The sequence below is a fragment of the Niveispirillum sp. CC-CTL257 genome, assembly GCF_059489915.1.
This window is the reverse complement of record NZ_JCAJXE010000001.1, coordinates 3213322-3326463: the sequence shown is the minus strand read 5'-3', so window position 1 is coordinate 3326463 and position 113142 is coordinate 3213322. Positions and strand designations below refer to the sequence as shown.

Below are 113142 nucleotides of genomic sequence, written 5' to 3'. Positions count from 1 at the left end.
CACGCGTCCACGCGGTGAAAGGTAGACGATCCGCCCTGGTTTCAGTCCGGCTGCCTCCTGCCTGGCCTTTGCTTCACGGATGGCTGCATCGAGCACATCCGGGCGCATGACCATGCCGGGGCCGCCGCCGAACGGGGTATCGTCCACGGAGCGGTGCTTATCGCGCGTGAACGAACGGATGTCCAGCTTTTCCAGCGTCCATGTGCCCTTTTCCAGCGCTTTTCCCGCGAGGCTGAGCCCCAGCGGTCCCGGAAACATCTCCGGGAACAGGGTCAGCACGGTCACATGCCAGAAAGGGACATTGGACTCGGGCATAAGGGTCAACGGCTTGTCGCCGTCTCCTCGCCCTCGGACGGTTCGTCCGCAGACGCCCCATCCGCTGGTTCATCATCATCCAGCGTCAGCTTACCGCCCATTTCCGCCAGCTCTTCCGGGTCCGGGCGGGCCGGGGTGAAGAGGTTGACGGGCGGATCGACGACGATACGTCCCGCCTTGACGTTCACAACGGGCACGACGGCGCGGGAAAACGGGATGAATACCGTCTTGCCCGACACATGCACCAGTTCCAGAACGTCGCCGGCGCCGAAATCATGGATGGCCTTGATGGTGCCAAAGGCGGCGTCGCCTTCAGGCCCTTCAGTGATGGTTTCCATGCCGATCAGATCGGCGTGGTAGAACTCATCCTCATCCTCCAGACCCGGCAGCCGGTCGCGCGGCACGAACAGCTTGACGCCCTTCAGTGCATCGGCGGCATCGCGGCCCTTCACGCCCACGGCCTCGACCAGGAAATGGTCCTTGCCCATCCCGGTCATGCGGAGCGTGAAGCTGCGGGCGCCGGCTTCATCGGTCAGCGGGTTGTAGTCGAACACGGCCTCGGGATCGGCGGTGAAGCTCTTCACCCGCAGGCGGCCGTGAACCCCGTGCGATCCGATGATCTGGGCCACGCAAATGCGGTCGGTCATCAAGCTGCTCTCTCAAATACAAACGCCCCTCTCCCCACAACGGGAGAGGGGCGGACAGTCACTTACTCCGCCGCAGCGGCCTTGGCGGCCAGCTTGGCGCGTTCCTGGGCCTTAGCCTTCGGAGCGGACTTCTTCGGGCTTTCGATGATGGCCGGGGCCTCGATCAGGTTGGCCTTGCCCAGGAACTTGGCGACGCGGTCGGTCGGCTGCGCGCCCTTGGACAGCCAGCCCTTGATGGCTTCTTCGTTCAGGGTGACGCGGGCCGGGTTATCGTTCGGCAGCATCGGGTTGTAGGTACCGACCTTCTGAATGAAGGCGCCATCGCGCGGGGCGCGGCTGTCGGCAACAACGATGGAATAGAACGGACGCTTCTTCGAGCCACCACGGGCCAGACGGATCTTAACGGACATGTTGATCTTCCTTGCTTACAAAAGGTGAAACGATCTGGGTTGAGAGATAATCGCCACGGGATCAGATCAGCCCCGGCGGCGATGTTCCTTATGGCGGGTCATGTTTCATCCCCGCCATTCGCTGCCGCCCATTCGGACGCCAGGATTCCGTAAAGACAATTATCGACCAGTTCACCGCTCAGGCGGACATAGCCCTGCCGGCGGATGCCTTCGCGCACGAAGCCGTTGGCTTCCAGCACGCGGGCCGAGGCGTGGTTGCGCGGGTCGATCTCCGCCTCCACCCGGTTCTTTCTCAGAACCGTGAAGGCGTAGCGCAGCATGGCGGCGGTCGCGGCCTTTGCCAGACCCTTGCCGCGCGCGGCGGGCGTCAGGATATAGCCCAGGTTCACCTGCGCCGGCGTTTCCTTCAGCAACAGGGCCCAACCCAGGCATTGCCCGCCATCGGTGGTGATGGCCCAATGCCAGCCGGCCCGCGCACCCGACGCCATGGACAGCATCTTGTCCCGCGTCTGTTCGATATCGTCATAGGCTGGATGCGGCATGTAACGCATGCTGTCAGCATCGCCATAGGCGGCATGCATGGCGTCGCCGTCGCTGGCCTTCAGCGGGCGCAACACAGCCGGACCATGACGCAGCGTGGGAAGCGGGGCGGGCGGGTTCTCCCGCCGTTTATGCCAGTCCGACGACAGAATGCCGAAGATGGCGGTATCCAGATAGGTGTCGGCATAAACGAAATCCTGACGCTGCGTGCCTTCCCATGTGAAACCCAAGCGCAGGAGCAACCCTGCGGAACGGTGGTTGCGCGGGTCGATATTGGCGGCGACACGGTGCAGACCCCAGGCGCCGAACGCATGGTTCAGGGCGCCGGCCACCGCTTCCTCGCCATAACCCTTGCCGCGCGCGACCGGCGACAGGATATAGCCGATCCAGCCAATGCCATCGCGCACGCCAAACAGCGTGACCCAGCCCAGGCAGTCGCGGCCATCGGTCGTGACCGCCCAGGTACGGACCGTATCATCCTCCACCAGCGCCTTTTCCATCGACGCCTTCGTCTCCTCGATGGAGGTGACAGGCGGATGCGACCAGTAGCGCATGGTCTCCGCATCGCTGAGGATCGCGTGCATGGCGTCGGTATCAGCCCAGGAAAGCGGGCGCAGCACCAGACGCGGCGTCAGCAGCGTGGCGTGTTCAGGGGCCGTGGGGTTGCATACCTTATTGGTCATGCCCGGTTCTTCCGTCGGGTCAGAGACAGGAACCGGTCGCGCGGCTCCCCGGTCCAGCCATTGACGCCGTGGTTAGGCAGCCAGACGGCATGGAAATAGAAGACGAAGGCGGTCGACGCCGCCAGAAAGCCCAACGCCCAGCCGCGCCCGGCCACGGCCGACAGCGCCACGGTCAGGGAGACAAAGCCGATCAGCCCGGCCAGACGGCGCATGGCCGGCCCGTCGCGGTGGACGCCTGCGAACAGCGTACTGTTCGCCCCATGCAGCAGGGCCGCCAGCGTGGCGTCGAACCACAGGCTGTCCAGCGAGAGGCGCTGCATCAGGGTTTCGGCGGTGACGGACATCAACGCATGCCCTTCGGCATCAGCGCGCCAAGACCCTGCCGCAGCAGGCCCTTCTGGCCCATTTTCTTCATCTTCTTCATCATTTCCGACATGTCCTGATACTGCTTGATCAGGCGGTTCACGTCGGCAACGGTCACACCCGCGCCCATGGCGATACGGCGGCGGCGCGATGCGTTCAGGATGTCGGGCTTCTTACGCTCTTTCTTGGTCATCGACAGGATGATGGCTTCCTGGCGGTCGAGGATCTTCTCGTCGATATTGGCGTTTTTCAGCTGTTCCTTGATCTTCCCCATGCCGGGAAGCAGGTTCATCATCCCGCCCATGCCACCCAGTTTGCGGATCTGCCGCATCTGGGACAGCATGTCTTCCAGGTCAAAGCCGCCCTTTTCCAGCTTTTTGGCCAGCTTCTCGGCTTCTTCCTTGTCGATGCTTTCGGCGGCCTTTTCCACCAGACTGACCACATCGCCCATGCCCAAGATGCGGCCGGCGATACGGTCGGGGTGGAACGGCTCCAGCGCGTCGGTCTTCTCCCCCATACCCATCAGCTTGATGGGCTTGCCCGTGACATGGCGCATGGACAGGGCGGCACCGCCGCGCGCATCGCCGTCGATACGGGTCATGACAATGCCGGTGATGCCGACGCGGTCATTGAAATTAGTGGCGACGGTGACGGCGTCCTGACCAGTCATCGCATCGACAACCAGCAGGCTTTCCGCGGGCTTGGCGACGTCACGGATCGCCACGACCTCCGCCATCAACTCCTCGTCGATGGCCAGACGGCCGGCGGTGTCCAGGATGACGACGTCGAAACCTTCCAGGCGGCCCACTTCCATGGCGCGCCGGGCGATCTCTACCGGCTGCTGGCCGGCGATGATGGGAAGGCTGGCCACACCCGTCTGTTCGCCCAGGATGCGCAACTGTTCTTGCGCGGCGGGGCGGCGGGTATCCAGGGATGCCAGCAGCACCTTCTTCTTGTCGCGGTTCTTCAGGCGGACGGCGATCTTGGCCGAGGTGGTGGTCTTGCCCGAGCCTTGCAGACCCAGCATCAGGATGGGAACCGGCGGCACTGCCTCCAGTTTCAGATCCTCCACCTGGGAGCCCAGCAGTTCCACCAGATGATCATGGACGATCTTGATGACCATCTGGCCGGGATTGATGCCGCGCAGCACTTCCGTGCCCACGGCCTTTTCCTTGACCCCGGTAACGAAGGCCTTCACGGCGGGCAGGGCGACGTCGGCTTCCAGCAGGGCGATGCGCACTTCACGCAGCGCCGCATTGACGTCATCCTCCGACAACGCCCCGCGCTTGCGCAGGCGGTCGAAAATATCGCCAAGCCGTCCCGTCAGTCCGTCGAACATCCGTTGCCTTCCATCCCGGCGCTTTGGAAATCCCCGTTTCTCACCTTCACGGATGGGAGATGCCCAAACGCAAAAGCGCCAGTGCGCGACACTCGCGGACCGGCGGGGCACCTCGGTGCCGAATTTCTACCCAATGCAGGGTGGGTGGTTGATACAGCCGCACGGCGTGGGAGTCAATGCGGCGGTCCGGGATAAAGGGTTCCGGCATCCGCATGCCACGCAAAGATGCGGCCATGATGGATCGATACCCACTTCCGTAACAGTCATCCTGTCCGACTATACGAAATCTTTCCTTTCCTCTTCTTAATGCTAGGGTGATCCTTGTGGATCGTCAGCTTGCTTTGAGTATCCCGTAATAATGGGGTGGGGACATGGGCGGCGAGATCGGGCGGGGCCCGGACCGGTCGCGGATCAGTGTTGCGGAATTGCAGGGCGTGATGGGCCGGCATCAGGCCTTTCTGCGCCGTCAGGCCGGCGGTGCTCGTGCCAATCTTAAGCTGCGCGACCTGTCGCACATGGATATGTCGGGTTTCGACCTGTCGGATGCCGACCTGTCGGGTGCCAAGCTGTTCGGCGCGCGGCTGGAAGGGGCCAACCTGTCGGGTGCCACGCTCTATGCCGCCGACCTGCGCCTGGCCAATATGGAAGGGGCGGATCTGCGTAAGGCCGACCTGCGTGGTGCCTGCCTGCGCGGCGCTGTTCTGACCGAGGCGATCCTGTCCGACAGCGACCTGCGCGACGGCACCATCATGCATGTGCGCAAGAATGGCGACATCGCTGCGCATGAGTTTGAGGCAGTGTCAGTGAACACCGAATTGTCAGTCGCCACCATCCGGGCGGCCGACCTGTCGCGGGCCAAAATCTCCAACGCGTTTGTCATGCAGACCGACCTGACGGACGCCATCCTGCGCGGGACCAAGTTCGTGCGCGCCAACCTGTCCAACTCCAACTTCACGGGCTGCGACCTGACGGGCGCCGACCTGCGGGAGGCGAACCTGTCCGGGGCCAGACTATCAGGCGCCAATCTAACGGGCGCAGAACTGAACGCGACCCGGTTCCTGGGTGCTGACCTGATCGGCGTCATCATGGATGAGGTGACGCGCCGGGCCGCCAATCTGGATGGGGCGATCCTGTCGCGCGAACTGTCCAGCGATGGGCGGTCGCTGGAGCAGATCCTGGCCGATCACCGTATCTGGGTGGACAGCCAGGGGCGCGAGGGCATCCGGGCTGACCTGTCGGGGGTGGACCTGTCGGGACGCGATCTGTCGGGACAGACCCTGTCGGCGGCCCTGCTGCACCGAACCATGCTGCGCGGGGCCGACCTGTCGGGTGCCACCCTGGCCATGGCCGACCTGTCGCTGGCTGACCTGCGCGATGCCGACCTGTCCGCCGCGGACATGCGCGGTGCCAGCCTGGAGCGCGCCACCTGTTCCGGGGCCGTCCTGGTGCGCGCCGATCTGGGGCCTGTGCAGATCCAAAGCAATGCTGCGCGTTTGTGGCCTACCAACCTGAACCGCGTGCGTTTCGACGGGGCCGACCTGGGGGGCGCCATCCTTCGCAGGGCAAAGGCGACGCAGGCAGTCTTTACCCGCGCCACTCTGATCCGTACCGACATGACAGGGGCGGAACTGATCAGCGCCGATCTGTCGGGTGCCATCTGCACCCAACTGGCGCTGGAAGGGGCCAACACGACCGATCTGCGCCACGCTGGGGCGAAGGACCTGATCCTGCCGGAACTGGACGATCTATAATATATAAGGTGCGATACGGCGTGACCGGCCGCCGCCTGTCCTGTTCCTGCCGCGCTGCCGCATATGGGCCTTGCGTCAGGCGCTGGCCTGCCACCCTGCACCCACGACCCTTGTCGGCTTGCCCGAACAGGCGTTTCACGCTAATCACGCCGCCCAGGGTCATCCCGCACTGCAGCTAAGGAAAGGTGCAGCCGGATGTTCCAAACGTAATCTTGTTTCCTGACCCGAACCAATCGAAGGGAAATTCCCATGGCACGCAAGAAGATCGCGCTGATCGGCGCCGGCCAGATCGGTGGCACGCTGGCCCTGCTGGCCGGCCAGAAGGAGCTGGGTGATATCATCCTGCTCGACATCCCCGATTTCGCGGGCGTTGCCAAGGGCAAGGCGCTGGACATCGCCGAACTGTCGCCGGTCGCCGGTTTCGATGCCGGTTACTCGGGCACCTCAGATTATGCCGACATTGCCGGTGCCGACGTGGTGATCATCACCGCCGGCGTGCCGCGCAAGCCGGGCATGAGCCGTGACGATCTGGTCGGCATCAACGCCAAGGTCATCAAGGCCGTGGCCGCCGGCGTTAAGGAACACGCCCCGAACGCCTTCGTCATCGTCATCACCAACCCGCTGGACGCCATGGTCGGCCTGTTCCAGGAAGTGTCGGGCCTGCCCGCCGAAAAGGTGGTTGGCATGGCCGGCGTTCTGGACAGCGCCCGCTTCCGCTGGTTCCTGGCCGAAGAGTTCGGCGTGTCGGTCGAAGACGTCACGGCCTTCGTGCTGGGCGGCCATGGCGACACGATGGTCCCGTCGGTCCGTTACTCCACCGTCGCCGGCATCCCGCTGCCCGATCTGGTGAAGATGGGCTGGACCACGCAGGAGAAGCTGGACAAGATCGTGCAGCGCACCCGCGATGGCGGCGCCGAAATCGTCGGCCTGCTGAAGACCGGTTCCGCCTTCTACGCCCCGGCCGCCTCCGCCATTGCCATGGCCGAAAGCTTCCTGCGCGACAAGAAGCGCGTGCTGCCGGTTGCCGCCAAGCTGACCGGTCAGTATGGCGTCGACGGTCTCTATATCGGCGTGCCGACCATCATCGGTTCCAAGGGCGTGGAAAAGATCATTGAGATCGATCTGTCCGCCGATGAGAAGGCCAATTTCGACAAGTCGGTTGATGCCGTTAAGGTTCTGGTCGAAGTGACCAAGAAGGTTTCGGCCGAAGGCTGATCCCTAGCTTCATCAGAAGATGCTGGTTTCCAGCTTCACTGGCAACAAACCCCGCCTGATCACCCAGGCGGGGTTTTTTGTGGCCGCCCGCAACAGGGAACCGGTCATTTCATGTCCGGTTCATAGAGCTCACGGGCAATTTCATAAAATACGATACAAATATCCATAAAGAAACTGCATGCCTAAACGGTCTATCTTTGCTTCCACTGCAAAACTGATCTGCATCAGGGCACAGCGAAAGTATAGGATTGGGTCGTTTTTTTAACCATTCGGTTACGGGTCATCCGTATAGTCCGCTCAATCGAACGGACGCCGCGAGTAAAAACACGCTGAACGCGCTGTGATCGTGGTGATCCCATGAAGTGTCTAGTTAATTGGGTGGCGTTGCCAAGTCATTGGGACAAGGTTACGTCACAAAATCAGCAAAGACATGCAGGCAACAGTGGAGCACTCCGTTACGGGTGCGATTTCTGTTGACCGCATGACGCCTTTGCTGGCAGGTCCCCGCCCTCTTTGCACCTATAAACACGCCATCGTAAGGAATTGGACACCCCATGAAGACCGCCCTGCTGTTCGCCTCTGCCCTGCTGTCCCTGACCGCTACCTCCGCCTTCGCCGCTGGTTGCGAACAGGGCACCCCCCCGGCCCTGGTTGATGGCGCGACCGCTTCCCAGGAGCAGATGGCCGACGCCATGAAGGCGGTTAAGGCTTATATCGTGTCGACCGAAGAATATCAGGCCTGCCTGGAAGCCGCCGGCAAGGGGGGCAAGATGGACATGGAAGCGTACAACAAGTCCGCCGCCCGCATGGAAGCGCTGGCCGCTGACTTTAACAAGCAGCTGAAGACCTTCAAGGCCCGCAACGGCTGATTTAGGTTCCTGCGGCCGCCCTTTCTCCGTGGGGCAGGCCTTTGTGAGAACCCGTGCCGGTTGATCCGGCACGGGTTTTCCATTTCAGGTGTCCCGGCATTGGTGCATGCATTTACCATCCTGTTCTGACGCAGCTGTAATTGACGGGCAGACGTGAAGATTTTATCCTTCACAACAAGTTTAGGGAGACAAGGGCGCAATTGCCCAATAATTAGTCAGTTGGGGATAACTTGGCACCCAATAGAACCTGGATAACGGGCCGCGGTTGGTGCGCGAGCGTCGACGGCGATTCCGATATCTAAAATTTTATTGTTCTTTGGGGTGTTCAACGATGAAAAAAGCAATCCTGTCTACCGCCCTCGCCATGATTCTGTTTACCGGTGCCGCCCAGGCTGCCTGCGAACAGGGCGATCCACCTACCCTGCCCGATGGTGCCACCGCAACAGAGGCGCAGATGGCCGACGCTGTGAAGTCGGTGAAGGCCTACATCGCCGCAACGGAAGAGTATCAGGCCTGCCTGACCGCCGAGGGCAAGCGCGGCAAGATGGATATCGAAAGCTACAACAAGTCGACCGAGCGCATGGAGAAACTGGCCGCCAACTTCAATAAGCAGTTGAAGGCCTTCAAGGGCCGGGGCGGCTGATCCACACAGTTGATTCACACATATGTGGCACCGGCTGGTCACAGACCGGCCGGTGATGCATTTTATCTGTCGATTGGCGACGTAGTGGTCCCGTGGCCGTTACATGGCACCCTTGCACCTGACGCTCGCTTATAACGCATCCGCAGCAGGCTCTTGTTGCGCTGCAAGGGTTTGCGCCATTTCCTGTTGTCTGCCCGTCTGCGGACCTGTGCAAAATTCCGCATATTAAGGGGCAGGGAGGGGGACCTTTGGATGGTTGATCCCGGTTCCCATAGTGCTAAAGTGCCGCCCGCGTGGGGACGACCCCCTGTGCGCGGCCGGGCGGATCCCCGCTCTGCCGGTCCGTCTCCCATCCAGAGCAAGACGGCTGACCGATGAATATCCATGAGTACCAGGCCAAGAGCCTGCTGAAGAAATACGGCGTCGCGGTGCCCCGCGGCGGTGTCGCCTACACGCCGGACGAAGCCGCCAAGGTCGCTGCCGAGCTGGGTGGCCCCGTCTGGGTGGTGAAGTCGCAGATCCATGCCGGTGGCCGTGGTGCCGGTCGTTTCAAGAACGACCCAAACGGCAAGGGCGGCGTCCGCGTCGTCAAGAGCGTGGATGATGTGAAGGCCAATGCCGCCGCCATGCTTAACCAGGTGCTGGTCACCAAGCAGACCGGCCCGGACGGCAAGGAAGTTGGCCGCCTCTATATCGAGGAAGGTGCCGACATCAAGCGCGAGCTGTATCTGTCGATGCTGCTGGACCGTGGCACCTCGCGTGTCACCATCGTCGCCTCGACCGAGGGCGGGATGGAGATTGAGGAAGTGGCCCACAGCCACCCGGAAAAGATCACCAAGGTCGCCATCGACCCGGTTGAAGGCCTGCAGGGCTATCACGCCCGCAAGGTCGCCTTCGCCCTGGGCCTGGAAGGCAAGCAGGTGGGTGCCGCCGCCAAGTTCATGACCGCCATGTACAAGGCGTTCATCGACCTGGATATGAGCATGGTTGAGATCAACCCGCTGGTTGTGACCGGTGCGGGTGATGTCATCGCTCTCGATGCCAAGGTGAATTTCGACGACAACGCGCTCTACCGTCATGCCGAGGTGGAAGAGCTGCGCGACCCGACCGAAGAAGAAGCGTCGGAGACGGAAGCCACCAAGCACGGCCTGAACTATGTGAAGCTGGATGGCAACATCGGCTGCATGGTCAACGGTGCCGGCCTGGCCATGGCCACCATGGACATCATCAAGCTGTATGGCGGCGAACCGGCCAACTTCCTGGACGTGGGCGGTGGTGCCACCAAGGAACGCGTGACGATCGCCTTTAAGCTGATCCTGTCCGACCCGAATGTCGAAGGCATCCTGGTCAACATTTTCGGCGGCATCATGCGCTGTGACGTCATCGCGGAGGGCGTTGTCGCCGCCGCGCGTGAAGTCTCGCTGCATGTTCCACTGGTTGTCCGTCTGGAAGGCACCAACGTCGACCTGGGCAAGAAGATCCTGGCCGAATCCGGCCTGCCGATCCTGTCCGCCGACAATCTGGCCGACGCTGCTGAAAAGATCGTCAAGGCCGTGAAGGAGGCCGCGTAACATGGCCGTTCTCGTCAATAAAGACACCAAGGTCATCTGCCAGGGCTTCACCGGCGCGCAGGGGACCTTCCATTCCGAACAGGCCATCGCCTATGGCACCAAGATGGTTGGCGGTGTGACCCCCGGTAAGGGCGGCTCCAAGCATCTCGACCTGCCGGTGTTCGACACCGTGTCGGACGCGGTGCTGAAGACCGGCGCCAATGCCTCGGTCATCTATGTGCCGCCGCCGTTCGCGGCCGACGCCATCCTGGAAGCCATCGATGCCGAACTGCCGCTGGTGGTCTGCATCACCGAAGGCATCCCGGTGCTGGACATGGTCCGCGTCAAGCGCGCGCTTGCCAACAGCAAGACCCGCCTGATCGGTCCGAACTGCCCCGGCGTCATCACCCCGGACGAGTGCAAGATCGGCATCATGCCGGGCCACATCCACAAGCGTGGCAAGATCGGCATCGTGTCCCGTTCCGGCACCCTGACCTATGAAGCGGTGGCGCAGACCACGGCCGCCGGCCTGGGTCAGACCACCTGCATCGGTATCGGCGGCGATCCGGTCAACGGCACGAACTTCGTGGACGCGCTGGAAATGTTCGCCCGCGATCCGGAAACCGAAGGCATCATCATGATCGGCGAGATCGGTGGTGACGCGGAGGTGAACGGTGCCGAGTATATCAAGGCTTCGGGCCTGAAGAAGCCGGTCGTCGGCTTCATCGCCGGCCGCACGGCTCCTCCGGGTCGCCGCATGGGCCACGCTGGTGCCGTGATCTCCGGCGGTAACGATACCGCCGAGTTCAAGGTGGAAGCGATGCGCGCCGCCGGTATCCATGTCTCCGAAAGCCCGGCTAGCCTGGGTTCGACCATGGTGAAGGCGCTGGGCTGATCTATCGGCCCTTTGTGCTAAGTAAAGAAAACCCCCGCTGGAGCGATCCGGCGGGGGTTTTTCTCTTGGTGGGGTTGTTATGCGAGCCAGGACGGTGCCTACTTTTCCGGCCCTTCTGCCGCGCGCGACAAGGGGTGTCCGGCCAGTTCGCTCTCGGTCAGGCGGGCCGAGGCAGCGTAAAGGCGGGCAATCATCTCCCCCTTTTCCAGGGCGGTCAGGGGGCGACCACGATCCCGCTCCTCCCGCTCTACGCGGCTGATCATCGCTGCCAGCAGATATGCATCCACCGTGGCCTCTGGTTCCGGCTTAGGATGGGGCGAAGGCGCGGCGGGACCGCCGGTAGTTGGCAGGGGGATCATGGCAGCGTTCGCCGTTACGGTGTCAGGGGAAACCAGCAGCATTTCCCCGTCACCAGTCAGCAGCCAGTTCAGATTTACGCCACGATGTGCCAGTTCCAGCAACCATTCCACCTTGGGCGGACCATTCTCGCCCTCATAGGCGCTGTAGGTAGAACTGGGCAGGCCAAGATGGGCCGCCATATCCGACCGGCGGGCAAAGCCAAGACGGTGGCGCAGCAGACGCAGCCGCGCGGCGATACTGTTGGTCATAACCGCTCCCCGGCCCTGCGCCTGACAAGGCGATCGTTGACAGATATTGGTTCAGCAACCGAAAGGTGCGCACGTGAAATTCCATGCTGATGGCCATGGGCTTCGCGCATGCTGGTATATGCATTCCGGATTTCCAACACTCCACTCATCAGCGCGGCGGGAAACACGCTTAAGAGCAACGGATTGTCGTTGAATTCCCGTTTTTCGATGCGTAAACTCGTTTTCAAGAGGCAAACCCTTTTCGGGACGAAAGAAAGCACCAGAAAACTAAGTAAGAAAACCGTATTTTCGCCAATTCAGTCATTGCCCATTGGTGATACGATACGTGAATGACAGAAGGGGCGGCAATACACTCCCGGTGCAGACGACCAGCGTTTTCCTGTTTTCTGTTGTGAAACTGCGAACTATGCGACGCGATTGCCGGGCAACGTCTCCATCACAGGAAAGCAGTTGATGGTGACTGACTTTGCACCCATTTGTCAAAGTCGGTTGTGCTTGCGCTTAACATTTCAAAGCCAGGCATATGACTAGAAGCGACAAGACACACTTAACTCTCTCGCTTTAATTGCAATGCCATAGGCAACCTTCCGTTATCTGTAAATGCGCCAAACCAGCCATGGGTGGGATAAACGGAGGAAGGCGACGTCTCTGCTGACAACATCGTCAGGCACAGTAGAGGTAGAGGAAAACTCTTATGTTTCCGTTACCAGGACGCGATTTCGCGGGTGCGCATACCTATTCTTTCACATAGGTACGTTCTACATGCGTGCAAGCGGCGAGATGCCGGATCATTTATTCGCACCCAACCCCAAGACACCCTTATCATCGGTAGGGGGCCTGATTGAGTGCCGCATGCGGTCGCTCTCAGAGAGCGGATGGCAGGCCGGTGGCGCCGTGAATGATGGGGCGGCACGGTCGTTTAGCGACCGACGCGCGCCACCACTGATTCGTCCAACGCGTCATTGGACGGGGACGGACGAGGGGCGGAACCGCGCGCCACATGGCTCCCCGGAAAGTGGAAACGGAAGACCGTGCCGTGGCCCAGCTTGCTGTCCACCGACACAACGGCACCGTGAAGTTCCGCCAGCGCCCGCGCGATGGACAGACCAAGGCCGGTGCCGTTCTGGTGATCCTGCACGCGTCCGACTTGTTCGAACGGTCGCCATATCCGTTCCAGATCGCCTTCGGGAATGCCCACGCCGGTATCAGCGACAGCCAGTACCAGCCGCCCGTCATGTCGATCCAACTCCGCGATAAGGCGGATATCGCCACCATGCGGGGTGAATTTCACGGCATTGCCGACAATGTTCAGCAGCAATTGCCGCAAGGCCCGTTCATCCGCCAGTAGCAACAGCGGCTCACCCGGCGGCAAATCCACCTCGATGGAGAGGTTCTTATCGCGCGACAGGCCGCGGGCAATACGCTGAATCTGCCGCAACTCACCTTCCAGCGGAATCCAGCAGGGCTCAAGGGTCAGGCGCCCCGCCTCAATCTTCGACAGATGCAGCATGTCGTTGATCACAGCCAGCAGGTGATTGGCCGCGACCATGATGTCACCGGCATATTCCGCATGACGCGGGTCAGGCGGCACACCGTCCCGGTCACCGCTGGCGATCATGCCGGCAAAGCCCAGGATGGCATTCAGGGGCGTGCGTAGTTCATGGCTCATGGTCGCGATAAAGGCGGACTTGGTCCGCGACGCTTCCTCCGCCGCCAGCCGCGCCGCCTCCGCCGCTGCTGCCTTGGCCTGGGCCGTCACATCCACGACCGTGGCCTGGATGGCATGCTGCCCATCCCAGACGATGCGTCGGGCCAGGACATCGACATGAATCAGGGAGCCATCGCGGCAGATATTGGGGGTGGAGCGGATGATCGGCAGCTTGCCGCCCGCCAGTAGGATGGACCAGGCTCGATTCGCCTGATCGCGGCCCGGTTCCGGGATGATGCGGTCCAACTCCATCGAAAGCACGTCCAGCACAGACGGGTAACCCAGCATCTGCGCATAGGCCGTGTTGCAGAACAGGATGCGCTTGCCCGAATGGACCACGATGCCCTGTACCGATCCTTCGACCATGTCGCGCAACCGCTGCTCATTGGCGCGCAAGGCCTGTTCAATATCCCGCGCTTCCGTCACGTCGCGGGCTTCCACCATCAGGCGGATGGCGCCATCGGCACCAGGATCAATGGGGGTGACGGACAGGTCGAAAACCAGGGGCGCTCCGGTCTCCGGCCCTGTGGCCGCGTCAAACCGGATAGTGGCCCCCCGGCCCGCCGCCTGCACTGCCGAAATCAGCCGCTCACGCACACCCGGGGAACCGCGCCACCAGGGTGTGTCCCACAGGGGCAGGCCCAGCACCTGTTCCGCCGGAAGATCGCCGACGCGCAGGGCCGCCCGGTTGGCCGCCCGCACGGTCCCGTCACCGTCCAGCAGCACCAGCACCTGCGAGGTGCTGGTGAAGTAAGAGAGGAACAGACGATCCGCCCCGGCCGCCCCCAGGGCGGGCAAATCAAGCGCGGTCGAATCCAACGCGACCATCAGGCAACCCCATACGATGCCTGATCGCGTCCCACCGACGCCGGGGCATCCGTTCTCGGAAAATGGGAAAAGGCTGGCGCTTTTCCATGCACCCCTTCCCGGTGCCCCTTTCTGAGGCAAAAACGAAGGCCCGGCAACAGATTGTTACCGGGCCTTGTCGAAAAAGATTACTTTTGATGAAGGGGCCAGATCATTCGGCCTGTGCATCACCATGGCCGTTAATGCGCTGGGCCAGGGCCGCCTGCAGGAACTTGTCGAGGTCGCCGTTCAGCACCCCTGCGCTGTCCGATGTTTCGACATTGGTCCGCAGGTCCTTCACCATCTGATAGGGCTGCAACACGTAAGAGCGGATCTGGTGGCCCCAGCCGATATCGGTCTTGGTGGCTTCCAGGGCGTTGGCCGCTTCCTCGCGCTTGCGCAGTTCCATCTCATAGATACGGGCGCGCAGCATGTCCCAGGCCTTGGCCCGGTTCTTGTGCTGGCTGCGTTCCTGCTGGCACGACACCACGATCCCGGTCGGGATATGGGTGAAGCGCACCGCCGAATCGGTCTTGTTAACGTGCTGCCCACCGGCACCCGATGCGCGGAACGTGTCGACCTTCACATCTTTCTCATTGATCTCGACATTGATCTTGTCGTCGATCACCGGCGTCACCGACACTGAGGAGAAGGAGGTATGGCGACGGGCCTGGCTGTCGAACGGGCTGATACGGACCAGGCGATGCACGCCGGTTTCCGACTTCAGCCAGCCATAGGCATTGTGGCCCTTGATCTGGATGGTGGCTGACTTGATCCCGGCCTCTTCGCCGTCGGTCTCATCCAGCAGCTCAACCTTGTAGCCATGCTGTTCGGCCCAGCGCGAATACATGCGGAACAGGATCAGCGCCCAATCCTGGGCCTCGGTCCCACCGGCACCGGCATTCACTTCCAGATAGGCGTCATTGGCGTCGGCCTCACCGGAAAGCAGGCTTTCCAGCTCCATGGTGGCGGCACGGTCCTTCAACGACAGGACGGCCGCTTCGGCCTCGGCGATCATATCCTGATCGCCTTCCATCTCCGCCATTTCAAGAAGTTCCAGATTGTCCTTCAGGTCGCGTTCCAACTGCCGCGTGCCGTTCAGCGACGCTTCCAGCTGGTTCTTCTCGCGCAGGAGTTTCTGGGCCCGGTCGCTGTCATTCCACAGGTTCGGGTCTTCGGTAAGGGCGGTTAGTTCGTCGAGGCGGAAAAGGGATTTCTCCCAGTCAAAGATGCCTCCTCAGCAGGACCAGAGACTGTTCAACAGCCTCCGTCACCGCCTGGATTTCGGCGCGCATGTGCGTGCTCCCGATCTCAAGGGCGGGCCGGCCCCGAATAGGTCCGGGGGCGGCCACGTTGGAAAGGGGCTTATGTACCCCCGGACGGTGCCCGAGGCCAAGTCCCTTCCCAACATGGCCGCCCCCGGTTTCAGGGACAGACGCAGCCCGACCCGATCAGAACCGGTAGCCGACGCCGACGCCGAAGATCCAGGGATCGATATCGACCTTGGCATTGACCGGGCTGGCCAAGCCGGCGTTGACCTTCACATCCGTATCCAGCCACACCTTCTTCACGTCGAAATTCAGCGACCATTTGTCGTTCAGTTCGACATCTACGCCGGCCTGGGCCGCCAGACCGAAGGCATTGTCGTAGGAGATGCCACGGGCAGCACCCGGATCATCGCCATAGAAAATCGTGTAGTTTACGCCAGCACCGACATAGGGGCTGATCTTGCCCTTCGGATTGAAATGATACTGCAAGGTCAGAGTCGGCGGCAGCAGCCAGACATCGCCCAGATCCACCGAAGCACCCAGCGGCGAACCCTTGGCCGCCACATTATGGTGCGTCGTGCCCAGGATCAGTTCAGCCGCGACATTGTCGGTGAAGAAGTAGCTGAAATCCAGTTCCGGCACGGTGGAGCTGTCAACGGCGGCCTTACCGGCGATGGCGGTGGTGCCCAGCTTCAGGCTGCTGCTTTCATCGGGCTGCACATAAATGGCACGGCCACGGACCAGCAGGTCACCAGCGGCCTTTTCGGCATGGGCCGGCATGGCAGCGGCGGCACCCATCGTCAACGCGGCGACCAGCGCCGGAACAGCGAATTTCTTCATGGATAAGGCTCCTGTATCGTGTGCCGGGCGAATATTTCCGCCGCCGGCTGGACGCTGTTATCAGTCGTCGCTTACAGGTTTGTCTTATAGAAGCAATGCACACTTGTTTCCCTGATTTGGATCAATTCAAATTGACCACCCGCATTCAATCAATGAATAGCTGGAATGCGGAAGAAGTTCATTCGGCGGCAGTGCGGATACGCGGCAGACGGGCCTGTGCATCGGCCAGGATCGCATCCATGGCGGCCAGCGCGGTATTGACCGGCAGGCCGGGGCGCAGCAGACCCAGACAGTCGCGCAACGCCTGGGCATCGGTGGGAAAACTGACAACGTCCAGACCGTCCGCCATGCGCAGGGCCAGACGCCGGACCTCGGCGATATCCACGTTGCTCGCCTCCTCTCCCAGGGGGCGCAGGCTGCGGCGGGCGTCGGCGACATTCTGGGCCGCCAGCAGCAGCAGCCCATCGACCGCCGGTCCACCCAATTGACCGCGCAACACGCCCAGCGGGCCGCTGTCTCTGACATGCACCGGTGCCGCTGGAGCCGGTTCCGCCGTCCCGGCCACCCCTGCGGCCCCGATACCATCGGGCGGGATGATCCGGGCCAGCGTGGATAGCAGCTCTTCCAGCTTGATGGGCTTGGCGATGAAGCCCTGCATGCCGACGGCCCGGCTGCGGGATATCGTCTCTGGCAGTACGTTGGCTGTCAGGGCGACGACAGGCACTGATGCCATGGGGCCGCCACCGTCCCGCAGCTTGGCCGTCGTCTCAAAGCCATCCATGCCCGGCATGCCGATATCCATCAGCACCAGCTTCACCCGCTGTGTCGCCAGGATGGCCAGCGCCGCCTCCCCATCCTCGGCGGTAATCACTGCCACACCCTGCCGGGTCAGCAGCTGTGTCGCCACGAACTGATTGACGGCGTCATCCTCCACCAGCAGCACCTGTGGCCTGCTGGTCCAATAGGGCAGCAAGCGGGCACCGGCGGCGGGGACCTGTGCCGGGGCGGCGGCCAGCGCCATAGGCAGGTCCAGCGTGAATACCGTGCCATGGCCCACGGCACTTTCCACCTGGATGGTGCCCCCCATCATGCCGACCAGCCGCTTGGAGATGGCCAGCCCCAGCCCGACCCCGCCGAACCGCCGGCTGTCGCCGCCATCGGCCTGATAGAAGGCGTCGAAGACATGAGGCAACTTGGCCGCCGGAATGCCGATGCCGGTATCGGCCACCGTGATGCGCACCAGCGCGGCACCCGGCGTGGCACTGGCCAACCCCACGGCGGGGGGCTGTCGCACGGCCACCACCTTGATGCCGCCGCGTTCGGTGAATTTGATGGCATTGCCGATCAGGTTCAGCAGGATCTGGCGCAGGCGGGCCGCATCCATACTGACATGACGGGGCACATCCGCGCCGATGGACAGCTCCAGCGACAGGCCGCCCGCCGCCGCGCGTGCCGCCATCAGATCGATGGCGTCATGCAGGCGTTGATGCAGATCCATGGGGGCCGGCAGCAGCGACAGATGCCCCGCCTCAATACGCGTGATGTCCAGAAGATCATCCAGCAGGGCCAGCATGGACTGCCCGGCCTTGTCCATCACCTCCAGCACCTTGCCCTGCGGGGAGGTCGGGTCGTGCTGGCTCTGGCCGTTCAGGATTTCCAGCCCGCCCATCACAGCATTGATGGGGGTACGGATTTCATGGCTGACAGCGGCCAGGAAGATAGATTTGGCCCGGTTTGCAGCGTCAGCCGTCTGCGCCGCCTGATCGCGCTCCCGCGCCACGCGGGCATTCTCCGCCGCCTCCGCCTCCAGTCGTCGTTGCAGGAAGTCATTGGTCAGGGCCATGACCGCCATGCAGCCGGTCACCAGACCGACAATGGCCATCAGGAAATTGAAGGCCGTGCCGGGATTGGGCGAGAAGAAACCATGTTCATCCTGCCGGACCACGATATCGATGATGCGCACCAGCATCACCAGGGCCATGAAGCCGAAAACGCTGGTGATCACCACCCAGAGGCGCGGGGCCACGACCCGCCCCTGGCGCCAGCTTTCAAAGGCCACGGCCAGCTTGATCGCGATCAGCCAGATGGCAATGGCAACGGAGCGCAGGATGATGTCGTCGCGGTGGAAGACATCATAAAGCAGCACGGCGGTCAGGATGGCGAGGGTTCCCACCGGCACGGTCCAGCGCAATGGCCGGCCCGCGAAACGCCGGATGCCCATCAGCAACAGGATATGGGCCATGCCGACGCTGACATTGCCCAGCAAAATGGACAGCCAGAGCGGGATATAATCACGCATGGCCAGCACAGACACGCCGGTGGCCCCCAGGATCACTCCGCCGGTCAGAAGACCCAGACCAGGAATGCTGCGCTGCCGCCACCAGTAGATACTGAGCGAACCACCAAGCGCCAAGGCAACGGCCGCGAAGGTGACCAGCAGGGTCACTTGGTCAAGCTGGCTCAGCACTTCCATCACGGATCATCCCCAGCCTGCTGGTTTCCTCTTTTCAACCATGGAAGCACGGGATTGTCACGTCGCGTCGTTAAGACCGGCCAGTACGTCGCATAGATTCACCAGCATGCCCGCCGTCGCCCCCCATATGTAGCGGTCGCCATAGGGGAAGGCCCAGAAATGCCTTTGCGTGCCCATGAACTCCCTGCTTTCCCGCACCCGGCTGGCCGGGTTCAGGATGAAGGTCAGCGGCACCTCGAACACCCCATCCACCTCGTTCGGATCGGGGGCCAGGGTGAAGGGCGGACGCACCCGGCCCACGATGGGCACCACACGGAACCCGGTCCGGGTGATGTAGGTGTCGAGCCGGCCCAGAACATGCACATGGGTCCGTGCCAGGCCGATCTCTTCCTCCGTTTCCCGCAGGGCGGTGGCGACGGGATCGGTGTCGGCGGGTTCCACCCCACCGCCCGGAAAGCTGATCTGCCCGGCATGGGCCGCCAGATGCGCGGTACGTTGGGTCAGAAGCAGTGTCGGCCCCTCCACCCGGTCGACCAGCGGCACCAGGACGGCGGCATCACGCAGGGTCGGAGCGGTCGGCAGTCCGGGATTGCCGTCCAGGTCCCCACGTCCCCCCGTCGGCGATTCCATCCGCGCGAACAAATCATGGATGCCCCGCATCAGGGGGCTGGCCGCCATCATTTCCGTTTCAAGCACCGCTTGCCCAACCCTCAATCCACCCGGCCCAGGGAGAAAAACATCCCCTGGCTCCAGACGCCGATATCACCAGCCTCACCGGGTTCCGCCCGTTCAACAAGATCATAGAAGATCGCACGGTTTATCCGCGCTTCCAACGGTGTCTCCGGTGGTCCGTTGACGCGGATATAGGGGCGCGGCTCCCCCGTGGTCGCATCTGTCATCACCCGGATCGGATGGTTGGGGCCGGCGGTGACACTGGTCTCCAGATTGGTGGTAAAGATCAGGGACTGGTCCCGTCCCTCTCCGTCCACGGTCAGGCCGACCGCCACGAAAGGCGCATCCTCGACACTGATCCGCCCGCGTTCCGCCGGCGTGATCAGCCAGTAATCGCCTGCCTCATCCCGGCGCAGCACCGTGGAAAACAGCTTCACCAGCGGCAGCCGACCGATGGGGCTCCCGTGATAAGTCCAGGTGCCATCGGCGCGGATGGTGATGGGATAGGCCTCATCCTCCGCGCTGGGCGCGCGGGGGCTGCTGCCGCCCAGCGCCTTCAATGCGGCATCGGCGGCGGTGGCCCCATCCTGGCGGGCGGCATTGGCATGCCCATTCTGCTTGCTTTCCGTCATGGTGGATTGGACCATCCAGCTCTGTCAGTCGCGGACTTCTCGCCGCATTGATAACATAGTCGTGATGCCAAGCTTCTGGTACCCAGGGTGTTATACCCATCGCACGGGTGCTGGTCGGGTTTGAAGGGAAGATGATGGTGCTGAATTCAACGGAGGCCGGGCGCAACAGCGACCCGCAGGCGCTGTTGCGGGATGTGGAGGCGCTGGGGGACAAGTTGGCCGCCGCGCGTCAGGCCATCGGTCGTGTCATCTTTGGCCAGCAGGAAGTGATCGACCTGTCGCTGGTCACCTTGCTGGCCGGCGGGCATCTGCTGCTGATCGGTGTGCCGGGTCTGGCCAAGACGCGGCTGGTCGAAACGCTGGGCACCGTCATGGGCCTGGATGACCGGCGCGTGCAATGTACGCCCGACCTGATGCCCGCCGATATCCTGGGTTCCGAGGTGCTGGAGGAACGCGACGATGGACGGCGCGCCTTCCGCTTCATCCCCGGCCCGGTCTTCGCGCAGTTGCTGATGGCGGACGAGATCAACCGCGCCAGCCCGCGCACGCAGTCGGCCCTGCTTCAGGCCATGCAGGAAGGCCGCGTGTCGGTAGCCGGCCATTACCACCCCCTGCCCCGGCCCTTCCATGTGCTGGCAACGCAGAACCCGCTGGAACAGGAAGGCACCTATCCGCTGCCCGAGGCGCAGCTGGACCGGTTCCTGTTGCAGGTGGATGTGGATTATCCCGACCGCGACAGCGAACGCCGCATGATGATCGCCACGACCGGTGCCGATGCCGGCACGGTCACCGCAGTGCTGACGCCGCAGGATCTGATCGCGGCCCAGGCCCTGGTGCGCCGCGTGCCGGTGGGCGACAGTGTCGTGGATGGCATCCTGGATCTGGTGCGCAATGCCCGGCCAGACAGCAGCCCGCTGGACATTGTCCGCCGCCATGTTGCCTGGGGCCCCGGTCCCCGCGCATCCCAGGCCCTGATGCTGGCGGCGCGCGCCCGGGCATTGCTGGACGGGCGGCTGACGCCGTCGCTGGATGATGTCATAGCACTCGCCAAACCTGTGTTGCGCCACCGCATGGCGCTGAATTTCGCGGCGAGGGCCGATGGCATCACGCTGGACGCCATCATCGATCAGCTTTGCGCGCCGATGGCGTAACCGCCATGGATACGCGTCACCCGCCCGCCTCCATCCGCGCCCAGCACCGGGCGGAGGATCTGGCCCGCAATCTGCCGGCCCTGCTGGTGGCTGCGGAGCGGATCGCGGCGACCGTGGCGCAGGGTGCCCATGGCCGCCGCCGGGTGGGGACGGGGGAGACCTTCTGGCAGTTCCGCCGGTATCAGCCGGGTGACGCCCATAACCGCATCGACTGGCGCCAGACCGGCAAATCGGCCCATGTCTTCGTGCGTGAGAATGAGTGGGAGGCCGCCCAGACCGTCTGGATCTGGCGCGATGACAGCCCGTCGATGAACTGGCGGTCAGGGCGCGACCTGTCCACCAAGCGCGACCGCGCCGACCTGCTGGCACTGGCCCTGTCCGCCCTGCTGCTGCGCGGGGGCGAACGGGTGCAGTTGGCCGGCAGTGACGTGCCGCCATCGACCGCCCGCTCCATCCTGCCGCGCTTGGCCGACTGGTTGACGGGGCATATCTATTTCCATGAAGGTGCCGGCCTGCCGCCAATCGCCGTCCAGCTTCCTCGCCATGCCCAGGCCGTGCTGATCGGTGATCTTCTGTCCCCGCTGGAGGAGATTGAGGCCGCCGTGGCCGCGTTCTCTGCGCGCGGTGTGCGCGGGCATCTGGTGCAGGTGCTGGACCCCGGTGAGGAGACCTTGCCCTATGCGGGTCGGGTACGCTTCAAGGGTCTGGAGGGGGAAGGATCCCTGCTAGTGCCGCGTGTCGATGGCGTTCGCGAGGCCTATCTGGACCGGCTGGCCGCCCAGCGTGACGGGCTGGCCGCCATCGCGCGCACCGCCGGCTGGACTCTGACCCTGCACCGCACCGACAAACCGCCGCAGACGGCCCTGCTGTCCCTGTGGGCAGCCCTGTCTGGGGAAGGGTAAACGATGCTGAACCTGGGCCCCCTCGCCTTTGCCGCCCCCTGGCTGCTGCTGGGACTGTTGGCCTTGCCGCTGCTCTATTGGCTGCTGAAGGTCACGCCGCCAAACCCGCGCACCATCAGCTTCCCCGCCATCCGCCTTCTGGCCGATCTGGTGCATCGGGAGGAGACGCCGAATCGCACGCCGCTCTGGATTCTCATTCTGCGCATCGTGCTGGCGGCCCTGGTGATCCTGGCCTTGTCGCGTCCGCTGCTGAACCCGGCGGCCACCCTGCCGGGTGGCGGGCCGCTATTGCTTGTGGTGGACAATGGCTGGGCGGCAGCACGGGACTGGCCGGCGCGGCTGTCTGCCATGGACAATCTCATCGATCAGGCCGACCGCCAGGGGCGCAGCGTCACCCTGCTGCCCACCGCCCCCTCGCCCAATGGCGACGCGCCCGGCCTTGCCGGTCCCATGCCGGCCAGCGCCGCCAAGCGAGTGGCGCAGACATTGGCACCGCACCCCTGGCCCGTGGACCGGGCCGGGGCCTTGCAGACGCTGCGGACCGAATTCAAGCCCGACGGCTCCCCCTATATCGTGTGGCTGAGCGACGGGGTGGTCACGGCCAGCCCCACCGGCATCGCCGATCCCGCCGCCACCGATCTGGTCACCCATCTGCGCCGCCTGGGCGCGCTGGAAGTGCGCGGCGACGGACAGGAACGACCGGCCCTGTTGATCCGCCAGCCCGTGCTGGAGGGGACAAACCTGCGCGTGCCGGTCGAACGGTCGGAGACCAGCCTGCCTCTGCCCATCACGCTGCGGGCACAGGGGGCTGATGGCCGGCTGCTGGGGGCCGCCACTGCCATCCTGCCAGCGGGCGAGGGACGGGTGGAGGTGCCGCTGGACCTGCCCACCGAACTGCGTAACGAGTTGGCCAGCCTGCGCCTTGAAGGGCAGGACACAGCCGGTGCCGTGCTGCTGACTGATGAGCGCTGGCGCCGCCGCCCGGTGGGGTTGGTCTCTGGCCGTGCCGCCGGCGAACAGCCGCTTCTATCCGATCTCTATTATCTTGAACGCGCCCTGTCCCCCTATGCTGAGTTGCGCAAGGGCGAGATCGGGGAGTTGCTGGACCGTACCCTGTCGGTCCTGATCCTGGCCGATGTCGGATCGCTGACCGACGCGGAGATGGCGCGGCTGCAAAGCTGGATCGAGGGCGGGGGCGTCCTGTTGCGCTTTGCCGGCCCGCGTCTGGCGCAGAATGCCGACGCTTTGATCCCGGTGCCGCTGCGTGCCGGGGGCCGGGCGCTGGGCGGTGCCCTGTCCTGGGACAATCCCGCCGGCCTCTCGCCCTTTGCCGAGGACAGTCCCTTCCACGGCCTGACCGTGCCCGCCGATGTGACGGTGAAGCGACAGGTCCTGGCCGAGCCGGGCATCGATCTGGCCCCCCGCACCTGGGCCCGGCTGGCCGATGGTACGCCGCTGGTCACCGCCGAGCGGCGGGGACGCGGTGCCCTGGTCCTGGTCCATACCAGTGCCGGGCCGGACTGGTCCAACTTGGCCCTGTCGGGCCTTTATGTCGACATGCTGCGCCGGGTTGTGGCGCTTTCCGCCGGGGTTGAAGGCGGGGAGGCGACAGGCATGCTGGCCCCGCGCGCCATTCTGGACGGGTTCGGGCGGCTGGCCGATCCGGCGGGAACCACCTTCCCGCTGGCCGCCAGCGACCTGGGTGGGCCGGTCGGCCCGCGCCATCCGCCGGGCTATTACGGTCCCGCCGAATCGCCGCGCGCGCTGAACCTGTCCCCCGCGATCCCGGCCATGACCACGCCCGATGCACTGCTGGCGGGTGTGCCCAAGGGGTTGTACGCTGCTGGCGGTGAAACCGAATTGAAGCCGACCTTGCTGACCATGGCACTGATCCTGGGCCTGATCGATCTGCTGATCGCGCTGTCGCTGCGCGGGCTGCTGCCGCGCCTGCCGGGCCTGGGCCGGGGTGCCGCCGCTGGTCTGGCCCTGTTGCTGGCCGGCAGCTTGGTCCTGGGTGAGGCACGGGCCGACGATGCCCGCGCCATCGAGGCGACGGCCCAGAACTGGCTGGCCTATGTCCGCACCGGCGACGGGGCCGTGGATGGCGTCAGCAGGGCCGGACTGGAAGGACTAGGCCGTGTCCTGGCCGACCGCACGGCGGTGGAGGTGGCGGGTGCCATGCCCGTCGATCTGGACAATGACGAACTATCCTTTTTCCCCCTGATCTACTGGCCCGTTACCGAGGGGCAGACCAGCCTGTCGGAGGCGGCGCGCAACCGCTTGAACGCCTATATGCGCCAGGGCGGCATGGTCCTGATCGATACCCGCACGCAAAGCGCCGCCGGCGACGGGCCGGGCGGGGCGGGGCTGGAGGCCCTACTGCGGGGCCTGGACATCCCGCCGCTGGCCCCGGTCGGGCCTGAACATGTCTTGACCAAGGCCTTCTACCTGCTGGGCGACTTCCCCGGTCGTTATGCTGGCGGGGAACTTTGGGCCGAGGCGCGGGAAGACAATGCCAGCAATGACGGCGTGTCGTCGGTCCTGATCGGGTCGAACGACTGGGCCGCTGCTTGGGCCATGGATGAACGCGGGCGTCCCCTTTACCCTGTTATTCCGGGTCCGGAACGGCAGAGGGAAGTGGCGTATCGTGTCGGTATCAATATGGTTATGTATGCCCTGACTGGTAATTATAAGGCTGATCAGGTGCATGTGCCGGCCATCCTTGAAAGGCTGGGCCAATGATCGGGCAGGACATCGCCTTTGCCCCGATGATCCCATGGGTCGCGTTGATTCCGCTGGCCCTGCTGGCGGCGCTGATCGCCGGTTACGGCCTGTACCGGAGGGCGCGCGGCGGCTGGTGGCGGTTGAGCGGGCTGCTGGTCCTGATCCTGGCCCTGTCCAATCCATCGCTGGTGACGGAGAAGCGGGAGCCGATCAAGGATGTGGCGGTTGTCGTCATCGACCAGTCACCCAGCCAGAAGGTCGGCGACCGCACGGCCCGCACTGAAAAGGCCGCCGCCGCGATCCAGGAGAAACTGTCCCGCTTCGCCGATCTGGAGGTACGGGTGGTGCGCGCCGGCGGTGGAACCAGCGGCGATGCGGAGGTGGAGGAAACCCGCCTGATGGAGGCCATGACGCGCGCCGTGTCGGACGTGCCGCGCGGACGGCTGGCGGGTGCCATCCTGATCACCGACGGGCAGGTGCATGATGTGGCTGCCACCCTGCCGTCGCTGGCCGATTTCGGGCCTGTCCATGCCCTGCTGACAGGCGACAGGGACGAGGGCGACCGCCGCCTGACCATTGTGCAGGCCCCCAGTTTCGGCATTGTCGGCAAGGACATCACCTTCACCATCCGCATTGATGACCTGCCCGCCGCCGCTGCCGGGGAGGTGGCCTCGGTCACCCTGCGCCAGGACGGACAGGACCCAATGGGCATGGCCGTGCCCGTGGGTCAGGAAGTGCCGATCACCCTGCCGCTGAGCCATGGCGGCCTGAACATCGTGGAACTGACGGCCGAGGCCGGGCGACGCGAGCTGACCCTGGCCAATAACCGCGCCGCGATTGTGGTCAATGGTGTGCGCGACCGGCTGCGTGTGCTGCTGGTGTCGGGTGAGCCGCATGCGGGGGAGCGCACCTGGCGCAACCTTCTGAAGGCTGATCCCGCCGTCGATCTGGTGCATTTCACCATTCTGCGGCCACCGGAAAAGAATGATGGCACGCCCATCCGCGAATTGTCGCTGATCGCCTTCCCGATCCGCGAGTTGTTTGAGATGAAACTGTCGGAATTCGATCTGATCATCTTCGACCGCTATAAAAAACGCGGTGTCATCAACAACATGTATCTGGCCAATATCGCTGAATATGTGGAAAAGGGTGGCGCGTTTCTGGAGGCCAGTGGCCCGACCTTTGCCACGCCCATGTCGCTCTACCGTTCCCCCATCGGTACCATCCTGCCCGCCGAACCCACCGGCCGCGTGCTGGAGGAACCGTTCAAGCCGACCGTGACGGAGATGGGCAAGCGCCATCCCGTGACGGCGGGCCTGACCGATGCCGCCGATGGCGTGGGCCCCTGGGGCCGCTGGATGCGGCAGATCGACGTGACCGCCGACAAGGGGGCGACCGTCATGTCGGGGGCCGAGGGGCGGCCACTGCTGATCCTGGACCGGGTGGGCCAGGGGCGGGTGGCGCAGCTGTCGTCCGATCATTTCTGGCTCTGGTCACGCGGCTATGAAGGCGGGGGACCGCAGGCCGAACTGCTGCGTCGTCTGGCCCACTGGCTGATGAAGGAGCCAGAGCTGGAGGAAAACGACCTGCGCACCGCCGTCGATGGCAGCCGCATCACCATCACCCGCCGATCACTGGAGCCCGACACACGCCCCGTCACCGTTACCTCCCCCGCCGATACCGCCACACAGGTGGAGATGCGGGACAGTGGCACCGGACAGGCCGTGGGCACCCTGATCGCGTCTGAACCGGGCATCTGGCGCGTGACGGATGGGGAAAAGTCGGCGGTGGCGGTGGTTGGGGCGGTCAACCCGCCGGAACTGACCGATGTTCGCTCCAGCCCCGACCACTTGCAACCGGCGCTGAAGGCCACGGGCGGCGGGTCCTATTGGCTGGAGGGGGATGGGTCGTCGGTGCCCATCATCCGCCGCGTCAGCCCCGGCCGCGACGCCACCGGTTCCGGCTGGCTGGGTCTGCGCGGCAATGGCGACCATGTCGTGACGGGCGTCACCCAGACGCCGCTGCTGCCAGCCCTACCCGTGCTGCTGCTGGCGCTTGGCATGCTGGTGCTGGCCTGGCGGCGGGAGGGCCGGGGGTAGCGTCAGGGCCGAACCACCGGCTCTGATATCGCGCTCCGTGCAACCATGTGAAACAGTTTTTCAATGGGTGTTTCATTTGCCCTGATCAAGGCGGTCAGAGGATGTCAGACGCCCGCCCACGCAACCAAGTGAAACATCAATTCGATGATTGTTTCTTGGCCAGCCTTGGTTCGCCGAACAGGTAGCCCTGGCCGAAATCGATATAGAGGTCGAGCAGTTCCAGGAGCTGGGCCTCCGTCTCTACCTTTTCCACGATCAGGTCGATATTGTTGCGGTCCAGCTGCTGACGCAGTTCGCGCACGGCGCGCGGATCGGCGAAGCGGCTGTCAGGGTCGAGCAGGCGGGCGGCATCCAGCTTTACGAAGCGGATTTCGTGGCGCGCCAGCTCGTTCCAATCCAGATCCAGGCTGACCACCTGATCCATCGAAAAGTGAAAGCCCAGCCGCCGCAACCCATCCAGGAAGCCGGTGGCGAACAGCCCGCCCTGCATCAAATCATCCTGCGACAGTTCGAAGACCAGCTTGGTCGCCAGATTGGGGCTTTGCCCCATATAGGTGACGAATTCCCGCATGAAGGCGGCGTCGTTCAGGGTGGCGGCGGAGATGTTGCAGAAGAAGCCGACATTCTGATGCCGCTTCTCCGTCTCGCGCAGCAGCTGGATACAGCGGAACAGCAGCAGATTATCGATGGTGGCGATCAAGCCCGCCTCTGCCGCCACGCCCAGATATTGTTCGGGCAGCATGTAGCGCGGCTTGCCATCCCCATCCATGCCGGCCCGGATGCGGGAAAACAGCTCATAATAGCGGTGCTTGCGCTGCGGCAGGCTGACCACGGGCTGCAGGAAGATATCGACCTGATCGGTGCGCAGCGCGGCGCGGACATGGTCCAGGATGGCACCGGGATCGGCGGGGATCGGCTGTGGCGCGAACAGGGGGCCGGCATCAGGGCCAGCGGGCGGGCGCGGGCCGGTTGCCGGCAGACGGTCGGCCAGCCGTTCCAGAACCCGCGCCTCCGACAGGACGGCCGCCACCTCCGGCGGGTCCGCAGGCAGGGCACCGGAATGGCCGCGCTGTGCGTCCAGTTCCAGACGCATTTCCTCCATCTCCGCCTCCAGCTGCCAGAGGCGGGTTTCCAGGCGGCCGCGTTCCTCCTGGCGCGCCCAGAATTCATGCAGCAGGCCGCCAAAGATCAGGATGGCAATGCCGAACAGCAGGGCCGTATGCCCATCCATCCCCCCGACCGACAAGGGCAGGGTCAGCGCCACGACCAGGGCCAGGGCGATATAGACGGCGGCAAACACCAGATGGCGGAACCAGTTCATGGGTGATCCTCTCCCCCGGGTTTATCCCTTGCGATGCGCCGCCCCAACCGCGTCGGCAACGTGGGCATAGCCGTCGTCGGCCAGCCGTTGCGCCAGTTCCGCTTTGATCCGGCCCACCAGACCCGGCCCCTGATAGGCCATGGCGGAATAAAGCTGCACCAGGCTGGCGCCCGCCCTGATCTTGGCATAGGCATCGGTCCCCGACGAGACGCCGCCCACTCCGACCAGGGGCAGTTTACCGCCCAGCAGCTGATAAAACTCACCCAGCACCTTGGTGGACGGTTCCAGCAGCGGCCGGCCCGACAGGCCCCCCGCCTCCGCGGCCAACGCCGGCGGAATGGCGGCGGGGCGGGCCAGGGTGGTGTTGGAGACGATCAGGCCGTCGATACCGCTGTCCAAGACGACGGCGGCGATGTCGGCCTTATCCTCATCCGTCAGGTCGGGCGCAACCTTCAGCAACAGGGGCGGTTTCACCCCCGTCTCGGCGCGGGCCGCCAGACACTGCCCCAGAAGGTCGGCCAGCGCGTCACGCGATTGCAGGGTGCGCAGGCCCGGCGTGTTGGGGGAGGAGACGTTGACGACCAGATATTTGGCCAGATGCGCCACACGGCGGATGCAGGTGGTATAGTCGCTGGCCGCGTCCACCGTATCCTTGTTCTTGCCGACATTGGCGCCCACGATACCGGGCCGTCCGGCACGGGCCTGCAAGCGCGCGGCATAGGCGTCAAGGCCCTGATTGTTGAAGCCGAAGCGGTTGATCACCGCCTGAGCGGTCGGCACGCGGAACAGGCGCGGCTTGGGATTGCCATCCTGCGGGCGTGGGGTGACGGTGCCACATTCGACAAAGCCGAAGCCCAGCTTCAGCATGGCGTCCGGCACCTCGGCATTCTTGTCGAAGCCGGCGGCAAGACCAATGGGGTTGGAAAAATCCAGGCCGAAGACGCGGGTGGCAAGGCTGTCCGGGTCGCGCCGCGAACCACCGGGCACCAGCCCCGTTTTCAGGGCCGCGATGGTCAGATTGTGGGCCTGTTCGGCATCCATGGCCATCAGGAAGGGGCGGGCCAGGGGATAGAGATCGACCATCATACCCCCCCGGCCACATGCGCCGGCATGACATGCAGACCATCATCACCCAGCGGCAACGGATCAACGCGGATGACGGCCCCTGGCAGCAGCGGGCCATAGAGATGGGGGAACAACTGTCCTCCGCGCGACGCCTCCCACTTCAACGCCTCACCACAGGCATCGGGATCGACGGTCAGCAGCAGCAGGCCCGTCTGGCCGGTCCGGTGCTTCGCGGCACTTTCCGGCAATTGCGCGCCCGTGGAGAAATGGATGAAGCCATCGGCCTTGTCCTGGGACGATCCGTCATAACGGCCAAGGGCCTGGGCCGTCTGCCATTCATCGGCGCGGCACATATGGAAGATGGGGGATGCCATGGTTTTCGTTCAAAAGACAAAAGGATGGACGCCACCCTAATCCGAAAGCAGAGCAACTGCCAGCACGGCCATGGCCCGTGTCAGGATTGCCATCGGCGCGAGAGATCGCGCGAAAGGTTATGTATTGGATGAATGCCCGAAACTATACGTCTGAACAGTGGTACAGGCCCGGAAGCTGCGCCAATATTTGAACATCCACAGGGCGAACCGGTGTTGCGACCAACGGTTCACCCCATCAGGGTCAGGAGTAACCGCCATGAAGGACGCGGCCCGTATGTTTCAGGACGTCAATGAAAGCTTGCTCAGCGAGCGGATGCGTTTTGCTTTGAATGAAGTGGAACAGATGGGAATTCGCGGCCTGACCGCTGTACCCGTCAAGCCGACGCAGGAGATGCTGACCGCTGGCGCCCGTGCCGGGCATATCAGTATCGAAACGGTGATGGCTGTCTATACGGCCATGCTGCGCGCCGCCGACTGATTGTACGGTCTTCCTGTTCTTGTCTTTTGCATCGCTTCATCTCTTTTTGTTCCCAGAGGAAAACTGATGCCGTCCCTTCTTCTCCGTGAAGGGACGGCATTTCTTTTTCCATCGTAGGTCAGGTCGGGGCGGTATGCCCCGCCCTGACGGGAAAGGCCGTCGATCCGTATCTGTCAGGGCGAACCTCTGGTTCGACCTGACCTACGGCTTGAACAGACGGTACTTCCCCTTCAGGCCCGGTAGAAGCTGAACCCGGCCAGGGTAACGGTAGGTGTCAATGTGGATGCCCAATCGGGCAGCGGGCTTGCATCATCCACGAAATGATCAGCCCCACCGACAATACCATCGGCCCCGGCCATCGCCCGTCGGGCCACACGCAGGGCAGCGGCGAAGGACGGGTCCCGGCTGTCCACGGCCAGCATCGCCGCATGGCGCGGATCATCCCTGTCCCAGGCGGCAAACAGGGCCGGATCGCGCACGATATCAGCTAGGGTTCGGCCCGGCGTGCGGTAGCGGCGATTGAGCGCGGTGGCGGCCAGCGCCTCCATGGCCCGAACACCCCGGTCGCGGCCATGGGCCCAGATGGCGCGGGCCAGAGCGTCAAGGGCTGCATCGGGGCCAGTCTGCGCCCGGTCAGGGACCGGGACCAGCAAGGGTCGTGTCATCATCCTCTCCTGCTTTGGTGGTTAAAGATCGAAATCCGTCTGGGCCTGGATCGGGCCTGCCCGGCGGGTGTGATCGGGCCGTTGGCGCGCACAGGCGGCGATGGCCCCGGCCAGGGCGTCCAGGCCATCATCGTGGGATCGACCGCGCGGTCGCCATTCCCGCATCTCCCGGCCCAGGGGGCCGGCAATGACGCTGTCATGGGCGTAGAGCAGGTTGGCATGCAGCGGCCCGTCAATGCTGCCCAGGATGCGGTCAAGCTTGGCCCGCACGGACCGTTCCTCCCGCACCACCACCTTGCCCAGTCCCTGTTCCGACAGGCTGCGGCGCAGGGTTTCGGGCAGAAAGGCACCGACGCCGTTCACTTCCAGATGGATCAGACCTACGCCGGTTTCCGCCACCATGGCCACCAGTTCCCGGCACTGCGCGGCCCCCGCCGCTTCCTCCGACCCGGAGGGGACGGTCAGGTAAAGGGCGCGATGGATAAAGAACCGCCCGTCCCCGTCTTCGCCCAGCAGGACCGCGACGGAGCCATCGCCCGCCTTGCGCCGCTTCTTGTCGCGCAGGCCCAGGGCCGGGTCCCACCAGACGCGCAGGGATCGCAGGCGGTGGGGACCCAGAAGAAAGCTGGGCCGCGCCGTCTGTGGCGGTTTCAGTTCCCAGTCATAGGGGATCAGTTTGTCCGCATCCAACCGCCCATCCTCCAGCGAGACCGGCTTCAGCAGCATCTGGCTGGCAAATTTATTGACGCTGCTGCGCCGGCGGATGCGCTCAATGGCCTCCGCGGGGAAGCGTTCGGGCCAGGCGCTTTCGCCCGCATCTGTGAAGATCGGCCGTTCCAGCCGTTCATAGCCATCCAGGAAAGGGGGCTCCTCCCCCTCCTCCACGCCGGGCTTGCGGCTATAGATCGACTGAAAGGAATGCGGCGTGCCGATATAGAGCTGGGTGCCGCCCGGCGACAGGACATAGGCGATCTCCCCCAGCCTTTGGCGCAGATCCAGGCGCTTTTCCGCCGTATCGCAGGTGTTGGGTACCTCCACATCATCACAGACCACGATGTCGGCATGGCTGCCGGTGACATTGGCGGTGATGCCCTTGGCCACCATGGACGGGTCGCGCCCCACCCGGTCGCGGGAGATCGCGAATTCCTCCGCCCCCCACAGTTCGGGCTTGGCGGGTTTCATGCCCTGGCACAGCGGGTGGCGTTCCACGATGCGCTTGACCGTGCGCACCATCTTCTTGGCCAGATGCGTATCGGCGGCCAGCACCATGACGCGGCGGTTGGCATCCAGATACAGAAGCCAGGCACAGAACAGGCCGATCAGGGTGGATTTGCCGCTGTCGCGGAAGGCCAGCAACAGCAATTCCTTCGACCCCGCCCGCCAGCGGCTTTCCAGCCAACCGGCCATATCGGCATGCAGGGCAGGGGTGGTCATGCCCTGTTCGCTGTTCCAGCGGTCCAGGAAGGCGATGAAGCCCTCCCTCTCCTCCTCGGCGGTCCCCATCACGTTCGCCCGAGAATGTGCCAGGCCGCCCCGTTGGACAGCAGGGTCATGCCGTCGAACTGCGCCGCCAGGGTCTTCGGCCCGCCATCGGGGCCGCCGCTGCCATCGCCGCTGGTGATATTGACGATGTTGGCCGAGGGGTCGGTCTTCTTCACCGTCAGGCGCGTGCCGCTGTTGGAAGCCGCCGGGGCCGGCAACCGCACCTCCACCACACCGGCATAGGCGGAGACGAGGTAATGTTCGGCCCCCAGGTCGGGCTGGAACAGGCCGGCGGCCTCATGGAAATGCACCGTCGCCGGCATGCGGCTGGCCGATGTCACCCACCAGGCGGCACCGTTGGAAAACACCGTCACCTGTTCAAACTGTTTGGACAGTTTCCACACCCGTCCATCGGGGCCAGTGCCGGTGGCCGCCGTGACGCTGACCATGCCGTCCGAGGTGTCGGATTTCTTGATGGTGATGCGGCGGCCCACTGCCTGCGTCGCCGACGGGCTGGGCAGGCGCACCTCCACCGCACCGGCCCCACCGCTGACCAGATAGAGATCCTTCATCAGATCGGGTTCGAACAGGCCGGCGCTGTCGCGGAATTCGGCATTCCCCGGCTGTCCGGTGCGCGCCGTCACCCACCATCCCGCCCCGTTGGACACGACACTGAGATGGTCATACCGGCTGGACAGGATCACCGGGCGACCATCCGGTCCCGCCCCACCCAGTTCGGTGACGGTAACCGGGTTGGCGGAACTGTCGGTCTTCTTGATGGTCAGGATGCGGCCATTGGCGGTATCCGCCTTGGGCAGGCGGAATTCCACGGCCCCACCAAAGGCCGAGACCAGATGCGTGGTGGAGGAAAGGTCGGCATCGACCAGCCCGCCGCTGGCCGGCTCCACATAGTTGGTATCGACGCTGAAACCTTCGACCCGCAGGTCGGTGACATGGGTTTCCTTCAACAGGTTGCGCAGCGGGTAGCCGGCATTCACGGCGGTATAGGCGCGGTTGGAGGAGGTGTCCCAGATCGGCTGCCCGCCCGTGGCGCTGAACAGGTTAACGATGCTGGTATTCTGCGACCCGTTATCGATGCGGATGCCGGGCAGGGCGCCCAGGCTTTCGGCATAGAAATTCACGATCAGGTTCTGGTCGGTGGCAGCACCCAGCCGCAGACAGGCCTGACCGCCCGGATGCAGGTTGGCCTCGCAATCGCTGAAACTGTTGTTGAAGCGCCCGGCAGAGATGAAGAAGCCGCAGCCGCTGATGGGGGCGGACAGGGAATAGACGCGCACATCCTGAAACTTGTTGGCGTTGGGTGTGTCGCCATCGCCTTCGACGGCCAACAGCACCCCATGCGCCTGGGGCCGCGCCACGAGGACGCGGGCCACATGGTTCCAGTAACAGGGCCGGTTGGTATCATGATAGCCGTCCAGGACGATGCCGTTGATACTGTCCCAGATGGACAGATTCTCCACGATATTCTTCACACACGGCCCATCGCGGCCATAAAGCTTCACGCCCGTGGCCCCACCCACGATGCGCAGGTCGCGCAGGGTGGCGTAGCCGTCCACCATCTCCACGGCGTTGAAACCGCTGGGATATGTCGGCAGATTGACGGGATCATAGGCGGCGGCGCGGGCCTGGATGACACTCCCCTCCCCCTCCCCATACAGCGTGTGTCCATAGCCCAACACGATGGGCGCGCTGGTGCGGTAGGTGCCGGCGGGCAGGAAGACGGAGCGATGGGCCGCCAGTGCTGCCAGGATGGCGGCGGTATCATCCGTTACCCCGTCGCCGATGGCGCCGAAATCCCTGGCCGTCACGACATCGCGCAGCTTGTCCGCCACGGCTCGGGTGATGGCCCCGGCCCCGTGCGCCGCCACCGTGCCGGCGGTCGGCAGGCTTTCCAGCGGCAGCGCCATGGGATTGCCCGAAGCGTCAAAGCCCAGCGCCGCCCCGGCCCGCACGGAACGGTCGGGCAGCAGCGATGCCGCCGGCAGATCGGTGGGGGCCGCGCGCAGCATCCTTGCCTGATCGGCGGCCAGTTGCTGCACCATGGATGTGAGGCGGTTCAGCTGCTCATTCAGGCTTCTGGCGGCCAGCGGCCCGCTTTCCAGGAAATCCGCCTGCCGGTCCAGCGCCACGCGGCGTTCGATGGTGACAATGGTGCCGGTGGTCGGGGGTGCATCCATCTGCACCGCCCCGCCCGCCGGGTCCCCCAGCCCTTCCAGCGTGTATCCGCTGGTCCAGGGGGCGGCATCCAGATGCAGCGACAGGTCGGAAGGGGCGTAAATCGGGAAGGTGAAGGCAAAACGGCTGACCACCCCGTCGGCGACAAATTGCGCGACAGGGCTGGCCGCCGGGATCGGGGCGGTAGGCATGGGGACCTCATGATATGAAAGGGGGAAAGGCCGTCAGAGGCCCCGCGCCATGCGCTCCAGGCGTTGGCGTTCCTGCTGGCGCGTCAGGTCCAGGAGGTTGCGGCGTTTCAGCACCATCTCCTCCTCCGCCAGATCGGCCAGTTTCAGGGCGTCCAGGCGGGCGGCATCATCGCGGGCCTCTGCCGCCCGGCGTTCGCGGCCCAGGATCACGGCCTCGCCCGATCCGTCGGCGCTGTTGATGCCCTGCGCGCCCAGGGCGGCCCGCAGGCTGCCGGTTTCCTGACGCAGGTCCTGACGGCGACGGCGGTCGGTAATGTCGCTTTCGGCCTGGATACGTTCGGCGCTGCGGGCGTTGCGCTGTTGCAGCTCCTCCAGGTCAGCCGCCTGCCGGGCCGAAAGATCGGCGCTGTCGGCGGCCTGTTCAGCCTCCAGCAGGCGGCGTTCCTGCTTCTTGCGCTTGGATTTGGTGATGCCCAGCAGGTCCTTGGCCCGCTTCGTGTTGCCGATATAGGTGCTGGCCGCGTCCATGACGTCGCCGGCGACGCCGGTATTGCTCAACACCATCAGGGCCGGGGTGGTGATGCCGCCCATTATTCATTCACCTTCAGCTCGTGGGTTACGGACAGGAGGGTGAAGGGCAGCGGCCTTTCCTCCACAATGCGCCAGGGGGGCGCGGCGCGGCTGGTTTGCCAGCCCGTGGCCGTCAGACGGCGGTCGCCGGTGAAGGCCGGGGCGGGTTCCATGGCCAGCGCGGGGCCGGCGGCGCGCCGTAATGGCACCTCCACCGGCCCCCGCCCCAGGTCGGCGCGCAGCGCGGGCGTATCCTTCAACCGGAAGGTCACCGCCAGCAGACGCGCACGCCGTCCCTGTCCTTCTGCCGCCAACAGGTTGGGCGGCATGGGTTCAATCTCATGGGTAAAGGCCAGACCCGCCTGGACCTGCGCCGCCGGGCCGGGCAGGCGGATGCGCCCCGCCGCGACGGCGGCCACCGACACGACCGCGCCATCCGCCAGCACAGCCACATCCCGCCCGTTCAGATGGTCCAGCCCGGCCCAGCGGGCCGTGGGGCTGTCCACCGAACCGGAAAGCCCGGCATCGACATGCAGCGCGTCGTCCCAGACCTCCACCGAAACGGCCCCATCCCGGTCCACCAGCCAATAGAGATGTCGGCCCACAAGGGCCGTGGACAGGATGCGGCCCGCCGTGACCAGCCGCACCCAGGCGCGGATCTGTTCATTGCGGTATAGGGTCAGCACGGCCAGGGTCCCGTCCGACTGCACCGCCAGCAGCAGCCGGCGGCGACGGTCATATTCCATATCCACCGTGCCGGGCAGGATGGGTCGCGTGGTCAGGGTCAGGTCGGCGGCGGAATAGGATTGTTCCAGATCGGTCCACAGGAAATCGCGGATGGACCCGTCGCTGGCCGCGAACAGGGTGCCGCCGTCAATTTCCTGCGGCGGGATGCTGCGATCCGCCACGCTGCCGACACGGGTCTGCCGGTCCAGACGGATGGCGGTGGGTGTCAGGGGGACGCCCGTCACGGCCCATTCCCCGCCCGTGGTGAAGACCTGCAGATGCCGCCCGGAATAAACGGCGCGGATGGGGTTCACCTCATCCGACAGGATGGCGAATTCGATGGCGCTGTCATCCTCCCCCTCACCCAGGTCGAAATTGAACAGGTCGCCCGATTTCGACAGCCAGAGCCGATTGGGCAGGTCGCGCGACCCGCCAATGACCAACCGGTCCTGATGGAACGCCACCGACAGCGGCCAGCCGCGCTGCGGGCTGAACGCCGCCTCGTCCCAATCCGCCGTGGGATTGGTGTGGGGCAGGGTATCGGTCAGGTCGATCTCCGCCTCCGTCACCGACCGCACCGCCGCGATGCGCCCCGGCTTGCGGTGGATGCGCCAGGGTGCCCCCTCATGTTCCGGCCTGAAGACCGGGGCGGATGCGCGCAGACGGACCCGGCCTGTCAGACCCGACGGGGTCAGGGTGATGGCGGCATCGGCAAAGCGGAAGAAGGGGATGCGGGGTCGCCCCTGCTCCTGCACGAAGGCCCAGGGCTCGACCGTCCAGTGTCCGGGGCCGCGCCGGCTGATGCGCCGTGGTTCCACATCGGGATGGCAGACCAGCAGCACATCACCACTTTGTGCCCAGGTCAGATTGGCAAGCTGTTCCAGGGTCCAGGGCGTAGGAAGCGTGGCCTGCAGCGCATCATCACCGAACACGGACAGCAACCGGTCAGTCAGAACCAGCAGATGGGTCTGCTCACTGCTGAAGGTGAAGGGGATCAGGCGGCCCGGCCCCGGCACGGTGGCGATGAAACCCGTGCCGGGCCGGCGGGTGATACCGCCTGTGGGTTCGATCAGGACGTTGGTCAGGGTCAACGCCCCGTTTTCAAAGGCGGCAAGGTCACCCCGGCCCAGCAGGTCGGGACTGACGCAGCCACCGGTGAAGCTGGTCTTCACAGCTTTCAGGCGGGTCATGACAGGCGGGCCTCAATCAGGGTGAAATCCTCAAAACCTTCCTGGCTGTCCTGCGACACATCCGTCAGGCGGGCGCGGCGGAACTCGGCCTCTGCCAGTTTCTGCAAGACCTCGGCGCGCGTGGTATTCTCCGTCAGCGGCACACAGTATTCCGCCGCCAGTCGGGCGATCAGGGCCGCATCGAAGAAGGCAGGAAACCCGCCCTCCGCGACGCGGGCCACATAGGTCAGGGTGACGCTGTCGGCATCGGCCAGCAGATCCTTGCCCTGGATACGGTAGGACAGGCCCCGCCCCCGCCCGCCGCTTCCCAAGGACAAGGCCCGCAGAAAATCATCCGGCAAGGCGAAGCCATGGGCGAAATCGGCGGGCGGCGGGTCGGCCCGGCGGACCAGCAGGGCCTGTTTTGTGGCAAAGCTCCAGCCATGAGCGACCAGCAGGGCATCACGGGTAGGGGCATACAGGGCGGCGGCCAGTTCCGCTTCGGCGGTGCCATCCTGAAACGACGTGATCGGGTTCGCCCCGATCTTCAACAAGGCACGGGCGCACAGCCCGACAGCGGAATAGGCCATGGGGGTCTCCATTGTACTGACCGCTTTCCGCCTCTTTCCCGTCATCCCGGCGTAAGCCGGGACCCAGGGGCCACAGGAATAACGGTCCACGCAGCGTAGCTGTACGCCGCCGAAAGGTCGGGCTCTTGGCCCCTGGGTCCCGGCTTACGCCGGGATGACGAAGAAGGAAGCGGGCCGACGGATCAATCCGTATCCGTGGCCCCCACCTGGGTCAGGTCAGCGGTATCGACCACGCCGCCGCTGTTGGCATTGACCAGCAGGATGCCGGCTACCGGGGTGGTACCGACGCCGGTATTGGCCAGGACCATATCGCCCAGGCGCAGCATGTGGCTGGCCGGATTGAAATAGCCGGCGACGCGCACAGCGGTATGGGCGTCGGGCGTGGTGTAATGCCAGAGCGTGAAGCCATTGGCATAGGCAAGGACCGAGAGGTCGCGGGGCTGAAAAGCCATGGCGCTTACTCCTTGCAGCGCAGGGTGACGACGCCGGTGGCGTCGATCAGAGCGGCCCCCTGCGACATCATGTTGTTGACGAAATGCGCGGCGCGGTCACCGTGCCAGGTGATGTCGCTGGTCACATCGGCCCCGCTGGCATGGCCCACGGCGGTCTTGTGGTACCAGTGGCAGAGGCGGACATTGCCGGCCCCCAGCGTCAGGCCCGAATGCGGCATCCACAGCGTGCCCAGCCAGCGCTTGGCCTGGGTGCCCCGCCAGGGCAGCTCGCCATCGCCGACATAGTCGGAATTGGCGAACTCATCGATGCCCAGCAGCTGGCTCCACTGTTTCCAGCCGACCACGGCATAACGCTGGCCATCATCGGGCACATCGGCACCGCCCAGCATTTCGAACGCCGCCAGGACCTTGTCCTTGGTCAGGCCGTCCGTGTCGGCACCGGCATAATGGGTGCCCGCATCCAGACGGGCGATGATCAGCTCATCCGTCTTGCGGCCCAGCGCATAGGCGCCGGCATTGGCGATGACGCTGCGTTCATCGATATTGGTCTTCAGCTCATCCAGCTTGTCGACCCAGTCGCCGGCATAGTAATCTGCCAGGGTGCATTCCACGGTGCCATGGTCCAGGTTCATCACCGGGACATTGCCATGGCGCGACTTGGTGCTGGCCACACCCTTGCCGACCTTCTGAAAGACGGTGCTGGCGCCCTTCACATTGTTCTTGGAGCGCACGGTGGCACGCAGCTTGGAACCCAGGCGCTGATAAGCCTCATGCACCTCGCGTTCATACTGCTTCACGAACGATTTCTCGATGTCGGTGGACATCCTGGGACCTCATTCCTGTCATGATGGCAGCCGTCGCGGTTGCCGGAACGAAGGTCCGGCCGCATGTCGGGCAGCGATGGGGGGGGTGACCTGAAGAAGACACGGACCCCGCGCCGACCCTTGCAGAACAGGGGTTACCGACAGCGGGGCCCGTGGTCAGGCCATGGGAGGGGGACGATGCGCCATGCCCGCCATCCGACGGATCGGTCAGGACAGAATTCGGGCATTGGCAAGAACAGATATAGGATATAAATCCTGTACATGTCAATATAAATTCAGCGCCGAAGCGAGTACTGTAATTTCATATAATAGTATTCACGACGCACGGCAGTTCTTGAAGCTGCTCGTCAACGTCTGACCAGATGGCATTGTGACCGTTCGCGGAAGCCGCCTTGGCATCCAATCTGGCTATGCAGTCAATCATCCGTCAAGACAGCCAAATAGACTGATTGATGCAAAAAATGAAAACCAGAAGATGGGTAAATTATTTGTCTGTTATTTTTATTTCAAATATTTCTATTGTTTCGCGTAATTACGATTTGATTTTCTTATGCTACTTAGAACCAAGGATCCGCCCCACGATATTTCCGACTGCTATGGATGATATCGCGTCGAGTTTCCAACAGATTTCGCAGATCGAGATTTCGTCAGCCGGAGAATGATTTTGATCCCGACCACGGCCCCCACGCCTGACCGTATCCTGCAAATCGGTACCGGATTCCTGGCATCCAAACTGGTGCTGAGCGCGGTGGAGCTGGGATTATTCACGCTTTTGGCGAAGGGACCGGCCACCGGCCAGACGGTGGAGCAGGCGTTGAGCCTGCATCCACGGGCCACTTTTGATTTCCTGGATGCGCTGCTGGCGCTTGGACTGTTGGACCGCGATGGCGACGGCCCCCAGGCGCTCTATCGCAATACGGCGGAGACGGCAATTTTCCTGGACCGGGAGAAGCCATCCTATATCGGTGGCATTCTGGAGATGGCTAATGCCCGCCTCTATCGTTTCTGGGGAGATTTGACGCCCGCCCTGCGGACCGGGCAGCCGCAGAATGAGATCAAGCATAATGGCCGTCCCCTGTTCGAAGAGCTTTACGCCGACCCTACGCGTCTTGAACAGTTCATGGATGCGATGTCTGGAATCTCGCTTGGCAATTTCGTGGCCTTTGCCGACAGTTTCGACTTTTCCCGGTATAGCAGCCTGACGGATATCGGCGGAGCCACCGGACAACTTGCCAGTCTGGTGGCCGCACGGCACCCGCATATGGTCTGCGCCAGCTATGACCTGCCGGTCGTGCGCCCCATCGCCGCCCAGCGTGTGGCGCAGCGTGGCCTCACAGAGCGCGTGACGCTGGGGGATATCGACTTCTTTACGGATGAATTCCCCAAGGCCGACATCATCACCATGGGCATGATTCTCCATGACTGGAACCTGGCCAATAAGAAGATGTTGATCGCCAAGGCTTTTCGGGCATTGCCGCCCGGCGGTGCGCTGGTCGCGATCGAGAACATCATCGACGACGCCCGCCGCCAAAATGCGTTCGGCCTGCTGATGTCGCTCAACATGCTGATCGAATTCGGCGATGCGTTTGACTTTACCGGTGCCGATTATCGCGGCTGGTGCCTGGAGGCTGGGTTCAGCCGGGTGGAGATACTGCCTCTGGGTGGGCCGGCCAGCGCCGCAATCGCCTATAAGTAACCTTTGCGCAGACCTGGGGATCAGGCCATACCGGCCAGACGCCCCGGAGCCGGGTGCAGGCGGATCAACCGTTCCGGTTCCGACGCGAACCAGACATGACTGCCCCAGGCCAGGGACGGCAGGGCCTTTTTCACCTCTGCCTTGTCGCGGTCCAGAAAGGCCGTGACGCAGGCTACGCGAGAGGGATCGAACCCGCCCTCGGCGGCGATTTCCAGAAAGGCCCTGGCCCGCTGTTCGGTGACGGGGCCGTCGGTTGCCACCACCTCCACAAAGACCAGCATCAGGTCGGACCCGTCGCTTTGCCGTCCCCGGTCCAGCAGGATGAGGTCGGGCAGGGTGCGGTCCGGCGTGATGCGCAGGCGCAGCCGCTTGATCCAGCCCTCATCCCGCGCCGCCACCTTGGCCGCACTTTCCGACAGCCACAGCACCACGGGATCGGTCAGGAAGCGGGGGGCAAACTGTTCCACAACGGCCTGGGCGATACGGCTGCTGGGACCCGGCGCCAGCAGCCGCGTCTCCCCATTAGGAAAGCGGACCAGGATGTCGGCCCCGTCACGGTCTGTCGACCCGCGCAAACTGACGATGCGGGCCAGGGCCATCGGGTTCAGGGTCGCATCGGCCCAGACCTTGGCCGCCGCCACCAGCGCCTCCCCCTGCAAACCGGGATCGAACAGAGCGGCGAACGCGGCGGCCAGGGCATAGCGCGGCTTGGATGATGTCGTGGGCACGCCCGGTCGTTCGATGACGGCACCATTGGGGATCAAGCCCTGACGAATCACCTCATCCCGCACCTGTTCGCGGCTGTTATCCTGATACCAGCGTTCGCCCGTGGCGCGGGGGGCCTTGGCATAATCGGCGCGGGACAGGGCATCGGCATTGAACAGCATGCGCGTATCGCCCAAGCGGACCACATGCACCGGGTTCAGCCAGATATCCGCCCCCTCCACCGCACCGATATACAGAAAGGCGGCGACGGTGGCCGCCGCCGCGTCGCGCACGCATTTATCCCGCTCCGGCGTACCTTCCGGGAAAATCAGGCGCAGGCGGCGGGCCACCTCCGCCCGCTCCAGCAACGGCGGCAGGGGATGCATCAGGAAATCCCGTAGAGACGGTCGGCGGCCTGATCCAGCCGGTCACGCGACGCCCCGGCAGCCACCAACGCTGTCAGTTCTTTCAGTGCCGCCGGATGCGGCAGGGGCATGGCCTCCAGCTCGTAGGCGGAAACAGCGACAGAGCCGGAGATGCAGCGGAAGGCGCGGTCGGCGGCGCGGCTGTTCAGGAAGGCGGCCAGGACGGCGGGCGGCACGATGGGCGGGGTGTCATCCACGGGCAGCAGCATGTTCAGATGGTTTTCCACCGTCACGCCGCGCGGATGTCGGGCCAGGAAGGCCAGGGGCATTTCGGCGGCGATCAGGCGGCGGGCCTGTTCCTTGGCTGTTGTCCGCTGCAACAACACGCAGGGCCGGCGGGTCAGCAGCCAGTCATCGCCCTTCAGGGCCGGGTGGAACCAGGGCTTGTGATTGGCCTTCTCACAGCGATAGGTGAAACGGCCATCGGGCGTCACCGATTCGGCCCAGACAAGGGGCACCGCCCCCTTGCCCGGCTTGTCGGCGATCTGCGGCTTGTACCGGTTCCAGACCAGAGGGCCGGTGGCGACACGGTAGCCCCAGTCGCGCAGCCGGCTATCCAGGCTGCGCAGCCGTGTCGCCAATCCCGTCTCGCTGGCGTGCCGGGGCAGTATCCAGGGGGCGGTCGGTTCATCGGGCAGGGTGAAGGAACCCGACGGCAGGATGGTCAGGCCATCGCCCCCGTTGGCAGCCCGGATCATATTGACCAGGGCGCGGTCGGGCCGCTTTTTCCTCGGCCCCATCCGGCGGTATGTCGCCAGCACCGTCTCCTGCAACACATTGTCGAACACGCCCTTGCGTTCATCGACAAAATCCAGCGACAGGGGCGGGGCCAGATCGGACAGGGTGCGGCGCAGATGCTTGAAATAATCCCCGGCCAGGAAGGAGGACGGGGTGAGGAAGGCGATGAGCCCGCCCGGCACGGTCCAACGTACCGCCTGATCCATGAACAGGGCATAGAGATTGGCATGGCCATAAAGGCTGCGCGCGAACCGCGCCCGCATATCGGGGGCCAGGGTCAGCCGGCCATAGGGTGGGTTGCCGATCACCAGATCAAACTCTGCCGCCGCCGAGATGGACAGGGCATCGGCATGCCGGCAGGGGGACAGGCGCTTGCCCCCGGCCCGGATCAGGGGGGCCAAGGCCGCCTCCACCATCACACCCGATATCCAGGCGGCAACAGGGTCCAGTTCCAGCCCGCGCAGGCGGTTGGCAATGGAACGCAGGGCCAGTGCCGGCTCCACGCCCTTCATTGCCTTGGCCATGCGCAGGGCGGCGGGCACCAGAAAGGCACCGCAGCCGGCGGCGGGGTCCAGGACGCGGGCGTCGGCCCAATCAACCTTGCCGCCATCGGCCAGATCAACAAGGCGGGCGGCCAGGGCGGGTGGCGTGTAATAGACGCCATGGCGGGCCCGTTCATCGGACGGCATCAAGCCGGCATGCAGGGCACCGATCCGGTCCGCCACCGCGGCCACGGGCAAGGGTGCCAAGCTTTCGCCATAGGCACGGGCAGCCGCGGCAACCTCCGTCCCCAGGCTGGGCTGGGTCTTGGTGATGGGTGGCGGGGCAAGGTCCAACCCTGTCTCCAACGCCTGCCACCAGCCGCGCACCACCAGTTGCACCAGCGCCGCCTCCTGCCGCCGCTGCTGCGCCGACAGCGACGCCAGGGCAGCCAACAGCAACGCCCCCGGTTCGGGGGCGTCGGTGGGGGCCGGCTTCATCGCGGCGGGCGGGTTCGGGCGGTGGGACAAAGGGGTGACAGGCGCTGGCTTGGTTCTTGATGTTCCATGATCGTTCAGGGTCCGGACGGACGCAAGCGCGATCCCGTCAGGACGGCCCGTTCGCCGGCCTGCCCACGGTCAGCCACAGGGATGAATCCGAGAGCGGCGTGGCCAGCGGCAGGTTGGGGTTGCGCAGGCGGATGATGGTGGCCTCATTGAACCGTTCCAGCGGGAAGGCCCCGCGCGTGGAAGGATGGGTGGACAGCATGCGCTTCAGCTCGCCATTGGCCAGCATTATGCGCAACCCTTCCTCCAGCCGGCGGGCCAGATTGTCCATGCCCGGCGCCACATAGAAATAGACCGGCATAGGATAGGCGATGATCAGCCTGTCAAAGACCATCAGGTCCGACCCGCCATAGGTCTCGTACTCCTCCGCCACCTCAGCCAGACCGCGTGCGAAATAGTCACAGCGACCGGCCCGCAGCATGGAATAAAGCTGATCGAAATGGACATTGGTGATCTGGGGTAGGCCACTGGCCGCCAGCACATCAAAATCAGGCCATTGCGCGCCCTGGCAGGCCGTGAAGCGCTTCAGGTCTTCCACCCCGCGCACGGCGGCAAAGGCGGCAGCGTCACTGGCCCGGATAACGGGCACGCGCTGCCCGATCAGGCCCATATCGATGGGGATGCGGATGGGGTAGCCCTGCTTTTCCCGCTCGATATTGGTGCCGGTCCAAGTGACGTCGATGCGCCCGGCCTTCAGTTCGGCCAGAAGCCGGCCCTGGCTGAACTTCTCCCGCACCCGCTCAATCTGGACGGGGCCGTATCGCGGTGTCGTCTCCTCGATCAGGCGGCGGAACAGGTCATGGAAATAATCAACCCGCGTCTCCTCCCCCTGCGACTGCCAGTCGGAAACGCGGACGATGGTGGGTTCGGCACAGAGGGCGGGCGCGGCCATGAAAAAGGCCGCCAGCAGCACTGCCACCCAACGGCCCCTGCGTCCCCCCATCATGCGCTCTCCCGGCATCCGCCCCCGTCGCGATTCCTTCAGGGAAACATCCGGGGATGGGGATGGCAAGGGGGCATGCTAGAGGGATTACGCTTGTCACCCCTCCAGCATGCGGCGCAGCAGCTCGACATCTTCGGCGAAAGCCGGGTCGGTGCCGCACAGTTCGTCCACCTTGCGGACGGCATGCATGACGGTGGTGTGGTCACGGTCACCGAATTTGCGGCCGATTTCCGGCAGGGACCGCTGGGTCAGTTGCTTGGCCAGATACATGGCCACCTGACGCGGGCGGGCGACAGCGCGGGCGCGGCGTGCGCTGCTCATGTCGGCCAGACGGATGTTGAAATGCTCCGCGACCTTCTTCTGGATCTCTTCGATGGTCACGCGGCGGTTGCTGGCCCGCAGCAGGTCGTGCAGCACGTCCTGCGCCGATTCGAGCGTGATGGCCCGGCCCACCAGTTCAGCATGGGCGACGATGCGGTTCAGCGCCCCTTCCAGCTCACGCACATTGCTGGTGATCTTGTGGGCCAGGAATTCCAGGACCTTGGGCGGCACCTTGGCGCCGATACGGTCGGCCTTCTGGCCCAGGATGCCCAGACGCAGCTCATAGGTCGTTGGGTGGATATCGGCCACGAGACCCCAGCCCAGACGCGAGCGCAGCCGTTCCTCCATGCCTTCCAGGTCCGACGGGCTTTTATCGGCACTGATGATGACCTGACGGTTCTGGTCCACCAGGGCATTGAAGGTGTGGAAGAATTCTTCCTGGGTGCTGTCCTTGCCGCTGATGAACTGCACATCATCAATCATCAGGACGTCAACCGACCGGAACTGCTCCTTGAAGGCCATCGTGTCCTTGAAGCGCAGCGCCCGGATGAACTGGTACATAAACTTTTCGGCCGACAGATAGATGACGCGGCGCGAGGGGTCCTTCTTGCGGATGGCCCAGGCGATGGCATGCATCAGATGCGTTTTACCCAGACCCACGCCACCATAAAGGAACAGCGGGTTGAAGGGCACGGCCTGCGCATCGGCCACGCGGCGGGCGGCGGCAAAGGCCAGCTCGTTCGGCTTGCCCACCACAAAATTCTCAAACGTGAAGCGCGGGTCCAGCGGGGCCGACATCTCGTCGGTGCGGTCCTCGACCACCACCAGCGCCGGGCTGGGCTCAATCACCAGTTCAGTGACCGGTTCCGGCTTGGCGGCGGCGGGAATGGCGGACGGCGCGTCATTGGCGGGAGTAGCCGTCATCTCCGGCTTGGCAGCGCTGGCCACCACGATCTCCACCGACTGAACGCCCGGATTCTCACCGGAGAACAGGGCGCGGATACGGTCGGCATAATGGGTGCGAATCCAGTCGCGCATGAAGCGGGTCGGCACCAGGATGCGCAGTTGCCCACCATCCAGCGAGCCGACGGTCAGCGGCTTCAGCCACGAACGATAGGCGGTCTCCCCCACCTCGTCCTTCAAGCGGCCCCGCACCCGCGCCCACTGTTGATCCAGCGAACCCTGCACTGACATTCGACCGTTGCTCCCCGCCCCAAGGCTCAACTTCACAGCAGCGCGCCCGCCATCGCAGCGCGCGTCATCCGCAACCAGGATTGAAACGTCCAGGGTGGCAAAAGCAACCCCTGCGCAGACACCATGTCCTGCGATCACCCGGCCCATCATCAACGCCCCGGCGCTATGATCAGCCTCACCTTTGTCATCAGAGCCAATGTCGCCATTGGCACCGCCCCACCCGGTACCCGCCCCGCCCCACCCTTCTTCGGTTCACCCTTATTGTGGGTAATGAAGATGGTTGCGGAAACACAAAACCGTAACAACGGGCGTTCCCTTGCGGAATACCCCCTTCGTACAGGTCTTGTTTTTCAAGAAATGGCAGGCGATCGTCGGGGTCGGGACTTGGGATGTAATGCACATCCATTATCCGCACGCCACTTTGGATTACAATCCAAAGACGTCATACACCCGTCTACATCGCTTCCATTGCACCGCCGATTGGCGGCTGAAGGATGCTAGAGGGGCGGCGGAAGAGTCGCAACGGGACCGAAAAGGGAACGCCAAAAAAAGCAAAAATCGTTCGCCACGGATTCAACAATCCCAAGCCGCAACCCTTTGAAAAGGATGTGGGGTGAGAAATGAACCCGGTTCTATGCCGACAAAGAAAACCGCGCGGGCGTTGGGCACCGCGCGGGTTTTCCTTACGGCAAGCCAGAGATCAGGCCAGAGCCTTGATACGGCTGGACAGGCGCGACAGCTTGCGCGAGACGGTGTTGGCGTGCAGAACGCCCTTGCTCACACCGCGCATCAGCTCGGGCTGGGCTTCCTTGAAAGCCTCGCCAGCGGCGGCCTTGTTACCGGAAGAAATAGCGGTCTCGACCTTCTTCAGGAAGGTGCGGATGCGGCTGACGCGGGCGCGGTTGACCTCAGTCCGGGTGGCGGTCTGACGGATGCGCTTCTCAGCGGACTTATGATTGGCCATAGGAAACCTTTACGCGGGACATGGATGTGCCGTAGGAAGCGGCGCTTATACAAGGGGTCCGACGCCCCGTCAAGCGGGTGCGGGCAGGGTCCCCATACGAAACTTGCTGGTCTGACAATCGCCTTTTGGGCCGCGCCAGAGTCGAGCCCCGAGTCGAGACACGCCCGTCACAAGACAGTCAGCAGTAATGCGATGTATATAGGGGGCGGCTTCATTTGAACACCCCATAGGTTGTTCAGGCAGGTTTGCACGCCGGGAACGCCCCCTGTGTTGCGTCAATTCCCAGCCGGCGACAGCTGAAACCGTACCGACAGGCGACGGCTGGCCGCGTCCATGGCGATGGCAATGTCCAGCACCTCATCCCCGCGCGCCCAGCGCCCATCCTTGCCCCGGCTCCACCCCAGCTGCGGCAGGGTCTCGGCGTAGAAGCGGGTGATGGCATCGGCATCGCTGGTGCCTGAGGCCGTGGCCTGCACGATACGACCGGCGGGATTGTCGAAGACAAGGACATCATCAGCACTGGCCGTCAGGCCGGGTGCCAGTGGCACATCTTCCGTCCCCGGCACGAAGGCGGCCAGGGCCGCCCCCGGTAGAAGTGCCGTGGCAAGCAGGATCAACGCGGCGGCGGCACGGGCGCGAAGGCCCCGGATCAGGTGCGGCATGATCTCTCCTCGATACCTCAACGCTGATGACGCGCACAGAAGAAAGTGGAGCGGCCGGCCTGGGTGATGCGCGCCACCCCGCCCGTCTTCGCGACATCGCAATCGCAATGCCCACACGCCTCCCCCTCGCGGCCATAGACCTTGAAGCTGTGCTGGAAATAGCCCAGCTCCCCATCCGACTGCACGAAGTCGCGCAGGGTGGAGCCGCCAGCGGCAATGGCCTCGCCCAGCACATCGCGGATGATGGGGACCAGCCGTTCGGCATCGGCCCCAGCGACACTGTCACCGCTGCGCGTCGGGTCGATGCCGGCGCGGAACAGGGCCTCGCAGACATAGATATTGCCCAGGCCCGACACGACCTTCTGGTCCAGCAGCATGGATTTGATGGGGGCGGCCCGCCCGCGCAGCTTCGCCGACAATCCTTCGGCATGAAAGCCATTGCCCAACGGCTCGGGGCCCAGCGCCGCCAGCATGGGATGGCCCTCCATACCGACCTCATCGAACAAATCCATGAAACCGAAGCGGCGGACATCATTATAGGTGACGACCCAGCCATCATCGGTATGGAAGACCAGATGGTCATGGGTGGCGGGGGGGGGTGCCGGGCCGGGTTTCACCACCATGCTGCCCGACATGCCCAGATGGATCATCCAGACCAGCCCGCCTTCAACCCGGATCAGGATGTACTTGGCCCGCCGGTCCAGCGAGAGGACCTGCCGCCCCGTCAGGCGTTTGGCGAAATCGACCGGCAAGGGAAAGCGCAGGTCGGGCCGGTGCTGATCCACCCTTATCAGCCGCCGCCCCTCCAGCTTCAGGGCCAGACCGCGTCGGACGGTTTCAACCTCGGGCAATTCGGGCATGGGCGGGGGCTCTGATCGCACAGAAAGGACCCGGTCGTGATAGCACGGCCGGGTCCCCATCGCGAAGTCCGGGGTTCAGGCGCGGGCCGCCGACAGGCCGCCATCGACCAGGCTGGCCGTACCGGTGACGAAGCTGCTGTCATCAGACGCCAGGAACAGCACCGCCTTGGCCAGTTCGTCGGGCTGACCCGCACGCTTCAGCGCATGCAGATTATTGATGAAGCCCTGCTTGTCGGCAGTGTCATTGGCGGCGTGATACATCTCCGTCTCCACCGCACCCGGCAGGACGGCATTCACCCGCACGCCCTTCGGCCCATATTCGGTGGCCAGCGCCTGGGTCAGGCCGATCAGGCCGGCCTTGCTGGCGGCATAGGCGGCCATGCCCGGGAAGGCACCGGTATAGCCGACGAAGGTGGAGGTGAAAATCACCGAGCCGCCATTGCCCATGGCCGGGATCTGATATTTCGCACCCAGGAAGGCGCTGGTCAGGTTCACGGCCAGCGTCTGGTTCCAGGCGTCGGCGTCGATGCCATCGGTCGGGCCCATGGCGCCCAGCGTGCCGGCATTGTTGAAGGCGATATCCAGCTTGCCGAAGCGGCTGATGGCCAAATCGACCAGGGCCTTCGCAAAGCTTTCGGACTGTACGTCGCCGGCCAGCGCCACGGCCTGCCCACCGGCGGCTTCGATTTCAGCGACCAGACTGTCCAGTTCGGCCTGACGGCGGGCGGCGACAACCAGTTTGGCACCTTCGGCGGCGAACAGGCGGGCGGTGGCGCGGCCGATACCGGCGCTGGCACCGGTGATGATGGCGACCTTGTTCTGCAAGCGGTTCATGATCGGGGTCCTTTCGGTTTGGGTCGGCACCGTCATCGGCGCCGTTGATGATTGGACCCTACGCCCCATAATTACTTTCATCGATGGGATGAAAATGGTTGGATCATTCAGTTTTACTGAATGATTGGGGATCACCATGGACCGGCTGCGCGCGTTTGAGGTTTTTGTGGCGGTCGTGGGCAAGGACGGGTTTGCGAAGGCGGCGGAGGCGCTGAACACCTCACCGGCCAATGTCACCCGTTATGTCGCGGAACTGGAGGCGTATCTGGGCACGCGGTTGCTGAACCGCACGTCGCGCCGCCTGTCGCTGACCGAGGCCGGCCAGACCCTGTTCGACCGGGGTCGCCTGATCCTGGACGAGGTGGCGGAGCTGGAGGCGCTGGCCGGAGCCGCGGCGGTAAGGCCGCGTGGGCGGTTGCGCATCAACGCCCCGGTCAGCTTCGGCATCCGGCATCTGGCCCCGCTCTGGCCGCGTTTCATGGCGCTCTATCCCGACGTCTCGCTGGATATCGCGCTGATCGACCGGGTCGTGGATATTGTGGAGGAAGGCTATGACCTGGCCATCCGCATTTCCCGCGCCGGATCACAAAGCCATGTGGCGCGGCGGCTGGCCGTTTCGCGCAACCTTATCTGCGCGTCGCCCGCCTATATCGCCCGGCACGGGCATCCGAAAAGCCCGCAGGATCTGGCCGCCAACCATCGCTGCATTCTTTATACCCACGCCACCACGCCCGACGAATGGTCGCTGGCCGACGAAGGGGGCCGGGAACAGCTGGTGCGGTTGCAGGAGGCGATGTCCTGCAACAATGGCGACACGGCCCGCATGGCGGCCCTGGACGGGATCGGCATCATCCGGCAGCCCACCTTTCTGATCAGTGATGATCTGCGGGCCGGGCGGCTGGTGCCGCTGCTGCCGGGATACCGGTCGCCCGATATCGACATCGTGGCGCTGTATCCGTCCCGCCGGCACCTGTCGGCCAAGGTGCGGGTGATGGTGGATTTCTTGGGCGAGGCCTTTCATGGCATCCCGCCCTGGGATCGCGACCTGACCCTGAACTGACCCGCGCTGTCAGCACGCCACGAATCCGCTATGATCCCTTCCCCCTCGTTATCCGGACCTGATTGCCATGTCTTTGTCCATTCCCCGCCTGATCGGCCATCGCGGTGCCGCCCGCCATGCACCGGAAAACACCCTGTCCGGCATGCGGACCGGGGCCTTGCAGGGGGCGCTGTGGGTGGAGGTGGATGTCAAGATCACGCGCGATGGCGTGCCCATCCTGATGCATGATGATGATGTGGACCGGACCAGCGACGGTCACGGGCTGGTCGCCGACATGGATTTCGCCGATATCCGCCGCCTGGATGCCGGGTCCTGGTTCGGGCCGGAATTCAAGGGCGAGCCTGTGCCGACCTTGGCGGAGGCGATCCAGGCCGCCACCCTGCTGGACATCAATCTGAACCTTGAGATCAAGCCCTGTCCGGGCCGCGATGAGCAAACGGCGGGCATTGCGCTCTCCATGGCGCTCAACCTCTGGCCTGCCAACCGGCCGCCGCCCCTGATCTCCAGCTTCTCTATCGAGTCCCTGGAAATGGCGAAGGTGGTGGCCCCGCAATGGCCACGCGGATATCTGATGGATGAAGAGCCGGCGGATTGGGAGGCCATTGCTGACCGGCTGGGTGCCGCCACCATCAATATCGACGCAAAAAAACAGACTGCCGACAGCATCGCCGCCTTCCGCGCATCGGGCCGGCCCGTCCTGGCCTGGACCGTGAACGACGCCGATCAGGCGCGCCGCCTGTTCCAATGGGGCGTGGCGGGGGTCTTCACCGACACGCCCCAAGGGCTTTACCAAGGGCTGACCGGCAAGGGCGGCTGACCCGCTCTCCCGTGCCTGCCTGCCACGAGACATCACACCAACGGTCAAAATCTTTGACCGTTGGTACGGCGGCGACTGCCGCCGCGCGGCCCGTGCCGCGTTAGCCAAGCGGCCGGATGGCCGCGCCCGGCGCATGAGGGCATACACCATCAATCAAATGCGAAGGCATCCATGGCCAGGATGGCGCGGTCGGTACTGCTGTGCAGCAGCCGGGCCGGTGTGCCTGGCGTGCCCGCCCCCATGGCGCTGTAGAGCGGCCAGAGATGCTCTGGCGTGGGGTGGTTGCGCAGCGCCTCCGGGGCCAGCCGGTCCCAGGCCAGAAGATCGTCATAGCGGCCTTCCAGCAGGGCCCGCCGCATCCAGTCGGCGAAGAGTGTCACCCAGGCCGGGGACGGTGCGCCCGAATCCTGGCCCCGGAACTCCATCAGATTATGGCTGAAACTGCCCGACCCCAGGATCAGTACCCCTTCATCCCGCAAGGGCCGCAGGGTGGCACCCACGGCAGCATGGTGGGCGGCGGTCAGGTGCGGCTGCACCGACAGTTGCGTGATGGGGATATCCGCCTCGGGCCAGGCCAGCGTGAGCGGCGTCCAGGCGCCATGATCCAGACCCCGGTCAGCCACCAGCGCCGGGTCCAGCCCGCCCCCCGCCAGCAAGGCCGCCGCACGTTCCGCCAGGGCCGGCGCGCCGGGGGCGGGGTAGCGCATGGCATAGAGGGCGGGCGGGAAACCGCGGAAGTCATGGACGGTCGCCGGTCGGGGCGACAGGGACAGGACGGGCCGCGTCGTCTCCCAATGGGCCGACACGGCCAGGATGGCGCTTGGCCGTTCCACCAGCCCGCTCAACCCCTTCAGGAAGCGGTGGGCGGGCGCGTCAGGCTCCAGGGCCAGCATCGGCGAGCCATGGGATATAAAGAGGGAAGGCAAACGGGCCATCGGGCCACCTGTCTGTCGTGATCGCGGCATGGCCCCTCACATGGGCGTGGCAACGGCGACAGGGAAGCCCGACCTTGGATCGTAGCAATGGTGCCGATGCAGGCCAGAAATGCGAAAGGCCGGCTTTGCAGCCGGCCCTTGTCGCATTCACGCTGTCGCTTCGACGATTTCACATCCGGGAGGGGATGGTGGGCGCGGGTGGAATCGAACCACCGACCTCTCGCTTATCAGGCGAGTGCTCTAACCCCTGAGCTACGCGCCCCTCTCGTGGAGCGCGGTGATAGAGAGCTGCGGGCCGGGTGTCAAGCGCTTTCGTTTGAAAAAAGTCATCGCCGCGTCTGTGTGGCCTTTCAGGCGGCAGAGTGCCTGCGGAATTCCCGGCCTTTGCCAGGGAGCCGCGTTGCCCGTGCCCCGCACTTGGTGTTACCACTGTCGAGACAGTATGCCGGAAGCCGCAAATGCCTTTCCGGCCATGGGTTTCGGCCTGTGCAGGCGATAAGAGAACCGGGGGCGGGACAGGTGGCGGGGAAGGGTTGGCGAACGGCATTGTCGGGGGCGGCGCATGCGGACCGCATGCTGTTGCTTGCCCTGGTGGCCGGCGTCATCCTGGGGGCCGTCCTGTTATGGTCGCATGCCAGCGAACGTATCCGTGCGTTCGAGACGGCGTTGAATGGCCAGATCCGCACCCGCGCCGGATCCCTGGATATGCAGATGCGGGTGGCCGTCGGCCATTTGGAGGCGCTGCGCCAGCGGGCCGAATTCTTCTATGCCGAATATCCGGCCCCCGAAGATGTGCCCAACAGCAGCCTGCTGACGGCACTTCTGGCCAGCAATCCGCGTGGCGACGCCGGCCAGGGCTATTCGCTGGATCGGCTGCCGCCACCTTATCTGGTGGATCAGATCGGCAATATCGTCGCGCTTCCCGCCGCAGATGTCGCTGCCAACCCCGTTCTGTCGCGTCCGGACGAGGCCGGATGGCGGCAGGAGGCGGCGATGGCGGTGCAGCTTTTGCCCCTGATGGCCGTGACGCAGAAGGTGGTGCCGGAGGCGCGGCGGCTGGTCTATGCCTCCCTGTCGGGAATGCTGGCCATCCATCCCTGGGTGGAAGGCCGGCAGGCCGACCTTCTATCGCAGGTGGGCACCCTGCCTGCCTTCATCAATGCTGCCCCCGGGGCCAATCCATTGGGCGGACCCGTCTGGACCCTGTCAGGGCGCGAGGGCGACTTCCCCGACAGCGCCATGCTGGCCCTGCCCCTGACCTTGCAGGGACGCTATGCCGGGGCGCTGGGAATCGATATCCCCGTCGCGGGCCTGCGCGATGCGCTGGGTGCCGTACAGCGGGTGGATAGCATTCTGCTGCTGGTCGATCCGGCGGGCAATGTCATCACCGGTTCGGCCCGCAATCAGGAAAACCCCCTGCCCCGCACGATGGCGGAAATACTGCCGCCCGGTGCCAGCATGGAGGCCGGACCCGATGGCATGATCAGCCATGGCTTTTTCAACAGCCATATTGTGGCGATCCCGTTGAAGCAGGCACCCTGGCGCGTCGTCTATGTCGCCGCTCCCGGCGCATCGCTTCTGCCCATCCTGATGGATGTGCTGATTTCCGTGGCCGGCTTCATGGCGGCGGTGATGGTGGTGGTGTTCGTGGCACGGCGGCTGATGCTGCGCGCCCTGGCCGTGCGTGACAATGCGGCGGTGGCCGAACGCGAGGCGCGGGCGCAGGCGGAATGCGCCCTGGCCGACCTGCGCGCCGCCCATGATGAGCTGGATTTCCTGAACCGGGAGAAGACACGCTTCTTCTCCCTGATCTCCCATGATCTGCGTGGGCCGTTCAATTCCATGCTGGGCATGACCCAGGAACTGGCCGATCACGCGCCAAAGATGAAACCGGAGGAAGTGGCGGATTTCGCCCGCACGGTTCATGAGATGGCGCGCAAGGTTTTTGAACTGCTGGAAAACCTGCTGCAATGGTCGCGGGTGCAGATGTCGGGCACGCCGTTCGCCCCCACCATCTTCCCCATGCGCGAAGTGGTGGGCGACGCCATCCGCGACGTGGCGTCGGCCGCACAGGGCAAGGAGATCACGATCCTGGACGCCGTCGGCGACCGCTGGGTCCTGGCCGACCGCACCATGATCCTGGCCGTCCTGCGCAATCTGCTGATGAACGCCGTCAAGTTCAGCCATCAGGGCGGCGTGGTCCACGTCACCAGCCGCGCCCTGGGCGACCGGCTGGAGGTGGCGGTGACCGACAAAGGGGTGGGCATGGAGCCGGCACAGCTGGACCTAGCCCTGAAGGGCGGCCCCAAGGCCAGCCGTCCGGGAACGCAGGGGGAGACCGGCACGGGCCTGGGCCTGACACTGGTCCGCGATCTGGTGCTGCGCCATGGCGGGGAACTGAAGCTGGAAAGCATGCCGGGCCGGGGCACCATCGCCAGCTTCACGGTCCCGCTTTCCACCGATCCGGCAGAGACACGGCGCCTGATGCAGCGTGCGGCGGATTAATCACCACAAGCTAAACGCTTACATCCAGCTTGTCGCCGCGTCCGCGTGGGGGCTGCTGGTTGGTGCGTGACTCAACGGCGGCGGCTTCATTGTCGAAGGCGCGACCAACAAAGGTACTGCCCGTCCCCTCACGCGCCGCCTCCCCCCGTGCCACGGCGGTGGCAGCGCGGCGCGTCTGAGTCTCCGTCGGTTTGGCCACCTTCTGCGCCAACAGGCCAGCCGTCGCCAGCGCCGCATTGTTCTGCGGGTTGGTGGGAGCCGGCTGCGCAGCAGGCAATGGCGGCGGTGGCTGCGATGGAATAATCATGTTTTATCAAATCGCCGCTCCGCCGCCGGAGTCAAGAGGCAAGCGCAGATTTTTCCTTAACGGAAACGATCAGCATCGTATCCAGGGTGAAGCTGCCATCGGCCTGGATGGCGAAGTGCTGCTTCACTTCCGCCGCCGCACCCGCCTGCAACGACAGCAGGGCCGGCCGGTGGCTGGCCGGCGTATTGATCCGATCCACCCAGGCTTGGAAACCCAACGGCAGGCGGAATGTCTGCGGCACCTGGGGCGTCAGGCCGGCAACGGACAGCAGCGACCGCCATTCGGCCAGGCTGTAATTGCGCACATGGCTGGGGTCACGTACCATCTCGATGGTCTGGAGATAGCTATCCAGCAGCGGATCGGCGGGCGCATAGACATCCATCATCACACATGTCCCGCCGGGGCGCAGGACACGCGCCGCCTCCGCCATGGCGGGGGCGACATGGCGCCAGTGATGGGCGCTGTAACGGCTGACCACCATATCGAAACTGGCATCGGCAAAGGGCAGATGTTCCGCCCTTCCCTGATGCGTGGTGATGTTGGGCAATCCGCGCTGTGCCGCCCCCGCCGCCACCGCCGACAGCATGGCGTCGGACAGGTCATAGGCCGTGACCCGTTCGGCGAAGGGGGCCGCATGGAAACTGACATGCCCGCCACCACAGCCCAGATCCAGCAGATCCGCCACGGGGGCGGCCCGTAACAGCGATTGCAGCGCCGTCAGATCGGGACCGACGGCGTGGGTGGGGCTGTTGACATAGGCATCGGCGCGGGGGCCGAACTGCTGTGTCACAAGGGCGTGCTGGCTGTCGGGCTGGCTGGTCATGGCGGGGTTCCTATTGTCCGGTGGGGTTCCTCCTGATTACGCCCCACCAAAGGGGGGTACAAGATAAGCACTTATACTGGTATGAATACCCCTATGAAACTGCCCGTCCCGCCCTTTGAGGATCCCGCCGCTGACCAGCGCCACCTGCTGGGTGCCTTTCTACGTGACCGGCGCGGGCGGCTTGACCCGGCGGTGCTGGGGCTGGCCGTGACGGGACGCCGCCGCACCGCCGGCCTGCGCCGGGAAGAGGTGGCGACCGATGCCGGGATCAGCGCCACCTGGCTGACCTGGCTGGAACAGGGACGCGATATCCAGGCCTCTCCCCAGGCGTTGGACCGGCTGGCCCGTACCCTGCGCCTGACGGGGGCGGAACGCGCCTATCTGTTTCAACTGTCGGGTCGGCGCGATCCACGACAACCCGATCCGGTTGAGGATGATGGCGGGGCCTGTGCCCGCCTGTGCGATGCCGTGGCCTCCATTAATGTGCCGGCCTATGCGCTGGATCACCGTCTGGATCTTCTGGCCTGGAACGCGGCGGCAGCCGACCTGTTCGCGGGCTGGCTGGACGGGCCGGGACCGCACAATCTGCTGCGCTACCTGTTCATGGACCCGGCGGCGAAGAAACTGCTGGTGGATTGGCCGGGCCGGGCGGCGCGCGTTCTGGCCGAATTCCGGGTGGATCACGGGCGGCATCTGCAGGATGCGGGCCTGATCGCCCTGATCGCCGAACTGCGCGCCGGCAGCAAGGAATTCGCCACCCGCTGGGCCGGGGCCGATATCCGGGGGCGGGAGGGGGGCGAACGGCTGTTCCAGCACCCGGCCCACGGGCTTCTGCGCTATCGTCAGATGACCCTGTCGGTGGAAACCCGGCCCGACCTGCGTCTGGTCATGCTGCTGCCGGATGCATAGGCCGCGACAACCCACAAGACGGGCAGGCGTGCCTTGCGCCCCGCCATTCTGGACAGGGCTTTCCCGGATCGTTACATGAAAGGTTCCCACAGGCACGGACCCGTTCCGCGCCCGTTCGGGCATTGCCAACCAGATGGTGTCCCATGACCGCGTCCAATGAGACCTTCCAGCCCTATCCCGCCGCCGAACCCAACCCGGACTTTCCCCGGATTGAGGAAGAGGTGCAGCGGATTTGGAAGGAAAACGCGGTTTTCCAGCAATCGGTGGATTTCCGCCCGCTGGAAAAGGATGGCAAGCATAACGAATTCGTCTTCTATGACGGCCCGCCCTTCGCCAACGGCCTGCCGCATTATGGCCATCTGGTCACGGGCTTCGTAAAGGATCTGGTGCCGCGCTACCAGACCATGAAGGGCCGCAAGGTCGAACGCCGTTTCGGCTGGGACTGCCACGGCCTGCCCGCCGAGCTTCAGTCCGAAAAGGAACTGGGCGTGTCCGGGCGTCACGACATCCTGAAATTCGGCATCGACAAGTTCAATGCCCACTGCCAGGTCTCGGTGCTGCGCTTTACCCAGGAATGGGAATATTACGTCACGCGCCAGGGCCGCTGGGTCGATTTCCAGAATGATTACAAGACCATGGACATCACGTTCATGGAAAGCGTGATGTGGGCCTTCAAGCAGCTCTGGGACAAGGGGCTGGTCTATGAGGGCTATCGCGTCGTGCCCTATAGCTGGGCCGTGGAATCGCCGCTGTCGAACTTCGAGACCCGTCTGGATAACTCATATCGTGAACGCCAGGACCCGGCATTGACCGTGCGCTTCCGCCTGGACCCGCGTGACGGCGATGCCGGCCCGCTGGATATCCTGGCTTGGACGACCACGCCCTGGACCCTGCCGTCCAATCTGGCCTTGGCCGTGGGTCCGGAGATCGAATATGCCGTCATGCGCAAGGGCGATGACCGCCTGATCTTGGCCACCAGCGCCATCGGCAAATATGCCAAGGAACTGGAAGGCTACGAGCAGGAAAGCACGCTGTCCGCCGAGGACCTGCGTGGTCGTACCTACGAGCCGATCTTCCCCTATTTCAAGGGGCTGGAAAAAGCGCACCAGATCCTGGTGGCGGATTTCGTCACCACCGGCGATGGCGTGGGCATCGTGCATATGGCCCCCGGCTTCGGTGAGGATGACTTGGCCGTCTGCAAGGCCCATGGCCTGCCGGTCAAGGTGCCGGTGGACGTGGCCGGCAATTTCACGGCGGAAGTGTCCGACTATGTCGGCCTGAACGTGATTGAGGCCAACAAGCCCATTATCCAGGATTTGAAGGCGCGCGGCGTCGTGCTGCGGCACGAGACGTACCTGCACAACTACCCGCATTGCTGGCGCACCGATCAGCCGCTGATCTACAAGGCGGTCAACAGCTGGTACGTGGAAGTGTCCAAGTTCAAGGACCGGATGGTCGAGCTGAACCAGCAGCAGATCAACTGGGTTCCCGGCCATGTGAAGGATGGGTCCTTCGGAAACTGGCTGGCGAACGCGCGGGACTGGAACATCTCCCGCAACCGTTTCTGGGGTTCGCCCATCCCGGTCTGGCGCAGCGATGACCCGCGCTATCCGCGCATCGATGTGTACGGTTCCATCGCGGAACTGGAGCGGGATTTCGGGGTGAAGGTCACCGACCTGCACCGCCCCGCCATCGACCATCTGGTCCGCCCGAACCCGGACGATCCGACCGGCCAGTCGATGATGCGCCGCGTGGAAGACGTGTTGGATTGCTGGTTTGAAAGCGGCTCCATGCCGTTCGCGCAGCAGCATTACCCGTTCGAGAACAAGGAACGGTTCGAAGCCGCCTTCCCCGCCGATTTCATCGTCGAATATGTGGCCCAGACCCGTGGCTGGTTCTACACGCTGATGGTGCTGTCCACGGCCCTGTTCGACTGCGCGCCGTTCAAGAATGTCATCTGCCACGGCGTCGTCCTGGACGAGGATAAGCAGAAGCTGTCCAAGCGTCTGCGCAACTATCCCGATCCGGTGGAGGTGCTGAACAATCAGGGTGCCGACGCCCTGCGCTGGTATCTGGTGTCCAGCCCCCTGATGGTGGGCGGCGATCTCGCCATGCCAAAGGATGCGCGCGGTATCGCGCAGTCGCTGCGTCAGGGCGTGCTGCCGCTGTGGAACGCCTACAGCTTCTTCACACTCTATGCGAACATCGATCAGGTGAAGGGCGCGATCCGCGCCGACCAGAAGGGTCTGCTGGACCGCTATATCCTGGCCAAGACGCGGGAACTGGTGGAAGGCATCGAAGCCAAGCTGGACGGGTACGACCTGCCCGGCGCCTATGCCATCATCACCGGCTATTACGACGCGCTGAACAACTGGTTCATCCGCCGTTCCCGTTCGCGTTTCTGGCGTGAAGCCGGTGAGGGCGATGGCCAGGACAAGCGCGATGCCTATGACACGCTCTATACCTGTCTGGTGACAGCGACCAAGGCCCTGGCCCCGCTGCTGCCGCATGTGACGGAGCGGATTTATACAGCATTGACCGGTGAGGCATCGGTGCATCTGGCCGATTGGCCGGACGTCTCCTACCTGCCGTCCGACCATGAGCTGACCAGCCAGATCGACCTTGTCCGGGAAATCTGCGCATCCGCCATGTCGCTGCGCGAGGCCAAGAAGCTGCGCATCCGCCTGCCGCTGCGGACCCTGACCATCGTCCATCCCGATGCCGACCGGTTGAAGGATCAGTTCGATACGGTGCTGGGTGCCCTGGTCGCGGATGAGGTGAATGTGAAGCAGGTGGTGGTGTCGTCCGACATCGCCCTGGTCGGCACCCGTCAGCTGGCCGTGAACGCCGCCATCGTCGGTCCCAAGGTCGGGCCGAAGATGAAGGAAGTGATGGCCGCATCCAAGCAGGGTAACTGGACCGACAAGGGCGACGGCACCGTCGAGCTGGCCGGTGTCGTGCTGGAAGCCGGCGATTTCGACATCCGCATCCAGGCCAAGGAAGGCACGCATGCCGCGCGCTTTGCCGGCGGCAAGGGTGTGGTCATGCTGGACGTGACCGTGGACGCAGAGCTGGAGGCCGAAGGCTGGGCCCGCGATTTCGTGCGTGCGGTGCAGTCGACGCGCAAGGATTCGGGCTTCCAGGTCACCGACCGGATCACGATCACGGCCCAGGTGCCGGACACCATCGCTGGCGCCCTGACCACGCACGCCGAGACGATCAAGCGTGAGACGCTGGCCTTGTCGCTGACGGTGAACCCGGAGGCTCTGCCCGAGGGCGCGGTGTCGGTGGATCTGTCCGGCACGTCGGTGTCGCTGGTGCTGGCAAAAGCGTAGGTCAGGTCGAGCGTAGCGAGCCCTGACAGGCAAGGATTGAAAGCCTTTTCTGTCAGGGCTCGGCGTGCCGCCTCGACCTGACCTACGGCCGTTGCCATTTACCGCCCCGCCACATCCACGGGCAGGGTGATCAAAAACCGCGTGCCGTGCCCTGGCACCGACGCCAGATCGATGGCGCCCTGCAGCGGTCCCGTCACCAGATTATGCACAATGTGCAGGCCCAGGCCCGTGCCGCCACTGTCGCGCTTGGTGGTGAAGAACGGGTCGAAGGCCTTGGCCTGAACCTCTGGCGGCATGCCATTACCATTGTCGGTGATGGCGATAGCTACCCGGTCGCTGCCGGCCCGGCCGATGGCGATCAGGATTTCCGGCTTCTCCACGCCGGCAAAGCCATGGACGATGGCATTCTGCACCAGATTGGCCACCACCTGCGCCAACAGGCCCGGCAGGGTGGTGATGGCGAGGCCTTGCGGGCCATCAACACTCACCAAAACCCGCCGCTGCCGGATCATCGGGTCCAGGCTTTTCAGCACATCACCGACATAGGCACCCAGATCGACGGTGCGCAGCGCCTCGCTGCTGCGGTCGGCGGAGACCTGCTTGAAGCTGCGGATCAGATCGGCGGCGCGTTCCAGATTGCCGGTCAGGATACGCAGCCCCTCATCCAGCTTTTCCAGGAACTGTTCCATGGCCAGCCGTTTCAGCTGGTTTGCGCTGAAGGCCTGGGCGATCTCATCCCGTTCGCCCTGCAAATGCGTCGCCATCGTGAAGGCCACGCCCAGCGGCGTGTTGATCTCATGCGCCACACCGGCCACCAGCTGACCCAGGGAAGCGTGTTTTTCCTGCTGCACCAGACGGCCCTGCGTGGCGCGCAGTTCCGACAAGGTACTGTCCACTTTGGCATAGGCGGCGGCATTGGACAGCGCGATGGCGCCATAGGCGCACAACGTGCGGAAGACCAGTTTCTCCCGCTCCCCATAGGCATTTTCCGCCGCCGCCTGCGCCGTCATCACGCCCCACAGGCGCGTACCCACGATCAAGGGCGACAGCAGCAGGGTGCGCATGAAGCGCGTGCCGGGGATGTGGGAGGGGGAGGATTGTTCATGCTGCCCACGCAGGATCAGCATCTCCTGCCGCTCCCGCGCGCAGCGCGCCACCAGCGACACGGGATCGGAGACCTGCCGCCAGATCGTGGGCAGGGGCCGCCCCCCCTCCAACCCATAGCGCAGTTCCAGCTGCTCGCCGCTTTCATCCACGACATAGACGGAGAAGGCATCCAGCTCCATCATCGTGCCGACATGGCGGTGCAGGGCGTGGAACACCGCCTCGGCGTCCAGGGTGGCCGTGATCTGCTGCCCGACGCGGCCCAGCATCTCCAAGGTCTGCGTTGCCTCATGCAAGGCGGCGGCGCGCGATGCCTCGGCAGCGGCCAGTTGGCGGTGATACTCGCCCTCCGCCTTCAGACGTTCGGTCTCGAACCCTGCCTGCATGGCCAGCAGCCGGTCGCTGACCTCCCGGCTGTGGATGATGCCGCGCGCCTGCCCGGCCCGCCGTTCCCAGCGTAGAGCGGCCCCCATGTCGCCCGCCGCCTCATAGGCCGATGCCAGGGCCGACAGGAGATCGGCCGACGCGGTATAGCCTTGGATCGATTCGGCCAGGTCCAGCGCCCGGCGCAGATAATGGATGGCGGCCGTCTCATCCGGTGCCATGTCGGGCGGGGGCGGCAGATCGGGGAAGCGTTGATGGATGGCCGCCTTGGCGCGCAGGACATCGATCTCCCGCCAGCGGTCGGATCGGGCGCGGACCAGGGCCAGGGCCGCATCCACCGCCGTCACCGCCGCTTCGCACCGGTCCAACAGGGTCAGGGCACGGGCGCGGCCACACTGCGCCTCCGCCTGCAAATCCGTCTGTTCCAGGTCGATCCCGACCAGCAGCAGATCGTCAAACCAACGCAATGCCGCATTGGCGTCGCCGACATCCAGTTCCAGATCGCCCAGATACTGGCACGCGATGGCGTGGTTTCGCGACCGCCCGAACGGGGCCAGCCATTCCAGCGACTCCAGCAGCAGATGGCGGGCGCGTCCCGTCTGCTGCAACCGGCGCAAGGTGTCGCCCATGCCGCGCAGGCATTGGCCCACCGCCGCCGGCCAGCCCGTGGCGCGGGCCAGACCATGCGCCCGCTCCCGCCACAGAAACTCGCTGACATAGTCGTTCACATTGGCATGCGCCGCGCCGACATTGCCGGCCAGCAGCACCGCCAGCCGCATCTGCCCCGCCAGCACGGCCTGATCACAGCCGCGTTGATAATGGCGCAGCGCCTTCATGAAATCGCCATGGGCGAAGCAGACCCCGCCATGGAAATAGGCGGCCACCGCGTCCAGGCCGGGATGTTCCAGCAGGGGGCCTTCGGGCAGCACGGGTGCCCATTCCGCCTCCGCTGCGGCGGCATCCCCGAACAGGGCGTCGCGCGCCATCCAGGCCTGGGCGATCTGCTGGCGCATGGCGTCGCCGGCCCGCAGATACAGGCTGTGGGCGTTGCGGTGGGCCTGGATGCGGCGGCGCGTCTGCCCCCGGTCCAGCGCCAGCAGCGCCTCCGTCATGGCGGTGTCACCCTCGCCCAGCACATCACCGATCTGGCGGAAGGTGGCCCGCGCACTTTCCAGCAAGGCCTCAGCCTGATCCAGTTCAGCGAACAGGGCCTTGGCCTCCGCCTTGATCAGCAGCAGACGGGCCGTCAGGCGGCGCAGTTCGCGTTCATTGGCACCCGTGGCATAGGGCAGAAGCCCCATGGCGTCGGTCACCATATCCAGCGCGGCACGCGTATCGCGCTGCCGGTTGTACCAGGCCAGCGTGGTCAGCAGCAGCAACCGCTGTACCGGGTCCTGGGCATTGACCAGATGATGTTCGGCCGACAGTACCTGTTCGGCCAGACCATAAAGATCCAGCGGTCCGACCAGCGATGAACCGGGAAGCGTGGGACAGTCAGCCGGGATGGGGGCATCCGCAGGCGGGTCGAAATCCGTCAGGGCCGGCAAGCCGCCGACCAACGCCAGGTCATCACCCGTTTCCACCACACTGTCCGCCATGGACCGCCCAAGCCCGTCCGCCGGCCCACAGGCGTGCGGGCAGCATTTCCATCAAATGCTACGCAACTGCCGGGCAGGGGGCAATTGCGTTCCGGGGTGGAACCCGCGGATTCTGGGATTTTTCCCGCCACCTGTGGTCGAACAGCCATGCTCCACAGGTCCATGCGGCACATGAGAAACAGTTGAAACGCACCGGGGGTGCCGAAACACCCCCGGTGCCATTGATCAACCGATCAGGCTGTCCAGACCGCGCTTGAAATCGGCGATGATGTCGTCGGCATCCTCCAGACCCACCGACACGCGGATGGTGCCGGGACCGATGCCCAGGATCGCCTTCTCTTCCACCGACAGGCGCTGATGCGTGGTGGTGGCGGGATGGGTGGCCAGTGTCTTCGAGTCGCCCAGATTGTTGGAAATCTTGGCGATACGCAGATTGTTCAGCACCGCGAAGGCCGCCTGCTTGGCATCACCATTCACGGGCTTCAGATGCAGGCAGATCAGGTTGCTGCCGGCCTTCATTTGCCGCTTCAGCAGGGCATGCTGCGGATGGCTTTCCAGCCCGGCATAGAGCACACGCTCCACCGCAGGATGGCTTTCCAGGAAGGTCGCGACCTTCAAGGCCGATGCCGATTGCGCCTTCACGCGCAGTTCCAGCGTCTCCAGACCCTTCAGCAGGGTCCAGGCGTTGAACGGGCTGAGTGCGGGGCCTGTATGGCGCAGGAACGGGGCCAGCGTGGCCGCCACCTCGTCATCGCACAGAATGGCACCGCCCAGGCAGCGACCCTGACCATCGATATGCTTGGTCGCCGAATAGACGACGATGTCGGCCCCATATTGACGCGGCTTCTGCAGGACGGGCGTGGCGAAGACATTGTCCACCACCACCTTGGCTCCGGCCTTGTGCGCCAGCGGCACCACATGTTCCAGATCGACCACTTCCAGGCAGGGATTGCTGGGCGTTTCCAGGAAGACGAGATTGGTGGGCACCGACAGGGCCTTTTCCCACTCCTCATTCTTCGTGCCGTCGATGATCACGCTTTCGATGCCGAAACGCCGGGCCAGATCGCTGACGATATAAAGGCAGGAGCCGAACAGGGCACGGCTGGCCACCAGACGGTCGCCGGCCTTCAACAGGCCGAAGACGGCGGCATGGACGGCGGCCATACCCGAAGCCGTGGCAAAGCAGCGGGGGAACCCTTCATAGGTCGCCAGCCGATCCTCGAACATGGCGACGGTCGGGTTGCGGAACCGGGAATAGACGAAGCGCGAGCCATCATTGACGAAGGCGGCTTCCGCCGCTTCCGCACTGCCATAGACGAAGCCGGAGGTGAGGAAAATCGCTTCGCTCGTCTCTTCGAACTGGGAACGGCGGGTGCCGCCATGCACCAGCAGGGTGGCGGGGTTCAGATCATCGGGCAGGTCGCTCATCGCCATGGTCCTTCACAAGCCTCGACCGTTCGATCGAGGCCCGGTTCAGCGCCCTATGCGGCGTCCGATCCATGGCTTCGACCTTTTAGCAGCTTCTTTAGAACGTGGCCTGCAATCCGGTCACCAAATCACCACGCGGGGATTGTTAAATCCCGCCGCCACCGGCTTGTCAAGACACAGGCGGGCGATGGCGCCGTCGCTTGCCGCGCAGCCGGTTCGGGCATAGGCCTTGCCTGCCCACATTAACCATAAATCAGATCAGGGGGAAAAGATGGGTAAACGCCTGGGGCTGGCCGCACTGGCCGCCGCCTTCATCCTGTTTTTCTGGGGGTTCTTCTGGTTCGGCATCTCGCCGATGGCCAAGCAGGCCCTGCCATCCCTGCCCGACAGCGCGCAGCCTGGCATCGCCGCCATGGCAGCCAGCGGCCTGCCATCCGGCAGCTACATGTATCCCGCCTATGATGACAGCACGCCGGAGATCACGACCAAGACCATTGCCGATTATGCCGCCGGCCCGGTAGCCATGATCCATTACCGCAGCCAGGGCATCGGCGTCATGGACCCGATGGTCATGCTGACCGGGTTTGTGCATTTCTTCATCGCGGCCCTGATCGTGGGCTGGCTGTCGGTCATATCGGGCGCGCCCCTGCCGACCTTCCGCGCCCGCTGGCTGGTCGTCGCGGTCAGCGGCATCCTGATCGGCTTTGCCGGACGGTTCAGCGAGCCGATCTGGTACTCCATGCCCTGGGGCTTCTTCCTCTACTACGCAGCCTTCGACGCATCGGGCTGGTCGCTGGCGGGGCTGGCCATGGCCCGCATCCTGAAGCCGGCGAAATAAGGCAATGGGCGCGGGGCCGGTTGCCCGGCGGGCCGTTCCGTGCTAGGTCCCGCGCCAAACCCTTCATGCTTTTTTTAACCGGAGTTCCCGATGTCAGACGAGACGGTCAACCAGGGCGAAGACACCGCCGACGAAGCCCAGTCCGCCCGGCCCGTGCCGCCGCTGGTCGTCAATCTGCAATATGTGAAGGACCTGTCCTTCGAGAACCCGAACGCCCCGCGCATCCTGGCCAGCGCGTCCGAACAGCCGAAGATCGACCTGCAGGTTGATCTGCAGGCCCAGGGTCTGGCCGACAATGTCGCCGAGGTGCAGATCCGTCTGCGCGCCGAAGCGACCGTGGGCGAGGCGACGGCCTTCATCGCCGAACTGGTCTATGCCGGTGTCTTCACCCTGCCGCCCATGCCGGCGGAGACGCAGCGCGCCGTGCTGCTGATCGAAGGGCCGCGCCTGCTGTTCCCGTTCGCCCGCCAGATCATCGCCGATGTCACCTCGCAGGGCGGCTTCCCGCCGCTGCTGTTGCAGCCACTGGACTTCGTCGATCTGTACCGCCGTCAGGTCCTGGCCCAGCAGCAGGGCCAGATGGGCGACGCTCAGGGCAATGCCTGAACGGGCATGCGCCTGAAATGAAAGAAGGGCGGCCGATACAGGATCGGCCGCCCTTTTTATTTAGACTGAACGGGCGGTATCAATCCGCCGACAACACGCCGCGTTCCACCTGATCGCGCTCGATGCTTTCGAACAGGGCGCGGAAATTGCCCTCGCCGAAGCCGTCATCGCCCTTGCGCTGAATGATCTCAAAGAAGATCGGGCCGATGACCGTGCTGGTGAAGATCTGCAGCAGCAGGCCGCCGCCGGGCGCACCATCCAGCAGGATGCCACGGGCCCGCAGCTCTTCCGTCGGCTGACCATGGCCGGGCAGACGCTCTTCCAGCATGTCGTAATAGGTGCCGGGCGGCGGGGTCATGAAGGTGACGCCATTGGCCTTCAGCGCGTCGAAGGTCTTGATGATGTCGTTGGTCGACAGGGCGATGTGCTGGATGCCCTCGCCCTTGTATTCGCGCAGATATTCCTCAATCTGATCGACGCGGCCTTCGACGCCCGCACTTTCATTGATCGGGATACGGATCTTGCCGCAGGGTGCCGTCAGGGCCCGGCTCTTCAAACCGGTCAGCTTGCCTTCGATATCGAAGTAGCGGATCTGCCGGAAATTGAACAGCTTGGCGTAGAAATCATACCAATGGTCCATGCGCCCGCGATGGACATTGTGGGTCAGGTGATCGACCTCCACCAGACCGCAGCCGACGGGGTTCTGATCCACGCCTTCGACCGGTACGAAGTCGATGTCATAGATCGCCGTGGGGGCCTTGTAGCGATCCACCAGATAAATCAGGCTGCCGCCGATACCTTCGATGGCCGGGATGTTCAGTTCCATCGGACCGACAGAACCCTTCACATCCTTGGCCCCCAGTTCCAGGGCGCGGCGATGGGCAAACGCTGCATCCTTGACCCGGAAGGCCATGGCGCAGGCGCTGGGCCCATGGTCGCGCGCGAACTGTTGCGCCATGCTGTCCTTCTCGCCATTGACGATGAAGTTGATGCCGCCCTGACGGTACAGGGTTACATTCTTCGACCGGTGGCGGGCGACCTTGGTGAAGCCCAGGACGGTGAACAGGCTGTCCAGCGCCGCCGTATCCTCGGCCGTGTATTCCACGAATTCGAAGCCGTCGGTACCCATGGGATTGTCCCACAGGTTGCCCACGATCTGACCGTTCTCCACGCGCGCCGTGCCGCCGTCCGCCATCTTGATCTCCCTGATAATCTATCGGTTGGGGAATTGTTGGCATGATAGGGCCGAAGGCGGGGGCATGTCCTTGCGAACTGTCCTCGGATTCTGGCATTGTCGGGTGAGAAATTGCGCCAATCCAGCGATCAGAGGCAGAATATGGGCAGCAGCAGTTTGGACGCGGCAGATATCCGCATACTTGCTGCATTGCAGCGCAATGGCCGCCTATCCAATGTCGACCTGGCCGATCAGGTGGGGCTGTCGCCCAGCCCCTGTCTGCGGCGGGTGCGCGATCTGGAGGAACAGGGCTTCATCCAGGGCTATACCGCCATTCTGGACCGCAAGAAGCTGGGCATGGGTGTGGTCGCCTTTGTCGAGGTGAAGATCGACCAGAATGCGGAAGGCGACGCCGATTTCCGCCGCGGCATCCTGCTTCTGCCAGAGGTCATTTCCTGCTTCGTGATGACCGGCACCATGGATTACCTGTTGCAGGTGATCGTGGAGGATCTGGACAGTTTCGCCGACCTGTCGATGCGCAAGCTGCTGTCGATCAAGGGGGTGAAGGAGGTACGGTCCAGCTTCGTGCTGGATGTCGTCAAGCACTCCACCGCCGTGCCATTGCCGAAACCAACCTGATCGGAGCAGAATATAGCGCAACGCGGGCCTTGACTGCCGGAGGAATTGCGGAGAACCCCCACTACCCAAGCACATCCGCAAGGAAATGCCCCGGCCCTGGCGCTATCATGGTTTCCAACAATTCCCGCATGATTTGGGGAGGAAGCCATGAACCAGACCAACGCACCGGCCAGCGACTTTGCCACGCGCGTCACCGACAGCGGCATGACCGACACGGCGCTGCGCGGCGATTACAGCCATGTAAAGCCCGACTTCACTATCGACCAGGGCTGGGACGCCTATACCAGCGCCGATCACGCCATGTGGCGCACGCTCTATGACCGGCAATCGGCCCTGCTGCCGCGCTATGCCGCCCCTGAATTCCTGGAAGGCTTGACGCGCCTGGATGTGCGCGACGGTATCCCGGATTTCCGGCGGGCGTCAGAGGTGCTGGACAAGGCGACCGGCTGGACGCTCGTCGCCGTTCCGGGCCTGATTCCGGAGCGGGAATTCTTTGAACATCTGGCCGCCCGGCGCTTCCCCGTCACCAACTGGATCCGCAAGCCGGAAGAGATGGATTATCTCGTCGAACCCGACGTGTTCCATGATTTCTACGGCCATGTCCCGCTGCTGACCCATCCGGTGTTTGCGGACTATCTCCAGGCCTATGGCATCGGCGGGGCCAAGGCCATTGCGCTCAACGGGCAGGAACATCTGGCCCGGCTTTACTGGTACATGGTTGAATTCGGCCTGATCAACACACCGGACGGGCTGCGCGCCTATGGCGCCGGCATGCTGTCTTCGCGCGGGGAGACGCAGTTCTGCATCGAAAGCCCGTCGCCCAACCGGATCGGATTCGATCTGGAACGCGTGATGCGCACCCAGTACCGAATCGATGATTATCAGCAGACCTATTTCGTGCTGGACAGCTACGAACAGCTGATGAACGCCACAGCGGTGGATTTCACGCCGCTTTACGCCCGGCTGCGCACCCTGCCGCCCATCGGCCCGACAGAGGTTCTGCCCACTGACCGCGTCTTCACCCTGGGCACTCAAGGCGAAAGCCACAAGGCGGCGTAAGGGTCCCCCGACCGGACGCACCGCCTGTACCCACACCCCGGCCCTTCACAGGGACCGGGGTGTGGTTGTTTGGGGAACAGAGCAGTTTTCATCAGACTGAAAACGGCTCCGGCGGCGACTGCCGCCGCGCGGCCCGTGCCGCGTAAGCCAAGCTGCGGATGCAGCGCCGGCGATTGAGGCGAACACGCTCTACCGGCGGAACCAGCCCACCAGTTCCATATGCGCCGACCACAGGAACTGATCCACGGGCCAGATATCGGTCAGGCGGTATCCGCCCTGGATCAGCAGTTCGGCGTCGCGCGCGAAACTGACGGGGTTGCACGACACGCCCACCACGGCGGCGACGGTGGAGGCCGCAATCTCCGTCGCCTGCGCCTGGGCACCCGCACGCGGCGGATCGAACACCACCGCCTGGAATCGGTTCAGGTCATAGGGCGTAAGCGGATCGCGGAACAGGTCACGCTTTTCCGCCGTCACCTTGCCACCCAGCTGCCTCGCCCCACCCATCAGGCTGTTATAGGCGGTCGGATCACCTTCGACCGCATGCACCTTGGCCTTGGCGGCCAGGGGGAAGGTGAAGGTGCCGCTGCCCGCGAACAGGTCGGCGATGGAGTCGGCGTCGCCCACCCCAGCCAGGGTGGCCGCGACCAGGGCCTGTTCGCCCTGCTTGCTGGCCTGAAGAAACGCGCCCGGAGCGGGGGAGACGCTGACATTGCCAAAGCCCAGCAGGCCCGTGCGACGCATGGCGATGGGTTCGGCCGGCTGCCCTTCCCGCGCGCGCCAGGACAGGCGGGCCAGATCCTGCGCCGCTGCGAATTCGGCCAGATGTTCCAGGGTGCGCAGGTCGGGCCGCGACAACCCCTCCAGCACCAGATCAACCCCGTCATCCAGCAGGGTCAGCGCCACATCGATGGATTGACCATCGGCCAGAAGCGGTGCCAGCGCCACGCGCAACGGGGCGACCAGCGCCAGAAGCGGCGAGGCCAAGACGGTACAGTCCGTGAGATCGATCAGCCGGTGTGAATGCGCCTCGTTAAAGCCCAGCCACACCCGGTTGCCCCGGCGCACGGCGTTCATGACGGCGCGGCGACGGCTGGCGACTGGCGTGCGGGCCACCGGATGCAGGGTGACGCCATCGCCCAGCAGGCCGCTGCGCGACAGGACGGTGGTCAGCGCCTCCAGCTTCCATTTCTCATAGGTGGCATCATCCATATGCTGTGCGACACAGCCGCCGCAGCTGCCGAAATGGGTGCAGGGCGGCTCCACACGGCCCTTGCCTTCCTCCAGCAGGGAGACGGGCACCCCTTCCCAGCCATCGCCGCGATGCGCCCCGAACTTCACCATCAACCGGTCGCCGACCAAGGTTTGCGGCACGTAAAGCCGGTGACCCTGCCATTCGGCCAGACCGTCACCGCGTCCGCCGACACGGGTGATGGAGACCTCTACCGGTCCGCGCGTGGGCGGCTCGGGGGCGGGGCGCTGGGCGGGGCGGCGGGGGGCTTGTCTGCGGGGCGGCATTGGTACGGTTCCGAAATAATATAATCTGGCCGGTTTTATTTCGATTTCGAAATAAATGGCCGCCATTGGGCGTCCTTGGCCTGGATCAATCCTTATCAGGGCATAGGGGGGCCGTGCGGATTTGGCAAGAAGTGTACGCGAAAGAATGCTAGAAGGTGGGCATCATCTATTCTTGCCCGGAAGGGAGCCGAACCCATGTCCGAACCCAATACCAGCGCAGCCGAGCAGCTGTTCGAAAAGGCCCTCGACGTTGCCGAAAAGCACCTGGAAGCGGCCATGAAGGAGGGCGGTGCCCTTTCCGGTTATGTCGCCATCGCCATGATCGAAGCCGCCGTCAACCAGGCCGTGGAAGAGACCAGCCACACCGACGTTGCCGACATGCTGCGCGATCTGGCCGACCAGATCGAAGCCGATGCCGAGGAAGGCGACGACGAGTAATCGTCCCGCCGGCTTTCGGGCTTGTCAGAGAAAACCCCGCCGGACACCCGGCGGGGTTTTTCTTTTGGGCATCAAGGCTGCCTGGGCCGGATGCGCCCCATGGCCAGGGCATCGACATAGACGCCGTCGCGGAAGGCGTAGTCGCGCAGGCGCCCTTCTTCGGCAAAGCCGAAATGTCGGTACAGGCGGATGGCCCCGTCATTATCGGCAAACACCGTCAGTTCGACGCGATGCAGGTCCAGCCAGCGGTCGGCAGCATCGACCAGGGCATGCATCAACGACTTGCCCACGCCCATGCCCTGGGCATCATCATGCACACCGATGGCCAGATCGGCCACATGCCGACGGCGGCCACCCAGGCGGAACAGGCCCGCAGACCCAACCAGTTTGCCGTCCAGGATGGCGACCACCTGCAGATCGTCGGCCCCGCCCTTTTCCATCCAGGCGCGGGTTCCTTCCACACTGGGGAAAGGCGGGCGCAAGGTGCCATGGCGGAACTTGGGCATCGACGCCATGGCCGCCATCGCCGCCGCATCATCCAGCTGCCGTGCCCGCAGCCACAGGCCCGGCGGGCCATAGGCCGCAAGGGTGCCGCCGGGTGGTGGGGTGAAGGCGGATTGGCTCATGCTTTATGCTCCCGTTGAGGTCACCGCCGACAAGAAGGCCCGGATCAGGTCCGGGCTTTTCCGGCCTGGCGCATCCTCCACCCCCGATGAGACATCGACAGCTCTGGCACCCGTGGCCCGGATGGCGTCGGCAACATTGGCGGGGTCAAGCCCGCCCGACAACATCCAGGGTTTCTGCCATTGACGGCCCGACAGCAAGGACCAGTCGAAGGCAACCCCATTGCCACCGGGCAGAATGGCCCCCTTGGGCGGCTTGGCATCGAACAGCAGCATGTTGACCACCGGCTCATAGGCCACCGCCGCATCCAAGTCCGCCGCATCGCCGATCTTCAGCGCCTTCATGACGGGCAGGTTGAAACGGGCGCGGATGGCGGCCACCCGTTCCGGCGTCTCGACCCCGTGCAACTGGATCAGGTCCAGCGGCACCTGCCCTGTGACATCGTCCAGAAAATCATCGGTCGGGTCCACGAACAGGCCCACGACGCGGGTGCCCGTGCCCACCATGCGAGACAATTCGGCGGCGGTGGCGATGGAGACGTTGCGCGGCGATTTCGCGAAAAACACCAGCCCCACCCAGCGTGCCCCGGCATCAAGGGCCGCCTGCATCGTTTCCGGCGTGCTGATCCCGCAGATCTTGGCCTTGACCGCGCTCATGCGCCCAGCTCCTCCGCGATGCGCCGGGCGGCGGCGGCAGGGTCGGCATCCGCCGTGATGGGACGCCCGATGACCAGATGGTCGGCCCCGGCGGCCACGGCATCGCGCGGCCCCATCACCCGTTTCTGGTCATTGGCCGCCGCCCAGGTGGGGCGAATGCCGGGTACCATCAGCGTGAAATCCGCGGGCAGGTCACGGCGCAGCAACGCCACCTCGGCGGGCGAGCAGACGATGCCATCGGCGCCATTGGTATGGGCCACCTGGGCCAGACGCCGCACCTGATCAGCGGCGGGTACGGCCTGCCCCACGGCGGTCAGGTCTTCATCCGACAGGCTGGTCAGGACCGTCACGGCCAGGATACGCATACGGGCCACACCCAACCGTTCCGCCTCCTCCCGCGCCGCATCGGCCGCCGCGCGGATCATGGCGGGGCCGCCGCCGGCATGGATGGTCAGGAATTTCGGCGCCAGGGGTGCGACCGAACGCACGGCACCGGCCACAGTATTGGGGATGTCGTGCAGCTTCAGGTCCAGGAACAGCGGCAGATCACCCGCCGCGATGACATCGCGGATGCCGGCGGGTCCCTGCGCCATGAAGAATTCCAGGCCCAGCTTCACCCCACCAACCAGACCAGAGACCTGCGCCGCCATGGCCTTCGCGCCGTCAATTTCCGGCATGTCCAGGGCGACGAAAACGCGGTCGGTGGGGCGCATGGTTCAGGGCTCCAGATGGAAAGGGCTTTCGGCAGGTTTAACGCGGAACGGGGGCGGCGCGAAGGGACGATGCGGCAGCCCTTCCATGCCCGACGCGGCGCAGCTTCCCAAAACGTAAGCCGCACCCTTGACCCACGGGCATGGCCCGGCCCAAGATGCGGCCCCACCGCCCTGAACCCTGGAGCCTGCCATGCCCCTGCCACCCCCGGATGCCGCGCGGGAGCCGTTGCATACAAGACAGGTGACCTGCACAGGTTATCGCCGGGCCGACGGGCTGTGGGATATTGAGGGGCATATCACCGACCGTAAATCCTACGATTTTCAACGCGATGGCCGGACGGTGCCCAGCGGCGATCCCATACATGAGATGTGGATACGCCTGACGCTGGATAACCGGTTGACGGTGAAGGCGGTCGCCACCGTCACGGATGCCGCCCCCTACCGGATGTGTCCGTCAATCACGGAGAATTTTCAGCGGCTGGTGGGCCTGTCCATCGCCAGCGGCTGGACCGCCGCCGTCAAGGAACGGCTGGGCGGCGTGGAAGGCTGTACCCATCTGGTCGAACTGCTGGGCCCCGTGGCGACAACGGCGTTCCAGACCATCGCGCCTTATCTGGAAGACCTGGACAAGAAGGCCCGCGCCGCGATGGTCGCGCGCGGCGAAACCCCGCCGCCGCGCCGGCGTCCGCCCATGTTGGACACATGCCACATCTGGGCGACCGACGGTGAGGTCGTGGCGCGGGAATGGCCGGAATTCGCGGTAAAACGTAGCGCGGATTAGGCACCAGCCGTAATCCGCGGAAACCCGCCACCGTCGCTCCGCGGATTACGCTTCGCTAATCCGCGCTACACAAATGCCAATTAAGGCGCCTTGCCCGTCTGCAACGTACCGGTGACGCTGCCGCCATCGGCGATGTTGATGCGACCGTACCGGATGGTGCCGTCGATCTGCCCCGTCTCACCCACCGACAGGATACCCGTCACTTCGATGGTGCCCGTGGCGCGGCCATTGACGCGCATCTGTTCGACCTTGGCCACCCCTTCGAAATGCCCACCCTCGGCAATTTCCAGGATCTTGATCTCGTTCAGGGTGACATCGACCAGCCGGCCCGCCACATGCAGCGTGTGGCAGTGAGAGATTTTGGCGCCATCGATACGCGCCTCGGCGGAGATGGTGGTGATACCCCCGGTGACGGGCCCGCTTTCAACCGCCGCTTCGGCAATGCCATGCAGGCCGGGACGCTGGAAACTGCGCGGGTCCAGGATATCGTTGGGCATCGGTTGAACAACTCCGCCAGGGGACCGGGGAACGGTCGCAATCGTCGAACGGACCTCAAAGGAAACGGCCCGTCATTTCGGTTTCATTCATAAGCTGAAAGGGTTAAATCCGCAACGCTTCTTGCCCATGTCACGTGAGGGATGCATGGGGGTGCGTTGACAGGGGGAACCGTGGGCCCAATAGTCCCCGGTTCCGGCGTCCGGACATCGGGTTCGTGGCGCTTTGGACGATGGCTCCATGGAGTTGCAGCCGTGATCCCTGTTGTGATGCCCACCTATTCCCGCATCGACATCGTGTTCGAGCGGGGTGAAGGCGCCCAGATCTGGGACACAACAGGCCGACGATTCCTGGATTTCACCGCCGGCATCGCGGTGAACGCCCTAGGTCACGCGCACCCCTATCTGGTGGAAAAGCTGACCGAGCAGGCGGGCAAGCTCTGGCATACCTCCAACCTGTTTCGGGTTGCCGGGCAGGAGCAACTGGCCAAGCGGCTGTGCGACCTGACCTTTGCCGACACAATGTTCTTCACGAATTCGGGCGTGGAGGCGTTTGAATGTGCGGTCAAAACGGTGCGCAAGTATCAGCATGATACCGGTCACCCGGAAAAGACCCGCTTCATCGTGGTGGGTGGGGCCTTCCATGGCCGTTCCACGACCGCCATCGCGGCGGCGAAGTCGGAAAAGATGGTGGGCGGATTCGGCCCCCTGCTGGACGCGTTCGATCAGGTGCCGTTCGGCAATATGAACGAGCTGCGCAACGCCATCACGCCGGAAACCGCCGCCATCGTGGTCGAGCCGATTCTGGGTGAAGGCGGAATCGTGGTGGGCAGCAACGAATATCTGAAGGCGCTGCGCGACACGGCGGACGAGTTCGGCCTGCTGCTGGTGTTTGATGAAATCCAGACGGGCGTTGGCCGTACCGGCAAAATGTTTGCCCATGAATGGGCCGGCGTCACCCCGGACGTCATGCCCATCGCCAAGGGCATTGGCGGCGGCTTCCCCGTCGGTGCCTGCCTGGTCAGCGAGAAGGCGGCCAAGGGCATGGTGCCGGGCACGCACGGTTCCACCTTTGGCGGCAACCCGCTGGCCATGGCCGTCGCCAATGCCGTTCTGGATGTCGTCACGGCCCCCGGCTTCCTGGAACAGGTGACCGTGACGGGCGACAAGCTGAAGGCAGAGCTGGACGCGTTGGTCGCCAAATATCCGACCGTGCTGGCCGATGCGCGCGGCAAGGGCCTGATGCTGGGCCTGAAATGCGTGAAGCCGAATGGCGAGGTGGTGACCCGTCTGCGTGAGAACGGCCTGCTGACCGTTCCGGCGGCGGAAAATGTCATCCGCATCCTGCCGCCGCTGACCATTGGCGACGCGGAAATCGCCGAAGCCGTCGCCATTATCGACAAGACCTGCCAGGAGCTGGCGCAATGACCGATCATAAGTCCCCCCGCCACTTCCTGGATATCCATAACCATTCTTTGGATGAGCTGCGCGAGATGCTGTCGCGCGCCGCCTTCATGAAGCGTGGACAGGGGGCTGAACGCCCCCTGCTGGGCAAGACGCTGGCCCTGATTTTCGAAAAGCCCAGCACCCGTACCCGCGTCTCATTCGAAGTGGGCATGCGTCAGCTGGGCGGCGAGGTCATCTGCCTGACCGGTAAGGAAATCCAGCTGGGCCATGGTGAGACCATTGGCGACACGGCCCGCGTCCTGTCGCGCTATGTCGATATCATCATGCTGCGCACCGACCATGAGGCGAAGCTGCAAGAGATGGCGGAGGCAGCGACTGTCCCCGTCATCAATGGCCTGACCGACAGCTCGCACCCGGTCCAGATCATGGCCGACATCCTGACCTATGAGGAACGCAAGGGCCCGATCAAGGATGCGGTGTTCTGCTGGACCGGCGACGCCAACAATGTCTGTGAAAGCCTGATCCACGCTTCGGTGCTGTTCGATTTCGAGTTGCGAATCGCCTGCCCGCCGGAACTGTCGCCCTCGCACCAGACGCTGGAATGGATCAAGGCCAAAAAGGGCCGTGTCACCGTTCATCGGAACGTCGAAGAGGCCGCCGCCGGTGCCGACGCCCTGGTCACCGATACCTGGGTGTCGATGCACAATAAGGATGCCCATCGCCGGCACAATCTGCTGAAGCCATATCAGGTAAACGATCGCATCATGGGTCTGGCGAAAAAAGACGCCATATTCATGCATTGTCTGCCCGCACACCGCGAGGAAGAGGTGACGTCCAGCGTCATCGATGGTCCGCAGTCGGCCGTGTGGGACGAGGCAGAGAACCGTATGCACGCCCAGAAGGGCATTCTGACCTGGTGCCTGAACCGATGAATTCCGTTCCCCCCGTGGCGGGCCAACCCCGCCACGATACCGATGCCGTGACCGCCGAATTTGATATCTGCCAGCCGTTCCAGCTGGACAGCAGCTCCTTTCGTGGGCGGCTGATCCGGCTGGGCCCGGCCCTGGATGAGATCATCAAGCGGCATGATTACCCGGACGAGTTGGCACCCCTGCTGGCCGATACGATCCTGCTGGCCGCCACGCTGGCGTCCGGCCTGAAATATGACGGCATCTTCACGCTTCAGACCAAGGGTGACGGCCCTGTCGCCTATACGGTGTCGGACGTCACCTCGGTCGGCGATCTGCGCGGCTATGCCCGCTTTGATGCCGACCGTCTGTCCGAACAGCGCCGTCATAAGGGCTTCCAGCCCGATCTGGGCGCGATGCTGGGTGCCGGCTATGTGGCCTTCACGGTCGATCAGGGTGAGCATACCGAGCGTTATCAGGGCATCGTGGAACTGCGCGGGGCCACGCTGGCCGATGCCGTGCGCCATTATTTCCGGCAGTCCGAACAGCTGGCAGCCAGCATCAAGAGCTTCGTATCCAAGGATGCGGATGGCAAATGGGTCGGCGGCGCCATCATGCTGCAGGCCCTGCCGCCGGAAAATGCCGGTGTGTTCAGCGAGCATCAGGCCGGCGTGCGCGAAGAAGACTGGCACCGCGCCGGCGTGTTGCTGGAGACGGTGACGGCGCATGAGCTGCTGGACCCCGCCCTGACGGCGAACGAGCTGATCTTCCGCCTGTTCCACGAAGAAAGCCCGCGCATTTACGAACGCCGGGAACTGCGCCCCGGCTGCCGCTGCTCCCGCGAGCGGGTGACGGATGTGCTGCGCAGCCTGGACCGGGGCGACCTGGACGAGCTGCGCGTGGATGGGCTTGTCGCGGTGACGTGCGAGTTCTGCAACGCCACCTACAGCTTCAGTGACGCCGACCTGGACAAGGTCTACGCGGCGTTCTGAGGACGAATTACGGATGCGGGTTCAGGCCCGCATCCGGCCCCCATCACACCTTCACCGGCACCGACAGTTCCACGGCAGCATCACGCCCGTCGGTGATGTCGAGGGTGCGGAAGTCAAACTCCCGCTCCGGTCCCTTGAACACATCATATTCCAGGACCCGGTCCACGGAATTGTCGGGCTTGAAGGTCAGTACCTTGGGCTTGATCGAATAAAGCTGATCCGGCGTGATGCTGGCCGATGCGGCGATGATCACCTCGTCGCCTTTCTGGCAGGTGCGGGCGGCGGCACCGTTCAGGATGCAGGCCTTTGATCCCGGCTCCCCAAAGATCACATAGGTGGAAATCCGCGCCCCGCTGCTTTTGTTCCAGATTTCCACGAATTCCAGCGGGTAGATGCCGGCCAGCGCGCACTGTTCGGGGTCCAGCGTGATGGAGCCGTGATAGTCCAGATCGGCACCGGTGACGCGGATGCCGTGGAACTTGGCGCGGACAATCTTAATCATAAGGGGCTGCTCCGGTCGGTCTGGCACGATCCTCAGGACCCGCCGATCATTCCGGCCACCGGATCGGCAGCCGCGTCAGCGGTTTCGCCAATCACATAAGCGTTCCTGACGCTGCATACCACCGCATCCGCCGCAGCCCTGTCCGCCGCATGCACGAAGCAAAGCGGCTGTTCCGGCCCCACCGCCGCCCCGATGGGCGCCACCTGATCCAGCCCGACACGCGGATCAATCGCATCCTGGGGCCGGATGCGTCCACCGCCCAGCGCCACCACGGCCAGACCCAGGGCCCGCACATCCTGCCCCGTGACAATGCCGGGCCGATCGACGAAGACCGGCACCACGACAGGGGCCGACACCAGATGCCGGTCGGGCCGTTCAATCAGGTCGGGCGGCCCCCCCAGCACCGCCACCATGCGGGCAAACCGGTCCGCCGCAGCACCGGTGGCAATGGCCTGATCCACCAGCTTCCCGGCATTGGTGGCATCGGTGGCCAGTCCCGACAGAATCAGCAGTTCCACGCACAGGGCCCGCGTCACCCGCCGCAGCCGCGTTTCCGCCGCGCCACCCGCCAGGATCGACAGGCATTCGCGCAGTTCCAGGGCATTGCCGGCGCTGTGGCCCAGCACCTGTCCCATATCGGTCAGCAGGGCACGGGCCGGCAGCCCGGCATCGCCGGCGGTGCGGACCAGCATTTCCGCCAGTTCGGTGGCCGCCTTCCGGCTTTCCATGAAGGCACCCGATCCGAACTTCACATCCAGGACCAGGGCGTTCAGGCCGGCGGCCAGCTTCTTGGACAGGATGGAGGCGGTGATCAGATGGACGCTTTCCACGGTCGCGGTAACGTCGCGAATCGCATAAAGCTTGCGGTCAGCGGGGGCGATTTCATCCGTGGCCCCGACAATGGCGCACCCCACCCGCCGCACGATGGTTTTCAACCGATGCAGGTCCGGCTGTGCATCATAGCCTGGAATGGCCTGCATCTTGTCCAGGGTGCCGCCCGTATGGCCCAGCCCCCGGCCGGAGATCATGGGCACATAGCCGCCGCAGGCCGCGATGATGGGGGCCAGCAGCAGGCTGACCTTGTCCCCGACCCCGCCCGTGGAATGTTTATCCAGGACGGGGCCGCCCAGTCCTTCACGCGACCAATCCAGGATCGTACCAGACCCCGTCATGGCCCGCAGCAGGGCCACGCGTTCGCCGGCATCCATGCCCTGGAACCAGACGGCCATGGCAAACGCCGCTGCCTGCCCCTCCGACACCGATCCGTCGGTCAGACCCATGACAAAGGCGGCAATATCGTCCGCCGACAGGGCGTGCCCGTCACGTTTGCGGCGGATGATCTCCTGCGGCAGGAACATGGGCGTCGATACTCACCGGGGCTTTTGGCCGGGGCAGGCCATGGCAATGGGATCCACACCATAGCGTGTTCCCGCCGCCGGGTGCAGAGGGGCCGACATGCGAAATGCCGCAGGCCGCAGCAGCACCATGTCCGGGTCCTGCCGGTGCAGCGCCTCCCGATTCGCGCGGCTGGCCAGCGCCGCCGTCAGCTGTGCCGCCAGCTTCGGATCCAGGGAGGGGCCGGCGATCCAGGCCACGGGCTGCATCATGGTCGCCACCTCCCCCTGGTCAGGGCCATAGGTGTCAGCAGCAATGGTGCCGGGTGCGCCGAACGGGTGCAGGCCGGACAGGCGACCCGCCGGATCGCCCGTGACAGGCAGCAACCGGGCACCCGCCGTCACGGCCATGGCCACCACCGGGTCGGGTGCGGCGGCGATTCGGAACAGCGCGTCGATGCGCCCATCAGCCAGCGCGAGGGCCGCCTGTTCCCCGCCCATTTCGACCGCCCGCACCTGCTGGCGGCGCAGCCCATAGGCGGACAGGATACGTTCGGCTAGGCGGCGTTCATCGCTGCCCGCCAGACCGATGGCGACCCGCCGGCCCTTCAACTGCGCGATATCGGTCAGGTCGGTCTCGGCCCGGACCAGCACATGCAGCGATTCGTTATAGATCTCCCCCAGGATGGTCAGGTCCGCCGGCTTTGCACCGGGGGCGGGAAAGCAGCGGGCGGCGTAGATACGGTCGGCGGGGGCCAGCCCGGTTTCAACAGTACCAGAGGCCACCGCCTCCACAATGTCGCGGCGGTCGGGCAGGCTCTGCGCCAGGGCCACCAGCCCCTGAACGCCGCAGGCCCGGTCATCATCCTTGCAGGCGGGCATGCCGGGCGGGCGCGACAGGATGGAGGCCAGCGCAGTGCCCACATCGAACCCGCGTTCCCCCGACGGGTCCGCCGCAATACGCAGATAGCGCGCGGACGCATCCACACCCGCCGGTGCCCGGCCAAGGGCCATCAGTGCGGCCAACGGCACCGCCAACAGGGGAATTAACCAATATCTGGGGGGCATGGCACAGGCGCCCTACCAAGTTTGGGCTTATTCACGCCTATCCAGCCTGCCTGTCAAATGCGCCCTGGTGATGGCAGGCCGATAAGTTCCACCTGTTGCCGTCTGGATTCATTCCTTTTGGACAGGCGGGGCGGCCAGCGCATAGGCCACGATGGCATTGGCGTGACCGTGACCCATGCCATGGTCGGCCTTCAGCATGGCAACCAGTTCCATATGTCTGGCGGGCAGACGCTGTTTCACCAGATCCAGCCACTCCGCAACGGGGCGACCATATTTCTTTTCAATCGACGGAAAATAGGATGCAGGCCCCTTCACCGGTTCGTCAGCCATCGTCCACCCAACCCTCTGCGTTTCACGATGGATACAACCCATGCGCCGGGGCGTTGGTGCTGTAAACAGCCATGAAGGGTGTGGACGGGTCCGGCGTCACCGTTCCCAGGCTGAAACTAGCCTTTTGGGATACGCGCGGCCTTTACGCCCCCCCCTTGGCTGCGGCACTCTGTCCTTGAGGAAGCATCGCCATTGAGACGATGCCCGACGGGGGAAACGCGCATGGCATCACGGCTTGGCTCGATGCTGCTTGTCCTGGGTCTTCTGGGCGGTGCCGTCACCGCGCGGGCCGAACAGCAGATATTGCCCGCCGCCGCCAACCTGACCGCCGAGCAGCTTTTCGCTGTCGCCTTCCGCCCCATCATCGACAATGCCCTGAAACAGCCCAACATGCCGGGGCTGCTGGGCGATGGCTTGCGCCGCGTGGCGGCCTCTGACCGGACGCTGGGCATCGTATCGGTGCCGGGCCATCTGCTGCTGACCCGTGACGGGGTGGAACTGGCGCGCGTGGGGCTGCCGGGCGACATGATCCCCGAACGCTGGGCCAATACGACGGCGGAAATGCTGCGCGCCATCGCCGCCGCTTCCCCCGCCATCGCCGCCAAGGACCGGGAACAGGTCTGGCGCGACATGTTTGACGGGATGATGGCCGATCTTGACCCCTATTCCCGCTATGCCGAACCCAACCGGGCGCAGGGCGAACGCACCCAGCGCGAGGGGTATGACGGGATTGGCGTCGGCATCCGCAATGTCGACGGCTTTTACGAGATTTCCGACATGGTACCCGACGGTCCTGCCGCCGCCGCCGGGGTGAGGGTCGGGGACCGGATATTCGAGGTGGCGGGGACCCGTACCCTCGGCCTGCCCTATGACCGGCTGTCGGCCCTGATCCAGGGCCCGGAGGGCAGCTGGGTGGAAATGAAGCTAGGCCCCAGCGAGCAGCGCCCGCGCAGCATCACCATCCGGCGCCGTCATCTGGTGCCCAATACGGTTCAGGCTGCCTTTAATGACGGCATCGTTACGGTGCGCATCGAACGCTTCAACAACGCCACCCAGGATAATGTACGCCAGGCCATCCAGCGCTATCTGGACCGAGGTCCGGTGCGCGGCGTCGTCATGGATCTGCGCGGCAATCCTGGTGGGGTGATGGTGCAGGCGGTGGGCGTGGTGAACCTGTTCGTGCCGCAGGGCCGAATCATCACCACGCGCGGCCGCAACCCCAGCTCCATCCAATGGTTTGAGGCGCAGAAGCCGACCACCCTGTTCCCCGACTTGGCCCTGGTGGTGCTGATCGATGGGCAGACAGCCTCATCGGCGGAGATTGTGGCGGCAGCGTTGCAGGATGCGGGCCGCGCCCTGATCGTCGGCTCCTCCTCCTATGGCAAGGGCAGTGTGCAGCATGTGACGCAACTGCCCAATGGCGGCGAACTGTTCATCACCTGGAGCCGGATTTACGCGCCCAGCGGCTACAGCTTTGACGGCCAGGGCGTGCTGCCCAGCCTCTGCACCTCGCAGGCGGGCGTGAATGTGCAGTCACTGCTGGCCGCCGCCGCGCAGGGCGACAGGGGCGAACAGGCCAGCTTGAACCGTCAGCGTCTTGCCGCCCCCGATGATGCCGAGGCACTGGCCCAGTTGCGCGCCACCTGCCCGGCCAAGCCCGCCGACAGCGTGGCATCCGCCGCCGTGACGGTATCGCTGGCCCGCGCCCTGGTGGAAGATGTGGGTCTGTATCGGCAAGCCCTCGCATCCCGGCACATCAACGTTGCGGAGAGGTAGGGTCTTTGTCCTTGACAGACGAGGGCGGATGCGTAGATTCCGCCGCTGTGCCGCCGGGGTCTTCTTCCGGCGGAACTGGTTTATATGGATCGGCCGCGCGTCCTTGCGGTGGCCGCAAGTCAGACGCAGGTAGGGTATCATGGCTAAGCAGAACACCGTGCTGATCAAGCTGGTTAGCACCGCTGACACGGGTTACTTCTATGTGAAGAAGAAGAACCCCCGTAAGACGACTGAGAAGCTGGAATTCAACAAGTATGATCCGGTTGCTCGCAAGCACGTCGCCTTCAAGGAATCCAAGATGAAGTGATCTCCCGTTTGGGATGATCCTCTTTTGGATCGGGGTCACGGCCCTGACAAAGCAAAACCCCCGCCGGTCCGCCCGGCGGGGGTTTTGCTTTTGGGGCTTAGTTTGCGCTGTACGGCGAACGAGCGCAGAATTGTTGCTGGCACCCAGATGAGTAAGGTGATCGCTATGAAGGACTTGTCCCTGGAGTCAGAGGACCACGCCCAAGCGGTGCAAGAAGGGATTGAGCTTTCAAGTGCCGATTGGGCGGTGTTGGTTGCAGCGCTGGAAAATCCAGCGCCCGTCAATGATCGGCTGGCTCGGGCCTTCAGGGCCCACCGTCAAGCGGTGAAGAGTCAGGGTGCATTGAGATAATTGATAAAATCCGCCTCCCCGGCGAAGGCCGGGGCCCAGGGGCCAAGCGCCCGACGCCGGCAGCTGAAGGATTCCGGAAAATCGGCAGAGCCATTCAGGCAGCACAAGAGGGATAAACGCCAGATTCTGGTTCTGAGTCGCGAAAGCCGCGAACCGCACACTCAAATGCAAAAGGCCGCCTTGAGGGCGGCCTTTGATGCATTATGAAAGTCTTGTCTGGAGCGGGCGAAGGGATTCGAACCCTCGACCCCAACCTTGGCAAGGTTGTGCTCTACCCCTGAGCTACGCCCGCATTACCAGACAGGCCTGCCTTTCGGCAGTAGGTTATCGGAACTGGAGCGGGCGAAGGGATTCGAACCCTCGACCCCAACCTTGGCAAGGTTGTGCTCTACCCCTGAGCTACGCCCGCCCATTTCCGATGTCCGTCCGGGTCGTCCCCGGCGGTGAGCGCGGAATATAGCCATCAAACTTTGCCATGCAAGGACTTTTTTTCCAGGTCTGTACGGTTTTTGTCGAAAGCACCCTATCCTTGATGCATGGCACCCTATCGGGAGGTTTGCCGCGGGGCCATGGCCGCTCTATATAAGCCGGTGACGATCCCCGCATGACGGGGCCATGCATGATCACCCGATCCAGGAACAAGAACCCATGTTCTCGCCGACACCTTCGCCCCAGCCAAAGCCCGCCGCCAGCGACCTGATCAAGGATGGCAGCGACGCCGGTTTCATGGCCGATGTCATCGAGGCGTCACAGGAAGTGCCTGTCATCGTCGATTTCTGGGCCACCTGGTGCGGCCCCTGCAAGACGCTGGGGCCGATCCTGGAAAAGGCCGTCACCGCCGCCAAGGGTGCTGTGAAGCTGGTGAAGATCGACACTGACAAGCATCCGGCCGTGGCCGGGCAGCTGCGGGTGCAGTCGATCCCCACCGTCTATGCCTTTTTCCAGGGCCGTCCTGTGGACGGGTTCCAGGGCGCCCTGCCGGAAAGCCAGATCAAGGCCTTCATTGAGCGTCTGGTGAAGCTGTCGGGCGGCACAGGTGCCATCGACATCGCCGCCATCCTGGCGGAGGCCAAGGGCCTGCTGGATGCCGGTGATGCGCAGGGTGCTGCCGCTGTCTATCAGGAAGTGCTGGCAGAGGAGCCGGAGAATGCCGCCGCCTATGCCGGTGTCATCCGCTGCCTGCTGGCCGTGGGTGAGGCCGACGCCGCCAAGGGCATGATCGCCGACGCCCCGGCCGCTATCGCCAAGTCCGCCGAACTGGCCGCTGTGAAGTCGCAGATCGAACTGTCCGAACAGGCCGCCAAGGCAGGCCCCCTGGACGATCTGAAGGCCGCCGTCACCGCCGACCCGGCCAACCATCAGGCCCGTTACGATTACGCGGTGGCGCTCTTTGCCGCTGGCCGCAATGAGGAGGCGGTGGAAGCGCTGCTGGAGATCGTGAAGCGCGACCGGGAATGGAATGAAAAGGCCGCCCGCACTCAGCTGCTGAAGATGTTCGAGGCGCTGGGGCCCATGGACAAGCTGGTCATCCAGGCCCGCCGCAAACTGTCATCGCTGCTGTTCGCATGAGCCAGAACCCGTTCGACCTGCCTCATGATCAGTTGCCGGAGACCATCCCCGTCTTTCCGTTGACGGGGGTGCTTCTGCTGCCGCGTGGCAAGCTTCCGCTCAATATCTTTGAGCCGCGCTATCTGAACATGGTGCAGGACGCACTGGCATCGAACCGGCTGATCGGCATGATCCAGCCGCGTGATGGTGGGATGGGCAACCACCCGCCACTTTATGACACCGGCTGTGTCGGACGCATCACCAGCTTCAGCGAGACCGAGGATGGCCGCTTCCTGATCACCCTGACAGGGATCAGCCGGTTCCGAATTGCGGGCGAGGTGCCGACCACGCGCGGCTATCGCCGCATTATCGCCGACTGGTCGGCCTTCGCCGCTGACCTGGACGAGGATGAGGCCTGCGATCTGGACCGTGCCAGCTTGGACGGCACCCTGCGCGCCTATTTCAAGCAGCAGGGGATCAGCGCCAATTGGGACAGCATCGCCCAGGCACCGCTGGACCGGCTGATCACCTCGCTGGCCATGATCTGCCCCTTCGACGCGCCGGAAAAGCAGGCCCTGCTGGAAAGCCCCAACCTGAACAGCCGAGCCAAACTGTTGCTGGCGCTGGTGGAAATGGCCGTCCATCAGGGCGGCGACAATGAAGGTGGCGGCGCCCGCCACTAATCTTTTAGACCTTGAGGCTTGCCTCAAACTCGGAGTGCCCGCGATGACCGACGCCCCTAATCAGACCGACAGCGCCCGCGTCGATCCGCGCCTGCTGGAGATCCTGGTCTGCCCACTGACCAAGGCCCCGCTGCGCTATGATGCCGCCGCCCAGGAACTGATTTCCGATCAGGCGAAGCTGGCCTATCCCATCCGCGATGGCATTCCCATCATGCTGGTGGATGAGGCGCGCCGTCTGGACGATGCCGCCTGAATGAGCGAGGAGCGATTCGCCAGCGAGGCCGGCGGCAGTAGCCACTGGCCCATCGAACTGCGCCTGAACCGGGCCGAACGGCTGCTGTCCGTCAGTTTCGATGATGGCAGCAGCTTTGACCTTCCGGCGGAGTTCCTGCGCGTGGAAAGCCCGTCGGCAGAGGTGCAGGGCCACACCCCGGCACAGAAGAAGCTGGTGTCGGGCAAGCGTGATGTCGCCATCACCCGCGTCGATCCCGTGGGCAATTACGCTGTCCGCCTGAGCTTCGATGACGGGCATGACAGCGGCATCTACAGTTGGACCCTGCTGCACCGCCTGGGCCGCGAGCGGGAGACGCTGTGGCAGGCCTATCTGGACGCGCTGAGCGCCAAAGGCTTGTCGCGGTAAGCTATTTCAACACGCAATCATCCAGCCCGTCGCGGCGCACGATCTCCATTCGCTGCTGCAAGGTGCCCGCCCGGCCTGCGACATAGCGGCCCGGCGGGTTGGCCTTCCATTTCAGGGGGCTGGGCAGGATTGCAGCCAGCAGTGCCGCCTCTCGCGTGGTCAACGCCTCGGCCCCCTTGCCGAACCAGTGACGCGACGCCGCCTCCGCGCCATAGGCACCGGGAGCCCATTCGACAATGTTGAGATAGACCTCCAGGATGCGGCGCTTGGACCAGAAGGTCTCCACCAGCAGCGTGAACCAGAGCTCCACACCCTTGCGCAGCCAGGACCGGTCGGGCCAGAGGAAGGCATTCTTGGCCACCTGCTGGCTGATGGTGCTGCCGCCCCGTACCCGCTGATGCGTCTGGTTGCGCTCCAGCGCCTTTTCGACGGCCTCCATATCCACGCCCATATGGTCGCAGAAGCGGCTATCCTCCGCGCCGATGACGGCGCGGGCCAGATGCGGGCTGATGCGGTCGATGGGCCGCCAGGAATGGCTCCAGTCGGCCCCGCCCATGGCGCGGATCGCCATTAGCGGCGTGGCTGGCACCGGCAGGACGGCGTAGACCAGAACCCACAGGATGGAAAAGCCGAACAGCCCGGCGAAGCCCAAGGCCACGACCCGCGCGATGCGCCGCATGTTCCATCGCTTGTCCTGGGCCATCGGCCACAGACCTCCTTCGTCCTTTTCCGTCCACATCTTGGCGCAGACAGGGGGCGTAAAGCACCGTAAAAAGACGGGCCTTCCGACCCACGCCCAAGGATGATCCGCGATGTACAGGCTTTATGGCAATTCCGGCATGGCCAATCTGGCCCCGCACATGGCCCTGGAAACCATCGGCGCACCCTATGAAATGGTGCGGGTGGATACCGCGTCGAAGGAACATCATGGCGAGGCCTATCTGCGCCTGAACCCCACGGGCCGCGTGCCGGTGCTGGTGGATGGCGAGCAGCCGATCTTTGAGACAGCCGCCATCCTGCTGCATCTGGCCGACCGGCATCCCGACGCCGGCCTGATGCCGCCGCTGGGCAGCATGGAACGGGCGCTGGCCTATCAATGGCTGATCCACCTGACCAATTCGGTCCAGGTCGCCTATCTGGCCTACTATTACCCCGAACGTCAGGTGGCAGACCCGGCCCTTGCCGGCAGTGTGAAGCAGGCGGCAGAGGCGCGGGCGGGGGAACTGTTCGACCTGTTGGACAAGGCGCTGGAAGGGCGTGAGTGGCTGACGGGGGACGAGCCGGGGATCGTGGATTTCATGCTGCTGATGCTGACGCGCTGGGGCCGCAATTTCGTGGGGCGGCCGCCGCGCCTTCTGCCCAATATCGGCGCGCACGCGGCCCGCACGGCCGCCCTGCCCGCCGTCATCCGGGCCTTTGAACAGGAAGGGCTGGCCCAACCCTGGTATTGAAATCCAAGACGTCTCCTGCCCTTCGCGCTCCGGCTTTCCCCACCGATTCGCCCCCTCCACCACCCTTGGATGGCTGGATTGTCGGAAATGCGGATTGACGTCGCGGGCGCGAAGGGCCAATTAGCGCCCCATGCATGAAAAGACGTAACCCGCCCCCGGGTCCCGTGCGGGATGCCAGGGGGGCCAAAGCCCGACCGAACCCGCGATGACGGGTTGGCGCGGAAAGCTTGTGGCGTACCTGGACCCTGCGGCCATCGGTGCCTGATGCACCAAGGCTTATCGCGAGCATGGGGGATCACCGGGATCGAGCGCCGCTTTCGGCATGGAATTTCCGAACGTTCCGGCCCGGCCGGGGCGTTCACCGCCTATCGGATCGCATCGGCCCGGCCGGTGCCGGACGGGGCGGACCAACCAGAAGGAGACGAGACCTTGACCGAACAACTGCTTGCCGGAAAGAACATCGCCATTCTCGTGGCCAATGGCTTCGAAGAGCTGGAGATGACCGAGCCGCAGCGCGCCCTGCTGAAGGCCGGTGCCAAGCCGAAGGTGATTTCGCCCGAACAGGGCTTGGTGAATGGCTGGCACGGCGCTTCCTGGGGCCATTACTTCCCCACCGACCGTCATGTTGGTGAAGTCCTGGCTGCCGATTTCGACCTGCTGGTCCTGCCGGGCGGCGACCGTTCGGTGGCCAAGCTGGCGACCAACCCGCACACCCGCCGCATCATCGGCAGCTTCGTCGACAGCGGCAAGGGCATCGTGGCCTTTGGCAAGGGCGTGGAGCTGCTGGCCCTGGTGGAGCGTATCAAGGGCCGCACCGTGACCGGTGCCGACAGCGCCCGCGCCGCCCTGGAAGCCGCCGGCGCCAAGTGGTCGGATGACGAGATCGTCCAGGACCGCTTCCTGCTGACGGCCAAGAGCAACGAGGATATGTCGGGCCTGATCGACGCCATGCTGCGGAACTTCACCGCCGCCGTCGAACAGCGCAAGGCCGCCGCCTGATATTTCAGGCTGGTTTCGACCGCTGACGAAAAACCCCGCCATCCGATGGATGGCGGGGTTTTTGTTGGGTGCAGCGCACCGATTCTCAGTGGGCGTTGGCCTGCTGAAACGCGGCCTTCTGTTCGGCGGTCGCGTCGCGCTGGTATCTGGCCTTCCATTCGTCATAAGGCATGCCATAGACGAGTTCGCGCGCCTCGGCATCGCTGACCTGCACGCCCTTTTCTTCGGCGGCGGCGCGGTACCATTTCGACAGGCAGTTCCGGCAGAAACCCGCCAGATTCATCAGGTCGATATTCTGCACATCGGTGCGGGCCTGCAGATGCGCCAGCAAACGGCGGAAAGCCGCAGCTTCAAGTTCGATACGGGTCTGGTCGTCCATGGTCGGGCTTCCCTAGAATTGATCGGTCGGACATGCCAACCCAGCTGGTGTATCCCAGGCCGGTTTTAAAGGAAACCATCTAAAATTTTAACCTATTACTAGGTGTTATTTTTCTAGTTGCTGCAATCGTCAGGGCATGTATCAATAGCGTCAAGACAAGAACATATAACCAAAAGTATCCATATCAGCTGCTCAAACAGGGAACCCGAATGGTTATCGACATGCGCACCCGTTTGCCCCACGGGCATATCGCCACCCACGCCGCCAATATCAACTTTCATGCCCAACAGCTGCGCCGCTGCGCCGACGAGCTGAATGAGGCGCTGGCGGCCCTGCAGGCGCTGGATATGAATGCCCTGCTGACGGAGTTCGAAGCGGCGCGCTGAACGCCTGTTCGCTTTGACCGGGCGCGCCGGTCTTAGGTCAGGTCGAGCCGAAGGTGAGCCCTGACAGATAAGGCTTTCAATCCTTTGCTGTCAGGGCGGGGCGAACGCCCCGACCTGACCTACGGTGCTGAGCCGCGCCGTCATCCCATCCCGGCGGCGATGACGCCGGGCAGCAGGCGTGCCAGCCGGTCTGCCCAGGCATCGGCCCCGGCCTGATCGCCGATCAGGTCCTGACGGATTTCCAGCATCAGCACGGGCAGGTTCGCGGCCTCCCCATGATGGATGATGGTGAAATCGGTGCCGGTACGGGCGCTGTAGGGTTCATTGTCACCTACGGTCAGGTCGCCTTCAGCCCGCAACGCCGCCAGCATGGGCAGAGCCAGTCGCCCGTCGCGGTTCCACAACACACCCACCTGCCAGGGCCGCTGGAACCCGTTCATGTACGGTGTGAAACTGTGGATGGAAATCAGGACAGGCACCTGCCCCTGCGCCTGGATACGGGCACGCTGATCCGCGATGGCATCGTGATAGGGCTGATACAAGGCCTCCATGCGCAGGGCGCGGGCGGTCTCCGACAGGTCCTGGTTCGCCGGGATCGGCGTGCCGTCGCTGATGGCGGGCATCAGGGTCGGGCTGTCGGGCCAGCGGTTGCAATCCACGACCAGCCGGGAATAGACCGACAGAACCGCCCGCGCGTCCAGCCGCCGGACCAGGCCCTCCGTCACCGCCGCCGCCCCGATATCCCAGCCGATATGCCGGTCCAGTTCAACCGAAGGGACGCCCAGCCCGTGCAGGGCCGTGGGCACGGCCTTGCCGGCATGGTCGCAGACCAGCAGCAGGGGATTGGAAGCGTCCGGGTTCAGGATGCGGACGGGCGCCGGATCGGCGGCGGTCAGCAAGGCGGGAGCGGCGATATCCATGCCTTCCTGATTATCGCAATCTCCGGTTCTGTGAAAGCGCTCACCCAATCAGCCAGCGCAGTATCCGGTCGATCCGGTCGCCATAGGGCGGGCGGATCAGGCGCGCGGCGCTGAACCGGCTGGCCTGGAAGAGGGACCGTTCATGGCTGAAGGTGCGAAACCCCGCCTCGCCATGATAGGTACCCATGCCGCTTTCCCCGATGCCGCCAAAGGGCAGCGCATCCTGGGCAGCATGCAGCAGCGTATCGTTCAGGGTGACGCCTCCGGACCGCGTGCGGGACAGCACGAAATCCACATCCAGCCTGCGGTGGCTGAACAGATACAGCGCCAGGGGGCGCGGGCGGCTGTTCACGATGGCCACCGCTTCCTCCAGCGCGCGATAGGGCAGGATGGGCAGGATCGGCCCGAAAATCTCTTGCCGCAGGATGTCGGCCTCTTCGGGCACTTGCCATAGCAGGGTGGGCGCCAGCTTGCGCCGCGCCGGTTCCAGCGCCTCACCCGCCGGGTTGATGAAGCGTGCATGGGCGCCGCGCCGCCTGGCATCGTCGATCAGGGCCATCAGCCGCTCATACTGCGCCTCGCTGATGATGGCCGTATAGTCCGGGTTATCGCCCAGCCGGGGGTAAAGCCGGGTGGCCGCACGCTCAAAATGCTCCACAAAGGCCAGTTCCTGGCCGGCGGGAACCAGAACATAGTCGGGCGCGATACAGGTCTGGCCGGCATTCAGCAGCTTGCCCAGCGCGATCCGTTCCGCGGCCTGTCCCAGGTCATGACCGGGACCGATGATGACCGGCGATTTGCCGCCCAGTTCCAGGGTGACAGGCATCAGCGTGTCCGCCGCCGCCCGCATCACCTGCCGCCCCGCGCCGCTGGACCCGGTGAACAGCAGATGATCCAGCGGCAGATGGCAGACGGCCTGCGCCATGTCCACGCCCCCGGTCACCACCGCCACCTCTGCCGGATCGAACACTTCGGCCAGCAGACGTTCCAGAAGGCCCGTGGTGCGCGGCGTGCGTTCCGATGGTTTCAGCAGCACGCGATTGCCGGCGGCAATGGCGGCGGCAATCGGCACCAGGGCCAGTTGGATAGGATAGTTCCAGGGGCTGATGATCCCCACGACGCCCAGCGGCACCGGTTCCACCCGCGCCCGACCGGGAAGAAATGGCAGGGCCACGCCCATGCGCCGGGGTCGCATCCAGCGGCGGAAATGCCGGCGGGCATGGCGGATGGCCGACAGGCTGGCATGGATATCGGCCAGCCGCGTTTCATGCGGCGACCGGTGGCCAAAATCCTGCGACACCGCCTCAACCAGGGCCGTCTGATATTTCAACAGGGCGCGGGCCAGATGGTCCAGGGCATCATCGCGGCGTTCAACCGACAAGCCCCCGTCCCGCCGCCAGCCGGCGCGCAGCTGTGCGAAGGCGCTGTTCAGGCGCTTGTCGGCGGCGACCGATAGACGGTGGCGCACCTGACCTGTCGGGAACTCGATGACGGCATCGGCCATGACGCCTCCCTCCCCGTCCGGCATCGGGTGGCGTCGCCGCCAAGGGAGGGCGGTGACGTCAGGCGCGCCGGAACCGCTCGATCTTCATGATACGATAACCCAACGAGGGCAGGAATTTCGGTTCCGCCCGGAACTTGGCATCACGATCGGTCGTACCAGGGACAATATAGGTACGGCCATTGGCCCATTCCATGGCCTGATCCCCGGCAATCCCGCTTTCGGCGCCACCCGTATTGGTGATCATCACTTCCCACAGCTTGCCATGCCCGATGGTGGCGCGATCAAACATGTAAAGCCGCTGTTTCGGTGCCTCTGACAGGGCCTGGATCTCGGCTTCCAGCACCGCGCGGGCATCGGTCACCTCGGCGATGTCGGCCCGCAGCTTACCCAGTTCCTCACCCACCTGATTGCACAGGCCACGCAGCGTGTTGCACGCCACTTCCAGCTTATGCTGATCCTCCTCCACGGCGCGCAAGTCGCGCTGATACTGCGCCACATCGCCCTCGATCCGGCGCATGACGGCGGCGGCATAGGCGATGGAGACCATGACGACCAGAATGACGCCAACCTGAATCAGCATGGGCCTTACTCCGCCGCCATCGCGGCCGGGCTGGCCGGCACGGCCTTGGACAGGATGAAGCCGCTGTCGGGCGGAAAGTTGGTGCGCGCGATGCGGTTGGCATCGTCGGCATTGTCGGCCCAGATTTCCACGAAATGCTTCACATGCCGGAACTTGCAGTCCTTCACGACATTCTGTCCCAGCGTCAGCGTGCTGCCCAGCGTCATGGCCACCACGAACAGACGGCGCGATCCCGACGGATCATTCACTTCATGGATGATGACGTAATTATCTTCCTTGGCGACCTTCAGGCGACGCTGGGCATCCACCAGCTGTGTGGCGGCGGCCTTACGCTCCACCTCTGCCTGACGCACACTTTCCTGACCGTCGCGATAGGTCTTGGTCAGTTCTTCCTGCTTGCGGTGCAGCTCACGATTCTGCTCCGTCACGCGGGTGATGTGGGCGCGACGGGAGTAGTACAGAATCTGACGGACAAGCGCGATGCTGACCGCGCCAATGGCCGACAGAATGCCAATCACGAACAGAACGGTATTCATTTCCAATGTGGCAATCCCGCGCCGCCGATCACATGCTGATTCACCCGCGTATCGATACCGGTGAATCATTATGTATTATACCACCACTGGCGGCACTTGTCGCGGGCCGGAACCTATCCGAAAGCTATAAGACAGCGCTATCCAAGCCGCAGGCCGGCACGTGACAGTGCTGCCGGCCAATCCTGCCCCGACAGATAGGACATCTCCGCGTTGCGCGCATCCACCACCGGGTCCAGCGCCGCCAGTTCCGCGTCAGGCAGGGCCGGATGGACCATAACCAGCCCTCCCTCCGGCAATCCGGAAAGGAAACGATCCATCAGGGCCGGGAAGTCGCCCGTGAAGCCATAGATGCCGCTGAAGCCATTATTGGTGGGAATGGCACGGGTTGCCGCCTGTCGGGCCAGCCCACGCGACAGCGACGCGATGAACAGCGCCTTGGCCGCGGTCACCCCACGCCGGATGATCCGACCCGCTGGCTCTGCGCAATCGCGCAGCCAGACCGAACCGGGCGGATAACGTCGGGCCATTGCATCCAGCAGCAGCGGCCTGATACCGGGCAGAATATGCAGATGCTGATGCCCGTCAATGAAGTGCGGGGCCCGGCCCATCGCCTGTTCGAACGCGTCCAACTGCCGCGCAATCTCTGCCGACAGGTCACGTTGCGCCGCCCCACCCGACAGCAGCCCAGCATGCGCCAGGGCCAGCCAGCGGCCCAGGGCGGGAAAGCGGCCATCGGGGCACAGAGCCGGCATCGGCCCCAGGGGCGACAGACCACCCGTCAGGGTCAGATGTACGCCGGCCTGAAACCCGTCCGGCGTGTCCAGCAATCGTCTGGCATCCTCGCGCCAGCGTCGCCCCGGCACCATGGCCCCGGTCCCCGACAGACGCCCGGCCCGCGCCAAGGCCAGGATGCCGTCTGACACGCCCGGCGACAGGGCGTAATCATCGGCAATGACCAGAATATTCCGTGGTGCCACCATCTGCCCGCTTCATGCCCGCCTGCGTTTGCAGCCGAGACCATAACATCCCAGCGGTCAGCCGTCGTATTTAAGGTTTGCGACCGGCTGGGCCTTGTCCCATTCCTCGCCCTTCACTGCGGCGGCGGCATCGGCCACGAAAACCCAGCGCCCGTCCGGTGCCCGCTTGACGACCGTCATGAACTTGCTGTTGCTGATGCGTGGCTGCCCGTCGGGTCCCTTGAACTCAAAACGAGTGAGGCCGGTATCAACCGCGACATCGCCCAACCATTTCCGCTCCAGCAGCCGGAAATCCAGTTTCGCGGCGACACCCTTCTCGCGGGCTTGCCGCATGGGTGGCCCGAACAGCTCCATGATCCGGTCACGTCCCATAAGGGGCAGGTTAGTATCGCGACCAGACAGGTATGTTGCTTCCGGCGCATAGATGGCCTCGTAGCCATCCGCGTCCTGCGCCGCCAGGACAGCGCTGAGCCGTTCATAGACCGCGTTCACTGCTGCATTGTCGGTGGCATTGTCGGCCGCCGCCGCAGGCCCGCCGAACATCAGCGCCGCCGTCAGGGCCGCCGCAGCCATCCTTGAACCGATCCACATGTTTTCCATCCTGCCACGATGCCATTGAAGGGCAGGGACTGTGGCGGGCACGGTCCCACCCCGGCAATCGCTATATGGTTACTGGATGGTCTCATCCTTTCAGGCCTGCAATCGACTGGCATCCTTAAGCGGCAGGCGCGCGGGTCATTTCCAGGAACACATCCTCCAGGTCGCTTTCGACCATGGACAGGTCCTTCACGGCCAGGCCCGCCGCCGCCATGGCCCCCAGAAGATCCGCCACGCGGGTCTGGCTGGGCTTGTAATGAATGGCCAGACGGCGCGGGCCGTCCAGCTTGGCGTCAAAGCCACGGAAAGCCTCGGGCACCGCCGTCAGGTCGGCATCCAGGGTGACAACCATTTCCTTGCTGTCGATACGGCTCAACAGCTTTTCTGTCGATTCGCAGGCCACGACCTGACCGTGATTGACGATGGCGATCGTGTCGCAGAGTTCCTGCGCTTCTTCCAGGTAATGGGTGGTCAGGACGATGGTGGTGCCGGCCTTGTTCAACTCGCGCACATGCGCCCACAGGCTTTGCCGCAATTCCACATCCACGCCGGCGGTCGGTTCGTCCAGAACCAGGACCGGCGGGGCATGAACCATGGCCTTGGCCACCATCAGGCGGCGACGCATGCCGCCCGACAATGTGCGGGCATAGGCATTGGCCTTGTCCTTCAGGCCTACCGCCTCCAGCAGGGCGTCGGTCTGACGTTCCGATTTCGGCACGCCATAGAGGCCAGCCTGCAAATCCAGGATCTCACGCGGGGTGAAGAACGGGTCCAGGTTCAGTTCCTGCGGCACGACGCCAATAGCGGCGCGGGCCGACCGGGGCTGTTCGTCAATATCGATGCCCCAGATGCTGGCCTTGCCGCTGGTCTTGTTCACCAGACCGGCCAGGATATTGATGGTCGTGCTCTTGCCCGCCCCATTGGGGCCCAGTAGGCCGTAGATCGACCCGCGCGGGATGGTCAGCGAAATGCCCTTCAGCGCCTCCTTCGGGGGCGATTTGGGCGTACCGCGATAGGTCTTGCGCAGATCCTTGATCTCCACTGCGGCGGCGGGGGCGTGGCCGGCGGCGGCGATGTCGGTGGAACGGTTCAGGCTGTCAGGCATGGGGGGCGGGTTCCCGATGGGTGGGCGACGGTGCGTCGTCGCAGAACATGGGTCTGGCGTACACCCCCCGCCGCCGCCGGTCAATTTGCCGAAGGGCAGAGGGCATCCAGGGGCGGGTCCGGCGGCCTTGCGCAAACCGCGCGCCGGAGTATGATGCGCCGCCCCCCGGATATCGGGACCCGAACAGTAAGCTTCAAGGAACGACACACATGCAGCCGGCCGAGACCATCTATATCGACGAAGACACCGTCGGCTGCGATGGCGGCGGCGGCGCATTGGGCCATCCGCTGGTCTATCTGACCCTGTCGCCCAAGGGCAGTGTCGATTGCCCCTATTGCGGTCGCCATTATGTGCAGACCGAAGCTGGCAAGGCCGCCGGCGGTGGCCACGGCCACTGATTAAAGCGTTCCCTCAGGTGCCGGGCGTCGCCATCCGGCGGCTTGGCTCACGCCGCTACCAAGCGGCGGGCCGGCAGACGCCGGCCTTTGGGCGATACAATCCTTGGCCCGCTGACGTCTCAGCCAATCAGCAGTATCGGGCCCGGATGGATGGTGAATTTCGCCGTCCGGGCTGTCATTTCTTGTGTGCGTGCGAAGAAGCTGCGGTGCGGACCTGTACGGGCCGGTGCCATTGCTGAACCCGGTCGCATGAAATCATCTGCCGCAACCTGCCGGTCCACGGGCACCAGGGCCAGACCGCTGAACGCACCTTCCGCCGCCTGCTGACAGCCAGCAGGCAGTGCTGCACCGGGAGCCATCCGCGCCGGCATCGCGTCCATCAGCAAGGCAGCTCGTTCAGCGAAAAGCTGGACCAGGAAGAACCCGTCGCGCCCCGCCGCCGCCCCACACCCGGCATGGGTCCAGCGCGGATCCAGGATGTTGGCACGGTGCCCCGGTGACTGCATCAGGTTGTCCACCGCCAGCCGTCCTGCCGCCTCGGCCCGGTCGGGATCAAAGAAACTGTTGGTGAACAGGTTTTCCGCATTCACCCCCACCATGCGCCGGTGCAGAAGGGCGATACGGTCGCCCGGATGGCGTCCGCCTGAATCTTCATGCGCGAAAGGGGCACCTGCCGCCAGCTGTGCGGCATAATGGCGCGCGATCATGCTCAATTCCGAATCATCGCGAAGGAAGGACGCGCCCTCCGCCAGACGGATGGCACCCACCGCCCGCGCCGCCGCCACTTCCGCCTGAAACAGCGGGTCGCCTTTGGCGGGTGTCCCGGATTCCTGCTGGAAATCCTGAAACCGGCCCAGATAGGCCGGGATTTCCGTAAAAGGCAGGGCATTGGCCGCCATCAGCGTTGCCGGATCGGCAATGGCAGCGGATGCGGGCCGGGGCAGCAGCAGGCCCAAACCGCCCAACAGCAATGCCCGGCGCCCCACCCCACCCGTTCGGACATAACCATCCGCACATGTGACAAGCGGGCAGTCATCCCCTAACCTGAACAGGCATTGCATCCCGATTCCTACCGTATATAGTAGTTAATTGTCGTTTCTTGACGATTACTTGTAAACGACAGTTTAACAAAGTCCAGCCCCGTCCGTTTCACCACATCCGATCATCACCATCGCATCATGTCGAGACCGAGCCAGAATAATGCCAGCCAGCATCACACGGCACACCGTCTTCCGGTGACCAAGCTGCCGTTCGTGGGCGAGCGCGCGGACGGGCGTTTCGGTTACTGGGTTTTGCCCGACATGGACGAGGGCCAGGACCTGCGCATCACCGGACGTACCTTCGCCGCCTGGTATCTGCTTTATGCGGAATATAATGGACGGATGGCGGCGGAGGATCTGATGGACCGGATCGAACGCGAAATGCCCTCCCGCTACCCCGCTGTTGACCGCGCCTTTCTGGCGGAGGTGATGTCCCGCCGGTCTCAGAACAGCAGCGCTGCCTGATAGGCGATTCGGGTCGGCCTTTCACTTATTCCGACAGATCTGCCGATCATATCTGTTCACATGCCTGTGGATAAGTCTGACGCTGAGCCCCTGTCCCGCTCTGGTGGTTCAGCCGTTGGCAGACAGCTTCCCCGCTGTTTTCGCATGGCTTTTCCTTCAAATGTAAAAGTTTGTCCCCTATCGCCGCCGGTTACCATTGCGTAACAATTGGGGGGTTGGAGGATGGGGCCGACCGAACTAGTTGGAAGGTGTCAGCATCTTGATCGGGGTTTGCTGCCGAAAGTCGTCTTTACGGACGACTGAGGATGCCTGACAAAAACAATTAACGAAGCTTGCTGTCCCATCCATGGGATAGAATGGCTTTTCAATGACATGTACCGGTGGCACCGCAGACCAGTAGCACGCACACCGGAAGGATCGGACAGGAAGATGCGCCTGCCATTTCAGATTGCCACGGCTGTTGCCATCGTCGCCATTGGCGGCGGCGCCTGGTACGTGACCGGGCGCGATGGCGGCAAACCCGCCGCACAGCAGCAGGCAGCCGCCCGCCCCGTGAATGTCGTCGCCACCCATGTGTCGCGCGGCGACATCGCCGTCACCTTTGACGCGGTGGGTAGCCTGCGCGCGAATGAGGCGGTGACGGTGACGGCCAAGACGGCCGGTCTGGTCAAATCCATCAATTTCACCGAAGGCCAGCTGGTCCAGGCCGGCGCCATTCTGATCGAACTGGATGACCGCGAAGCGCGGGCCAATCTGGCGGTGGCGGAGGCGGGGCGCCGCAATACCGCACAGCTTCTGGACCGCGCCCGTTCCCTGCTGGCCAAGCAGAATGTGGCACAGGCCCGTGTGGATGAACTGTCGCTGCAACTGGCCGGGAACGAGGCAGAGGTACGGGCGGTGCAGGCGCGTCTGGCTGACCTGACCATCCGTGCCCCCTTCACCGGTTATACCGGTCTGCGACAGGTCAGTCCCGGTGCGCTGGTGCGTCCGGCTGATCCCGTGACGACGCTGGACGACACCCGCACGGTGAAGCTGGAATTCACGGTACCCGAATCGTCGCTGCGTTATCTGCGCGACGGGATGGAGATCGCGGCGCAGACCACGCTTTATCCCGACCAATCCTTTGTGGGCAAGGTGACAGCCATTGATACCCGCATCGATACCGTCACCCGCACCGTTGCCGCCGTGGCGGAGATCGACAATAAGGATGGGCGTCTGCGTCCCGGCCTGTTCATGACAGTGCGCCTGACGCTGGATAACCGCGTCAATGTGGTACTGGTGCCGGAAGAATCGCTGGTGCCCGTGGGCGACCGGCAGTTCGTGTTCCTGGTGGCATCGGGCAAGGTAGAACGCCGAGCCGTCACCATTGGCGCGCGTTCGCGTGGCGTGGTGGAAGTGGCAGAGGGCCTGAACGGCGGTGAGCTGATCATCACGCGCGGCGTGCAGAAAGTGCGCGATGGCGTTCCGGTGCAGGCCGAAATCGTCAGCGCGCCGGCCGCCAGCGCCACACAATCGGCTGCCCGCCCCGCGCCCTGACGGCCTATTGACGGCGGCTGCGTGCGGTCGCCCCTTCGCCGCCCCGATCTTCCGGTCCGCCGGGACGGCATCGACATGGACATGACAGCGACACGCCTGGGAAACCAACCATGGTGATCTCCGACATTTCGATCCAGCGCCCCGTGCTTGCCTTCGTGATCAGCGCCATGCTGGTCGTGTTCGGCGTGCTGGGATATGAAAAGCTGCCGGTGCGCGAGCTACCGAAGATCGATTATCCCATCGTGTCGATCAGCACGACATATCCCGGCGCCAGCGCCGAGGTGGTGGATAATGAGATCACGGAACGGATCGAAGGTGTCATCAACGGTATCGAGGGCGTGAAGACCATCCGCTCGCGGTCCCGTGAAGGCAGTTCGTCCGTGTCGGTGGAGTTCGAGATCGACCGCGACATCGACGCCGCCAGCAATGATGTGCGCGACCGCGTGGGCCGGATCAGCGACAGCCTGCCCGAAGAGGCGGAGTTGCCGGAAATCAGCAAGGTCGACGCCGACAGCAATCCCATCATGTGGATCACCCTGTCGTCCGACCGGATGAGCCAGCTGGAGCTGACCGACTTCGTGCGCCGCTATTACCTGGATGCACTGGGCACCGTGCCCGGCGTGGCGTCGGTGCGCATCGGCGGGCGTCGCGATTTCGCCATGCGGGTCTGGTTGGACCGCAACGCCATGGCCGCCCGCCGCGTGACAGTACAGGATATCGAAGCCTCCATCCGGCGGGAAAACGCCGAACTGCCTGCGGGCCGCATTGAAAGCAGCCAGCGTGAATTCACGGTGCGCACCGATACGCGCCTGAACCGTCCCGAACAATTCTCCTCCATCCTGGTCCGCCAGGACGGGGCCAACTGGATTCGCCTGGGCGATGTCGCCAAGGTGGAGGTGGCGGCCCGTGATGACCGTGGCGATTTCCGCATCAATGGCGGGTCCGCGATCGGCCTTGGCATCATCCGTCAATCCACCGCCAACACGATGGAAGTGTCGGAAGGTGTGCGCAAACTCTTGGGGGAGTTCCGCCGCAACCTGTCACCGGGGATGAGCCTGGAGGTCCGTCAGGACGACGCCACCTTCGTGGGCCAGTCCATCTATGAAGTGTTCCACGCCATCGCCGTCGCCATCGGGCTGGTGGTGCTGGTGGTCTGGGTATTCCTGCGTACCTTCCGCGCGACCTTGATCCCGGTCATCGCAATCCCGGTGTCGCTGGTCGCGGCCTTCGGCGTCATGGCAGCCCTGGGCTTTTCCATCAATGTGCTGACCCTGCTGGCCTTTGTGCTGGCCGTCGGTCTGGTCGTGGATGACGCCATCATCGTGGTGGAGAACATCTCCCGCCGGATCGAGGAAGGAGAGCCGCCGCTGCTGGCAGCCTATCGCGGGGCACGGCAGATCGGCTTTGCCGTGATCGCCACCACTGCTGTGCTGATTGCCGTGATCGCGCCCCTGTCCATGCTGCCGGGCGATCAAGGCCGCCTGTTCCGCGAATTCGCCATGGCGCTGATGGCCGCCATCGCCTTTTCCTGCATCGTGGCGCTGACCCTGTCGCCCATGCTGTCATCGAAGCTGCTGCGCGGCCATCAGGAGGCGCGGGGCCTGTTCCGCCTGTCGGAGGCGTTCCTGGATGCTCTGACCCGTGGTTACACGGCCCTGCTGCGTCAGGCACTGTCGGCCCGCACCCTGGTGCTGGCGCTGATGGCAGGGGCTTTGGTCCTGACGGCGGTCCTGGGTCGCACCTTGCCCAGCGAGTTGGCGCCCGTGGAAGATCGCGGCGTGGCCCGCATCTCCATCACCGGCCCGGAAGGCGCCAGCCTGGATTACACCATGCAGGAAGTGTCGCGGGTCGAGGCCCTGTTGCAGCCCTATCTGAAGTCGGGGGAGGTGGACAGCGTGCTGACCATCGTCAATCCCGGCTTTGGCGGCAATTCCGGCGTCAACCGCGCCTTCGTTGTCATGCGCACCCCGTCCTGGGCAGAACGCGTGACCAGCCGCTCTGTGCCGGAAATTGTCAGTGAACTGCGCCCCAAACTGTCGGCGATGCCCGGTTCGCGCATTGTCCCCATCCTGCCCTCCGGCCTGGGTGGCGGCGCATCCGCCAACCAGCTGCAGGTGGTGATCGGCGGCAACACGTTCGAGGAGTTGGCCGATTGGCGTGATGCCCTGATCGAACGGTTGCAGCAATATCCCGGCCTGACCGGCTTCTCCGCCGATTATGACGAAACCAAGCCGCAGCTTTACGTAACGGTGGACCGTAACCGCGCCGCCGACCTGGGCGTACCTGTCACCACCATCGGTAGCACCCTGGAAACCATGCTGGGGGAGAAGCTGGTCACCCGCTATCTGGACCGGGGCGAGGAATATGACGTGGTGCTGCGGGCAGAGGCGGGCGACCGCGCCAATCCGCGCGACCTGTCCAATATCTTCGTGCGGTCCACGACGGGCACCAGCACGGGGGATCTGATCCCGCTGGCCAACCTGATCCAGGTGCGCGACGTGGCCGGGGCCACCGAACTGAACCGCTATAACCGCCTGCGTTCCATCACCATCACGGCCAACCTGACCGAGGGTGCGGTGATGGGTGACGCCATCCGCGAGGTGCGTCAGGCCGCCGCCGAGGTGCTGCCCGCCGAGGCCCGTATCAATTTCGAAGGGGCCGCGCGGTTGCAGCTGGAGGCCAGCAGCGCCATCTGGTTCGCCTTTGGTATGGCCATGCTGGTGGCCTTCCTGGTGCTGGCGGCACAGTTCGAGAATTTCCGCCTGCCGGCCATGATCCTGGGATCGGTGCTGCCCGCCGGCCTGGGCGGTATCCTGGCCATCTCCATCACGGGCATGTCGCTGAACACCTATACGCAGATCGGCCTGATCATGCTGATCGGCCTGATCGCCAAGAACGCCATCATGATTGTGGAGTTCGCGAACCAGCTGCGTGAAGAAGGGCATGAACTGATGGAGGCGGTGGTGGAGGCTTCCCGCCTGCGCCTGCGCCCCATCCTGATGACCTCCATCGCGACCGTGTTCGGTGCCTTGCCGCTGGCTCTGGCACATGGGGCCGGTGCGGAAAGCCGCATGGCCATCGGCTGGGTCATCGTGGGCGGCGTGACGGTGGGGACGGCCCTGTCCCTGTTCATCACGCCCGTGTTCTACAGCATGTTCGCCCGCGGCGTGCAGCCCATTGGCGTCATCCGCCGCATGATCGAGGAGGAAGAACGCCTCCACAACACCCCGCCGCAGGTGCCGGCGGAATAATCAAGGCGGCCAAGACGTTGTCATGAAGAAGGGGGAGCGGACAACCGCTCCCCCCTTTTTGCATCACGGATCAGCCAGCACTGCGAAACGCCGTCAGCGTCACGACCAGATCATTGAAATCGCGGTCGGAACCGGTGCCGGCATCATCCAGCGACACGACATAGGTATTGAGGTAAGTGGCGGTATAGCTGGCCACCGACTGGTTGGACACCAGCACGCTGGGCGTATTGCCGCCCCCGGTGGTGATCACCAGATTCAGGGGCCAGCGGGAACTGTCACTCGGTACCGTCGCGGTACCCGTGGTGAAGTTCCAGTTCACACCGCTGACGGTCTTGTTGACCAGAACGGTGCCGCCCTGGTCCACGACCTGCACCGTGTAGGTGCCGCTGGACTGGGTGTTCAGGACATAGGTGAAGTCTTGCCCGGGGGCGAAGCCGCCCAAGGTCACGGTGGACGTGGCCATGATCCCTCCAATTCTCTCGTTCCCGCCGCGCATCATCGCGGCGTGGGAGACAATGGCATGGACCTATATCTAATGCACTTTTAAAGACTATAAAATTATAAAATATGCTCGTTATAATAATCTATAGATGTGAAGATACTTTGAAATAGCGTATGAAAGTGTGCCATCAGCAAATCTAATAGTAGTATCCGCATCTCGGTGTATGACAAAGGGGGAAGCGGTTGCCCGCTTCCCCCTGTCGGCGCTGGAGACTCGGAAAGGAGGATGGGGATCAGCCCATATCCACCGGGATGGTCAGGAAGGCCGTTGTCTCGCCACGGCGGACCTGCACCAGGGCATTCTTACGACCGGCCTTCGACGCGGCCTTCACCTGGGCCGCCACGTCGGACGGGCTGATCACCGCATTGTTATTGACGGCAGTGATCAGGTCGCCGGGGCGCAGCCCCTCCACCCCATCACCCACATCCAGCACCACCACGCCGCTGGCGTCGCTGGAAAGGCGCAGACGCTGACGCCACTGTTCGGTCAGGCCGGACAGTTTCAAGCCTGCCACTTCCTCGCCTTCCTGCTTCTGCGCTTCGGCCTTTGCCAAACGCTGCTGCGGTTGGCCGGGGGCCTGTTCGACGGTCACGGGGATGGTCTTCTCCTTGCCGTCGCGCCACAGGGCCAGGTCCAGCTTGGTGCCGGGCTTCACCATGCCCACCTGGCGGGCCAGATCGCGGGTATCCTTGATGGGCTTGCCACCCGCCGACAGGACGACGTCACCCGCCTTCAGTCCGGCCTTCTCCGCCGGGCTCTTCGGCTCCACCGCAGCGATCAGGGCCCCGCCCTCCTTCGACAGGCCCAGCCCGTCGGCCAGTTCCTTGGTCACGGCCTGCAGGTTCACGCCCAGCCAGCCGCGTTCCACCTTGCCATCACGCTTCAGCGCCTCGACCACCGGTTTGGCCAGATTGGACGGGATGGCGAAGCCGATACCGACGGAGCCGCCATTGGGCGTGAAAATGGCCGTATTGATGCCGATCACGTCGCCGGTCATGTTGAAGGTCGGGCCACCGGAATTGCCGGAATTGATCGACGCATCCAGCTGCAAGTAATCGTCATAGGGGCCGGAGCCGATATCACGGCTCCTGGCCGATACGATACCGGCAGTGACGGTGCCGCCCAAGCCGAACGGATTGCCAACAGCAACGGCCACATCGCCGACGCGCACCTTGTCGCTGTCGGCGAATTTCAGGGCGGGCAGCGGCTTGTCGGTCTTCACCTTCAGCACGGCCAGATCGGTGCGCTCATCCTCGCCGATCACCTCGGCCTCGCGCTCCGTCCCGTCACTGAAAGCAACCGTCACCTGATCGGCGTCGGCGATGACATGGCGGTTGGTGACGACATAGCCGGACGCATCGAACACGAAGCCGGACCCCAGCGCACGGGCCACCGGCGCGCCACGCCCTTCACCCCGTCCACCCTGGCCCGGCAGGCCCGGCACGCCGAAGCGGCGCAGAAATTCCTCAAACCCCGGCGGCAGGTCGCCACGGGTCACGGTACGGGCGGGCGCCGTCTGGGCAGCGGTGATGGTCACGACGGCGGGCGACACGCGCTCCACCAGATCGGCGACACCGCCATTGGCCAACACTTCGGCCGGGGCCGCAGCGGCGGTCTGAATGGTCGCCGGGGCCAGCAGGGCGGTGCCGGCAAGCAGGGCCATGGCCAGATTGCGGCGGAAATTCCGTGCGGTGGCAAGCGACATCATAGTCTCCATTGTCTTTCTTCTGCCTTGGCCGCCGTTGGGTCCGGCGGCGCATTCGATGGTCACAGACTGCCAGGGGCCTGCCCACAGGCAACTGACAGGCGCATGAAAATTCTGTCATCCGGCGTCAGCGTTGACCCTGGGTCGGGCAAGCCCCGGTTTCAAGGCGCAGCAGATGAAACTTTGTTCATCTTCCCGAAAGGTGGCTGTCAGCGGGCCTGGATTAGGGTGCAGATATGGATCGACGGGGCACCAAGCCCCACACCCCCCCGCTCCGCCGGTCCATGATGAGAGGTCGGCGGGGACCGCTTCCCCACTCTCCGGTCCCCGCCGCCACCTCTCGACATCGGTTCGTACATCGTAGTCTCTCTCGTCCCCTGTGGCCGGGCGGCCCCCACCGCCCGGCCATATCTTTTTGTGGTTCTTTTTGTTGTTCCCTCAGGCGCCGGGCGGGCGCATCCGCGCCCTTGGCTTGACAAGGCACGTGCGGCGGGCCGGCAGTCGCGGACCTGCGGCGGTTGTACCGCCGCTTTGCTGCTTCGGGAGCGTTGTTTGACGAGTTCCCAAGCGAACCCGTCCGGGTTTAGGATGCATGCATCATGAAGATCCTTGTCATCGAAGACGACCGCGCCACTGCTGATTACCTGGTCAAGGGCCTGAAGGAGGCTGGCCATGTCGTCGATCATGCCGATAATGGCCGTGACGGCCTGTTTATGGCGGCATCCGAACCCTATGACGGATTGATCGTCGATCGCATGCTGCCGGGTCGTGACGGTCTCTCGCTGCTGGAGGTGCTGCGCGCCACGGGCAATGACACGCCGGCCCTGGTCCTGTCGGCCCTGGGAAGCGTGGACGACCGGGTGAAGGGCCTGCGCGCCGGGGCCGATGATTATTTGACCAAGCCTTTCGCCTTTGCCGAACTGCTGGCAAGGCTGGAGGTGATGCAACGCCGGTCAAAGGGCGGCGGCTCCGCCCCGGTGACCCGATTGCAGATCGCCGATCTGGAGATGGACCTGCTGGCCCGCACGGTCAAACGCGCCGGCAAGCCCGTAGACCTGTTGCCGCGTGAATTCCAACTGCTGGAATATCTGATCCGCAATGCCGGCAATGTCGTGACGCGGACCATGCTGCTTGAAAATGTCTGGGATTATCATTTTGATCCGCAGACCAATGTCATCGATGTGCATATCGCCCGCCTGCGCCAGAAGATCGACAAGGATCATCCGGTAGCCCTGATCCACACGGTACGCGGGGCGGGCTATGTCATCCGTGAACCGTCTTAACTTCCTACGCACCACCAGTTTCCGGCTGGCCTCCTTCCATCTGGCCCTGTTCACCCTGTCGGTGGTGGTTGTGCTGGGGGTCGTCTACTGGTTCACCGCCGGCTTCATCAACCGCCACACGGAAGAAACCGTGCTGCGGGAGGTGGAGGAACTGAGCAATGTCCTGAATGAACGTGGACGCATCGGCCTGCTGCGGGTGATTTCGGAACGCTCGTCGGACGGGCGCACCGACATGATCTATGCCCTGACCACGCCGGCCCGCGACATCATCGCCGGCAATCTGGCCAGTTGGCCCACGGGCGATGCCGGGGCCGGCTGGGTGGAATTCGATATCAAATCGCGCAAGGAGCCGGGGCGGAAGCGACAGGCTGTGGCCGTCATCCTGCCGATTGAGGGGATCGGCTGGCTGCTGGTCGGGCACGACATGACCGACCGTTACCTGCTGCGCGGGCAATTACTGACGGGCCTGATCTGGGCCGTGTCGCTGGCCTTCGCCGTCGGCTTGGCGGGGGCGATCTATATGAGCCGGCGGGTGGCCGAGCGGATTGAGAGCATAAACCGCACCATCGACCGCATCACCGCCGGCTCCTTCGCCGACCGGATGCAAGTGACAGGATCAGGAGACGAGATCGACCGGCTGGTCACCAAGCTGAACCGCATGCTGGATGAGATCGGGCGCCTGATGCTGGGCATGCGGCAGGTGACGGACAATGTCGCCCATGACCTGCGCACCCCCCTGTCACGCCTGCGCGCCCGCCTGGAACTGGCGCAACTGGATGAAACGCTGTCAGAGGCGCAGTTCAGCACCCTGGAACAGGCCATTGCCGAGATCGACCGGCTGCTGGGCGTGTTCAATGCCATCCTTACCATCGCGGCGGCGGAAACCGGTCGGGCGCGGACCGATTTCGAACCGGTCGATCTGGCAGCCCTGGCGGCAGAGGTGGCGGAGCTTTACACGCCGCTGGCAGAGGAACGGGGCCTGTCCATGGATGTGGCGGCGTCGGAGCCTGTGATGGTTAACGGTAGCCGGCAGTTGCTGGCGCAGTTGATCAGCAACCTGATTGAGAACGCCGTGAAATACAGCCCCGACCAGGGCCATATCAGGGTGGAGGCGGGGTCCGATGCCGGACGTCCCTTCCTGTCCGTCGCGGATCAGGGGCCGGGCATCCCGGCGGATCAGCGCGACAAGGTGCTGGAACGATTCGTGCGGCTGGAGGCACATCGCGGCACACCGGGCCATGGGCTGGGCCTGTCGCTGGTCGCCGCCGTCGCCCGCCTGCACGATGCCACCCTTTCCCTGTCCGATGCCCGCCAGGACGCGGCGGCACCGGGGCTGAAGGTGGATTTACGGTTCCCCGGTTAGGGGTTACGCCAACTCCACCCCCAGCGACCGCAGCGCATCCCAGTAACCCGGATAGGTCTTGGCGACGCAACCGGGGTCCAGGATGGTGATGCCCTTGATCTTCAACCCGGCCAGGGCGAAGGACATGGCAATGCGGTGATCGGCATAGGTGTGGATGTCGGTGGCTAGGGTCTGACCGGCCAGGGAAGGATCAGCCGCCACGATCAGGTCATCGCCTTCCTCCCAGGCCAGACCCGGCCTGATCTTGGCCAGTTCGGTGGACAGGGCGCGGGTGCGGTCACATTCCTTGACGCGCAGATTGGCGATACCGACAAAGCGCACCGGATGGCTGTTGAACGCGGCCAGCACGGCCAGCGTCGGTACGGCATCCTGCATCTGCGACCCGTCGATGACCGCCGGCATGTTGGGGAACTGCGCGATCACCGCTTGGGCGCAGGCGTCAGGCTGCGTGAAGGCATCCGAGGGCACGCCCAGGTCGATGCGCCCACCCGTCAACACCTCTGCCGCCCACAGATAGGTGGCCGCCGATGCATCCGGTTCGATGACATAATCCGCCGCCTTGTACCCGGTGGGCAGCACGCGCCAGGTGGCCGCATCCTGCTGCTCCACGACGGCCCCAAAGGCGCGCATGGCGGCCACGGTCAGGTCGATATAGCCGCGCGCCCCGATCTCACTGCCGGTCAGGGCGATGTCGATGGGGTCGCTGGAACAGGAAGCCGCCATCAGGATGGCGCTGACATACTGGCTGGACAGGCCGGCATCAATCTCCACCCGTCCCCCCGCCAGGGCACCCTTGCCGCGCACGGTGACGGGGGGCAGCCGGTCGGTGCCTCCAGATCCACGCCCAGCGCCGTCAATGCCTTGACCAGCGGTGCGATGGGCCGCTTGCGCATATGTTCATCCCCGTCCACGACCACGGTGCCGTCGACGGTCGCGATAGCGGCGGTCAGGAACCGCGTTGCGGTACCGGCATTTCCCAGGAATAACGGCCCGGCAGGGCCCGTCAGCCGCCCGCTGCTGGTCACGATGAAGGTCGTGGCGTCGGGTTCATCGACGGTGACACCCATCTGGCGCAGGGCATTGGCCATGTGCCGCGTATCGTCGCTTTTCAGGGCACCGGTCAGGCGGCTGGTTCCCGCGGCCAGGGCCGCCAGCAGCAGGGCGCGGTTGGTGATGGATTTCGATCCCGGCGGCACCACCCGGCCCGTCAGGGGATGGGTCGGCGGAATGACCGTCAATGCCGCCACGCCCGTCGCCGTCACCATCGCATCCCCCTTGCCAGACCGCACAGAACAGGCAGCGACCCTACCAAGCCGGCGGGTCGGCGGAAAACCTCTTTGCCACCGGGGGCGATGTGCGTGGGGCGCAGGGCGGGAGCGTTGATCAGCTACTCCCGCTCTTCGTCGTCATCCCGGCGACGGGACCCAAGGGTCAAGCGCCCGACGGCTGTGCTGCGGCGCGCGGAGCAGGAGGACATGGTTGAGCTTGAGGCCCCTGGGTCCCGGCTTCCGCCGGGATGACGATAGGGGATGCAAACTGCGAACTTCCCCCCAAAAGCGAAAATGGCGGGCCGTCCCAACCAGGAGACGGTCCGCCATTTCTCGATAGCCTCTCGGCTTCAGCCGGATGGGCACAAGCCATATCGTACCGCACTGGGGCGGGGGCTTCGCCGCGATAAATCCGGCCGATTTTCCGGCCGCCCTTCATCAGGATCAGTCGGTTATGGCGGGGATTGGTCCTTAATGCCCCCGTCATGAGAAAGATGGTGCGCCCGTCCGACCCAGGTGACAACGCTCAATGGCGTATGGTGCGGGGCGGTAAAATCCCGCTCACCGCATGGCTGACCGTAAGCGATGCATGACACATGTGTTGCATGGTGGGGGACAGATGCTTGACACCCGCGCTGTGGCGGCTCACTTAATCGGTACTAAATTGGTCCTGTATTGAGAAAGGTTCGCAACGCCCATGCTGCGGCTCAGCAAGATGACGGATTACGCCGTGGTGGTCCTGACCACCCTGGCGCATGCCGACAGCGCGCTGCATACGGCCACATCGTTGGCCGACCGCACGGGCCTGCCCATGCCGACGGTGCAGAAGCTGTTGAAGCTGCTGGCCCGTGGCGACCTTCTGCAATCGCACCGGGGAGCAGCGGGGGGATACAGCCTGTCGCGTACACCCGACCGGATCAATGTGGTGAACATCATTGAGGCGATCGAGGGGCCGATTGCGCTGACCGATTGCGTTGATGGGGGTTCCGGCGGCTGCGGGGTGCAAAGCCTGTGTTCGCGCAAGAACCATTGGGAAAAGGTGAACAGCGCCGTGCGCCGCGCGCTGGAAGATGTGACGCTGGCCGACATGGCCGCCCCTGCTTTGTTCGATTTTGATCGTGAGCCGGCGCCCCGCGCTGTGCTGGCCGGTTGAACAGACAGAGGTTGAGGGGTTTGAAGGGGAGCGACGGATATGGCCGCCACTGAACAGACGATCGAACAGGTCAAGAACCTGGCGGAGGGGAAGTACAAGTATGGCTTCTTCACCGATATCGAGTCGGAAACAGCACCCAAGGGCCTGTCCGAAGACATCGTCCGCTTCATCTCCGCCAAGAAGGGGGAGCCGGAATGGCTGCTGGAATGGCGGCTGAAGGCCTATCGCCACTGGCTGACCATGGAAGAGCCGGACTGGGCCAAGCTGCATTACCCGCCGATCGACTATCAGGACAGCTATTACTATTCCGCCCCGAAGACGACCGGCGGCCCGAAATCGCTGGACGAGGTCGATCCGGAGCTGCTGAAGACCTATGAGAAGCTGGGCATTCCGCTGAAGGAACAGGCCATCCTGGCCGGTGTCGAAGGGGCAGGCGATAGCCCCTCCATCGCGGTCGATGCCGTGTTCGACAGCGTCTCCGTCGCCACCACCTTCAAGAAGAAGCTGGAGGAGAAAGGCATCGTCTTCTGTTCCATCTCTGAGGCGGTGAAGACCCATCCCGATCTGGTGCGCCAGTATCTGGGCACGGTCGTGCCCTATTCGGATAATTACTTCGCGACCCTGAACTGTGCCGTCTTCACCGATGGCAGCTTCGTCTATATCCCCAAGGGCGTGCGCTGCCCCATGGAGCTGTCCACCTATTTCCGCATCAATGCCAAGAATACGGGACAGTTTGAGCGCACCCTGATCATCGCCGACGAAGGCAGCTACGTTTCGTACCTGGAGGGCTGTACGGCCCCGCAGCGCGACGAGAACCAGTTGCATGCCGCCGTGGTGGAGCTGGTGGCGCTGGATGATGCCACCATCAAATATTCCACCGTCCAGAACTGGTATCCGGGCGATGAGAATGGCAAGGGCGGCATCTACAATTTCGTGACCAAGCGCGCCGCCTGCCGTGGCCGCAACTCCAAGGTCAGCTGGACCCAGGTGGAAACCGGGTCGGCCATCACCTGGAAATACCCCAGCTGCATTTTGCAGGGCGACAATTCGGTGGGCGAGTTCTATTCGGTCGCCATCACCAACAACATGCAGCAGGCCGATACCGGCACCAAGATGATCCATATCGGGAAGAACACCCGGTCCACGATCATCTCCAAGGGTATCTCCGCCGGCAAGGCGCAGAACACCTATCGCGGCTTGGTCCGCATCCTGCCCAAGGCGCAGAACGCCCGCAACTTCACCCAGTGCGACAGCCTGCTGATCGGCGACAAATGTGGGGCGCACACCGTGCCCTACATCGAAAGCCGCAATCGGACTGCACGGGTGGAGCATGAGGCGACGACGGCCAAGATTTCGGAAGACCAGCTGTTCTATTGCCGCCAGCGCGGGTTGAGGGAAGAGGACGCGGTCGGCCTGATCGTGAACGGCTTCTGCAAGGAAGTGCTGAAGGAACTGCCCATGGAGTTCGCCGTGGAAGCCCAGAAGCTGGTGGCGATCAGTTTGGAGGGGAGTGTGGGGTGATGGTTGCGACCGTAACGTCGCTCCTACCGTCATCCCCGCGAAAGCGGGGACCCAGCGTGAGGCGCGGTCAGCGCCGATATGAGTCTTATCGCGGCGGACGCCGCTCTTGCTGGGTCCCCGCTTTCGCGGGGATGACGGTTAGGGCGAATATCCCAGCGTAAAAGGCAGATAAGGAACGAATGCCCGGCTACGTCTATATCCTGGCCAGTGCGCGCAACGGGACGCTCTATATTGGCGTCACCAGCGACATCGGCAGAAGGGTGTGGGAACACCGGGAAGATTTGGTTGAAGGGTTCACGAAGCGGTATGGCGTGAAGACTCTGGTTTACTATGAAGCGTTCGAGGGGATTGCAGATGCAATCCATCGCGAGAAACAGCTGAAGAAGTGGAACAGGGCCTGGAAGCTGGAGCTGATTGAGTCTTCCAACCCGGATTGGAACGATTTGAGTTCAACGTTGCTATAGGTCGCGTCACGGCGATTCCCGCGAAAGCGGGCACCATGATCATGATCGGCATCGCTGCGAGTTATGTCGCGGCTACCGCCGCTCTCGCTGGGTCCCCGCTTTCGCGGGGATGACGGTTAGGGGGACGGGGTCGTAAAGGAAAGATTGGAACCGGGTCAATGCCGGTGGTACGGAGCAACAAATGTCCCTGATCGAAATCAAGAACCTGCACGCCACTGTTGATGGCAAGGCGATCCTGAAGGGGGTCGATCTGACCATCAATGCCGGCGAGGTGCATGCCATCATGGGCCCCAACGGCGCGGGCAAGAGCACGCTGTCCTATGTGCTGGCGGGCCGTGAGGGCTATGAGATCACCGAGGGGTCCGTCACCTTCGACGGTCAGGACCTGCTATCGATGGAGATCGAGGAGCGCGCCGCCGCCGGCCTGTTCCTGGCTTTCCAGTACCCGGTGGAAATCCCCGGCGTGTCTAACACCACCTTCCTGAAGGAAGCGCTGAACGCCATCCGCAAGACCCGTGGCGAGACGCCGCTGGACGCCATGCAGTTCCTGAAGCTGATCCGGGCCAAGGCCAAGGATCTGTCTATGACGGACGAGATGATCAAGCGCGCCGTCAATGTTGGCTTCTCCGGCGGGGAGAAGAAGCGCAACGAGGCTTTGCAGATGGCCGTGCTTCAGCCGAAGCTGGCGATCCTGGACGAAACCGACAGCGGCCTGGACATCGACGCGCTGAAGATCGTGGCCGAGGGCGTGAACAAGCTGCGCGGGCCGGAGCGCGGCATGCTGGTCATCACCCATTATCAGCGCCTGCTGGATTACATCGTGCCGGACGTGGTGCATGTGCTGGCCAATGGCCGCATCGTGAAGTCGGGCGGCAAAGACTTGGCGCTGGAGCTGGAAGCCAACGGCTATGCCCAGTTCGGCGCGACCGAGGCGGCCTGAACCATGGTTGCACCCGGTGTGCGTATCAGCATCGAATATGACGTGCCGGTCACGGGGCCGGATGCGGAGATTGTGCTGGGCGGGTTGATGGCTTTCAATGCCGCCACCCTGCCGCCGGCCCAGGGCCGGTTTGTGGTGGTGGCCAGCGATACGGAGGCAGGTGCCCCGCAGGCGGGCCTGTCGCTGACGCAATGGGGTCGCGACGCCTATTGCTTCTGGGGTATCTGGACCGTTCCCGGCATCGACCCCGGTCCCGCCATCGCGGCGGTGCTGGCCCGGACGGAAGCCGAACTGTCCCGCCGTGACGCCGACCGGTTCATCATGGTGGTGCGCTCACATGACGATACCGCCCCCTATCTGGCCGCCGGCTATGCGGTACGTCAGGTGATCGGGCCGCATATTCGGGGTGGCGTCTTCACCATCCTGGAAAAGCGGATCGGCAAGGGGGAGGCTGCGGTGCCCACCGGCTTTGCCCTGGCGGTGCATGAGCCGGCACCCAAGCATCTGGCCCGGGAGATCTGGCGCATCACCGATACCCGCCGGCAGGCGGTACTGGGAGCGCCCGTGAAACTGGTAGCGGCTTACGTCCGCGAT

106 protein-coding genes, 3 tRNA genes, 1 pseudogene and 1 riboswitch (2 of these 111 cut by a window edge) are annotated in these 113142 nt (G+C 64.3%); of the genes and pseudogenes, 47 read left to right on the top strand and 63 right to left on the bottom strand.

Annotation, left to right across the window (positions count from 1 at the left end):
- From trmD to ffh, 6 genes are all read right to left on the bottom strand, one after another.
- Positions 1–315, bottom strand: the 5' end (the start) of a protein-coding gene (gene trmD / locus ABC729_RS15685; protein WP_495608474.1) for a tRNA (guanosine(37)-N1)-methyltransferase TrmD. It extends 516 nt beyond the left edge of the window; only the first 315 of its 831 coding nucleotides appear in the window; it begins with the start codon at positions 313–315; the stop codon falls past the left edge of the window.
- Between the two features lie 5 nt (positions 316–320).
- Positions 321–962: a ribosome maturation factor RimM gene (gene rimM, locus ABC729_RS15680; RefSeq protein WP_495608473.1), complete on the bottom strand. Its 642-nt coding sequence runs from the start codon at positions 960–962 to the stop codon at positions 321–323.
- A gap of 62 nt (positions 963–1024) precedes the next feature.
- A complete protein-coding gene (gene rpsP, locus ABC729_RS15675) occupies positions 1025–1372 on the bottom strand; it encodes a 30S ribosomal protein S16 (RefSeq protein ID WP_495608472.1) in 348 nt (115 codons plus the stop codon).
- Positions 1373–1470: 98 nt separating this feature from the next.
- Positions 1471–2595 (bottom strand): GNAT family N-acetyltransferase, encoded by a 1125-nt coding sequence (locus ABC729_RS15670; protein WP_495608471.1) that lies wholly within the window; start codon positions 2593–2595, stop codon positions 1471–1473.
- Positions 2592–2939: a hypothetical protein gene (locus tag ABC729_RS15665; protein WP_495608470.1), complete on the bottom strand. Its 348-nt coding sequence runs from the start codon at positions 2937–2939 to the stop codon at positions 2592–2594. The genes ABC729_RS15670 and ABC729_RS15665 overlap by 4 nt, the downstream gene beginning before the upstream one ends.
- Positions 2939–4297 carry a signal recognition particle protein gene (gene ffh / locus ABC729_RS15660; protein ID WP_495608469.1) on the bottom strand — a complete coding sequence of 453 codons (1359 nt, stop codon included), beginning with the start codon at positions 4295–4297 and terminating at the stop codon, positions 2939–2941. The genes ABC729_RS15665 and ffh overlap by 1 nt, the downstream gene beginning before the upstream one ends.
- Before the next feature lie 371 nt (positions 4298–4668).
- On the opposite strand from ffh, the gene ABC729_RS15655 reads away from it, so the two are divergent.
- From ABC729_RS15655 to sucD, 6 genes are all read left to right on the top strand, one after another.
- Positions 4669–6048, top strand: coding sequence for a pentapeptide repeat-containing protein (locus ABC729_RS15655; RefSeq protein ID WP_495608468.1), 1380 nt, complete (start codon positions 4669–4671; stop codon positions 6046–6048).
- A gap of 249 nt (positions 6049–6297) precedes the next feature.
- Positions 6298–7263 (top strand): malate dehydrogenase, encoded by a 966-nt coding sequence (gene mdh / locus ABC729_RS15650; RefSeq protein WP_495608467.1) that lies wholly within the window; start codon positions 6298–6300, stop codon positions 7261–7263.
- A gap of 554 nt (positions 7264–7817) precedes the next feature.
- Entirely contained in the window at positions 7818–8132 is a 315-nt protein-coding gene (locus tag ABC729_RS15645; RefSeq protein WP_495608466.1) for a hypothetical protein, read from the top strand.
- Between the two features lie 331 nt (positions 8133–8463).
- The gene (locus ABC729_RS15640; protein ID WP_495608465.1) at positions 8464–8775 is read left to right on the top strand and encodes a hypothetical protein; all 312 of its coding nucleotides are present in this window, start codon (positions 8464–8466) and stop codon (positions 8773–8775) included.
- A gap of 374 nt (positions 8776–9149) precedes the next feature.
- Positions 9150–10346: an ADP-forming succinate--CoA ligase subunit beta gene (gene sucC / locus ABC729_RS15635; RefSeq protein WP_495608464.1), complete on the top strand. Its 1197-nt coding sequence runs from the start codon at positions 9150–9152 to the stop codon at positions 10344–10346.
- 1 nt (position 10347) lies between these two features.
- Complete coding sequence (gene sucD / locus ABC729_RS15630) at positions 10348–11220, top strand: succinate--CoA ligase subunit alpha (RefSeq protein ID WP_054170526.1); 873 nt, start codon at positions 10348–10350, stop codon at positions 11218–11220.
- Between the two features lie 98 nt (positions 11221–11318).
- On the opposite strand, the gene ABC729_RS15625 is transcribed toward sucD, so the two are convergent.
- The 7 genes from ABC729_RS15625 to ABC729_RS15595 all read right to left on the bottom strand — a co-directional run bounded on the left by ABC729_RS15625 (position 11319) and on the right by ABC729_RS15595 (position 20267).
- Positions 11319–11828, bottom strand: coding sequence for a helix-turn-helix domain-containing protein (locus ABC729_RS15625; protein WP_495608463.1), 510 nt, complete (start codon positions 11826–11828; stop codon positions 11319–11321).
- 919 nt (positions 11829–12747) lie between these two features.
- The gene (locus ABC729_RS15620; protein WP_495608462.1) at positions 12748–14364 is read right to left on the bottom strand and encodes a PAS domain-containing sensor histidine kinase; all 1617 of its coding nucleotides are present in this window, start codon (positions 14362–14364) and stop codon (positions 12748–12750) included.
- Positions 14365–14554: 190 nt separating this feature from the next.
- Positions 14555–15677 (bottom strand): peptide chain release factor 2 gene (prfB, locus tag ABC729_RS15615; RefSeq protein WP_495608461.1). Its coding sequence is split into 2 segments (ribosomal slippage): positions 14555–15607 and positions 15609–15677, totalling 1122 coding nucleotides; the frame shifts between segments, so codons are not numbered across the junction.
- Between the two features lie 156 nt (positions 15678–15833).
- The gene (locus ABC729_RS15610) at positions 15834–16490 is read right to left on the bottom strand and encodes an OmpW/AlkL family protein (protein ID WP_495608460.1); all 657 of its coding nucleotides are present in this window, start codon (positions 16488–16490) and stop codon (positions 15834–15836) included.
- Positions 16491–16668: 178 nt separating this feature from the next.
- Positions 16669–18963 (bottom strand): ATP-binding protein, encoded by a 2295-nt coding sequence (locus ABC729_RS15605; protein WP_495608459.1) that lies wholly within the window; start codon positions 18961–18963, stop codon positions 16669–16671.
- Positions 18964–19020: 57 nt separating this feature from the next.
- A complete protein-coding gene (locus ABC729_RS15600; RefSeq protein ID WP_495608693.1) occupies positions 19021–19593 on the bottom strand; it encodes a CoA pyrophosphatase in 573 nt (190 codons plus the stop codon).
- 80 nt (positions 19594–19673) lie between these two features.
- The gene (locus ABC729_RS15595) at positions 19674–20267 is read right to left on the bottom strand and encodes a DUF1285 domain-containing protein (RefSeq protein WP_495608458.1); all 594 of its coding nucleotides are present in this window, start codon (positions 20265–20267) and stop codon (positions 19674–19676) included.
- 131 nt (positions 20268–20398) lie between these two features.
- On the opposite strand from ABC729_RS15595, the gene ABC729_RS15590 reads away from it, so the two are divergent.
- Genes ABC729_RS15590 through ABC729_RS15575 form a run of 4 tightly spaced genes read left to right on the top strand, consistent with a single transcriptional unit; the run spans position 20399 to position 27143 of the window.
- Positions 20399–21418 (top strand): AAA family ATPase, encoded by a 1020-nt coding sequence (locus tag ABC729_RS15590; protein WP_495608457.1) that lies wholly within the window; start codon positions 20399–20401, stop codon positions 21416–21418.
- 5 nt (positions 21419–21423) lie between these two features.
- Positions 21424–22320, top strand: a complete 897-nt coding sequence (locus tag ABC729_RS15585; protein ID WP_495608456.1) for a DUF58 domain-containing protein — start codon at positions 21424–21426, stop codon at positions 22318–22320.
- Positions 22321–22323: 3 nt separating this feature from the next.
- On the top strand, positions 22324–25062 hold the full coding sequence (locus ABC729_RS15580) for a DUF4159 domain-containing protein (protein WP_495608455.1): 2739 nt from the start codon (positions 22324–22326) through the stop codon (positions 25060–25062).
- Entirely contained in the window at positions 25059–27143 is a 2085-nt protein-coding gene (locus ABC729_RS15575) for a hypothetical protein (protein ID WP_495608454.1), read from the top strand. The genes ABC729_RS15580 and ABC729_RS15575 overlap by 4 nt, the downstream gene beginning before the upstream one ends.
- 136 nt (positions 27144–27279) lie before the next feature.
- Here the strand turns inward: ABC729_RS15575 and ABC729_RS15570 are convergent, their stop codons facing one another.
- From ABC729_RS15570 to ABC729_RS15560, 3 genes are read right to left on the bottom strand one after another with little or no spacing between them, the layout of a single operon-like run.
- A complete protein-coding gene (locus ABC729_RS15570; protein WP_495608453.1) occupies positions 27280–28464 on the bottom strand; it encodes an EAL domain-containing protein in 1185 nt (394 codons plus the stop codon).
- A gap of 21 nt (positions 28465–28485) precedes the next feature.
- Entirely contained in the window at positions 28486–29547 is a 1062-nt protein-coding gene (locus ABC729_RS15565) for a quinone-dependent dihydroorotate dehydrogenase (RefSeq protein WP_495608692.1), read from the bottom strand.
- Positions 29547–29903, bottom strand: coding sequence for a DUF952 domain-containing protein (locus tag ABC729_RS15560; protein WP_495608452.1), 357 nt, complete (start codon positions 29901–29903; stop codon positions 29547–29549). The genes ABC729_RS15565 and ABC729_RS15560 overlap by 1 nt, the downstream gene beginning before the upstream one ends.
- A gap of 256 nt (positions 29904–30159) precedes the next feature.
- Here ABC729_RS15560 and ABC729_RS15555 point away from each other — a divergent pair, with 256 nt between their 5' ends.
- Entirely contained in the window at positions 30160–30381 is a 222-nt protein-coding gene (locus tag ABC729_RS15555; protein ID WP_495608451.1) for a hypothetical protein, read from the top strand.
- Between the two features lie 230 nt (positions 30382–30611).
- On the opposite strand, the gene ABC729_RS15550 is transcribed toward ABC729_RS15555, so the two are convergent.
- The 8 genes from ABC729_RS15550 to ABC729_RS15515 form a co-directional block, all read right to left on the bottom strand.
- Positions 30612–31049, bottom strand: coding sequence for a cell wall hydrolase (locus tag ABC729_RS15550; RefSeq protein WP_495608450.1), 438 nt, complete (start codon positions 31047–31049; stop codon positions 30612–30614).
- A gap of 18 nt (positions 31050–31067) precedes the next feature.
- Positions 31068–32549, bottom strand: coding sequence for a phage terminase large subunit (gene terL / locus ABC729_RS15545; RefSeq protein WP_495608449.1), 1482 nt, complete (start codon positions 32547–32549; stop codon positions 31068–31070).
- The gene (locus tag ABC729_RS15540; RefSeq protein WP_495608448.1) at positions 32549–34915 is read right to left on the bottom strand and encodes a glycosyl hydrolase family 28-related protein; all 2367 of its coding nucleotides are present in this window, start codon (positions 34913–34915) and stop codon (positions 32549–32551) included. The genes terL and ABC729_RS15540 overlap by 1 nt, the downstream gene beginning before the upstream one ends.
- Before the next feature lie 33 nt (positions 34916–34948).
- Positions 34949–35506: a hypothetical protein gene (locus ABC729_RS15535; RefSeq protein WP_495608447.1), complete on the bottom strand. Its 558-nt coding sequence runs from the start codon at positions 35504–35506 to the stop codon at positions 34949–34951.
- Positions 35506–37401: a phage tail protein gene (locus tag ABC729_RS15530; RefSeq protein WP_495608446.1), complete on the bottom strand. Its 1896-nt coding sequence runs from the start codon at positions 37399–37401 to the stop codon at positions 35506–35508. Before ABC729_RS15530 ends, ABC729_RS15535 begins: the two co-directional genes overlap by 1 nt.
- Positions 37398–37970 (bottom strand): phage connector family protein, encoded by a 573-nt coding sequence (locus ABC729_RS15525; protein ID WP_495608445.1) that lies wholly within the window; start codon positions 37968–37970, stop codon positions 37398–37400. The genes ABC729_RS15530 and ABC729_RS15525 overlap by 4 nt, the downstream gene beginning before the upstream one ends.
- Positions 37971–38152: 182 nt before the next feature.
- Positions 38153–38422, bottom strand: coding sequence for a hypothetical protein (locus ABC729_RS15520; protein ID WP_495608444.1), 270 nt, complete (start codon positions 38420–38422; stop codon positions 38153–38155).
- A 5-nt stretch (positions 38423–38427) separates the two neighbouring features.
- Positions 38428–39246: a phage capsid protein gene (locus ABC729_RS15515; RefSeq protein ID WP_495608443.1), complete on the bottom strand. Its 819-nt coding sequence runs from the start codon at positions 39244–39246 to the stop codon at positions 38428–38430.
- A gap of 664 nt (positions 39247–39910) precedes the next feature.
- On the opposite strand from ABC729_RS15515, the gene ABC729_RS15510 reads away from it, so the two are divergent.
- Positions 39911–40942: a methyltransferase gene (locus tag ABC729_RS15510; protein ID WP_495608442.1), complete on the top strand. Its 1032-nt coding sequence runs from the start codon at positions 39911–39913 to the stop codon at positions 40940–40942.
- A 20-nt stretch (positions 40943–40962) separates the two neighbouring features.
- On the opposite strand, the gene ABC729_RS15505 is transcribed toward ABC729_RS15510, so the two are convergent.
- The 8 genes from ABC729_RS15505 to ABC729_RS15470 all read right to left on the bottom strand — a co-directional run bounded on the left by ABC729_RS15505 (position 40963) and on the right by ABC729_RS15470 (position 49634).
- Entirely contained in the window at positions 40963–42033 is a 1071-nt protein-coding gene (locus ABC729_RS15505; RefSeq protein WP_495608441.1) for a BsuBI/PstI family type II restriction endonuclease, read from the bottom strand.
- Positions 42033–43820, bottom strand: a complete 1788-nt coding sequence (locus tag ABC729_RS15500; RefSeq protein WP_495608440.1) for an HsdM family class I SAM-dependent methyltransferase — start codon at positions 43818–43820, stop codon at positions 42033–42035. Before ABC729_RS15500 ends, ABC729_RS15505 begins: the two co-directional genes overlap by 1 nt.
- Before the next feature lie 76 nt (positions 43821–43896).
- A complete protein-coding gene (locus ABC729_RS15495; protein ID WP_495608439.1) occupies positions 43897–44802 on the bottom strand; it encodes a substrate-binding periplasmic protein in 906 nt (301 codons plus the stop codon).
- A 93-nt stretch (positions 44803–44895) separates the two neighbouring features.
- Positions 44896–46314 carry a chromosomal replication initiator protein DnaA gene (dnaA, locus tag ABC729_RS15490; protein WP_495608438.1) on the bottom strand — a complete coding sequence of 473 codons (1419 nt, stop codon included), beginning with the start codon at positions 46312–46314 and terminating at the stop codon, positions 44896–44898.
- 700 nt (positions 46315–47014) lie between these two features.
- Positions 47015–47278 (bottom strand): 30S ribosomal protein S20, encoded by a 264-nt coding sequence (rpsT, locus tag ABC729_RS15485; protein ID WP_102112370.1) that lies wholly within the window; start codon positions 47276–47278, stop codon positions 47015–47017.
- A gap of 275 nt (positions 47279–47553) precedes the next feature.
- Entirely contained in the window at positions 47554–47940 is a 387-nt protein-coding gene (locus ABC729_RS15480) for a hypothetical protein (protein WP_495608437.1), read from the bottom strand.
- A 17-nt stretch (positions 47941–47957) separates the two neighbouring features.
- The gene (mutM, locus tag ABC729_RS15475; protein WP_495608436.1) at positions 47958–48800 is read right to left on the bottom strand and encodes a bifunctional DNA-formamidopyrimidine glycosylase/DNA-(apurinic or apyrimidinic site) lyase; all 843 of its coding nucleotides are present in this window, start codon (positions 48798–48800) and stop codon (positions 47958–47960) included.
- Between the two features lie 75 nt (positions 48801–48875).
- Positions 48876–49634 (bottom strand): SDR family oxidoreductase, encoded by a 759-nt coding sequence (locus ABC729_RS15470; protein WP_495608435.1) that lies wholly within the window; start codon positions 49632–49634, stop codon positions 48876–48878.
- Between the two features lie 136 nt (positions 49635–49770).
- Between ABC729_RS15470 and ABC729_RS15465 the strand changes: the two genes are divergently transcribed.
- Both ABC729_RS15465 and ugpQ read left to right on the top strand, forming a co-directional pair.
- A complete protein-coding gene (locus ABC729_RS15465; RefSeq protein WP_495608434.1) occupies positions 49771–50694 on the top strand; it encodes a LysR family transcriptional regulator in 924 nt (307 codons plus the stop codon).
- A gap of 67 nt (positions 50695–50761) precedes the next feature.
- Entirely contained in the window at positions 50762–51511 is a 750-nt protein-coding gene (ugpQ, locus tag ABC729_RS15460; protein ID WP_495608433.1) for a glycerophosphodiester phosphodiesterase, read from the top strand.
- 149 nt (positions 51512–51660) lie between these two features.
- Here ugpQ and ABC729_RS15455 read toward each other — a convergent pair whose 3' ends face one another.
- Entirely contained in the window at positions 51661–52446 is a 786-nt protein-coding gene (locus ABC729_RS15455) for a dioxygenase family protein (RefSeq protein WP_495608432.1), read from the bottom strand.
- 186 nt (positions 52447–52632) lie between these two features.
- Positions 52633–52708: transfer RNA gene (locus ABC729_RS15450), tRNA-Ile, on the bottom strand.
- A 311-nt stretch (positions 52709–53019) separates the two neighbouring features.
- On the opposite strand from ABC729_RS15450, the gene ABC729_RS15445 reads away from it, so the two are divergent.
- The gene (locus ABC729_RS15445; RefSeq protein WP_495608431.1) at positions 53020–54951 is read left to right on the top strand and encodes a sensor histidine kinase; all 1932 of its coding nucleotides are present in this window, start codon (positions 53020–53022) and stop codon (positions 54949–54951) included.
- Positions 54952–54961: 10 nt separating this feature from the next.
- Here the strand turns inward: ABC729_RS15445 and ABC729_RS15440 are convergent, their stop codons facing one another.
- Together ABC729_RS15440 and ABC729_RS15435 are read right to left on the bottom strand one after the other, a co-directional pair.
- On the bottom strand, positions 54962–55258 hold the full coding sequence (locus tag ABC729_RS15440) for a hypothetical protein (protein WP_495608430.1): 297 nt from the start codon (positions 55256–55258) through the stop codon (positions 54962–54964).
- Between the two features lie 31 nt (positions 55259–55289).
- A complete protein-coding gene (locus tag ABC729_RS15435) occupies positions 55290–56081 on the bottom strand; it encodes a class I SAM-dependent methyltransferase (protein ID WP_495608429.1) in 792 nt (263 codons plus the stop codon).
- A 93-nt stretch (positions 56082–56174) separates the two neighbouring features.
- On the opposite strand from ABC729_RS15435, the gene ABC729_RS15430 reads away from it, so the two are divergent.
- Both ABC729_RS15430 and ileS read left to right on the top strand, forming a co-directional pair.
- Entirely contained in the window at positions 56175–56990 is an 816-nt protein-coding gene (locus ABC729_RS15430; protein ID WP_495608428.1) for a helix-turn-helix transcriptional regulator, read from the top strand.
- 143 nt (positions 56991–57133) lie between these two features.
- A complete protein-coding gene (ileS, locus tag ABC729_RS15425; protein WP_495608427.1) occupies positions 57134–60325 on the top strand; it encodes an isoleucine--tRNA ligase in 3192 nt (1063 codons plus the stop codon).
- A 98-nt stretch (positions 60326–60423) separates the two neighbouring features.
- Here ileS and ABC729_RS15420 read toward each other — a convergent pair whose 3' ends face one another.
- A complete protein-coding gene (locus ABC729_RS15420) occupies positions 60424–63411 on the bottom strand; it encodes a sensor histidine kinase (protein WP_495608426.1) in 2988 nt (995 codons plus the stop codon).
- A gap of 225 nt (positions 63412–63636) precedes the next feature.
- The gene (metZ, locus tag ABC729_RS15415; protein ID WP_495608425.1) at positions 63637–64845 is read right to left on the bottom strand and encodes an O-succinylhomoserine sulfhydrylase; all 1209 of its coding nucleotides are present in this window, start codon (positions 64843–64845) and stop codon (positions 63637–63639) included.
- Positions 64846–64904: 59 nt separating this feature from the next.
- A riboswitch (SAM riboswitch) is annotated at positions 64905–64984 on the bottom strand.
- 126 nt (positions 64985–65110) lie between these two features.
- Between metZ and ABC729_RS15410 the strand changes: the two genes are divergently transcribed.
- Positions 65111–65677 carry a hypothetical protein gene (locus ABC729_RS15410; protein WP_495608424.1) on the top strand — a complete coding sequence of 189 codons (567 nt, stop codon included), beginning with the start codon at positions 65111–65113 and terminating at the stop codon, positions 65675–65677.
- Positions 65678–65767: 90 nt separating this feature from the next.
- Entirely contained in the window at positions 65768–66283 is a 516-nt protein-coding gene (gene secB / locus ABC729_RS15405; RefSeq protein ID WP_495608423.1) for a protein-export chaperone SecB, read from the top strand.
- Between the two features lie 79 nt (positions 66284–66362).
- On the opposite strand, the gene hppD is transcribed toward secB, so the two are convergent.
- A complete protein-coding gene (hppD, locus tag ABC729_RS15400) occupies positions 66363–67478 on the bottom strand; it encodes a 4-hydroxyphenylpyruvate dioxygenase (RefSeq protein WP_495608422.1) in 1116 nt (371 codons plus the stop codon).
- A 141-nt stretch (positions 67479–67619) separates the two neighbouring features.
- Between hppD and ABC729_RS15395 the strand changes: the two genes are divergently transcribed.
- Both ABC729_RS15395 and phhA read left to right on the top strand, forming a co-directional pair.
- Complete coding sequence (locus ABC729_RS15395) at positions 67620–68096, top strand: Lrp/AsnC family transcriptional regulator (RefSeq protein ID WP_495608421.1); 477 nt, start codon at positions 67620–67622, stop codon at positions 68094–68096.
- A 147-nt stretch (positions 68097–68243) separates the two neighbouring features.
- On the top strand, positions 68244–69155 hold the full coding sequence (gene phhA, locus ABC729_RS15390) for a phenylalanine 4-monooxygenase (protein WP_495608420.1): 912 nt from the start codon (positions 68244–68246) through the stop codon (positions 69153–69155).
- Between the two features lie 189 nt (positions 69156–69344).
- Here the strand turns inward: phhA and ABC729_RS15385 are convergent, their stop codons facing one another.
- On the bottom strand, positions 69345–70673 hold the full coding sequence (locus ABC729_RS15385; RefSeq protein WP_495608419.1) for a class I SAM-dependent RNA methyltransferase: 1329 nt from the start codon (positions 70671–70673) through the stop codon (positions 69345–69347).
- Between the two features lie 195 nt (positions 70674–70868).
- Between ABC729_RS15385 and ABC729_RS15380 the strand changes: the two genes are divergently transcribed.
- Positions 70869–71111, top strand: coding sequence for a hypothetical protein (locus ABC729_RS15380; protein WP_054168580.1), 243 nt, complete (start codon positions 70869–70871; stop codon positions 71109–71111).
- 71 nt (positions 71112–71182) lie between these two features.
- On the opposite strand, the gene ABC729_RS15375 is transcribed toward ABC729_RS15380, so the two are convergent.
- The 3 genes from ABC729_RS15375 to pyrF are packed head-to-tail and all read right to left on the bottom strand — an operon-like array spanning position 71183 to position 73104.
- Positions 71183–71737 (bottom strand): GNAT family N-acetyltransferase, encoded by a 555-nt coding sequence (locus ABC729_RS15375; protein WP_495608418.1) that lies wholly within the window; start codon positions 71735–71737, stop codon positions 71183–71185.
- A 3-nt stretch (positions 71738–71740) separates the two neighbouring features.
- Positions 71741–72391: a phosphoribosylanthranilate isomerase gene (locus tag ABC729_RS15370; RefSeq protein ID WP_495608417.1), complete on the bottom strand. Its 651-nt coding sequence runs from the start codon at positions 72389–72391 to the stop codon at positions 71741–71743.
- A complete protein-coding gene (gene pyrF, locus ABC729_RS15365) occupies positions 72388–73104 on the bottom strand; it encodes an orotidine-5'-phosphate decarboxylase (RefSeq protein ID WP_495608416.1) in 717 nt (238 codons plus the stop codon). Before pyrF ends, ABC729_RS15370 begins: the two co-directional genes overlap by 4 nt.
- A 190-nt stretch (positions 73105–73294) precedes the next feature.
- Between pyrF and ABC729_RS15360 the strand changes: the two genes are divergently transcribed.
- Positions 73295–73885, top strand: a complete 591-nt coding sequence (locus ABC729_RS15360) for a DUF2889 domain-containing protein (protein ID WP_495608415.1) — start codon at positions 73295–73297, stop codon at positions 73883–73885.
- Positions 73886–73965: 80 nt separating this feature from the next.
- On the opposite strand, the gene ABC729_RS15355 is transcribed toward ABC729_RS15360, so the two are convergent.
- Complete coding sequence (locus ABC729_RS15355) at positions 73966–74382, bottom strand: bactofilin family protein (protein WP_488965396.1); 417 nt, start codon at positions 74380–74382, stop codon at positions 73966–73968.
- A 252-nt stretch (positions 74383–74634) separates the two neighbouring features.
- On the opposite strand from ABC729_RS15355, the gene ABC729_RS15350 reads away from it, so the two are divergent.
- The 3 genes from ABC729_RS15350 to hslO are packed head-to-tail and all read left to right on the top strand — an operon-like array spanning position 74635 to position 77686.
- On the top strand, positions 74635–75807 hold the full coding sequence (locus ABC729_RS15350; protein WP_495608414.1) for an aspartate aminotransferase family protein: 1173 nt from the start codon (positions 74635–74637) through the stop codon (positions 75805–75807).
- Positions 75804–76718: an ornithine carbamoyltransferase gene (gene argF / locus ABC729_RS15345; protein WP_495608413.1), complete on the top strand. Its 915-nt coding sequence runs from the start codon at positions 75804–75806 to the stop codon at positions 76716–76718. The genes ABC729_RS15350 and argF overlap by 4 nt, the downstream gene beginning before the upstream one ends.
- Positions 76715–77686 (top strand): Hsp33 family molecular chaperone HslO, encoded by a 972-nt coding sequence (hslO, locus tag ABC729_RS15340; protein WP_495608412.1) that lies wholly within the window; start codon positions 76715–76717, stop codon positions 77684–77686. The genes argF and hslO overlap by 4 nt, the downstream gene beginning before the upstream one ends.
- A gap of 43 nt (positions 77687–77729) precedes the next feature.
- Here the strand turns inward: hslO and ABC729_RS15335 are convergent, their stop codons facing one another.
- From ABC729_RS15335 to ABC729_RS15320, 4 genes are all read right to left on the bottom strand, one after another.
- Positions 77730–78188, bottom strand: coding sequence for an aspartate 1-decarboxylase (locus ABC729_RS15335; RefSeq protein ID WP_495608411.1), 459 nt, complete (start codon positions 78186–78188; stop codon positions 77730–77732).
- 32 nt (positions 78189–78220) lie between these two features.
- Positions 78221–79546, bottom strand: a complete 1326-nt coding sequence (gene deoA, locus ABC729_RS15330) for a thymidine phosphorylase (RefSeq protein WP_495608410.1) — start codon at positions 79544–79546, stop codon at positions 78221–78223.
- 12 nt (positions 79547–79558) lie between these two features.
- A complete protein-coding gene (locus ABC729_RS15325; RefSeq protein WP_495608409.1) occupies positions 79559–80590 on the bottom strand; it encodes a TAXI family TRAP transporter solute-binding subunit in 1032 nt (343 codons plus the stop codon).
- 108 nt (positions 80591–80698) lie between these two features.
- Positions 80699–80920 carry a DUF4287 domain-containing protein gene (locus ABC729_RS15320; protein ID WP_495608408.1) on the bottom strand — a complete coding sequence of 74 codons (222 nt, stop codon included), beginning with the start codon at positions 80918–80920 and terminating at the stop codon, positions 80699–80701.
- Between the two features lie 222 nt (positions 80921–81142).
- Between ABC729_RS15320 and ABC729_RS15315 the strand changes: the two genes are divergently transcribed.
- From ABC729_RS15315 to ABC729_RS15305, 3 genes are all read left to right on the top strand, one after another.
- Positions 81143–82696, top strand: coding sequence for a S41 family peptidase (locus ABC729_RS15315; protein ID WP_495608407.1), 1554 nt, complete (start codon positions 81143–81145; stop codon positions 82694–82696).
- Positions 82697–82835: 139 nt separating this feature from the next.
- Positions 82836–83003, top strand: a complete 168-nt coding sequence (rpmG, locus tag ABC729_RS15310; RefSeq protein WP_029012212.1) for a 50S ribosomal protein L33 — start codon at positions 82836–82838, stop codon at positions 83001–83003.
- 147 nt (positions 83004–83150) lie between these two features.
- On the top strand, positions 83151–83354 hold the full coding sequence (locus ABC729_RS15305; protein ID WP_495608406.1) for a type II toxin -antitoxin system TacA 1-like antitoxin: 204 nt from the start codon (positions 83151–83153) through the stop codon (positions 83352–83354).
- 217 nt (positions 83355–83571) lie between these two features.
- Here ABC729_RS15305 and ABC729_RS15300 read toward each other — a convergent pair.
- Together ABC729_RS15300 and ABC729_RS15295 are read right to left on the bottom strand one after the other, a co-directional pair.
- Positions 83572–83646, bottom strand: a tRNA-Gly gene (locus ABC729_RS15300).
- 42 nt (positions 83647–83688) lie between these two features.
- Positions 83689–83763 (bottom strand) — tRNA-Gly (locus ABC729_RS15295).
- A 239-nt stretch (positions 83764–84002) separates the two neighbouring features.
- Here ABC729_RS15295 and trxA point away from each other — a divergent pair.
- The 4 genes from trxA to ABC729_RS15275 are packed head-to-tail and all read left to right on the top strand — an operon-like array spanning position 84003 to position 86225.
- Positions 84003–84923, top strand: coding sequence for a thioredoxin (gene trxA, locus ABC729_RS15290; protein WP_495608405.1), 921 nt, complete (start codon positions 84003–84005; stop codon positions 84921–84923).
- The gene (locus ABC729_RS15285; protein ID WP_495608404.1) at positions 84920–85585 is read left to right on the top strand and encodes an LON peptidase substrate-binding domain-containing protein; all 666 of its coding nucleotides are present in this window, start codon (positions 84920–84922) and stop codon (positions 85583–85585) included. Before trxA ends, ABC729_RS15285 begins: the two co-directional genes overlap by 4 nt.
- 43 nt (positions 85586–85628) lie before the next feature.
- Positions 85629–85838, top strand: a complete 210-nt coding sequence (locus ABC729_RS15280; protein WP_495608403.1) for a Trm112 family protein — start codon at positions 85629–85631, stop codon at positions 85836–85838.
- The gene (locus ABC729_RS15275; protein WP_495608402.1) at positions 85839–86225 is read left to right on the top strand and encodes a gamma-butyrobetaine hydroxylase family protein; all 387 of its coding nucleotides are present in this window, start codon (positions 85839–85841) and stop codon (positions 86223–86225) included.
- Position 86226: 1 nt separating this feature from the next.
- Here the strand turns inward: ABC729_RS15275 and mtgA are convergent, their stop codons facing one another.
- The gene (gene mtgA / locus ABC729_RS15270; protein ID WP_495608401.1) at positions 86227–86928 is read right to left on the bottom strand and encodes a monofunctional biosynthetic peptidoglycan transglycosylase; all 702 of its coding nucleotides are present in this window, start codon (positions 86926–86928) and stop codon (positions 86227–86229) included.
- A gap of 109 nt (positions 86929–87037) precedes the next feature.
- Here mtgA and ABC729_RS15265 point away from each other — a divergent pair, with 109 nt between their 5' ends.
- Both ABC729_RS15265 and ABC729_RS15260 read left to right on the top strand, forming a co-directional pair.
- Positions 87038–87676, top strand: coding sequence for a glutathione S-transferase family protein (locus tag ABC729_RS15265; protein WP_495608400.1), 639 nt, complete (start codon positions 87038–87040; stop codon positions 87674–87676).
- A 429-nt stretch (positions 87677–88105) separates the two neighbouring features.
- The gene (locus ABC729_RS15260; RefSeq protein ID WP_495608399.1) at positions 88106–88675 is read left to right on the top strand and encodes a DJ-1/PfpI family protein; all 570 of its coding nucleotides are present in this window, start codon (positions 88106–88108) and stop codon (positions 88673–88675) included.
- An 85-nt stretch (positions 88676–88760) separates the two neighbouring features.
- Here ABC729_RS15260 and ABC729_RS15255 read toward each other — a convergent pair whose 3' ends face one another.
- Positions 88761–89054, bottom strand: coding sequence for a DUF1244 domain-containing protein (locus ABC729_RS15255; RefSeq protein ID WP_495608398.1), 294 nt, complete (start codon positions 89052–89054; stop codon positions 88761–88763).
- 209 nt (positions 89055–89263) lie between these two features.
- Between ABC729_RS15255 and ABC729_RS15250 the strand changes: the two genes are divergently transcribed.
- The gene (locus tag ABC729_RS15250) at positions 89264–89440 is read left to right on the top strand and encodes a hypothetical protein (protein WP_495608397.1); all 177 of its coding nucleotides are present in this window, start codon (positions 89264–89266) and stop codon (positions 89438–89440) included.
- 140 nt (positions 89441–89580) lie between these two features.
- Here ABC729_RS15250 and ABC729_RS15245 read toward each other — a convergent pair whose 3' ends face one another.
- From ABC729_RS15245 to ABC729_RS15215, 7 genes are all read right to left on the bottom strand, one after another.
- Entirely contained in the window at positions 89581–90360 is a 780-nt protein-coding gene (locus ABC729_RS15245) for an N-formylglutamate amidohydrolase (RefSeq protein ID WP_495608396.1), read from the bottom strand.
- A gap of 40 nt (positions 90361–90400) precedes the next feature.
- Complete coding sequence (locus tag ABC729_RS15240; RefSeq protein ID WP_495608395.1) at positions 90401–91864, bottom strand: coniferyl aldehyde dehydrogenase; 1464 nt, start codon at positions 91862–91864, stop codon at positions 90401–90403.
- Between the two features lie 58 nt (positions 91865–91922).
- On the bottom strand, positions 91923–92444 hold the full coding sequence (locus ABC729_RS15235) for a hypothetical protein (RefSeq protein ID WP_495608394.1): 522 nt from the start codon (positions 92442–92444) through the stop codon (positions 91923–91925).
- A gap of 5 nt (positions 92445–92449) precedes the next feature.
- On the bottom strand, positions 92450–92986 hold the full coding sequence (locus tag ABC729_RS15230; RefSeq protein WP_495608393.1) for a hypothetical protein: 537 nt from the start codon (positions 92984–92986) through the stop codon (positions 92450–92452).
- Positions 92987–93117: 131 nt separating this feature from the next.
- Positions 93118–93960 (bottom strand): ChbG/HpnK family deacetylase, encoded by an 843-nt coding sequence (locus ABC729_RS15225; protein WP_495608392.1) that lies wholly within the window; start codon positions 93958–93960, stop codon positions 93118–93120.
- A gap of 54 nt (positions 93961–94014) precedes the next feature.
- Positions 94015–94548 (bottom strand): YybH family protein, encoded by a 534-nt coding sequence (locus ABC729_RS15220; protein ID WP_495608391.1) that lies wholly within the window; start codon positions 94546–94548, stop codon positions 94015–94017.
- A 124-nt stretch (positions 94549–94672) separates the two neighbouring features.
- The gene (locus ABC729_RS15215) at positions 94673–95659 is read right to left on the bottom strand and encodes an ABC transporter ATP-binding protein (RefSeq protein ID WP_495608390.1); all 987 of its coding nucleotides are present in this window, start codon (positions 95657–95659) and stop codon (positions 94673–94675) included.
- A 209-nt stretch (positions 95660–95868) separates the two neighbouring features.
- Here ABC729_RS15215 and ABC729_RS15210 point away from each other — a divergent pair, with 209 nt between their 5' ends.
- A complete protein-coding gene (locus tag ABC729_RS15210) occupies positions 95869–96057 on the top strand; it encodes a zinc-finger domain-containing protein (protein ID WP_102112322.1) in 189 nt (62 codons plus the stop codon).
- A gap of 119 nt (positions 96058–96176) precedes the next feature.
- On the opposite strand, the gene ABC729_RS15205 is transcribed toward ABC729_RS15210, so the two are convergent.
- Positions 96177–97022: a CAP domain-containing protein gene (locus tag ABC729_RS15205; protein WP_495608389.1), complete on the bottom strand. Its 846-nt coding sequence runs from the start codon at positions 97020–97022 to the stop codon at positions 96177–96179.
- 213 nt (positions 97023–97235) lie between these two features.
- Between ABC729_RS15205 and ABC729_RS15200 the strand changes: the two genes are divergently transcribed.
- The 3 genes from ABC729_RS15200 (at position 97236) to ABC729_RS15190 (ending at position 102349) form a co-directional block, all read left to right on the top strand.
- A complete protein-coding gene (locus ABC729_RS15200) occupies positions 97236–97562 on the top strand; it encodes a hypothetical protein (protein ID WP_495608388.1) in 327 nt (108 codons plus the stop codon).
- 429 nt (positions 97563–97991) lie between these two features.
- Positions 97992–99098, top strand: a complete 1107-nt coding sequence (locus ABC729_RS15195) for an efflux RND transporter periplasmic adaptor subunit (RefSeq protein ID WP_495608387.1) — start codon at positions 97992–97994, stop codon at positions 99096–99098.
- A gap of 110 nt (positions 99099–99208) precedes the next feature.
- The gene (locus tag ABC729_RS15190; RefSeq protein WP_495608386.1) at positions 99209–102349 is read left to right on the top strand and encodes an efflux RND transporter permease subunit; all 3141 of its coding nucleotides are present in this window, start codon (positions 99209–99211) and stop codon (positions 102347–102349) included.
- A gap of 70 nt (positions 102350–102419) precedes the next feature.
- Here the strand turns inward: ABC729_RS15190 and ABC729_RS15185 are convergent, their stop codons facing one another.
- Complete coding sequence (locus ABC729_RS15185) at positions 102420–102812, bottom strand: fucose-binding lectin II (RefSeq protein ID WP_495608385.1); 393 nt, start codon at positions 102810–102812, stop codon at positions 102420–102422.
- Between the two features lie 271 nt (positions 102813–103083).
- Positions 103084–104559 carry a Do family serine endopeptidase gene (locus tag ABC729_RS15180; RefSeq protein ID WP_495608384.1) on the bottom strand — a complete coding sequence of 492 codons (1476 nt, stop codon included), beginning with the start codon at positions 104557–104559 and terminating at the stop codon, positions 103084–103086.
- A gap of 596 nt (positions 104560–105155) precedes the next feature.
- Between ABC729_RS15180 and ABC729_RS15175 the strand changes: the two genes are divergently transcribed.
- Both ABC729_RS15175 and ABC729_RS15170 read left to right on the top strand, forming a co-directional pair.
- Positions 105156–105839 carry a winged helix-turn-helix domain-containing protein gene (locus ABC729_RS15175; protein WP_495608383.1) on the top strand — a complete coding sequence of 228 codons (684 nt, stop codon included), beginning with the start codon at positions 105156–105158 and terminating at the stop codon, positions 105837–105839.
- Positions 105817–107202 (top strand): sensor histidine kinase, encoded by a 1386-nt coding sequence (locus ABC729_RS15170; protein WP_495608382.1) that lies wholly within the window; start codon positions 105817–105819, stop codon positions 107200–107202. Before ABC729_RS15175 ends, ABC729_RS15170 begins: the two co-directional genes overlap by 23 nt.
- Positions 107203–107205: 3 nt before the next feature.
- On the opposite strand, the pseudogene aroA reads toward ABC729_RS15170, so the two are convergent.
- Positions 107206–108467, bottom strand: a pseudogene (gene aroA, locus ABC729_RS15165) (3-phosphoshikimate 1-carboxyvinyltransferase).
- A 700-nt stretch (positions 108468–109167) separates the two neighbouring features.
- On the opposite strand from aroA, the gene ABC729_RS15160 reads away from it, so the two are divergent.
- From ABC729_RS15160 to ABC729_RS15140, 5 genes are all read left to right on the top strand, one after another.
- Entirely contained in the window at positions 109168–109623 is a 456-nt protein-coding gene (locus ABC729_RS15160) for an SUF system Fe-S cluster assembly regulator (protein WP_495608381.1), read from the top strand.
- Positions 109624–109662: 39 nt separating this feature from the next.
- Positions 109663–111144: a Fe-S cluster assembly protein SufB gene (gene sufB, locus ABC729_RS15155; RefSeq protein ID WP_495608380.1), complete on the top strand. Its 1482-nt coding sequence runs from the start codon at positions 109663–109665 to the stop codon at positions 111142–111144.
- Between the two features lie 179 nt (positions 111145–111323).
- Positions 111324–111608: a GIY-YIG nuclease family protein gene (locus ABC729_RS15150; protein WP_495608379.1), complete on the top strand. Its 285-nt coding sequence runs from the start codon at positions 111324–111326 to the stop codon at positions 111606–111608.
- A gap of 187 nt (positions 111609–111795) precedes the next feature.
- Positions 111796–112548 (top strand): Fe-S cluster assembly ATPase SufC, encoded by a 753-nt coding sequence (gene sufC, locus ABC729_RS15145; protein ID WP_495608691.1) that lies wholly within the window; start codon positions 111796–111798, stop codon positions 112546–112548.
- 3 nt (positions 112549–112551) lie between these two features.
- Positions 112552–113142 carry the 5' portion of a GNAT family N-acetyltransferase gene (locus tag ABC729_RS15140; protein ID WP_495608378.1) on the top strand. It continues 288 nt past the right edge of the window, so 591 of the gene's 879 nt are visible here — the first part of the coding sequence; the start codon lies at positions 112552–112554; the stop codon falls past the right edge of the window.

Coding starts and splice junctions, on each gene's coding strand:
- dnaA (WP_495608438.1), bottom strand. CDS start 46,314: ATGTCAGTGCAGGGTTCGCTGGATCAACAGTGGGCGCGGGTGCGGGGC.
- ABC729_RS15590 (WP_495608457.1), top strand. CDS start 20,399: ATGATGGTGCTGAATTCAACGGAGGCCGGGCGCAACAGCGACCCGCAG.
- ABC729_RS15435 (WP_495608429.1), bottom strand. CDS start 56,081: ATGACCAGCCAGCCCGACAGCCAGCACGCCCTTGTGACACAGCAGTTC.
- trxA (WP_495608405.1), top strand. CDS start 84,003: ATGTTCTCGCCGACACCTTCGCCCCAGCCAAAGCCCGCCGCCAGCGAC.
- ABC729_RS15275 (WP_495608402.1), top strand. CDS start 85,839: ATGAGCGAGGAGCGATTCGCCAGCGAGGCCGGCGGCAGTAGCCACTGG.
- ABC729_RS15285 (WP_495608404.1), top strand. CDS start 84,920: ATGAGCCAGAACCCGTTCGACCTGCCTCATGATCAGTTGCCGGAGACC.
- ABC729_RS15610 (WP_495608460.1), bottom strand. CDS start 16,490: ATGAAGAAATTCGCTGTTCCGGCGCTGGTCGCCGCGTTGACGATGGGT.
- ABC729_RS15535 (WP_495608447.1), bottom strand. CDS start 35,506: ATGGGCGGCATCACCACCCCGGCCCTGATGGTGTTGAGCAATACCGGC.
- ABC729_RS15580 (WP_495608455.1), top strand. CDS start 22,324: ATGCTGAACCTGGGCCCCCTCGCCTTTGCCGCCCCCTGGCTGCTGCTG.
- rpsP (WP_495608472.1), bottom strand. CDS start 1,372: ATGTCCGTTAAGATCCGTCTGGCCCGTGGTGGCTCGAAGAAGCGTCCG.
- ABC729_RS15600 (WP_495608693.1), bottom strand. CDS start 19,593: ATGGAATCGCCGACGGGGGGACGTGGGGACCTGGACGGCAATCCCGGA.
- ABC729_RS15640 (WP_495608465.1), top strand. CDS start 8,464: ATGAAAAAAGCAATCCTGTCTACCGCCCTCGCCATGATTCTGTTTACC.
- pyrF (WP_495608416.1), bottom strand. CDS start 73,104: ATGCGCCCCACCGACCGCGTTTTCGTCGCCCTGGACATGCCGGAAATT.
- ABC729_RS15195 (WP_495608387.1), top strand. CDS start 97,992: ATGCGCCTGCCATTTCAGATTGCCACGGCTGTTGCCATCGTCGCCATT.
- secB (WP_495608423.1), top strand. CDS start 65,768: ATGTCAGACGAGACGGTCAACCAGGGCGAAGACACCGCCGACGAAGCC.
- ABC729_RS15265 (WP_495608400.1), top strand. CDS start 87,038: ATGTACAGGCTTTATGGCAATTCCGGCATGGCCAATCTGGCCCCGCAC.
- ABC729_RS15540 (WP_495608448.1), bottom strand. CDS start 34,915: ATGCCTACCGCCCCGATCCCGGCGGCCAGCCCTGTCGCGCAATTTGTC.
- ABC729_RS15170 (WP_495608382.1), top strand. CDS start 105,817: ATGTCATCCGTGAACCGTCTTAACTTCCTACGCACCACCAGTTTCCGG.
- ABC729_RS15440 (WP_495608430.1), bottom strand. CDS start 55,258: ATGATTATTCCATCGCAGCCACCGCCGCCATTGCCTGCTGCGCAGCCG.
- ABC729_RS15525 (WP_495608445.1), bottom strand. CDS start 37,970: ATGGCCTATTCCGCTGTCGGGCTGTGCGCCCGTGCCTTGTTGAAGATC.
- ABC729_RS15620 (WP_495608462.1), bottom strand. CDS start 14,364: ATGGTCGCGTTGGATTCGACCGCGCTTGATTTGCCCGCCCTGGGGGCG.
- ffh (WP_495608469.1), bottom strand. CDS start 4,297: ATGTTCGACGGACTGACGGGACGGCTTGGCGATATTTTCGACCGCCTG.
- ABC729_RS15665 (WP_495608470.1), bottom strand. CDS start 2,939: ATGTCCGTCACCGCCGAAACCCTGATGCAGCGCCTCTCGCTGGACAGC.
- ABC729_RS15465 (WP_495608434.1), top strand. CDS start 49,771: ATGGACCGGCTGCGCGCGTTTGAGGTTTTTGTGGCGGTCGTGGGCAAG.
- ABC729_RS15220 (WP_495608391.1), bottom strand. CDS start 94,548: ATGTGGATCGGTTCAAGGATGGCTGCGGCGGCCCTGACGGCGGCGCTG.
- ABC729_RS15585 (WP_495608456.1), top strand. CDS start 21,424: ATGGATACGCGTCACCCGCCCGCCTCCATCCGCGCCCAGCACCGGGCG.
- ABC729_RS15470 (WP_495608435.1), bottom strand. CDS start 49,634: ATGAACCGCTTGCAGAACAAGGTCGCCATCATCACCGGTGCCAGCGCC.
- hppD (WP_495608422.1), bottom strand. CDS start 67,478: ATGGCGGACGGCGGCACGGCGCGCGTGGAGAACGGTCAGATCGTGGGC.
- ABC729_RS15550 (WP_495608450.1), bottom strand. CDS start 31,049: ATGATGACACGACCCTTGCTGGTCCCGGTCCCTGACCGGGCGCAGACT.
- ABC729_RS15445 (WP_495608431.1), top strand. CDS start 53,020: ATGCTGTTGCTTGCCCTGGTGGCCGGCGTCATCCTGGGGGCCGTCCTG.
- rpmG (WP_029012212.1), top strand. CDS start 82,836: ATGGCTAAGCAGAACACCGTGCTGATCAAGCTGGTTAGCACCGCTGAC.
- ABC729_RS15180 (WP_495608384.1), bottom strand. CDS start 104,559: ATGATGTCGCTTGCCACCGCACGGAATTTCCGCCGCAATCTGGCCATG.
- ABC729_RS15150 (WP_495608379.1), top strand. CDS start 111,324: ATGCCCGGCTACGTCTATATCCTGGCCAGTGCGCGCAACGGGACGCTC.
- ABC729_RS15565 (WP_495608692.1), bottom strand. CDS start 29,547: ATGGTCGATCTCTATCCCCTGGCCCGCCCCTTCCTGATGGCCATGGAT.
- ABC729_RS15430 (WP_495608428.1), top strand. CDS start 56,175: ATGAAACTGCCCGTCCCGCCCTTTGAGGATCCCGCCGCTGACCAGCGC.
- ABC729_RS15225 (WP_495608392.1), bottom strand. CDS start 93,960: ATGGTGGCACCACGGAATATTCTGGTCATTGCCGATGATTACGCCCTG.
- ABC729_RS15380 (WP_054168580.1), top strand. CDS start 70,869: ATGTCCGAACCCAATACCAGCGCAGCCGAGCAGCTGTTCGAAAAGGCC.
- ABC729_RS15240 (WP_495608395.1), bottom strand. CDS start 91,864: ATGGCCGATGCCGTCATCGAGTTCCCGACAGGTCAGGTGCGCCACCGT.
- ABC729_RS15520 (WP_495608444.1), bottom strand. CDS start 38,422: ATGGCTTTTCAGCCCCGCGACCTCTCGGTCCTTGCCTATGCCAATGGC.
- ABC729_RS15320 (WP_495608408.1), bottom strand. CDS start 80,920: ATGGCTGACGAACCGGTGAAGGGGCCTGCATCCTATTTTCCGTCGATT.
- ABC729_RS15250 (WP_495608397.1), top strand. CDS start 89,264: ATGGTTATCGACATGCGCACCCGTTTGCCCCACGGGCATATCGCCACC.
- ABC729_RS15215 (WP_495608390.1), bottom strand. CDS start 95,659: ATGCCTGACAGCCTGAACCGTTCCACCGACATCGCCGCCGCCGGCCAC.
- ABC729_RS15280 (WP_495608403.1), top strand. CDS start 85,629: ATGACCGACGCCCCTAATCAGACCGACAGCGCCCGCGTCGATCCGCGC.
- ABC729_RS15515 (WP_495608443.1), bottom strand. CDS start 39,246: ATGTCCACCGACATCGAGAAATCGTTCGTGAAGCAGTATGAACGCGAG.
- mdh (WP_495608467.1), top strand. CDS start 6,298: ATGGCACGCAAGAAGATCGCGCTGATCGGCGCCGGCCAGATCGGTGGC.
- ABC729_RS15505 (WP_495608441.1), bottom strand. CDS start 42,033: ATGCATCCCCTGCCGCCGTTGCTGGAGCGGGCGGAGGTGGCCCGCCGC.
- ABC729_RS15375 (WP_495608418.1), bottom strand. CDS start 71,737: ATGAGCCAATCCGCCTTCACCCCACCACCCGGCGGCACCCTTGCGGCC.
- ABC729_RS15335 (WP_495608411.1), bottom strand. CDS start 78,188: ATGATTAAGATTGTCCGCGCCAAGTTCCACGGCATCCGCGTCACCGGT.
- ABC729_RS15175 (WP_495608383.1), top strand. CDS start 105,156: ATGAAGATCCTTGTCATCGAAGACGACCGCGCCACTGCTGATTACCTG.
- ABC729_RS15315 (WP_495608407.1), top strand. CDS start 81,143: ATGGCATCACGGCTTGGCTCGATGCTGCTTGTCCTGGGTCTTCTGGGC.
- ABC729_RS15555 (WP_495608451.1), top strand. CDS start 30,160: ATGAAGGACGCGGCCCGTATGTTTCAGGACGTCAATGAAAGCTTGCTC.
- ABC729_RS15235 (WP_495608394.1), bottom strand. CDS start 92,444: ATGCTGATTCAGGTTGGCGTCATTCTGGTCGTCATGGTCTCCATCGCC.
- ABC729_RS15410 (WP_495608424.1), top strand. CDS start 65,111: ATGGGTAAACGCCTGGGGCTGGCCGCACTGGCCGCCGCCTTCATCCTG.
- hslO (WP_495608412.1), top strand. CDS start 76,715: ATGAATTCCGTTCCCCCCGTGGCGGGCCAACCCCGCCACGATACCGAT.
- mtgA (WP_495608401.1), bottom strand. CDS start 86,928: ATGGCCCAGGACAAGCGATGGAACATGCGGCGCATCGCGCGGGTCGTG.
- argF (WP_495608413.1), top strand. CDS start 75,804: ATGACCGATCATAAGTCCCCCCGCCACTTCCTGGATATCCATAACCAT.
- rimM (WP_495608473.1), bottom strand. CDS start 962: ATGACCGACCGCATTTGCGTGGCCCAGATCATCGGATCGCACGGGGTT.
- ABC729_RS15385 (WP_495608419.1), bottom strand. CDS start 70,673: ATGCCGCCCCGCAGACAAGCCCCCCGCCGCCCCGCCCAGCGCCCCGCC.
- ABC729_RS15200 (WP_495608388.1), top strand. CDS start 97,236: ATGTCGAGACCGAGCCAGAATAATGCCAGCCAGCATCACACGGCACAC.
- ABC729_RS15455 (WP_495608432.1), bottom strand. CDS start 52,446: ATGGCCCGTTTGCCTTCCCTCTTTATATCCCATGGCTCGCCGATGCTG.
- ABC729_RS15575 (WP_495608454.1), top strand. CDS start 25,059: ATGATCGGGCAGGACATCGCCTTTGCCCCGATGATCCCATGGGTCGCG.
- ABC729_RS15245 (WP_495608396.1), bottom strand. CDS start 90,360: ATGGATATCGCCGCTCCCGCCTTGCTGACCGCCGCCGATCCGGCGCCC.
- ABC729_RS15355 (WP_488965396.1), bottom strand. CDS start 74,382: ATGCCCAACGATATCCTGGACCCGCGCAGTTTCCAGCGTCCCGGCCTG.
- mutM (WP_495608436.1), bottom strand. CDS start 48,800: ATGCCCGAATTGCCCGAGGTTGAAACCGTCCGACGCGGTCTGGCCCTG.
- ABC729_RS15495 (WP_495608439.1), bottom strand. CDS start 44,802: ATGATGGGGGGACGCAGGGGCCGTTGGGTGGCAGTGCTGCTGGCGGCC.
- metZ (WP_495608425.1), bottom strand. CDS start 64,845: ATGGCGATGAGCGACCTGCCCGATGATCTGAACCCCGCCACCCTGCTG.
- ABC729_RS15595 (WP_495608458.1), bottom strand. CDS start 20,267: ATGACGGAAAGCAAGCAGAATGGGCATGCCAATGCCGCCCGCCAGGAT.
- ABC729_RS15530 (WP_495608446.1), bottom strand. CDS start 37,401: ATGACCCGCCTGAAAGCTGTGAAGACCAGCTTCACCGGTGGCTGCGTC.
- ileS (WP_495608427.1), top strand. CDS start 57,134: ATGACCGCGTCCAATGAGACCTTCCAGCCCTATCCCGCCGCCGAACCC.
- ABC729_RS15360 (WP_495608415.1), top strand. CDS start 73,295: ATGCCCCTGCCACCCCCGGATGCCGCGCGGGAGCCGTTGCATACAAGA.
- ABC729_RS15370 (WP_495608417.1), bottom strand. CDS start 72,391: ATGAGCGCGGTCAAGGCCAAGATCTGCGGGATCAGCACGCCGGAAACG.
- ABC729_RS15160 (WP_495608381.1), top strand. CDS start 109,168: ATGCTGCGGCTCAGCAAGATGACGGATTACGCCGTGGTGGTCCTGACC.
- terL (WP_495608449.1), bottom strand. CDS start 32,549: ATGGGGACCGCCGAGGAGGAGAGGGAGGGCTTCATCGCCTTCCTGGAC.
- ABC729_RS15480 (WP_495608437.1), bottom strand. CDS start 47,940: ATGCCGCACCTGATCCGGGGCCTTCGCGCCCGTGCCGCCGCCGCGTTG.
- ABC729_RS15255 (WP_495608398.1), bottom strand. CDS start 89,054: ATGGACGACCAGACCCGTATCGAACTTGAAGCTGCGGCTTTCCGCCGT.
- phhA (WP_495608420.1), top strand. CDS start 68,244: ATGAACCAGACCAACGCACCGGCCAGCGACTTTGCCACGCGCGTCACC.
- sucC (WP_495608464.1), top strand. CDS start 9,150: ATGAATATCCATGAGTACCAGGCCAAGAGCCTGCTGAAGAAATACGGC.
- ABC729_RS15420 (WP_495608426.1), bottom strand. CDS start 63,411: ATGGCGGACAGTGTGGTGGAAACGGGTGATGACCTGGCGTTGGTCGGC.
- ugpQ (WP_495608433.1), top strand. CDS start 50,762: ATGTCTTTGTCCATTCCCCGCCTGATCGGCCATCGCGGTGCCGCCCGC.
- rpsT (WP_102112370.1), bottom strand. CDS start 47,278: ATGGCCAATCATAAGTCCGCTGAGAAGCGCATCCGTCAGACCGCCACC.
- ABC729_RS15210 (WP_102112322.1), top strand. CDS start 95,869: ATGCAGCCGGCCGAGACCATCTATATCGACGAAGACACCGTCGGCTGC.
- sucD (WP_054170526.1), top strand. CDS start 10,348: ATGGCCGTTCTCGTCAATAAAGACACCAAGGTCATCTGCCAGGGCTTC.
- sufB (WP_495608380.1), top strand. CDS start 109,663: ATGGCCGCCACTGAACAGACGATCGAACAGGTCAAGAACCTGGCGGAG.
- ABC729_RS15190 (WP_495608386.1), top strand. CDS start 99,209: ATGGTGATCTCCGACATTTCGATCCAGCGCCCCGTGCTTGCCTTCGTG.
- ABC729_RS15670 (WP_495608471.1), bottom strand. CDS start 2,595: ATGACCAATAAGGTATGCAACCCCACGGCCCCTGAACACGCCACGCTG.
- ABC729_RS15570 (WP_495608453.1), bottom strand. CDS start 28,464: ATGAACTGGTTCCGCCATCTGGTGTTTGCCGCCGTCTATATCGCCCTG.
- ABC729_RS15605 (WP_495608459.1), bottom strand. CDS start 18,963: ATGGAAGTGCTGAGCCAGCTTGACCAAGTGACCCTGCTGGTCACCTTC.
- ABC729_RS15395 (WP_495608421.1), top strand. CDS start 67,620: ATGGGCAGCAGCAGTTTGGACGCGGCAGATATCCGCATACTTGCTGCA.
- ABC729_RS15560 (WP_495608452.1), bottom strand. CDS start 29,903: ATGGCATCCCCCATCTTCCATATGTGCCGCGCCGATGAATGGCAGACG.
- ABC729_RS15305 (WP_495608406.1), top strand. CDS start 83,151: ATGAGTAAGGTGATCGCTATGAAGGACTTGTCCCTGGAGTCAGAGGAC.
- ABC729_RS15325 (WP_495608409.1), bottom strand. CDS start 80,590: ATGCCCCCCAGATATTGGTTAATTCCCCTGTTGGCGGTGCCGTTGGCC.
- deoA (WP_495608410.1), bottom strand. CDS start 79,546: ATGTTCCTGCCGCAGGAGATCATCCGCCGCAAACGTGACGGGCACGCC.
- ABC729_RS15655 (WP_495608468.1), top strand. CDS start 4,669: ATGGGCGGCGAGATCGGGCGGGGCCCGGACCGGTCGCGGATCAGTGTT.
- ABC729_RS15185 (WP_495608385.1), bottom strand. CDS start 102,812: ATGGCCACGTCCACCGTGACCTTGGGCGGCTTCGCCCCCGGGCAAGAC.
- ABC729_RS15625 (WP_495608463.1), bottom strand. CDS start 11,828: ATGACCAACAGTATCGCCGCGCGGCTGCGTCTGCTGCGCCACCGTCTT.
- ABC729_RS15645 (WP_495608466.1), top strand. CDS start 7,818: ATGAAGACCGCCCTGCTGTTCGCCTCTGCCCTGCTGTCCCTGACCGCT.